The sequence below is a fragment of the Pseudomonas sp. ASL4 genome, assembly GCF_056680395.1.
This window is the reverse complement of sequence record NZ_CM155280.1, coordinates 2795418-2909531: the sequence shown is the minus strand read 5'-3', so window position 1 is coordinate 2909531 and position 114114 is coordinate 2795418. Positions and strand designations below refer to the sequence as shown.

The window sequence follows — 114114 nt, the reverse complement described above, 5'->3', positions numbered from 1 at the left end:
GAACTGACCGAACAGGGTCGCGCCCTGCGGGACAAGGCTCGGGACATTCCGCAGTGCATCCTTGGCGCCAGCGGGCAGACAATTGAGCAGTTGAAGAAGCTGCAAGCGGATCTCCAGGAGCTGCGCAGCCACCTGCAAGACAGCCTCTGATCTCCAATCCACCACAATTCCCCTATGGGAGCGGGCTTGCTCGCGAAAGCGGTGTGTCAATCTGCATTGATGTCGACTGACACACCGTTTTCGCGAGCAAGCCCGCTCCCACATTTGTCTTATGGCGTTGCTGAAGCCATCGTTCACTCCCTCTTCGCAAAAAAAATCACTCGCCGAAGATCCTGAACCAATCGCTCTAACTCAATAGTCTTTCCGGCATTCGACGCCCCGCTCATTCGAGTTCGCCAAACTTTTTCAAAAATTTATATTGCGCGCAAACTATTAGCGAACTACATTTACCTCGCAGTTACTTAGCGCGCAAATATTTAGCGCAAAACACCAAAAACCCGAATGAGACTCACACCATGCAAACTCTCTACACCGCAATCGCTACTTCCACCGGTGGCCGTGACGGTCGTGCGGTTTCCAGCGACGACATCCTCGACGTCAAACTCGCCACTCCGAAAGAACTCGGTGGTGCTGGCGGCTCGGCGACCAACCCGGAACAACTGTTCGCCGCCGGCTACTCCGCCTGTTTCATCGGCGCACTGAAGTTCGTCGCCAGCCAGACCAAACGCACCATCCCGAACGACGCTTCGATCACCGCCCATGTCGGCATCGGCCAGATCCCGGGCGGTTTCGGACTGGACATTGACCTGCACATCAGCCTGCCGGGTCTTGAGCAAGCCGATGCACAAACCCTGGTTGATGCCGCTCACCAGGTCTGCCCGTACTCGAACGCCACCCGTGGCAACGTCGATGTGCGTCTGCACGTCACCGTTTAACTGCTGATTCCAGGCCCGAACAGGAAACGACCATGAACACATTCAGCAAAGTCTTGACCGGTACCCTTCTCGCACTGTCCGTCCACAGCGCATTTGCAGGCGATGGGGTTGAACACAACACCCAGGCGTTCCTCGATGCTCTGAACGCCGGCACCGGCAAACCGATGGAACAGCTCACACCTAAAGAAGCCCGCGCGGTTCTGGTGGGTGCGCAAGCCGGGGTGAAACTGACGCTGCCAAAAGCCGATGTCAGTCAGAAGACCATTCAAGTCGATGGTCAACCGATTAGCCTGACCATCGTCCGGCCAGCCGGGGTCAAGGGCGAGCTGCCAGTGTTCATGTTCTTCCATGGCGGCGGCTGGGTGCTGGGGGATTTCCCGACCCACGAACGGCTGGTTCGGGACTTGGTAACGGGTTCGGGTGCGGCGGCGGTGTTCGTCAATTACGCCCCGTCGCCGGAAGCGCACTACCCGGTGGCGATCAACCAGGCCTACGCCGCCACGAAGTGGGTGGCCGAGCACGGTAAAGAGATCAACGTCGATGGCAAACGCCTGGCGGTGGCGGGTAACAGTGTCGGTGGCAACATGGCCGCAGTGGTTGCGCTGATGGCCAAGGACAAAGGCACGCCGGCCATCAAGTTCCAGGTGCTGCTGTGGCCGGTTACTGATGCAAGCTTCGAGACCGCGTCCTACAACCAGTTTGCCGAGGGGCACTTCCTCACCAAAAACATGATGAAGTGGTTCTGGGACAACTACACCACCGATGTCCAGCAACGTAACGAGATCTACGCGTCACCGCTGCGGGCGACCACCGCACAGCTCAAAGGCCTGCCTCCGGCGCTGGTACAGACCGCTGGCGCCGACGTGTTGCGCGATGAAGGCGAGGCCTACGCCCGCAAACTCGACGAGGCCGGCGTGCCGGTCACGGCGGTTCGCTACAACGGCATGATCCACGACTACGGGTTGCTCAATGTGGTGAGTCAGGTGCCGGAGGTGCGTTCGGCGATTCTGCAAGCGTCCGAAGAACTCAAGCAACATTTGAAATAGAGTAAAAGATCGCAGCCTCGTTTCACTCGAGTGAAACGAGGCTGCGATCTTTTGATCTTGATCTTCCAGGCACAAAAAAGCCCGACTCAATGGTCGGGCTTTTTCATTACTCAAGCTGTGCTTATTTAGCACGGCCTTTGTAGGAACCGCCTTCGCGGGTGTCGATTTCGATGCGATCACCGATTTCGATGAAGTCGGCAACTTGCAGCTCAGTACCGTTGCTCAACTTGGCAGGCTTCATGACTTTGCCGGAAGTGTCACCGCGAGCGGAACCTTCGGTGTAGTCAACTACGCGCACGATAGTGGTCGGCAGTTCTACGGAAACCAGGCGCTCTTCGAAGAAGATCGCTTCGCAAACATCGGTCATGCCTTCTTCAACGAAAGGCAGAACGGCTTCGATGTCCTCAGCGTTCAGCTCGTACATGGTGTAGTCAGTGGTGTCCATGAACGTGTAGGTGTCGCCGCTGATGAAGGACAGGGTCGCTTCTTTACGGTCGAGGATTACGTCGTCCAGTTTGTCGTCAGCGCTGTAAACGATCTCGGTCTTGTAACCGGTCAGCAGGTTCTTCAGCTTGGTCTTCATGATCGCGCTGTTACGACCGGACTTGGTGAATTCAGCTTTCTGAACCAGCCAAGGATCGTTTTCGAGACGGATCACGGTACCGGGTTTCAGTTCTTTACCAGTTTTCATTGCGAATATCCGAATTTGGATGGGATTTACAAAAATCTAGGCCGCGTATCATATCCAATTTACATAAAACTGTACCAGCGCTGCGGCAAGATCAGCCTGCAAGGCTTGTTCCAGACACCACGCCTCGGCATGTTTTTCCAGCTCCGGCCAGTGTTTACGGGTCGCAAGCCACTGGTCGGCCATGTCTTCGCCAGCATTCCACGCCCGCCAAAGACCGCTGATCGCCTCGCTGGCCGGCGTCGACAAGCCTTTTGTATAGAGCGCGATGAAGGCTTCGAGCTTCTCCAGGTGCACATCTTCTTCCTGCTGATAGATGTGCCAGAGCATCGGCCGCCCTGCCCATTGGGCGCGGACAAACGAGTCTTCGCCGCGTACAGCATTGAAATCGCAGCACCAGAGCAGGTGATCGTATTGATCCTGCCGGACGAACGGCAGCACCTGAACAGTCAGTGCATCGCGCACATGCAGCGCACCGGCCACCAGGCCGCTGACCCCGAGCCAGCGTTCGACATCACCGAGAATCCGCCCTTCGGGCACCAGCAGATGCGTGGGTGTCGGGTCGGTCGACAGCCTGTCAAGCCAGCTCGCCAGCCCAGTGTTTTCGTAGGCAAACAGCGAGATCAACCGGGCTGCGGGTGCACGATCAACGCCCAAACCTTGCAGGAATTCTCGCTGGGCTTCGGGGCTTTGCTGAAACTGCCGACGCCGCTCCAGCAATCCGCTTTCACGCAGCAAGCCACCGGTGTCCTTCTGGAACCCCGGGAAGAAGAAGTACTTCTGCACGCTCTTGTACTTCACCGACGGCAAACCGTGACAACCGATGACCCAGTCCTCGGCGCTTAGGTAATCCAGATTCAGCCACAACGGCGGTTTCTCCCGCTCGACCATGGCGTCCATGTACACGCCGGGCAGTTGGCAGGCGAACGCGGCGATCACCACATCAGCGGCATCAACCGGTTGCCATTCGGCTGGCCAGTGACACACCTCGACTCCCTGCTGCCATTGCTGGGGCGCATTGATGTCGATTTCCGGGCACAGGCGTTCGAAGGCGCGCAGGTCGTCAACCCATAGGCGCACGACCACAGAATGTTCGGCCACCAGTTGCCGGGCCAGGCGCCAGGTCACGCCGATGTCGCCAAAGTTGTCGACCACCGTGCAAAAAATATCCCAGCGGGTTTTCAGTTCAGGCATTGCGGGCTCCCGTTGGCAAAGGCGCCGATTGTCCGCATAAATTACCCCGTGCAGAAGAGCCGACGGCGATTAATCTTCGTGCGACAATCGCCATCCGCCCGCGACTACCCGCCAGGAGGCAGCCATGCCCTACCGTCCCAACCCGCGCCGCCCGTTGCCGATTCGCCTCAATGCCATGCAATTGACCGCCAGTATTGCCGTGGGTCTTTGGCTGGGGTTCATCGCCATCGCGCTGACCTGTTGGCTCGCTTCGCGTTTTTTGCCCTCCGAGCAATTGGCGCCCGTGGCTCAGGTCGTCCAGCGGCTGACCCAACCGACGGCAGTGGTGCAACCGGTGCCGGACATCCCGCCTCAGAGCCCGCTGTTCGAACAATACAAAGAAAACCTGCGCAAGAACGAACAGCAACAAACCCTGGATCAGGCCCGCACGAATAACCGCAACCTGTCGAATCCGAAATGCCAGTTCTGGCTGCAACAGGACCAGACCGCGCCGAGCGAAAAAAGCCGCGCCAACGTCCTGCAATTCTGCGATTGATCATGAAGCTCTCTATGCACAAGCCGACCGTCCACCAACTGATTCTCGACAAGCTGCGCATCGATCTCGACATCGCCGAACGCGCTGCGCAAACCGCCTACGAAACCGCGACCCACGAAGAAAATATCGCCGAAAACAAGTACGACACGTTGGGGCTGGAGGCGTCTTACCTCGCGGCCGGGCAGGCGAAACGGGTCGAGGAAATCCGTCATTCACTGACGCTGTGCCAAAACCTGACATTGCGCCCGTATGACGATCAGCGCGGTATCGAGGTCGGCGCCCTGCTCGGCCTGGAGGACGAGAAGGGTCGTGAACAATGGCTGTTCCTGGCCCCCGATGCGGCGGGTTTGAAGGTTGACTTGGTGGGGCAGATGATCACCGTCATCACCCCCCGCTCGCCGCTGGGCAAAAGCCTGCTGGGCAAGTTCGAAGGGGACGATGTGGAGATTCTGGTGGCGGGCGCTCGGCAACAGTTTGCTGTCACCGAGGTTGTGTAAGGCAGATTAATGGACTGGTAATTCGACGCCGTCGAACAGCTCTTCCAGTTCCTGCTTGTTGTGGCACTGAATGGCTTTGGCCATGACTTCGCGGGTCAGGTGCGGGGCAAACTTCTCGATGAAGTCGCACATGAAACCACGCAGGAACGTGCCGCGACGGAAACCGATTTTGGTAATACTGGACTCGAACAGATCGCTGGCATCAAGCATCACCAGGTCGCTATCGAGTTTGGCGTCGACCGCCATTTTGGCGACGATGCCCACGCCCAGACCCAGGCGAACGTAAGTCTTGATCACGTCGGCGTCGGCGGCGGTGAACACCACTTTCGGCGTCAGGCCACGATGGCTGAAGGCTTCGTCGAGTTTCGAGCGGCCGGTGAAACCGAACACGTAGGTCACGATCGGGTATTCGGCCAGGGCTTCGAGGGTCAGCTTCGGCAGCTTGGTCAGGGGGTGCCCCTGAGGCACAACCACGCAGCGGTTCCAGCGGTAGCACGGCATCATCACCAGGTCGCCGAACAGCTCGAGGGCTTCGGTGGCAATGGCAAAATCAACGGTGCCGTCAGCGGCCATTTCGGCGATCTGCATCGGCGAACCCTGGTGCATGTGCAGGGCTACGTCCGGGTATTGCTTGATGAAATTGCTGATCACCGGCGGCAGCGCATAACGCGCTTGGGTGTGGGTGGTGGCGATCGACAGGGTGCCTTTCTTCTCGTTGGAGAATTCCTGGGCGATCTGCTTGATGCTTTCAACCTTGCGCAGGATCTCGCCGGCGGTGGTGATGATACGCTCGCCGGCCGGGGTGACGCGGGTCAGGTGCTTGCCGCTGCGAGCGAACACCTCAACGCCCAATTCGTCTTCCAATAGGCGGATCTGCTTACTGATGCCCGGCTGCGAGGTGTAGAGACTTTGGGCTGTAGCGGAAACGTTGAGGTCGTGGTGCGCCACTTCCCAGATGTAGCGCAATTGTTGAAGCTTCATATGAATCCCTCAAAGCAGGTAGACGCCACGGGCATCAGCGACGGTATATAACTATATTAATGGCTTGAAGAATAAATCTAGAACTTTTTTATCAAAACGCCATTATTCGTGTTCTGGCGTCCTGCTTCGTGAATACGCTCCTCTTTTGACGAGGGACTGTTGCTGCCAGGCAACGCACCATGGCAGTAACAGGCCCCGTCAAAAAGGAACAGTATTTGCGAAGCAGGACACTAACGATCACCTTGGCGCCGACGTTCCACCAACGGCACCAGATAGACCGGCACCCGCGCCAGTTGCAGCACACGCGCCGCCGTACGCCCCAAAGGTGTTTCCGCACCAGCACGATGGCTATGACTACCTAGGATCAGCAAATCCACCGAGAGTTTCTGCGCCTGCTCAAGAATCACCTGCGACGGATCGCCCTGAAGCACCCGCACCGCTTTGATCCGCTCCAGATCCTGCTCGCCCTCCTCCCCCAGCTCTTCACGAAAGCTTTCGAGCACCCGTTGCTCAATATTGGCGATTACCGTGCTCAGGCCCTGACTGTGAAACTCGTTCAGCGCCTGTTCATCGAGATAACTTTGCAGCACCGATTCGGCGAACAGCCCCATGGGTTCCACCGCGTGCACCACATACAAGTCGGCATTGAATGTTCGCGCCAATGCCAAGGCGTGCTGCATCACCAAAGGTGCGTACAGGCCGAGGTCGGTGGCATACAGCATGGAACCAATCATATGACCTCCTTGCGTGCCAACTTGGCGGAGATTTGATTCAGCTTAGCAGTGCCTTGGCGTGTACGACGGGCCGCGTAACGCCTTGAAGCAAGGGCTTAAACTTTCTGCTCGTTGCTGATGCCGTGAGGCACATGACCGGTGGCGACCACTTCGCGAGCCAGTTCGCAATGGCCGGCCTGATCATCGAAAAACACGTCGGCGGCAAAGGCTTCCAAAAACGCCGCTTTGGTCAGGCCGCCGAGAAACAGCGATTCGTCCAGGCGAATGTCCCACTCGCGCAGCGTGCGGATCACGCGCTCGTGGGCCGGTGCTGAACGTGCAGTTACCAGCGCCGTGCGGATCGGGCAAGCGTCGTCGGGGAATTCGCGCTGCAACAGATTGAGCGCCGCCAGGAAGCCTTTGAACGGCCCACCGCGCAAGGGCTCGCGGGCAGCTTCACGTTCACTGGCCTGAAATGCCGCAAGGCCACCCGATTGATACACGCGCTCCGACTCGTCGGAAAACAGCACCGCGTCACCGTCGAAGGCAATGCGCAATTCGTCACTGGCCGCACGGCTCGCGCCGCCCGACAGAATGGTCGCGGCGGCAAAGCCGGCATCGAGTGCGCTGCGCACATCTTCGGCATGAGTCGACAGAAACAGGTCGCAACCAAAAGCCTTGAGGTACGGATAAGGACTGCGCCCGCCGACAAACGCCGCACGGGAAATCGCCAGGCCGTAGTGGTGAATCGAGTTGAACACCCGCAGGCCGGTGTCGGCACTATTGCGCGATACCAGCACGACTTCGACCCGGGCGCGGCCAAGGCTGGTGTTGAGTTTCAGGAGTTTTTCCACCAGCGCAAAGGCATCGCCGGGCTCGAGGATCTCGTCTTCGTGCTCGATCTGGTATTGCCGATAGGCTTCGACGCCGCTCGACTCATACACCTTGTGGCTCTCGCTCAAGTCGAACAACGCTCGCGATGAAATCGCCAGCACCAACTTGTCATCTATGTCCTTGGCCATGCCCTTCCCCTCTGGTTGATCGACTTAAACGTTTCGTCGATCGATAAAACCAAGCGCCCGATACAAGGCCTCGATGCGCGGCAATTCACATCCCGCCGCTTTCGCCGCCGCCAGGGGCCGAGCGTAGATCGCTTCCAGCTCCAGCGGTCGTTTGTGCTGGAAATCGTGGTACATGCTCGGCCAATAGTCGGGCATTTTTTCGGTCACCATAAACAGGTGATCGGCATACCCGGCCGGGATGTCGTGACCGCAGGCGATTGCGCCCCGAACCACTTCGGCCATCAACGCCTTGATCAGTTCCCGACTGTCGGCGTCGGCCATCAGCGGTGTAGTGCTCGCCCCAAGCAGCACCGACAGACCGTTGTAAGGGATATTCCAGACCAGTTTTTGCCAGCGCGCCTGATGCAGGTTCGGCATGCCCTGAGAGTCGATGCCAGCCGAGCGGAACAATCCTGCGCCCTCTTCGACGATTGCCTGGCGGGCCTGCTCATCACCGGCCGGGCCACTGTGATAGCCGACATTCACCGCGCCGAGCGCCTGATGGGTAATGACGCCAGGCCCGGCGCGATGGACGCAGATAAAACAGAGCCCGCCAAGCACGTGCAGCGAATCGGGGAGCAATTCGCGCAAGCTGTCCTCAACATCCAGGCCGTTTTGCAGCACCAGTATTTTGGCATCGGGTGCGGCGGCCTGGAGGATGGCCGGTGCGAGATCGGCGTTGCTGGTGGTTTTGGCGCCGACCAGCAGCCAGTCGCAGGACGGCATGTCCTCGGCACACGAATAGGCCTGGGCCGGGTTCAGGCTCAGCGCGCCATGCACTGCACTGTTGAGTTGCAGGCCGCGCTCGGCGACCGCTGAAAACTCACTGCGCAACAGAAAATGCACATCGAAACCGGCGCGCGCCAGCATCACCCCGTAGAAACCACCGATCGCGCCGGTCCCGATAATACCGATTGTCGGCTTGGCAACTGCTCCCATCATGGCAACTCCTCAGCAATTCGATTCAGCGCCTGCACTACCGCCTCATTAAGTTCGGTGCTGGTCAGGCGCGACTGTACCGCCCCAAAGAACTCACCGTCGCGCACCACAAACAGCGCCGGCAAATGAAAGACCTCATAACGTTCCACCAACCCGCCATTGTTGCCGGCGTCGATCCAGCACAACTGATCGACCACCAGATCAAGCCTTGGCAATTGCTCGCGGGCAAAACGGCAACTGGCGCAGCCGACGCTGGTGAAAATCACCAGTGAAGTACCGCTCATCGCCAGCAGCCGTTGGTCGGCGTCGAAATCGGTCAGTTCCGATTCGAACACTATACTGGGGGAAACAATGTCAAATGGGCGACACAGGGAGTCCGTGTTCATGGGACGTTTTCTTCCTCATCCTGACGATGTGCCCGTGGAGCTGACGCTACTCAAACATGAGTGCATTTCACGGCAACGGCTGCACACTATCAGCCTCGGCGGCATGGCTTGCAATTACCACCGCGCCTGGCGCCACGGCACGGCGCTGGAAGTTCGCATGCCGACCTTGAACCCCGACTTGCGTTACCTGGGCTATGTAGCCTGGTGCCTGCGACGAAAGCGCGGCTATCTGGTGGGCATTGCCTTTGTTGACGAGCAGATGCTGTTCAGTGCCCGGATGGGCGAACAGGCATGCCAGATCGAACGCTATTGCCGCCTGCACGAGGTGCAGGAGGACTTGCAGGATATTCAAGCGCTGGCCCTCGAATGGGTCCAGCAGCATGCCGACGAGTTCTCCCACGACACGGTTCGCAAGGCTTTTGCACAGCCTGTGCTGGATTAGGTCCACGCGCAAACTAACTGAGAATGCCCCCTAAACCAGTGTTTGCCCATTGTCGAGCCACGGTGTAACGCGCTAAGGTTCCGCTCCCGACGCGCTTAATTTGCTGTGCTCCGCCGCGCGGGTTCGCTGGCGGCCGGCACCCGTGACCTGACGAGTAAACGATGGCTGATTTACCGATCAACGACCTAAACGTCGCTTCCAACGAGACGCTGATCACCCCTGATCAGCTCAAGCGTGATATCCCTCTGAGCGACGCTGCCCTGCGCACCGTGACCAAAGGCCGCGAAGTCATTCGCAACATTCTTGATGGCACCGACCACCGCTTGTTCGTTGTGATCGGGCCTTGCTCGATCCACGACATCAAGGCTGCCCACGAATACGCCGAGCGCCTGAAAACACTGGCCGCCGAAGTGTCCGATACCTTGTATCTGGTCATGCGCGTGTATTTCGAGAAGCCACGTACCACCGTTGGCTGGAAAGGTCTGATCAACGATCCGTACCTGGACGACTCGTTCAAGATTCAGGACGGTTTGCACATCGGTCGCAAATTGCTGCTGGACCTGGCCGAGATGGGTCTGCCGACCGCGACCGAAGCCCTCGACCCGATCTCCCCGCAATATTTGCAGGACCTGATCAGTTGGTCGGCCATTGGCGCGCGCACCACCGAATCCCAGACTCACCGTGAAATGGCCTCCGGCCTGTCCTCGGCAGTCGGCTTCAAGAACGGCACCGACGGCGGCCTGACCGTGGCGATCAACGCCCTGCAGTCGGTTTCCAGCCCGCACCGTTTCCTGGGCATCAACCAGGAAGGTGGCGTGTCGATCGTCACCACCAAGGGCAACGCCTACGGTCACGTGGTATTGCGCGGTGGCAACGGCAAGCCGAACTACGATTCGGTCAGCGTCGCACTGTGCGAGCAAGCGCTGAACAAAGCCAAGATCAAGCCAAACATCATGGTTGATTGCAGCCACGCCAACTCCAACAAGGACCCGGCCCTGCAACCACTGGTGATGGAGAACGTCGCCAACCAGATCCTCGAAGGCAACCAGTCGATCATCGGCCTGATGGTCGAGAGTCACCTGAACTGGGGCTGCCAGGCGATCCCGAAAGACCTCGCCGATCTGCAATATGGCGTATCGATCACCGATGCCTGCATCGACTGGTCTGCCACCGAAAACACCTTGCGCAGCATGCATGCCAAGCTCAAGGACGTGCTGCCGAAACGCGATCGCAGCTGATCGCCGTTTTCTGCGCACACAAAAACGCCGGGCTAAACCCGGCGTTTTTTTATGCGTTGTGTTTACTGGCTCAGCTTGGCAGCGTGCCGCTGGTGACGCTCCATGTAGCGCTCCACGTAGGAGCACGATGGAATGACTGTGTAACCCATTTCCTCGGCGTACTGCAGCGCCTGCTCGGTCAATGCCGCCGCAATGCCGCGGCCACGCAAGGCGTTGGGCACGAAAGTGCGATAGATATCCAGGGTCTGTTTCCCCAGATCCATATAGGTCAGGTAGGCACGATGACCGTCCACATTGGTCTCGAACTGATGACCAGCCTGGTCATGGTGGATGGACAACGCCTCGCTCATCACTACTCCTCGCGGGTCTTGGATTCTGACCCCTACCTTACCGATGTTTTTCCGGCGAAGGAACATCTACGCCACCCTGTGCCTGAATGGACACCGAGAAGAGCTGCACCTATCTCGCGCAACCGGGCACGTATCAAATAGTAGGCACCATTGGCAGAAATGCTCAAGGTGCGCTCGTCATCACGTTGGGGGCGGCAGGTACGGCTCCGGGTTACGCAGGGACGGCTCGACCGAGGATCTTCCCCGGGTCGAAAGCCTGAACATTGCCGGATGTTGAGACTTAAGACGAGCGCCCTTTGTTAAAGTCACCTCAACATGCAGAAAGATATGAGAGGCGCTGCGCAAAATCCGAACAAAAGTGTAGACGACAGCATGTAGACAGACTTTAACAAAGACTGAAAATACCGCCTTTTTGATCGGGAACTTTTTGCGCACGGCTCGCTCAGCTCGGGCTTTCTAGCTGGATATTTTTTATCCAGCGCAGTTAAAAGTTGCTCGAAAAAGAATCAACGCCTACAATTTTTTTTGCTTCTTGCTTTACGTCAGTTTACTTACGACAAGTAATGGGTAGTATGTACGCCGGCTATTTCCTCACTCTGAGGAGACAGCTACTTAATAGAAAGTCCTTGAAGGGGAACACGATGAACAACGTTCTGAAATTCTCTGCTCTGGCTCTGGCCGCAGTTCTGGCTACCGGTTGCAGCAGCGTATCGAAAGAAACCGAAGCACGTCTGACCGCTACTGAAGACGCAGCTGCTCGCTCCCAGGCTCGTGCAGACGAAGCTTACCGTAAAGCTGATGAAGCTCTGGCTGCTGCTCAAAAAGCACAACAGACTGCTGACGAAGCTAACGAGCGTGCTCTGCGCATGCTGGACAAAGCTAGCCGCAAGTAATAATCCTTCGGGGTTGTTATCAAGCCGATCCATTTATGGGTCGGCTTTTTTTATGCCTGGCGTTTAGTCCCAGGCATAAAAAAACCCGCCGACACAGCCTGCGTCGGCGGGTTCTTTTCAGCGTTTACTGCTGCAGGTCGATCGGCGCACTCGACGCCATCGGTGCAGAAGTATTCGGCACGGCAATCTCTACCGGCATGCCATCTTCGGCAGCAACCACGTCACGCACCACATCCCAGTTCATGCGCAGGTTGTTGGTGATGTCTTCACGCTTGAGCATCGCGTTGATCACGGCGGTGTGCTTGTCGACCACCGACGGGTTGCCGTTGTCGTCCAGCGGCGTATGCGCCTCCAGATAAACCTTGCCGCCACTCATGCCGAACTTGTACGGGTCGTTGATGATCCGCACCGACGTACCGACCGGCACCATGCCCGCCATTTCCAGCACGTTGTTGTTGAACATGCGGAAGCAGCCGTGGCTGGTGCGCATGCCGATACCGAATTTTTTGTTCGAGCCATGAATCAGGTAGCCCGGCGTGCCGAGGCTGAACTTGAACGGCCCCAGCGGGTTATCAGGGCCGGCCGGCACCACATTCGGCAACGGGTCACCATCAGCGGCGTGCTCGGCCTTGATCGACGCTGGGGGGGTCCAGGTCGGGTTAGGCGTTTTGGCGGTGATGGTGGTGTGAGCGATTGGCGAACCCCAGCCTTCACGACCGATACCCAGCGGGAAGGTGTACACCACGTTCCGGCCTTTCGGGTAGTAGTAGAGACGGTATTCAGCCAGGTTGATCACAATGCCTTCACGCGGACCCGGCGGCAGGATGAAGCGGGTCGGCAGAATGATTTCGGTGCCGGCGCCCGGCAGCCAGGCATCGACGCCCGGGTTGGCCGCGACCATTTCCGAATAGCCCAGATCGTAAGTGGTACCAAGGTCGGCGAAGGTATCTTCGTACTTGGCCTTGATCACTTGCACCTGACCGATGATGTCTTCACCAGGGGGTGGTAGAGGCAGCTCCAATGCTGAAACAGGACCGGCCACACAGAGGGCAGCAAGGGTCAAGCAGCGGGTGACGGCGGGAAAGCGCGGCAACATCCGGAAAATCCTTCGCATGAACGACTAGAGGTATAAGACGGCGATTGTACACCGACACCCGTAAATTCGGGGAGATCGAGAACATTGCAGGCGATACATGACGTTTTTTTCATGTGGGCTTGTTTGGCGAAGGGACTTGGCCTAATCCCAATGAATTGAGGACGTCTGGCGTCGAACTCATACCTGTGGCGAGGGAGCTTGCTCCCGCTGGGCTGCGCAGCAGTCCTGAAATCAGGCAACTGGTTCTATAGATGGACCACATAGTCGGAATTGAGGTCCGCTTCGCGACCCAGCGGGAGCAAGCTCCCTAGCCACAGGGACAATGGTCACCTGTAACTTACCGGCTTCTGCCACCGCAGTCTAAAGCTCGAAACGTAACTCAGGCCAGATCGGCGAGGTGCCGCGTTTTTGCGACTCGAGGATGGCCCGGCACAACGAGCACAAACGCTGATCCTGAAACACCCTGCGGTCCACACTCGACCAGCGCGGTTGCGCCGGCAGCAAGCTGCCGCAGAGGGTCCGGTCCGCCGAGCCGCCGAGTTCCAGCTGACGGGTCACCAGATGCACCCGCACTTCCTGGCAGGCGAACAGATCCAGCTGCTCGTCAGGCTCGATCAGTTGGTAGGCAAAAAGGGACCAGGCGGGACGCGGCATCGGGGGCTCCAAATCGGGGCGCCACCTTAGCCGAAACACCGCCACTAGAAAAGCGTCAAAGCAGCGGTTTCAGTGTCGGCCAGACATTTTCCAGCAACTGGCCCTGAGCCCCTGCCGCCGGGTGCAGGCCATCGGCTTGCATCAGCTCCGGATGACCGCCGATTCCTTCGAGAAAAAACGGCACCAGCGGGATCTTTTTCTCGGTGGCCAGGTTGCCGTAGACCTCGGCAAAGGCTTCGGTGTAGCGCTTGCCGTAGTTGGGTGGCAATTGCATGCCCAGCAACAGGACCTTGGCGCCACTGGCCCGGGAGCTGTCGATCATCGCCGCAAGGTTTTGTTGCAATTGTGTTGGCAGCATTCCGCGCAAGCCGTCGTTGCCTCCCAATTCGAGGATCACCAACTCGGGTTTATGCTCTGCAAGCAGCGCCGGCAGGCGTGCCTGGCCTCCGGCACTGGTGTCGCCGCTGATGGAGGCGTTGATCACTTTATCGTCGAAACCTTCGCGCTTGAGCCGTTGCTCAAGCAGCGACACCCACCCCAAACGGGTATCCAGTCCGAAACCGGCGCTGATACTATCGCCAACGATCAGGACTGTACCCGCCGCTGCGTTCTGGGCCATGCACATCAAGGCCAGGCCAGCACTCAAAAACCACACACGCATCGGATTCTCCATGGGCGCAAGCATTCTCACCGCGAAGAACCTCAGCAAAGTGGTTCCCAGCGCGGAAGGTGAACTGACTATCCTGCACGAACTCAGCCTGGAACTGAACAAGGGCGACAGCCTGGCCATCGTTGGTGCCTCCGGTTCCGGTAAATCGACCCTCCTGGGCCTGCTCGCCGGCCTCGATCTGCCGAGCAGTGGCGAAGTCACCCTCGCCGGCCAGGCCCTGAGCAATCTCGACGAAGATCAACGCGCGCGCATCCGCGCCGAGCACGTGGGTTTTGTCTTTCAATCGTTCCAGTTGCTCGACAGTCTTAATGCGCTGGAAAACGTCATGCTGCCGCTGGAACTCGACGGCCGCAAAGACGCCCGGGAGCGCGCCACCGAATTGCTGCAACGAGTTGGCCTGGGCCAGCGCCTCACCCACTCGCCACGCCAGCTCTCCGGCGGTGAACAGCAGCGCGTGGCCATTGCCCGTGCGTTTGCCGCCGAACCTGACGTGTTGTTTGCCGATGAACCCACCGGCAACCTCGACAGCCACACCGGCGAGCGCATCAGCGACTTGCTGTTCGAACTGAACCAGGAACGCGGTACGACCCTGGTGTTGGTAACCCACGACGAACGCCTGGCACATCGCTGCCGGCGCCTGATCCGCCTTGAAGCCGGCCTGCTGGTCGCCCCTCTGGAGCCTTGATGGCACGCTTGCCGCTATTGCGCCTGTTCAGCCTCGCCATCCGCCAACTGCTGCGCGACGCCCGCGCCGGAGAGCTGCGGGTGTTGTTCTTCGCCTTGCTGGTGGCCGTGGCGGCGAGTACTGCCATCGGTTATTTCGGCGCCCGCCTCAATGGCGCCATGATGCTGCGTGCCACCGAGTTTCTCGGTGCCGACCTTTTGCTCGAAGGCAGTTCACCTGCGCGCCCCGAGCAGATCAAAAGCGGTACGGAGTTGGGCCTGGAACATGCGCAGGTGGTGGAATTCTCCAGCGTCATCGCCACGGACAAGGGCATTCAGCTGTCCAGCATCAAGGCGGCCGACGATGTCTATCCACTGCGCGGCGAACTGAAAAGCGCCCCCACGCCATTTGCCCCGGAAGTTTCCGGCGGCGGGCCAAAACCCGGCGAAGCCTGGGTCGAAGCACGCCTGCTGACGGCTCTGGATCTGAAGATCGGCGACAGCATCGACGTCGGCATGAAAACCCTGAAGCTATCGCGGGTGTTGACGTATGAACCGGACCGCGCCGGCAATTTCTACAGCCTGACGCCGCGCGTGTTGATCAACCTCAGCGACCTTACGGCGACTGGCGTGGTGCAGCCCGGCAGCCGGGTCAGTTATCGCGAACTCTGGCGCGGCAATGCCCAGTCGCTGGAAACCTATCGGCAACTGGTCAAGCCGGGCCTCGCCGCCAACCAGCGCCTGCAAGATGCCCGGGATGGCAACCGACAGATCGGTGGTGCACTGGGCAAGGCCGAGCGCTACTTGAACATGGCCAGTCTGGTGGCGGTTTTGCTGTCCGGTGTGGCCGTGGCGCTGTCAGCGACACGCTTCGCCATGCGTCGATTCGATGCCAGCGCCTTGCTGCGCTGTCTGGGTCTGTCCCGTCGGGAAACCATGCTGCTGTTCAGTTTGCAGCTGACAGTGCTTGGCTTGCTCGCCAGCCTCAGCGGCGCCCTTCTCGGCTGGTTGGCGCAACTCGGGCTGTTTGCGCTGCTGCATGACTTGCTGCCCACTGACGTTCCACCGGGCGGCTTGCTGCCAGCCATTGCCGGGATCGGCACCGGGCTGGTGGCACTGGCCGGTTTCGCCCTCCCACCGCTGGCCGCCCTTGGCCGGGTACCGCCATTGCGCGTATTGCGTCGAGACATGCTGCCAATCCCGTCCAGCACCTGGATGGTCTATGGCGCGGCGCTGGGCGCACTCGGGTTGATCATGTGGCGTTTGAGTCTGGACCTGGTGCTGACCTTCGCCCTGCTGGGCGGTGGCGTGATCGCTGCGGTGGTGCTCGGCGGCTTGCTGCTGTTGCTGCTCAATAGCCTGCGTCGAATGTTGGCCCGTGCGTCGTTGCCGTGGCGCCTGGGTCTGGGCCAACTGCTGCGTCATCCATTGGCGGCCGCTGGCCAATCCCTGGCCTTCGGTTTGATTCTGCTGTCCATGGCGCTGATTGCATTGCTGCGCGGCGAGCTGCTGGACACCTGGCAGAACCAGTTGCCGAAAAACGCACCGAATTATTTCGCGCTGAATATTCTCCCGGCGGACAAACAGGCGTTCACCGATCGGCTGATCGAACTGTCGGCACAATCGGCGCCGCTGTACCCGGTGGTACCAGGCAGGCTGATCAGTATCAATGGCGAAGCGGTGCAGGACATCGTCAGCAAGGATTCGGCCGGTGACCGGGCGATCCAGCGTGACCTGAGCCTGACTTGGGCGGCGGACCTGCCAGCGGGCAACAAGCTCACTTCGGGAACCTGGTGGACCGAACAAACGCCGGAGGATGTTCCCGGTGTGTCGGTGGAAGGCAAGGTTGCCGAGAGCCTGAAGCTCAAGCTGGGCGATCATCTGGTGTTCACCGTCGGCGGGGTCAATCGCGAAGCGAAAGTCACCAGCCTGCGGGAGATCAACTGGGACAACTTCCAGCCGAACTTCTTCATGATCTTTCAGCCTGGCACGTTGAAAGATCTGCCCGCGACCTACCTCACCAGTTTTTATCTGGCAGCCGGTCACGATCAGCAGATTGTCGATCTGTCCCGGGCGTTCCCGGCGGTCACCATTCTGCAAGTTGAAGCCTTGCTGGAACAGCTGCGCAGTATCCTTGCCCAAGTCACCCTGGCGGTGGAATACGTGTTGTTGTTCGTGCTGGCGGCGGGCATGGCCGTGCTGTTCTCCGGCCTGCAAGCAACACTGGATGAACGAATTCGCCAAGGGGCGCTGTTACGCGCCCTAGGGGCCGAGCGCCAATTGCTGGTCAAGGCCCGGCGCATCGAGTTCGGCTTGCTCGGCGCCGTCAGCGGCCTGCTGGCGGCCCTGGGTTCGGAGCTGGTCAGCCTGGTGCTTTACCGTTACGCCTTCGACCTGCCCTGGCACCCGCATCCGTGGCTGCTGGTGCTGCCATTGATCGGCGCGGCACTGATCGGCGGTGCCGGTGTGTTCGGCACGCGTCGCGCCCTGAACGCCAGCCCCCTGACAGTCCTGCGCGAGGGTTGATAGACTCCAGCACTCTCTACCACAAGAAGTCGCCATGAGCCGTTATCGCCCTCCCCGCACCGCTGGCACCGCGCTGATCACCCCCGAAGGTGAAGCGCGGATGCGTGCCGAGTTTCACGAACTCTGGCACGTGCGCCGACCGCAGGTAACGCAATCGGTCAGCGAGGCAGCGGCCCAGGGTGATCGCTCGGAAAATGCCGAAAACAACCTATAACCCCACCACCCATACTATTTCAAATGCAGCCCTTATAAATCAAGGCCTCTAAAATAGTACACATACTCCTAACAGCATACTATTTCGAGTATGCGGCCTCTTCTGACTGCTTACAATTTTTACATTTTAGCCTGCAGCAAGCGGCTCAATTCCTCTCTCCTCTCCAAAAGCGTCCTCAGATTTAGGGGGATCAATAGGCAAAGCGAAGGTGCAACAGCTTGTCATCTCGTACTCACGACCAGCTAGCGAGATCGGCAGGGACAGGGGCAGGAGAAGCCTCGATCAGATCGTTGCACGAGATCACTGACCGCCCCCTAAAAAGAACTCCAACTCTTCTCTATCGTGACAGCTTATCGAATTTGCCGGCGCGGCCATGGCACTTTGGTAGCCAGCCATCAGCAACGTAGAAGTGAAAAGGCGCCCACTGGCAAGCCATTCATTTTTTACAAGCAACGAGAGAGTGATGCTCATTCGATCAGCGCATTTTAATGCGCCACTACCTACCACTCATCGCGCATCAGTGCATTATAATGCGCCAAGCGAGAGCATTCCGCTCAATTTGAATACGCCTGCTGGATACGTCTGAAAGAATGGGGGTTGATGTGAAGGAGATGACTCTAGAAGAGCGCAAGGCCTACATTCAAGCAGTGGCCGATGAGGTCGCCCAGGGGAAACTGACGCTTGGCGGCGCCGTTAAGCGTCTTCGTGAAAATCTTCTGGGTGTGAGCCAAGAGCGGTTCGCGCTGGCCAGCAAAATTTCAAAGCGGGCTCTGTCGCAGTTGGAGGTCGATAGCGGCAATCCGACTCTCGCGACCCTGGACGCTGTATTCAAGAAGTTCGGTCTTAAGATAAGCCTGGCTCACCTTTATCCTGCAGACCTCAACGCCGCAGTTGCCAGGAAAAACAAGGCTGGATTTGGCATTCCCACAGTTACTCCTGCGCGACCTCCCTCCCCCTCCTCAAGTGAGCTGATTAAGGCGCGCTAACCACCTGTTTGTTTAGGGAAGCCTCATAGTCAGGCGTAATTACGCCCCGCCCCTATCCAACGCCAAAGGTGACCCAGGGAGGGTTGCCGCAGCGCCTCAACGAGCACGTCGCTCATAGCGTGTACCCGACGCCACCTCTATTAACATGCAGATACGTAAAAGGGATTGGAATGACAGAAGAAGCTCAAGGTAAAAGCAAGGTCGATGCTGCTCAAGCCATCTCCATTGGCTTGATAGAAAAGGCCTGGGAGTTCAAATGGGGTATCCAGTTGATCTACATCGCACTGTATGCCGATACGGTGCTAGCTTGGTTTCTTCACAAGAATTTGCTGTCGGTCACTACGGGCAGCACACAGATATGGGAATCGGTTGGCGCCCTCCTCTTGGCAATAGCAGGATTCGGCCTCACCGTTTCGTTCGTCATCCCACTTTTTTCTGAGTTTTTGAAAGCACTCATCATCGAGATTTCGCCTGCTTTCCTCTTGAATTCTTTCAGGGAGCGCGACGTCGGGCCTGGCGAAGTATCGCTCCATTATTTGCACACCGAAGCATTACGGACGAGCGATGACTTCCTCATGGCGATCTATCGGAAAAGAACTCTATCTGGATTCGCAAGCTGAACGATCAGCGACAAGCTACGTCTCTCCTCATTGGCTTGGTACTGTTAACAATTTCGGATATTTGGGTGGGCTATGCGTCTGGCACTGAGACACTAATCCTGTGGCTCGCCAGAGGGCATGAAGTGCCTTTTTACCTGTATCTGGCCTTAGCTATATTCACCCTGCCCGTTTTTTCGATCCTTAAGCCCTGGCCCCGGGCCTATGCCTATCATCCACGCCTATGCAGACAGAAGGATCAAGAACGAAAGGAGCTGTATGGCTCAGATCGGACTACGCGATTGGGATAATCCACTTCAAATACTGCGAGCGTATGGAGGAGTGGGTGGTGTGATGAGGGATTAGGCGACATAGATAGCGTCACCTCCCACTTGCGCGCGGGTTGGCATTATCATCGCTGAAAAAGTTTCACTACGGATGCCTGTAAAGGCTCCATGAAGGTCGGAACAGAGCCCCCCCCGTTAGGGGCACCCTGACGACTACAGAGGAACCACCTTGGTCGGGTAAGCGTGTTAGAAATGGTTGATAGTGAGAATGGTACGTTTGCAGTCAAGTGGCTTCTAGCGCTGGCAAGAGATGAGGGTTTGTTCTTTGAACGAGCCCCATGAAAGACAGGACACCGTTTCCCCCTTACGATAAGGGATAGGCAAACGGTTATGTTTATGACTAACAGCAACGATAAGAATGGGGAGCTTTTGGGCCAGGAGCGGCGGCGCCGCTGGAGCCCAGAGCAAAAGCTGGCCATGGTTCGCGAGAGCCTTGAGCCAGGGCAAAGTGTGTCGGTCGTCGCTCGGCGCAACGGCATCAATGCCAACCAGTTATTCCTGTGGCGCAAGCTGTATCAGGACGGCAGCCTGTCGGCGGTCAGCGCGGGCGAAGCCGTGGTGCCGGCCTCCGAGCTGAGCGATGCGCTCAAGCAGATCCGTGAACTGCAACGGATGCTGGGCAAAAAAACGATGGAAGCGGAAATCCTCAAAGAAGCCGTGGAGATCGCCCGGTCGCGAAAATGGATTGCGCACTCACCCTTGTTGCCGGGGGACGACCAGTGAAGCTGGTCAGCGAATGTCTCGGTGTGGCGCGCTCGCAATTAACGGTTCGAATCAAGCAATCGGTATCGCCCAAGACACGGCGAAGCAGGCCTGTGAACGACGCTGAGTTGGTGGCCGAAATCCAGCAACAGGTCAGCGAACTGCCCAGCTATGGCTACCGTCGAGTCTGGGGATTGCTGCGTCGCGTCCGTGAAACCCAGTTGCTACCCGCGATCAACGTGAAGCGGGTTTACCGGGTGATGCGTGATCACAACCTGCTGCTTGAACGCCGGATCAAACAACCCGGCGTGCCGCGTCGGCACGAAGGCCGTATTGCGGTGCAAACCAGCGATACGCGTTGGTGCTCGGACGGCTTTGAATTCCGTTGCGAGGACGGCGCTAAACTGAGCGTGACCTTCGCCCTGGACTGCTGTGATCGCGAAGCCATCGGCTGGGTCGCCAGCCCAACCGGGTACAGCGGCGATGACATCCGCGACTTGATGTTGGAAAGCGTGGAGAAGCGCTTCGGTGATCAGCTGCCTGCAACGCCGGTGCAGTGGCTCAGCGATAACGGTTCGGCCTACACCGCCGAACAGACGCGCCTGTTTGCTCGACAGATCGGCTTGCAGCCGGTGACCACACCGGTGCGTAGCCCACAGAGTAATGGCATGGCAGAGAGCTTCGTGAAGACGATCAAGCGTGATTACGTGGCGCACATGCCCAAGCCGGATCGAGAAACGGCGCTGCGTAACTTGGCAATTGCCTTCGAACATTACAACGAGCAGCATCCGCACAGCGCCTTGAACTACCGTTCACCGAGGGAGTTCAGGCGCTTGGCAGTGGCATCAATTTAACGGGGAGTTGGTGTCCGGTTTTGAAGGGGCAAGTCCATTCTTCAACCCGAGATCCGAGGAAGACAACATCAAGGCGATCATGGAACGATTCATGCCGGGATCAACCCTTGAAGGCGTCTACGATGTAGATGACAGGCCTGATACCCACCGGTTCGACTTTGCTTACAAAACCGCCCAAAGAGACATTTTTTTTAACGTCTACGTGAACGCCCTTGAGACCTGGCTTGATGTCTCCGAAAGCAGCCCCGGCCTCGGTGGATCTGCCATTTATGCAGGGGTGGCCACCTTTGCCTTCAACACTGATCGTACCTTCGTCGGGGATCCCGACGGGCTGTCAGACGTTGCGCTTCGTAGGAGGCTTGACAACATGTTATGCTCTGCCATCAAGTACAGCAGCACAGATCATATAGCTCCCCATCCTGACCAGATCAGCGGTTGTGCGAGATTAGGTGTTCCTCCCCTGACTTGGGTTAGGGGACAGACGCTGGACAACATCCAGTGCATGATTGACACTGTCACCGTATCCCTAGAAAACGTTGTACCGGAGGTAGCTCATGCCCATTACGACTTCCACGCAAAAACCTTCTGCGATTCTGAAGGCGGACAGCTATTGGAGCCAGTTTTTGGAAGCTGGAGTCATAACCTTGCAGGAAGCCGAAAGGCGAGCGCAGGGGTCACTACGTTTAAGAGATGCATACTTCTCCGATCCCTTGTACGCCAAGAAAGCAGCAAGAGACCCGAGCTTCTGGAGCAAGTTCTACGCGACACGCGTCAATTCGTAGACCACGGCGATCTCTTGGGTATTTTCTATTGATTTCGCTGCAGCCAGTTTCTGAATAAGGCCCCTATGGGGCCTTTTTTTTACGTGCTCCTATCTGTCCGACCTTGCGGCAAATGAGCAACGGACTGTGCTTGCTCCATGGCTGAAGAAAGGGATAGCCATGCAAATGACCGAGCGTTGCAACGAATACTAAAAGCTCACTGTTTCGCCTGCGCTGTGGGGTGACTTCCTCGCAAGCCCGATATCGCTAAACCTAGACTCCACTTGATCTTATCGATGGCCTTGTATGTCGGTACCCAGTCCAATGCCAAATGGTATTGATGCTTAAGATTCTCACGGTACCCTTCCAATCTCCGACGCGTCTTCTCATTCAAGTCAGGGTTGAGTAGCTTGAGATTAACGTCCAAATGACGTTCTTCGTATTGCGCTTTCCACCTATTTCGGAGCATGGCGTGAACAAATGGCATGACGGCCAAAACACCTAAATTGACCTGCAAAGCGAGACACGCGGTGTCTACGGTCAAAACTCCCTGATGATTGAGTGCGAGTAGCGACATGACAGGCATCGAGGCGCAGGCAACGACGAATTGCGCCCTCCCCGGCACACCAATAAGCGCTTGCGTGAACGGATGGTATTTAGTCATTTTTTTCGCTCCCTATGGAGTAATCCACTCAACATCATCTTCTTCGGATTCGACCTCAAATCCGCGCATCAGCCCAGAGGTGTACTGCCCGAGATCCGATTTCGTCGGGTTAACCAGAGGGATCAAGAGCCACCTCAGCCCGCTAACATAATGCGCGATGCAGAGCATCTTAAAAGCAAAACGCCCCGCCCAAGGCGGGGCGATTCAGGTAGCGCAGTATTAAGATTGAGAAAGGACAGAACCCGCCAGGCTCAAGACCGCCAGACTGTGACCGTCCTCACGCAGGATCTGACTGGCAAGTTCTTGCATACGCTCACCAGTCTGTTTATCAGGAGATGCTTGGGAGAGTGCAGAACCAGCCAACTCCAGAGCCTCCTTAGAAGCTTTAGGGTCACGCAGAACGGCAGAAGCCAGGGAGGCGATTGAGGGGCTTGTTTGTTTAGTGTTGAAGCTCATGGTCATACCTATAGATCTGAGATTAATGGCCTGACCGAGCGCTAACGCATCGAACCACGCGTCACATTAATTTGACGCGACAGTACGCAATTCGATGTAATGCGCGCACTAAAGTCAGGTTGTTCAACCGTATGGCTTCGAGAGCGAGTGGTTCACGGAACGTTTGGCGACCTTGCGTGACCACTCGCTGATTTTTGCCTTCCCCTGATGGGTTACGGTGCCAAACCCCATATCTAGGGCTAAATCGCTCGGCAAACACAAGATGAGCGATTTTTTACGACTAATCAAGTCATGTCCCCATGATCTGCCTGTGGATAATCTGTGCATATCCTTTGGGTAGTTTGTCCAAGCGGCAAACCGTCAGGCTTCTAGATCACATTGAAAAACTTCAGTTTTTTTCAAGAAAGGCGGGCATTAGGGTTCGCGGTAGCGAAATTTCCTAATCAAGCAAGCGGAATTGAAGACTTAAGGTGCTGAAGTTTTGGAGCGCATAGCCTTGTCTGAGGCTGTGCGCTTTTTCATTCCGGGTATACACCTTGAAAAATAGCTTCTGATGGCCATGAGGCTTCCACTCCTCCAAAGGCAGGTGGCTTGCGTGCCTAAATCGGTTTGCCTGGAGAAGGAGAGGGAATGCCAAAACCGGCCTTGCTTTTCAGGGCGGCTGCAGCGTTGAGATCTACCGGATTCAGGTGAGCTAGGCTTACCGTTAGACCGAACTTTTTGAACACAGCTTCCAGGGTCGCGAGAGTCGGATTACCGCGATCGACCTCCAGTTGCGACAGAGACCGCTTTGAAATTTTGCAGGCCATCGCGAACCGCTCTTGATTCACGCCCAGAAGATTTTCACGAAGACGTTTAACGGCGCTGCCGAGCGTCAGTTTCCCCCGGGCGACCTCATCGGCCACTGCTTGAATGTAGGCGCTCTTCTAGGGTCATCTCTGTCACATCCCACCCATTCCTTCAGCCGAGTCCCCTCACCCCAGACTTCAGCCACTCCCAATCGACCGTCGCGGGAAACGTTGGGCTAACGGTGTGAAGAACGACTGGAACGATTGAATCGATCCCTTTTACGAGTGTGCCGATAAACTCTCTGAGAAGCTCAAGATCTGGAATCTCATCAAGCACTGCGTCCAACCGCAGGCCGTCGACGTCGCCCTGTTCGTCCAGACAAGAAGCTAAATACGGGGTCAGGTATTCTTCGAAGTCGAGATACCCCGCAGACTGTAAAAGCTGACCTTGACTGCCTTTCATCCGCATAATCGCCCCTTTCAGGATGCGCCGAATTAAAGCGGCCACCTCGTGAGGTCGATCAGCAGGAGAGCAATCAATGCCTCCTTCCTCGGACAATCTAAACAGCATTGCTTCCCGCAACCCCAGATCAAAACACGCTTGGTGGAACGGATGCCGGTCACTGATCAGATCCGTGCGCACCCAATTCGCAAGATCCTCCGTAGCCCGGAGTCTCCTAGACGGATCATTGGATAGCATGGGTATAGGAGTGACGACTTCTTCCGTCACGTCATACATCTGCTTCATTTCGATCGCATAACGAAGCGCCTCTAACTGCGCCCACTCAACCATGGGCTCAATTTTCACGGCATGCTCTTTGTCTGGAGCTGCATTGAAGGCGGCCAAGGCAAGGTCGCCCAGCGCCCGGCCCACGAGGAAGGCATCATTGCACTTGATTGTCCCCCCTGGAAACGGCACTCCCGCCGACAGGTTTTCTACCAATGGCATAGCAACGGCAGGGTCTGTCCAGTCGAGTTGGTTGTGGCTCATATAGGGCATGTACCGGTTCCGCACGGCCGGGTTACAGACAAACTCGCGCGCGTGTTGTCCGAGACTACCCCAGAACTCGAACCTAGTAGGCACCCCCCTCAGACGATATTGCCGAGCCTTCATTTGCCAACAAAAGTCTCCGCGGAACTCAGGCTCAAACTGCTCCTTCAGAATCGGGTAGGCTGCGTTGGCAAGGTCGTAGATTGTGGCAGGCGTCTGACCCGCAATGTCGGCCTTGCGGCTGTCCAGAAACAAAGAAGCCTCAGAATCACGCTGGGGTAAACCGTGCTCCTTGCACCAGGCGTACATTGAGTAGGGGTCGATGGCGCACAGTGTGATGCACCACCGCCCTCGCCCGTGACCATTGACGTCCCGCCACAGCATCATGAAACCGTGTGATCCCGCTCTGTCGCCAGCACGAGCAATGATGTCCATTGCGGTGATCACTAACCGTGGCGGCAGTCGTTCATCAGTGCCTGCCTTCTCTGCCCGTCCACCATCAACCCCTTCACCAGTTCCCTCATCCTCGTAATCGTCGATGGCGTCCGCTGATTTTTCGGCCAGGTATAGATCGATCGAGGGTAATGCCTCCGGTGGCAGCCTCACGCTACCGGTGAGATGCCAAGCTTCGGGCATATGCGCGTGCAGCGCGAATGAGGACTCAGTGGACACCAACTTGAGCGCCAAGCATTGCTTGCCCGACCATGCATTCATGCTACCGACTGCGTGTGTCAGTAGCGTCGACCAGTCTGCAGCCACCACGACAAAACAAATGTCGAAATTGCCTAGGAACGGAAGCAGGTTCCGCAGTTCCTGTTCATAGCCTGCAAGCTCGGTAACGGTCTGCCGCTCAGTCTCACTGGCTCGTTTAACCTCAAAAACCACGAGGGTCTTCGACTCGGGATTGAAACAGAGAATGTCGGGGCGCAACACTTCCCACTTAGTGAGCGAGATGCTGGTGTTGATTGAAACAATCTCCAGCAATCCTAGGCGGCCCAGAACGTGCCCAGCAGCCTCCGCCGAGGCACTCGAGAGATGTAATCGATGCCGAAGGACGGAATGAAAAAATCCTGCCCGATCGCATCCGTTATGGAGGTGATGAATTCCTGGCCTTGAATGTTTTCGAACAACTGGTCGTTTTCGATAAGCCTTTGCAGCCAGGTCACTACCTCAGACTCAGGAGGCAATTTTGGTTTGGACATGATCCTTCCATGAGTTTCCGAGCCGCAGGTTTAAGCCATCTGAACACAATGGTGCGAGAGGTAATTTGTCAGCTCAGGCGAGGCCGCCGACGAATTCATCCTAGCAGAGCCATACCCAAAGCCGGCAAACAGCCAGACGGCTCCTGGCAGATCGCCCGCATTTCAGGTTCAAGATGGAGGCCTCCCACTCACCGCTCAAGGACATGGTCATGGAACTCGTCACCCTAGGCCACATCGCGCCGAATTGAATTGGATCTGTAAATGCGTCGGGCTTGGAGGTCATCGAGAGCGAAAATTCGTCACAAAGATCGCCGATTCAGACGTTCCCGGCCCTCAAAATTTCTGGCCGCTACTTCCAGCTTGAAGAGGTTGAGACCAAAGGAAGCACATTTTTTCACCCAGACACTGAAGCTGAATAGATAAAGAAACTGAATAGACTCAGAGCCCGGATAACTGTCGAAGCACAGTAACTGACAGGCCCTCCAGCAAAATGCTGTACGGCTTGCTGTTTATCAGTTGAATATTCAGCAATCCGCAGTACGCAACGCTGTACTTCAGTTTCGTGGACAAAGTGCCACTAGACATCACCGCTCAGACTCCGTAGCGTTCGGCTCACATTGGGTTGGTGCGTCTCGACTTATAAAGGACTTGTGATGGGCGAATGGTCAAAGAAATTGGGTGAACGTGGGGAACACGTTGTTGAGACTCTGCTCAACCTCATCGGATGGAAAGCGGCACTCAAAGGAACAAGCATCGACTGCGTCAAGCCAAAGCCACACAGCACGTCCGAGAACCCGAGGCAGACGCATGGGGCGGACTTCATCTTCAGTTGCCTGTCCCCCCTTGAAGATGGCGTGCTCAAGCACATGGTCATTTCGTCCAAGTTTTCGAGTGTGCCCTATCCCACCTCACCGGGAACCAAATTCAAAGAACACTTCGTCGACCTGGCAACAACAGTCGAATGCTTTAATCGCTCGACAGTGAAAAAGTCCATCAATTCGGGCTACAACGGTGCAAGCTCCCAAGCGATCGCAGGCGTCCTTTTTTGGCTCAGCGCAAAATCAGATGCCGAGGCAGATGTGGTCAGTCTGGTCGCAGGTTCGCGCAAGCTGGATGACTCCAACTATGGAACCATCTATGTGGTCGACAACTACCGCGCGAGCTTCCTGTTCGACACCATCACTTACGTTAGAAACACGTTCGGAGGTGAGAACGTGAGCTTCCTGTATCCCTCAACAGGGAAGAATGTCAGCCCCATCCAGAGGCTGACTAACGGCCCAATTTTACCTCCCGAATACCTCAACAGCGGACTCATACCTTTCTTCGTTCAGGAGTATGACAAGAAGCATCTAGTCATCTGCTGCCAGGATGGTTTCAGCGAGGAAGCGGTGAAACGCATGATCGGATTTTCAATGGCGATCGCCCTTGAGTTTCCGCATAAGGTCACGCTTGCCTTCCCTGACTTCAACTACGTTGAACACGAGGAAATCGCGAATATTGCCAAGCTGGCGATCGCGAACAAAGAATTCGCCTCCATAGTAGATGTGGAGTCTTACCAGGCAGATTTCAGAGGTTGATACAGTGAGTAATCAGAATATTGACTCGATCCTGCCGCAAGGTGAAGCCCTGCGCACCTACCTGGCCCAACCCTACATCGGCGCAGCTGATATTAAGACAGTACTGAAAAGTCGTGGCGTCTTCATCAACAGTCAGGAAAAGGAACAGTCTATCCCTGCTCTGACGTTGTCCCTGATTAGGCCTAGCGAATTCTCACAGCTACAGCTTGCCTATACGACGAAGGAAGACAATCCGAAAATCACCACCCAAACCATCAAGTGGCAAGGACAAGACACACTGCTCGACTCTGTTCCCGACTCGATCGATGTAAACAAGCTGCTTGACCTCGACTTCGTGAATTTCAAGGTACTGGGCACGCCTGGTTTCTATCCCGTCAACAAAGACCTCGACACCATCCGGATGGACTACCTCCTGGAGCGAATTGATCGATCCAAAAGCTGGGCGGATTCGCACAAGACCTTCAAGGGGTCAATCGAGATCAAGAAGAACAAGGCTCAGGATGAACTGATCCTGATCAGCACGCATACCGCACCCGAGACAAGAACCACGAATAAAGCGATGTCCAAGCACTTGGTCTCACACTTCAAATCAGTCAAGCAAATCGACGAGAGCGAGACAGTCACAGCCATCCGCTTCTGCGATTTCACCAATGAAAACAGATTCAAATATCTTTTGGGTCTGACTCAGCACAGCAAGTTGGTGGCGATCTCGTTTATCGAGGTCGTGGACATGGGCATAGCGCCTGATCCCGACAATCTACTTCCAACCGATTTGGGCTGGATGAAAGAGAAAATTCGCAACCTGGATCTGAAGGGATTCAGCTTGGAACATTCGGACTTTCTCTCCAACGCGTCCTATCGGCCGAGCCTGTTTTTGCATCGCCTAGACGCGAAATTTCGCTTCAGCACGTCGGGCCTCGATGGCAACTGCGTTATTTCCCTTGGCTTCCCAGAATTCTCTACCGGCCAGAACAAGGACAGCGAAATCGAGCTACGGATCAAGCAGATCACCTTCGACAATACAGGCAAGTCGATTGACAAGAACGATGCGAAAGAGACGATCCTGAAGGAGCTGGAGTCAGAGAAAATCGAAACATTCAAGACGCTCTCGATTCCTGGTAAACCAGTAACACCCAAGCCGCTGTCACCTGCTTAGTAGAAGAGCGACCCAGCGCCATTCGAATCCAGAGTGGCGCTACGGATGTTGGATAAAGCGAGCGTAAGAACCTGGCAACACCGAATACGCCATCGCTCAATACCTCGATACTCGCCATCCGAAGGTGACTAAGCACACTGGCGCTACGGCGACTCATCAACCTCAGGGCCCATCCTGACGAAGGAACAGATATCTAGATGTTTGAAAGCCTACGCCGCAAGAAAAATCTGAACACCTTCATTGAAAAAAACTTCAAGGAATTACCGGGCTACGGAGTGCCGTCCGTTGATGACCTGCGCTTTGAAGCTATCGAATTCGAAAAATCCATTGTTAGCTATGTCCACCGAAAGTCAGGTGCTGCCCCCCAAAAGCCACTCGGATACATCGTTCAGAAAATGCTGGGGGATTACCCCCTGCTTCCTGAAATCCCAGAGTATTGGCCTGAGTTTGTAGAAGAAGCCAAGAAGCTGAAAGACCTTAGGAATAACGTTATCCACTCTGATTTCGTCGGACTTCCGCCTCTTGAAGAGCTTTACGAAAAATTCAAGAAAGCGAATGAAGTTTTGAGGCCCTTCCGGATATGTAGTGCAAAACGGGACAGGTTCACTGATATCCGGTGGCGTGGTGACACCCTGCTTTTGAAAATCGATGAGCATCGATATGAACTGGAGGTGGATGACATCAAAAACCTGATGATGGAGCTTCATCCTGCAAGCAGAGGTGAAGTGCACTTCCTCAAGGGCAAGCTCGTCGTCAGCAAGGTGCTCGATTACTACTACGAAAGAATCACCTATTTCATCGAGAGCTATGACCCATTTGAACTGGGTCTTGAAGAGTCGATGGTACTGGAAGATTTGTTGGGTAGCCTCTTGGGCCAGCATTTTTACAGCCAGTAATTAGCTCAAATACTCAAAATCCGTTGCGCCCCCCCGAGTACTCCCCTCCAGTACGAACGCTCTCTCTCGCATGTTAGCCTCTGTCTATGTGCCCGGCGACAAGCTCATCAATCTGCACGAAGATCTGATCCTCGCTCACGGCAATCTGCTTCGCCCCCTTGGGCATGAATAACTTTTCAACAGGAGGCCGCTTTGGCCACAAACATCATTACTCGCGGTGGCCACGACGCCCTTAAAGCAGAGCTTGATCACTTATGGCGCGTCTACCGGCCTGAGATCACCCAAAAAGTGACTTGGGCGGCGTCCCTCGGGGATCGGAGCGAAAACGCGGATTACCAGTACAACAAAAAGCTGCTGCGAGAAATCGATCGAAGGGTCAGGTACCTACGTACACGATTGGAAGATGTCAGAGTCGTCGATTACTCCTCCGAGCAGGAGGGAAAGGTGTTTTTCGGCGCTTGGGTTGAAGTTGAAAATGACGATGGGGAACTCAAGAAATTTCGGATCGTGGGCTATGACGAGATTTACGGGCGCAACGATTACATCTCAATCGACTCGCCCATGGCCCGAGCGCTGCTAAAGAAGGAACAAGGTGACGAGGCCGTGGTGCAGACCCCAACCGGCGAGGCCATCTGGTATGTCAACAGCATTTCCTATGAGAGCCCAGCACATAGCGAGGGCACTATCCACCTATCAAGCGAATAGCGCTGTCGCCGCCCCCCCAAACCGCCAATGAACAGGTATTTGCGATGCTGGCATAGGATTGGACAGATGCTTGGTGTCAGGATAAATGATCGCGCCCCCCCCTTCTCTACTGATCATGGTCACAAAGCGTGCTAGTCAAATCCGACTCAATCGACGGCTAGCACCAATAAAAATGACAGCTCAGTTCGAATGCAAACGGGTGGTCAAGTTGAGCGCTAATTCGCAGCCTTGCTATCCGCTGTAACGCCCGGAGTAGACACTCAACGCGGCCCACCAAGGTACTTGCGCTCTTCACAACGGCTTGGTAGATTCTGGCTGCGCCGGGTAGGCGCACTTCACCCGTCAGTGTTAGCTGGAAACGGCACTACCCGCAGGAACTCAAAGCTTAAGGCCATGATTTTTCCAGGCCCCAAAGCGACGTAGGCGGGTGACGTTGCGGTAAGGGGCGGAGAAAAACATGAGCACCACCCCTGTTGTCCCCCCTTCTACACTCCGTGGTATCAAGCGCAAGGCAAAGTCCATTGCTCGCTTGCGTCAAATCTCCCACTCCGAAGCGCTCGACATTGCCGCTCTGGAATCCGGTTACGAAAATTTTCGCCACGCCCAACGAGCCCCCAAGCGCGCTCAGGACAACGCGACTCCCCCATCACCGCCATCATCTCCATCCATTGCGGCTGTGCAGGAGATGGTTGCACCCAATTCTAATGAACAAGGAATGCGCATGGGCATCAAGATGAGCTCCGCCTTTGATCAGAACAAGCAAGAGTGGGAAGCCGACACCTACCAAAAAGGCCTGGGCGCCGAGCCGTTGCAATGCAAGCATTGCGGCACACATGTCACCCATAATCCTCCGCACACCAGGGAGATGCACGACAAGTCGGTCTTCGTGCAGGGGTATTTCCGGTTGTTACCCAAAGGCGCACACGCCGCAAACTGCCCTTTCGGTGTAGATGAAGAGATCAATAAGATCGCGAAGACATCTGAGGGGTTGATCGAGAGCATCCAGCAGGACAAATACCGGATGCGACTGGTGATGATTAAAGAGGCCCTGGAGGGAACAGGCGCGCCGAAGAATCCGGACGGAGGGGACAGAGCAAAGACGGGCAGGACTTATACCTCCAATCCTGGGCTGTTGCCCGCCTATATCAACTCGGCCAATCGAGCCTTGAAACTCCGAACGCTCTGCGCAAGCAACCAGGATATCGAGCAGCATCTGGAACTGGTCTTTGAAGGCAATGTGAAGGTAGCCTGGAATCAGTTCTACTTCGAATCGGAACAGCACATGTCAGGCTTTCATGCCGTTTCGCAGAACACCGTGCAGCACCCCATTGCCATCCACGGCCAAGTCAGTAGCGTTCGTTGTGGACTCAAAGGCGACACCAGCAAAAACGTGATAAACCTGCAGATGAGCAAATTCCGGCCGGATCCCGAAAACCCTGAGAATGGAATTGGCGTAGAGGTTAGTATCTGGTCGCCCCAATCCGAGTGGTTTAAGGGCATCCAGGATGGGGACGAGGTCGTGGTGCTCGGCATGTGGAAAACAGCTACCACCCCTCCGGCGGCGGCGCAGCGAGAAGGTCGATACAAGACTTTTACCAAACGTCGGCTGAGTTTGAACATGGTACTCAAAGCACAGATCACCAAGGTTCTATGATTGATCGCGAGTGTTCATCAGGCTCACGCGATCTCGCAAAGCTGGTGAACAGTTGTGAGACTCACTCCACCGTTTCCCATCACGGCAGCGTTGGAGTGATTGAGTTTCGTCAGTAACACAGCCGCTGACTAAAGGCTGCTTTCCGCTTTTCCATACCCTTTCCTTTGCGGTCTTGGCGATTGGTTCTAGGGTATTGATGGCACGCCTAGAAACCATGGTGACGGGATGAACGCCACCGGTGTTGGTTACGAGTTGCCCCCCATTGAAATCAACCATTTGGATATCGAGACAAGTATGTCAACGCACATTAAGCCAGGCCCGAAACCGAAACGTGACGACGGAAAGGATGACAGAAGGCATCACGTGAACCCCGAGACCAAGCCGAAGCACCCGACCCTTCCCACCCACAGACCTGAAAAGTAACAAAGGTGTTGAGGTGATATCGGCGCTTCTCGCTGACCAGTCCTAACCTCAACGTTTGTCCGGCCGGCCCGAACGGGCCGGCTATGGCATTGATCGGTCAATCAGCTGAAACTTGACCGCCTAACCCACGCATGGAAGTCTGATTTCGAAGCAGACACCATCACTCAAATTGCGGGCGATCAGGCTACCGCTCAGTCGTGACACGAAGGTCTTTACCATATACAGCCCCTGCCCGAGATGATCAACCCTCCCCTGCGCCGTCTCGCACAGAGGCACCATATTCAAAAATCTCTTCTATAGGCTTATTCGCGATATGAGGGCCTTTATTTTTTATGGTGACAACGGCGTCGCCCCGCTCCAAGTAGCCATCGACGATGATGTCAGTATCACGCGTTCGAAAATCATTGGAGCTATTGATGATCGCCGTCAGCACCGACTCCAGCATGTCAGCGTCAACCATCACATAAAGGGCAGAATCGCCTCCAACATATTTGATATCCGCCATCGTCGACTCAGCGGCGTTCATCAAATATTCCGCTATGTTTTCCTTAGTGATATCTCCGGACAACGAGCTCATTGCCTCTTAGGGACTTTTAAATATGAAATTATCAGAAGTTTCCTGTCCAAGTACGAAGCCGGAGGTACGCTGAACGCCTAGACCCCGGTCATCAGCGCGCGGTGACCAATGCATAGGAAGAAAGTCATGGTCGTGTTGATTACCTCGGCGACTGGCATACTCATCCGCAGTTGAATCCCTCGCCTTCTGGAATCGATTACACCGAATGGGCGAAGCTGCGCTCGACCCTGAACAGACCACTTATCGTTATGATTGTTGGGGAACGCGCAAAATTTTTTGCGGCCTACCACGCGAACCAGAAACTAGTACCACTGACTGGTAGCGAATGAAATACCGACGTATTTTCATCGGTTTCAACTTACCCTAACATGAGAAAAAGCATGAATGTGCTGCACGCGCAAAAAACCGCTAAAGCTTCTGCAACCGTCGAAACCGCTACTCCAAATCCGGGCGGCAAAAACCTCTTCCTCACGATCTTTGATCGGGCAACCTACTCTGGCTTATTCAAAGCAAGCACAGTGTGCATCGCTATCTGGCTAATCGGTATGTCGCAAACCGCTATGACGCTGTACGACAAAGAGATTGATGCTTACGTCGACAAATACAAGTTTGAAGCGCTTACACACCGCTTCTTGGATCAGACCAACTGCAGACTGCTTTCCAGCTACCAGGCTGATTGCTTTATCGCTCAACACAAAATAGACGCTTCTCGGAGTGCTTTGGGGGCACTTAAGGCGGTGACTAACGCCGCACTAGTCGGCAGCATCCTTTGCTTCATTGCTTCGGCTTTCGTTTTCTTGTGTACCCCGTTTGCGCGTAACGCAGCATATACGGAAAACAGTCGATAAGGCGTGTTGCTTCACCTTTGGCTGCGCTTGAATGCGACCAACGCCTCAAGCGCCTGCGGAAGGCTCATGCCCTCTCGCTCTCTATCAATTATAAAGCCCGCGTCAAAGGTTGCAGGATCGTCAGCAGTAAAGTCCGGGTAACCTGCTTCAGCTGACTTTCGCGCGTTATCAATCACCGATTGCAGCCCCTCACGCTCTACCAGTGACGCCCTCTTTTTTCGATTCAATGGGGTTACTCCAGTGAGCGGTTAGAAGCACGATCATAGACCAGGCCGATTGCAGCAGGATTGTTGGAGAATGGCACCGAAAGTAAGGCGATATGCTTGCCCGCCAGCGTGGGGGCAAAGCGACTTCAAAACTTCTATCCGATCCCAACATTAGTGATTGAAAGCAAGACTCTCAGCCAAATCGACCACTTGTTTTCGATCATCTTTTTTCAGGCAGTGAAAACACTGAAGCAGATGAGCCGTCTCGTCATCCTCACAATAAAAGTAGGCTAACGGTAGGTTTAGCACTGCCGCGATCTGCTGCACCGTGCTCTCTCCCGGCTGATGCACACCTTTCTCATATTGGCTCATGCGTGCCGATGCGGACGCTGGATCAAGATTCGCTTCGATCCCAAGCCGCTCTTGAGAAAATCCTCGTGCCTTGCGCGCCTCCTTCAAGCGTTTGCTAAACGTGCTCATTTTCTCATCGCCGAAAGGCTAAGAGATTCTTAGTTTTTCTTTGACGACATACTAAGTATTCCTTAGTATTTCGCAGAAATATCCTTTTGCCATCACTCCGCGACGCAAGGACAGGGAATCAAGATGAAGGAAATGCAAATCGTAGACGGCCGGCTCGACGAAAAATCGCGAGGCTTCGGCGGCGACATGATCAGCTATCACTACTGGAAAATTGATGGCAAGAAGAACGAAAGGCTCGAAATCCCGGACGATCTCGACGCTCATGTAAAAGCCGGCGACCGGATTAGAGCGACTTACCAGCCAGGCAAAGACAACATCAACCGGATCTGGGCCATTCAGCTCGACAACGAACCTGTCCGCTCGGTTGTCACCATCCCCTTCATTGCTGTCTCCCTGGGAAGGCTCAGCATCCTGCCTCTGATGGTCGCCATCTTTACCATCTTTGTTGCCTACGGTTTCTGGGAGAACAGCGCGAATCACCGAAGCTTTCACGGGTCGACCTATCAGTTGGGCTGGCTCGCACTCAATTTGTTCGTCTGCTATCGCTACATGGTTAAGCCAATATTGATCATTACGCGCGGCATCAAGGCGTTTCGTGAATATTGCGCCAAGACTCCTGCTTCCGCCTCGACCGCCAATTGACATGAACCAATCGCAATAGAGAGCCAGGGAGCAAAAGTGAACAACGTCGAGCAGATCCAACTCCAAGCCGAGCTTGTCTTTGGCAACAAAGTGAAAGCCGATCATTGGCTGAGCCGGCCGACAGTACAAATAGGTGGTTGCTCGCGGTTGCAAACGGCTCACAGTCGAGTGGGATATGAAGTCGTGAAAGCAGAACTCGATAGGCTAAGCCATGGCTTCGCCTGCTAACGCTTTCTGACGTAGGCCATTCGCAAAGTATCCATCCACATGAGACCAGACTGACCACCCCCAAGTAATATTTTGTCATGATCCGGTCACGATCTAAGCCTGTACGTTAACATTTTTGTCATGATCCGATCGCAATCTAGCCCGTATGGAGGTTGCTCATCAGTTCTCTAGTAAGAATGTTGAGCCTTAAGGTAATGCAGAACAGGTCCGGGCAGGTGACATTGACTTAGATAGAACTCGCTATGAATCAGGGCAAACACTCGTTTTACCCAGAAGAAAGTTGGCGCACAACACATTGTTTGCGTGCAACGAATTAAGTCAGTCCAAACATTAGCTAAAAGGGAGTCGAAACAAGATGAAAGGTCAAAACGAATATCTAGTGTCAGAAAAAAATCGGCTTAACCTAGTGTATGATCTGCTGCACAAGCTCAGTCGCTGGAACGGACTTCGCCGACAGCGTAAGCTATTGATTAATTTGAGCGATGAAACACTGAAGGACATCGGCCTGAGCCGTGCGGATGTGGTGTTCGAGTCGGACAAACTGTTCAGAAATGCTCCAGTGCATAAGTGAGCAAAACACAACTACACAAACTTCATTGAATTACTCAATCGCAGCTGCCATTTTATAACAGTGCTGACAGTATGAATTGCTAAATCTAAGCTCTATAAACCCAAGGCTTATGTAAACATCAATTTTCTCTCGTGCTTTAGCTCTGTAGCTCAGCCAACTCAAGCCCCACATGCGTCCGAGGGCGGCATTAAGAGTAAATAAAGTTCTGACGTAGAAGCTCAATCTTAGGCTAGATTAGTTCAAATGGATCAAGTTACGTCCACGAGCGCACTGGCTAAGCAAGCAGCTCAAGCTCAACCTGTGGCGCATCAAATGCGGGAGCACCAAGGAGTTGATGAACATGTATAAATAAGTAGTTAAGGCCGTCAAAGGAAAATTAGGGATGCAATTCTGTATGGCGTAAGCGTACGGAGCGGTAGGACTATCGATTGTCGATTCGACAATTGTTCGCGCACCCAGTTTCGTGCCAAAAGCGAGGACGGCAAATGCGATCTGGAGATGTACCAAACGAAGAAAGGCAATCAATATTTTTGGGATGAAGGCGCATATTGGTGCTGACGTTGAATCGGGGCTAGTTCACAACGTTCATAGCACGGCAGCGAATGTAGCCGATGTCACCAAGGTTGCTGAAGGCGAGGAAAACGCGGTCTATGCCGATGCGGGCTACAAGGTGGTTTGGCAGACCGCAGCACCTACCCCAGACCGAGTAAGCGCAGCGTGCTTTATAAAGTCAAGCGAAAAATTGAGTACTTCAAAGCACAGACGCGGGCCAAGGTTGAACATCCATTTCGAGGGATCAAGCGTCAGTTTGGTTAAATGAAAGTGCATTTTCGCGGACTGATGAAGAACACCGCTCAACTGCCCACATTGTTCGCTCTATCAAACTTTTGGATGGCTCGATAAACAGCTGATGGATATGGGCGAGTTACGCGTGTAAAACAGAGAAATAGACTAACAAACTCACAAGGAGGCGCGCACTGGATGTTTCGCGAGAAATAGCGCAGGTCGCCACGAGACTCTCAACTTGCCGCGCGGTTGCAGCAAGTTGATCGGAGCTTCCTTAAACCTTAGGCGCCAACCACGAGTCTTCTGCCTCGATGCCGTCTGGCACCCAAGCCCAGGTAATCTTCTCGTAAGTCAGGCCGATATCTTCCATATGCCCCATCTGACTGAACTAATGGTTCAGCACGTTAGGCACCCAAGTACGAGTTGTACACAAACACTGCGCTGGACAGCACAACAGTGTAATACTTTTCTAACGCACTTTAGACGAAATGCGGTAGAACTCCAAGGTAACGGTTTTCAGTTGTTCGCCCTATGTCAGCGCGTGGAATAGCTTAGGCGAGGATTTGTCGACTTCCTTGGTCAGAGTCATCACCTGATGTACACGCTTGCCAGCCGGTAGTCCAGTCAGAGAGTTGCGTAGAATATCGACCGGATGTTCTACCGCTTGGACAATGATCATCCCCGCGTGGCCAGCAAGAGTGCTTGATCCTTCGATCGTGCCTTGGTTCTGGCCTTCAATACTGATATAGCATGGCATGGACAAATCTCCGATCACTTATTAAATTAGCCGCAGATCTGGGTTTACAACCCGTTTCGTTGCGCGGTGAGCTCATACTATGAGGAGATCAATGAACTGCCCCTCAGGTCAACACATTAGTTAAATTTGTGATTTTAGTTCACAACACCTTTTCAAAAAACAGAATTCCTCGCAGAAGCTCTGCCAGGGATAATAAACATCCTGACGTGTTACGTACCAGAGCAGCAAACGCCTACTTACTTAATTAGAAAGATAAATTCAATACTCATAAGGCCCCTTATGCTTACTGATTTCGCTGCGTGGTCCTGGACATCAGGTAAAGGCATCGACGGCCTCGAATTAGTCCGGAAGCCATTTGAACTGCCTGGCACAGGGGAAGTCTTGATTGCCAACCACGCAATCGCGTTGAATCCGGTGGACTGGAAAGTTATTGAGTGGGGCCATCCAGTATGGAAAACAGGTCATATTCCTGGCGTAGACGGGATGGGCGTCGTAATTTCCGTAGGCGCAGACGTGCAAATTACCCCTGGCTCACGAGTTGCATATCATCAGTCTCTAGAACGGGACGGCAGCTTCGCCGAGTATTGCCTATTGGACGCGTCTACGACACTGGCGGTTCCGGCGGCTCTTGACGACGGTGCTGCGGCATCACTACCCTGCCCTGGCTTGACCGCTTGGCAGGCGCTGGAAAAAGTGCCCACTGCCCGCTCTCGCGATGTTTTGGTAATCGGCGCCGGTGGCGCTGTTGGTTTGCTGTTGGTGCAATTAGCGGCTCATCGCGGATACCGAGTATGGGCGACAGCTTCCACCCTCCATCATACAAGCCTTAAAGCACTCGGCGCCGCCGGAGTTTTCGACTACCGCGAAGCTGATTGGAAACAGGAAATCGGAATAGCCTTGGGTGAGCGTCGTCTGTATGCAATTTTTGACACAGTGAGCAGTTCTCACGCGGCCAGTCTGGCGTCACTATTGGGATATAACGGTCACTTGGTGTGCATCCAGGACCGTCAGGAAACCCCCCCATTACCAGCCTTCAGTAGTGCCGTTTCACTGCATGAAGTCGCGCTCAATAGCTTCCACACTCATGCGAGTCTTATCGATCGACAAGTGCTGGTGCGGTGCGGCGAAGGCATGCTCGAAGGGCTATTGGACGGCTGCTTACTATTGCCAAAACAGCGGCTTTTTGACTTCCACAATCTTCCGCAGGCATTGCGTGCACTCAAAGATGGTGTGGCGGGAGGCAAATGGATTGCCCGACTTACAGGGACGCAATCTGTGGATTAAAGAGATGAAGCCCGAGCGCTTATCAAAGGGGCTCGGGCGTCAGATAGGGTAGCTTTTACATTTCAGCTAAAGATTCCTTTTTTCCAGCCACGCAATCATAAGCTCGCCCCAGGCAATATCCGCCTGCAACGCACCTTTGGCTTCGGCTCAGTCTCGATTACGCAATCCTTCCAGAACCTCGAAATGCTTGTGCTCGGCGCTGGTCAGCTCCCTCTTAGGCATTTCAGCGAGGAGTCGGCTTAGCAGCGGCCCCATGATAACCCACATATTTTCAAGTGTTTTCGACACTACCGGCATCCGCGCAGCAGAAATCAAGTCGAAGTGTAATTTCCTACTCAGCAATGCCGCTTGCTTATAATCGATCCGGACCGCCTTCTGAAACGCGTCCTGTATTGCTTCGAGATTCTGGACGAAAAATGGCAGGCATTCGGCTGGGAAGCACATGTCATCGACGGGTACAACATCGCCGAAGTGACTGAAACCCTTCGCCGGGTGAAGGTCGATGAAAACCGCGATAAGCCTGTCTGCGTCATTGCCAAAACAGTCAAAGGCAAAGGAGTTTCCTATATGTAAACCGAACCTGGCACCTCGGTTACCTCGACCCAGAATACGCCAAACGCGCAATCGCTGAAATTGAAGCCATGGAAATCTGAACATGAAAGCCCTTCTTTCCCAAACTCTTGGCAGCACCGTGGCCTCAATGCGCTCAACCCAGGCTTGTCGTACCTGTCCGATGCACTGATAGAGTTGACGAGACCGGTTAACAAGTGATGGCTGGTTCGGCCGACTTACAGTATCCCAACGGTTGAACAAGTTCGCCAACCAATACCCCGAGCGCTACCTGCAATTCGGGATCTCGGAGCAGAATATGGTTACCGCCGCCGACCTGCCCACCTGTGGTCCATTCATGGCGACCTTCGCTTCGTTCCTCGGCCTGTTGTGCTGCGAGCAGATCCGCATGGACGTTGCCCACTCGGCTCAACGGGTGCATTGATCGGGCACCACATTGGCATTTCCTTGGGTTTTTACGGCACCTCGCACCACGCCACCGAAGACATTGCGACCATACGTTCGATTGCGGACCTGGCAGTTGTGGCACCTACTGATGGGCCGCAGTTGGTTGCAGCGATCAAGGCCTCAGCCACTTATGACAAACCTGTGTATTTCCGTATCGGTCGGGGACGTGATCCGATCGTTTACGAGGACAGCATTGTCTTCGAATTTGACTCATCTATAAACTGATTACCCACATATCAATTCAGCAATGTAATCCTCATACGAGAACAGAAATTATTATCATAAAAATATTTTTTTGAAAACGGCACCAAACATCTATGCACGATTTTGTTCACGTTCGGCAGCATCAGCCAACCAATAACTGGACTCCTTAATAAGCACGTGCCATTCATTAACCTGGACGACTCCAAACCTTAACAAGTGATTCGCCTTGGAAATCAATTCACAGTAGTGATCATCGATATCGACTTTTTGATCTAACTGTCTGAGCAGTAAATACCAATCCAACAAGGCTTTATTATTTTTCATTGCCCGCACCCTCCGATGGCAAAAGAGACGCACGCCCTACAGCCCCATATTATCTTTAAGACTGCACTCTCGCCACAAGACAATAGATGTCTATTTGATATTACAAGAGTCGACCCAGGACAGCGTGATCACTATATTTATCGTCAATCCTACCTATAATTGCAAGGCCATTGAGGGTGTGAAAAAAGAAAAGCCGATTCTCTTTGTAAGAAAATATTAAGCATCAAGCAGAACTATCTAAAACTCCAAAAAACGCACTACATAAGAGAAAAAAATTCATAAATAAAACTCAGATTTTCTAAAAAAACTTGAGTCCAATTCCTTCTCATTTCTATTTACTTTGTGGCCGTCTGCCCTATGAATCGAGGAGACACTTCCGACTCATGGAGGATTGCAAACGTGGCACCATAAAGTCGAGAAACGTGCGTATGCGCTGGGGCACGTGCTGGCCACCTTGATAGAGCGCGTGGATGTCTTCGCTGTCGTGTCCCGTATGCGCCAGCACTTCGACCAGTCGGCCCGCGGCAATATCCTCGTCGATCTGAAAGTCTGCCATGCGGGCCATCCCCACACCAGCGATGGCCATACGCCGCAGAGTTTCACCGTTGTTGGCTTGCAGGGTGCCCTGAATGATGCGGCCGATGATGGGGCCGCTCTGATTTATTGGCCAGACCGGACTGGCACGCTGGAAATTGAAACTCAGACAATTATGTTCAAGCAGTGCATCCAATGTTTGCGGCACACCGTGTTTTTTCAGATAGGCCGGTGCCGCAACGATCCTTCGAAGGGCGGCACCGATCTTTCTAACGCGTAATGTCGAATCATTCAAAGCGCCCACCCGGATAGCAACGTCGGTGCGGTCCAGATACATGTCAACGATGTCATCGCTTAGAGACAAGTTGATATGAATATCGGGATGAGCTTCCCAGAAAGCCGGTAAATTAGGCTCAACAACCAAAGTTCCAAACGCCACCGAGGCGCTAATCCGCAACGTCCCGCACGGCCTCTGTGCCCCGTGCGTCAAAACCCTCTCGATATCATCAAGTTCTGCCAGCAATGTATTGCTGCGTTCGTAGTAGATGCGCCCTTCATCGGTCAGCGACAGCTTTCGGGTCGAGCGCTCCAACAGTCGGACACCTAGACGTAGCTCCAGACGAACGATCAGTTTGCTGACCGTCGAGGGCGTCATCAACATCTGACGCGCCGCTTGCGAAAAGCTACCGGCATCAACCACCCTCACAAATACCAGCATTTCGCCTGCTCTGTTATCCACGTCTTTCTCCCATCAGTTTGGCTGGTGAACAAGAATAAGATTGAAATTAATGTTCTATATAAAGGGGCTGTAAGAGAGCGTTACCGGAGGGAAATATACTGGCTATTTAATTATAAAACACTCGCATGAAAGCCTTATGAAAATCCCATTCAACGCTTATAGCCTTAAGTGATAATGCACTTTCCCAACCACACAATTAAGTCCAGAAAAGAGAGAGTTCCAATCAGCTTTTTCTTAAAAAAGTAAACGACACACAAGAAAAAAATGGCAACCGCCACACCTGATGGCGGTCGCACACACTTACTTAGAATCGGTAATCGACTTGTACAACACCCGACCCGGAGTTGTAGTTCTGGCCGAAGTCATTCGTATATTGCAGACGAACGTTCCAGTTGTCTTTTGAGTAAACATCCGTACCCACTGCGGCCTTACCTAGAACGTTGGGCAACGGCGTGGAGGTTCGGAACCCTTGTGTATCCGGTTGATCGACAAATTTTGCACGAGCCGCCCAATCACTATTAGAGAGATATTCCGCTCCCAAGCTCACGAACGGGCGAATAGTCGCGCCATTCTTTGCATTGAAGCGACTGCTGACTTCCACCCCGGTATTACCCGCGATGGAGGTTGAGTTTTTGGAGTCGACATCCAAATTGAAGCTGCCAGCACCATTCTCAGTGTAAGAGTCGCTGTGAACGAAGAAAGTATGCGCCCCTACGTAAGGTGTGACGTGCACCGCACCGAACTTGCTGTCGTGTTCGAGACGAATATGGGCGTCGGCGTTCCAAGCGTCAGGCGAAGCCTTGGCAACCGCCGAATAACCCGGCATCGAGATGTAGCGTTGGCTGTCATACCAGCCATGACCGATATCAACGGCACCAGACAGCAACCAGTCTTGCATGCGGTATCTTAGTGTCGCGCCCAGCAGTACGTTTTTACCGCTCACGCTGGAAGTATTCTCGTCGCCGCTCAGGTTACCATCCTCGTAGGCGATCGCCCCGCCAAGGAACAACCCATCTTTGACTTCGCCTTGGAAGCCCATCTGGTAAGTGGTGCTACGAGCGGAATAACCGAGTACATCTTTTGTGGTGTCCCGATCAGTGTTGCTTCCCACCACCCTAGACCAGGAGCACGACGTATCTTGCGGCGTATCCTGATTAACCGGACAACCGTATTGCATGTTTGCAACGAAGTTTTGACTCGCTTGATAGCGAAGGGCGGACATTACACCCAACGTTTGTCCGGACAATTTGTTCAATACATCATTATAAGCACTTGCCCCTTCCACAGTAGACAATTTTGCGAAACCACTACTCATGTCCGAACCAGAGTCCCAGATTTGTTGCAGGTTACTGGCGACCTTGTGAGCGTTGTCACCCAGCGCGCCATCCGCCCCTATGAAGTTGGCACTGGTCCCAACTTTCAAAGTGTTCCCCGACTGCACTGTATCTGTGTTGAATATGGTGCCTTTTGTCGACAGGAATTGCGGCGTGACAGTCAACTGATCAGACGCGGTCACGATGGTGACGGGGTCTCTTTTGGCGAGTGTCAAGTAGTCGAGTTTGAGACGCCCATCAAGCTGACCCTTTCCGTTGATAGTGAGCATGTCTGCTTTGCCGCCGATAACATCCGCATCCAGCTTCAGCACGCCGCTGGCGTTCTGGACAAAGTTACCGGTAAGCGTCGTACTGGCTACGCTGGCGGTTTTACCAATACCTACAGTGCCCGAGTTGGTCAGTAAGCCGGTTGCGCCCAGGTCGACCGTATTACCGGCATTGAACGTCGAACCCACACCGTTTTCGAACGTAGAGCCGACGCCCACCTTCACCGATCCTTCGATAGTACCGCCATTGGTGTTGTTAATTGTGACTTGATGACCAGGGAGACTGGTAACAGCGACACCTGACGCATCGCCTAGGCCGTAGATCAGCCCGCCATTGTTATTGATCGTGTTGGTACCGGCACCATTCAGAAAAACAGCACCGGCACTGTTGCCCGCGGCAACGATCGTAGCGCCTGAATTGAGGTTCAAGGTGACGTTATCGTTTCCGTTGCCTTGGCTGCTCGCATACACGCCGTAGGAATCAACGCCACTGACTTGAATTGTGCCGCCGTTCAAATTGACGGTAACGTTACCCGTACAGGCCTCAACACCCCCGCAGATCACATAAGGCAAGTGGCCTTCATAGGCGTAACCATTTCCACCGCCCGTTTGGCCGTACAGAACCCCGCCCTGACCCATGCTGGTTGCAAAAATACCGTGGGCATTTTTGCCTTGGGTCGAGATGTTCGCGGAACTGTTGACTTGCACATCACCCGACTGCCCAGTGCCATTAAGGGGATCGGCCAACCAGCCCGGAGGCTGCGTGACCACCAGATTGTCCATGCCGTTGATCATCCCGCCACCGCCACCGACACCCTGGGCCAGGATGCCCACAGCCCCATCGCCAACGGTGTTGATCGACGCGTATTTGTCCGCGGTCACATTGATGCTTCCCCCATCCAGACTAAACAGTGTCGATGGGTGAGCGAACAGCTTTTCAGGATCAGGGTCGGAAATGTTGCCCGCAATAATGACTCCACCGCCGCCGCCAATGCTCTGGGCAAATACCCCGTATGCATTTCTGCCCGATGTATTGATGCTCGATCCTGCCGCCAAATGCACGTTTACCGCACCACCATCGCTATTGAAACCGGCGCCGCCATCGAACTGGGCAGAGACCTTCGCAGACGTTGGAAGCCCATTGCTCGCGGTTTCAAATTTCCCGGTCGCGACGTTGTAGATACCGCCAGTGAGCGTGGCCAGGCCACCACCGCCACCCACACTCTGGGCAAATATCCCGACGGAATCATCACCATGAGTGGTAATTGAACCGGAATGTTCGACGTTGACGGTGCCCCCCAAGCCACTGGAGCCTTGACCACCACCCACGGAGATATTGAAGAGACTACCGATGCCAGGGGTGAGTACGGAAGCACCACCATAACCGCCGCCACCACCGATGCTTTGCGCAATGATCCCTTGCGACAGATAGCCGGAGGTCTCGATCGACCCAGTGTTATTAACCGTGACGGTGCCGCCGTTGCCACTGCTGCCGCCTTGGCCACCGACCCCAATGCGCCCGCTCACCAGGGTACTGGCCAATTTGTCATTAGAGGTCGCAGGGTTGGCCGCGCCGCCCATGCCACCGCCACCGCCGACACTCATTGCCCATATGCCGGCCGAACCCGGGCCTTCGGTACTGACGTCACCCGCATTTTTTGCCGTGACTGTGCCGCCATTACCGGCCGCGCCACCGTTACCACCATATCCAGCGCCGATATCAACCGTGAAATCCGTAACGGTCGGACTGCTGCCAATGGGCGGTACGAGCCCGTTATTCAGGTCGGCGTACCCTGCAAGGATTTGCTGGAGTCGCTGAACAGAACTGAATGCGCCCACGACGTTGTCCTTCCAGTCCCATATCTGGTTGAAGACCTGTTGCGTGGTCGTGTTGGGGTTTTGGCCAAGGGACTTAGCCATAGTGTCCCCCATGTATTCAGGGAACGAGTACTGAGGGTCATCGCCGGACCCCGTGGTCCCTTTGCCACCCAGGCCACCGCCACCACCCACGCTTTGCGCAAAGATACCATTGGAGGACGCGCCCGTGGTGTGGATTGCCCCACCGCCGTTGTCGGCCAAGACACTGCCACCGTTGCCGCCCGCGCCACCGGCACCACCGACAGCGATGTTGATATTGATCTGGCCATTGCTGCCATCGGCGGTGCCGTCACCCGCCATCCCCCCGCCACCGCCCACACTCTGGGCGAATATGCCGGCCGAGTTATCGCCGTAGGTGCTGATGCCGCCGGCCCCATTGATGATCTGCGAGCCAGGCACCGGATTGGAATAGTTATTTCCAGCCACATAGTTGTAAACGCTGACATCGCCACCTTCACCACCGGCACCACCTTTACCGCCCACCGAGACACTGCTTTGTAGGCTGTAATTACCGGCTCCGTTATAGCCGCCGGTATTGCCGTTGCCGAAGCCGCCATTACCTCCACCGCCGCCAACACTCTGTCCTAATACGCCGGGTGCCATTTCCCCAAACGTTGTCACCAGCCCACTGTTCCAGGCCTTCACCGTGCCCCCATTGCCCGCAGCGCCGCCGCTGCCGCCAATCGTCGTGTTGACGGACAGTTTGGATTGCGTATAGGCGCTGCTGAGCGCGGAAGAATCGCCACCTGCGCCACCTCCACCGCCGACACTTTGGGCAAACACACCAACCGAGCCGGCTTGTTGAGTACTCAGGAAACCCGCGTTAAGCGCGTTGACATCACCGCCGTCGCCACCCCTTCCGCCGGTTCCGCCGATACTTGCGTTCAATGTCAGGCTGGGAACATCCGGTGGATTGATCGAGAAGGTATTTGCGACGCTCGCCCCGCCCAGTCCGCCCCCACCTCCAACGCTTTGCGCGAGGATACCGTAGGAGTCAGAGCCTTGAGTAATGATCTGCTTATAGTTATTGGCGTAAACGTCGCCGCCCACGCCACCTGTACCACCGCTGCCACCGACCGCAGTTGAGATGGTCATGAGCGCCCCGATATCCAGTGATGTCGCTGCTCCGCCAGACCCGCCACCGCCGCCAACACTTTGCGCAAACACGCCAGCGGAATGATTGCCTGTGGTTTGCAAGATGCCGAAGTTATTCACGTCGACTTGACCACCTATCCCGCCCGCCCCCCCTTTACCACCAATCACCAGAGCAAAGGGACCGAGGTTGGTACCAGTTGCATCGCCACCACGGCCACCGCCTCCGCCAATGCTTTGCGCAAAGATCCCGCGAGAAAAATCACCGGTAGTGGAGATCACATAACCCGGCACGAACACGGGTGCTGTGCCATCTGTTGGTACAGTCCAGTAGCCATTTCCGACATCGACCTGGCCACCCGAGCCACCATTGCCGCCTACCCCGCCAAGCCGGGCGGTGATGCCGAATGCACCACCGTTCACGTTACCGGCATAACCGCCACCGCCGCCCACGCTCATAGCCACCAGCGCGTCCGAGTCTGTACCTCCCGTTTTGATGGATTGGTAGGCGGCGCCAGTCGCGCTCGTATTGGCGACCAAAATGTGCGCTAGCCCGCCGTCACCACCGGTGCCTCCGTTGCCGCCGGATGCACGAAACACACCGCCAGAAGTGGAACCGTCGCCACCGGCGCCGCCAATGGAAATCGCCGAAGCGCCAACGGCGCCATAACCTGACGTGCTGATCTGCCCACCCAAGACGTTAAGGTCGACCGTGCCGCCATCCCCGGCCGCGCCACCCTTGCCACCCGAGCCGGACGTACCGTTACTGAAGCTGCCATTGCCGCCCAGTCCACCCATACTGTAAGCCGCAAGGCCGTAACTGACCGGGGCAATCGTTGCGGTGACAGGGGTGAGTACGCCGTTGACGTAGCTGTCGACAGTCACAGGCAAACCACTACCAGGAACCGCGCCCGAATTAGTTTGAATCATTGCTCCGGGATTCAGCGTGAAGAAGATCGATCCGCCATCACCACCATTGCCACCCGCGCCGCCGTTGGCGCTGCCGGTGGTCGAGGACGCGCTGCCGCCTTGTCCGCCGTTACCGCCCGTGCTGAACGCAACCAGGCCGCTGCCTGCCGACGAAGTAATGGTTCCTGAGGAAACTGCTGTGATATTGCCGCCTGCACCACCCGCGCCACCCGTCTGGCCAACGACATGACCGTTGGACGAGGCCGTGTCCATGCCACCCGCACCGCCTTGGCCGCCTTGTGTCTGCAGCAAGACAACCGAGCGTTCGGTTGGCACGGTGGGCGTTTCGCCGATGACCAGTTGAGAGCTGTTACCCAGCAAGCTGAATGACAGGCTGCCACCATCCCCACCGGCGCCCGCGGCGCCTGCGGTGCCCACGTTGCCCGGCGTGCCACCGTTGCCTCCCGCACCACCAATGTTCTGCATGGAAATGATCGAGCCACTGCCGTTATACGTTAATGCAGTAGTCGGTAGTATCACCAGCGTTTGCAGAGCTGCATTGCCCCCCTGGCCACCGGCGCCACCGTTGCCCCCCAAGCCGGACCATCCGCCACCATTTCCGCCTGTCCCGCCTTGGGAGAGCATCGACAGAACTGCAGTGGTCGAGGGCAATGAAGGCACTTGATACACGGAATTTTGCACGTTCAGTGAAACCGAATCGGGTTGGCCCCCTTGCCCGCCCGGAGTGCCATCGCTATCAGGCTGTGAGCCTTGATCCGCACCTTTGTTGACTATACTGTAGGGCCACGGGCCGTTGTAGTTGATCGGTACAGAGGGCGACGCTTGCACCCGAACAGGCACGGTATAAAGCGCCAACAGAACCGCAACAGTCAGCGCTAGTCGTTCAAACTTCGGCGCTTTGACACCATCACGATTCGGCTCTGAGAACCGAACATACCCCATGTGTTTTTTGCGACTACAATAATTCACGCGATGTACTCCAGCAATGCAGCAGCATTGGAATCGGCCAGATACGGTGAACGCCTTGTAGAACTCAGGCGCAACGTCCGCAAATGGCACAAGCTGTAAAGAAGTTTTTCGGTGTCCTTTGCTTGAAGGGTCAAGCACAGCGGATGCTGGCAGAGCCGGAGGGGGGGCAGCTCTGTGTCCTAATTTCGGCCCAGAAGATAGTCGCTGTCCCGCGCATTGATAATCCGTCAAGAATTAACAAGATTTGTGATGAAGATTCATAAGTGATTGAAAAGCGTCGTGGTGTGTAGGGGATTCTTGCGGTATGAGAAGCGCTCAGACGTCGGCTTTTTTCATTTGCACATCGATTTGTATTCTGTCCGTCAGATCCCACCTGAGGGTTCGCCTCCAAACTAATCAGCAGGGAAGGTAGTTTCGAAATGTTATGCTTAATGAACCAGATACTTATTATTCATTCCCTATAAATGACTGCCGCCATGGATGGCTTTCTTACTCAAGTACATGGCCGCGATTACGAGGCGCTGAAGCAGCCTTTTCCCGTTCGCCATGCAAACAAAAGCAAGCATCGTCCCGCAGCGAAGTGCGGTAATTCTCAATATATTCATTGATGTCTCTCTCAAGGATTTCAGGCTTTCCTGACCCGCGCGACCAAGAAGTGACCTGGTCAAAGCCGACCACCTCGGCTCGACCACTGCAATACGATCGCCATATTGGCTCTTGTCGCATAGCTTATGTTGGCCCCATTTTCATCTAGCTACATACCAGCGGTGCCTCTCAATAGGGTGTGTCCAGCGGCGACGACATTGGCAGAAACGGCATAGAGCGAGACAGCGCATACGCCGTTGGCACCGGCTACTCTTGCCAGCCTATATGAGACTGATGACATCGCATGAAAACGACCCGGCGAACAAAGTTCTCGGTTGAGTTCTTGTTTTCGCACGGCCACAGCCCTGACCATGAAAGTACTTTCGCTCAAGCTTTTTATCCCAAGATGCGCATCTATGATTAGCCAAAGTGAGAAGCACGACCTAGAGCCGTATTTACGGCATCGAATACGGCAAGAAAAAACCGCACCGATTATGGATACGGTGCATGCCTGAATGATCGCCCCGAGTGACCATGTGCACGATGGTTCAGCGATCAGCAGGGCGCTGGATTACAGTCTGAAAAGCTGTGCAGTGCTGTTGCGCTACTTCGATAAAGGAGCCGTATCCATCGGCTTTGGGGCGCAAGAATTGGCTCTTCGCTGGGTCATTACGCAGCAAAAAACGAGCGGCCGCGATGATGAGTTTGATCAAGTCGACGCCACTCGATGGGCATGATCCGTATGCGTATCTAAAGGATGTACTGACGCGGCAGCCGAAGCAGCGGGCGAGTGAAATTGCTGAACTGCTGCCGCATAAATGGGCGCCCGTTTAATTGTGCAAGATCTGTTCGGCGACAAACGCTGACTCTAACAAAGCGATTCTAGAGGGCAGACGAGTGCGATACCTGCCCGACTAGTGAGTCGATGAATTCGGACGGCTTTGAGGATGGATAACTCCAAGCCTGCATGAGTTTTGGATGAGTCAATCCCGAAAATGTTCGAAAAAAGGGATGCTCACCTGGCCATCCCTTTATCGCTTCTCAGCGATCAATCCCCCCCAGACAGAGATATTTGATTTCAAGGTAGTCCTCGATCCCATACTTGGAACCTTCACGACCCAGGCCTGACGATTTTACCCCACCAAATGGCGCCACTTCTGTCGATATCAAGCCTTCATTAATCCCTACAATGCCGCACTCCAAGGCTTCGGCAACGCGCATTATTCGGCCAATATCCCGACTGTAGAAATACGAGGCGAGACCAAACTCTGTGTCGTTGGCCATTTCAATAGCTTGCGCCTCAGCACTGAAGCGGAACAGCGGAGCCACAGGCCCGAACGTCTCCTCGCGGAACACCTTCGCCTCCCTTGGCACATCCACCAAGATCGTCGGCTCGTAGAAATTGCCTCCTAATGTGTGCCGCTTACCACCGGCGAGAACAGAAGCCCCGCGTTTTACCGCGTCAGCGACGTGATCCTCGGCTTTGCGCATGGCCGCTTCATCAATCAGAGGGCCGATCGTCACTCCCTCTTCAAACCCGTCGCCCACCTTTAAAGCCTCGACCGCGGTTTTAAGCTTCGCTGCGAATGCATCGTAAACGCCGTCCTGTACCAACAGGCGATTAGCGCAAACACAGGTCTGCCCTGCGTTACGATATTTCGATGCGAGCGCACCCTGCACTGCCGCATCCAGGTCTGCATCGTCAAACACGATGAAGGGCGCGTTACCACCAAGTTCCATACTGGTTTTTTTGATCGTGGGCGCGCATTGACCTAAAAGAGTTGCGCCAACTTCAGTGCTGCCGGTAAAGGACAGTTTGCGTACGTCCGGATTGGAGGTCAGCTCGGCTCCAATTTCACTACCTGGCCCGGTAATCACATTGCAAACGCCGGCAGGCAGGCCAGCACGCTCCGCCAGTACGGCGATAGCGATCGCCGAAAATGGCGTCTGGCTGGCTGGACGTAGCACTCCAGTGCAACCGGCCGCCCAACCTGGCCCGGCCTTGCGTGTGACCATCGCCGCAGGAAAATTCCACGGAGTAATCGCGGCAAACACACCGATGGGTTCCTTCTGCACGATAATGCGGCTGGCCCTTGAATGTGAGGCGATTGTGTCGCCGTAAACACGCTTGCCCTCCTCTGCGAACCATTCAATGAAAGACGCAGCGCAGGTGATCTCGCCACGGCTTTCGGCAAGCGGTTTACCTTGTTCGGCGGTCATGATTCGCGCCAGGTCTTCACGGTGGATGATCATCAGTTCGAACAGGCGGCGTAGCTTTACCGCACGCTCTTTGGCAGTGAGCGCACGCCAGGCCGGTTGTGCACGCTTGGCGGCCGCGATGGCCTGCTTTGTTTCTTTGGATCCGAGAGAGGGCACGCGCCCCAGCACTTTGCCATTAGAGGGGTTGGTGACGGTAATGGTGCGGCCCTCACCCGCCGCCACCCATTGGCCACTGATGTAGTTCGCTTCACAGAACAGCGACGGATCGTCGAGCGTTGACAGGAAGTCTGAATCGGCCATGCTATTACTCCTCAAAACTCAATGACCTGACGAACCGCGCTTCCTTCATGTAAGCGGTCGAAGCCTTGTTGATGTCTTCCAATTTGAGCCTGCCGCTCAGCAGCCGGTCTACCGGCAAGCGACCATCTCGAAAGAGTTCGATGAATCGCGGAATATCCCGGATCGGCACACAGGTACCTATATAGCTACCCTTAAGCGTGCGCTCCTCACCCACCAATTGAACAACATTGACCGACAATGCCGAGCCTGGCGGCGGCAGTCCGGCGGTCACAGTCATACCTCCGCGCTTGGTCATCTTCATCGCGTTATCCAGAGCCCGGATCGAACCGGCCATTTCGAACACGTAGTCAGCACCGCCACTGGTCAATTGCAGCACTTGCTCAATGGCGTCAGCATCGCCTCCGTTGACCACTGCAGTTGCACCGACTTCTTTGGCCAATGCGAGTTTCTCAGGGGACAGGTCGACGGCAATGATTTTGCTCGCACCTGCTGCCCTTGCTCCTAACACCGAGGCCAAACCGACTCCGCCCAAACCGATCACAACGGCGGTCGAGCCGACCCGCAACTCCGCGGTATTGACGACTGCACCGACCCCCGTCAGCACCGCGCAACCAAACAGCGCAGCTTCTACAAAGGGTAGATCCCGATCAATCTTGACCGCGGAGTTGCGCGATACCACAGCGTATTCGGCAAACGCAGAGACACACCCAGATGGTGATGGACGTGACCAGCAGGACTGCTCAAACGAACAGAACCATTTATCAGCGTGCCAGCCGCATTCGCTTTGGCACCGGGCTCGCAGAGCGCTGGTCGACCTTCAGCACATGGCAGGCAATGGCCGCAACTAGGCATAAACACCATGACCACGTGGTCACCTGGTTGGAGATCAGTGATACCTTCCCCTAACTCTTCGACCACCCCTGCCGCTTCGTGGCCAAGCGCCATGGGCATTGGCCGAGGGCGGTCACCATTGATCACCGAGAGGTCAGAATGGCAGAGGCCGGCGGCACGGATTCGTACCAAAACCTCGCCGGGACCCGGGGGTGCCAGTTCGATTGTCTAAATCACAATCGGCTTGCTCTGGGCATAAGGCGGCGCAACATTCATGTGTCTTAGAACGGCAGCTTTGACTTTCATCTTTTGTCTCCAATGCAGCTGGACTCGAGAGTGAGTATTCACCACTATGCCGCAGCCTGCCGGTGTCAGAAATGCATCGCCGGGCGTAGCAGTTTGGAAATGGATTCGCAAAACAGCTAAGCCCGCCGATTGAATTGTTATTTCAATTCTCAAATCTTGTGCCCGGCCACTGCGTTCTCTGCCATCGACTCAGTGCTTATTCTGAAACCCTGAACAACATCACTACGTCCTTCAAACGACGCCTGAATGAGAGTTTCAACATGAGCGAATCAAGCACTCGGAAAAAACTGGTAGAGGCCGCGCCCCACGCCTCCTTTAACCTTGATGAGATCGTCAAGACGTTCCCCGAAACGGCCGAAACTCTATTGGTCGATACCCGGCTAACCGATGAAGATGAGGCCAGCGCCCGCGTCTTCCGCGTTTACCACCCAACCCCTGCGCACTACCATGCCACCTGTGACGAATACCTGATTGTGCTATCAGGTCGCGCCACATTTTTCATGGGCGACCGCGAAGAGTTTGAGGTTGGCCCAGGCGAGATGTTGTTCTTCAAGAAGTTCACCATTCACGGCATGCCGAAGATCCTCGAACACCCGCTGTTTATGGTCTCTGTGGATACCCCAAGACGTGATCCGAGCGATATTATTTTTGTCGACCCATCAAGCGGCACCGCTGAATCTTTCGTGCAGGCCAAACAATGAACAGTAACCTTCTGGAAATTTTTGCGACATTCCCGATCGAGCGTCCAGGCAACCCTACTGTCATGCCCGACGGGCGAGTGCTTGTGTCGGTATCCGCCATCATCGCGCCGGATATCTCCGTACGCGAAGTGTCGGAGGTAGGCGAGCATTCGGCCTATCCCAATGAGATCTGGGCAGGCAAACCCGGGTCAGATGGACGCGGTATGTCTGCCGTGATCGGCATCCGTACAGATCCTAACGGCATCGTCTGGATCCTCGACATGGGCAATGCGCAGCAACAGCCACGGCTCATTGCCTGGAATGATCGCGAACAAAACCTACATCGTCTGATCGTGTTGCCGCAAAACGTCCTTCGCCCAAGCTCCTTCACCCAGGACTTCGTAATCGATTGGCGACGTGAGCGTATTTACATCGCAGACATGACGATGAACGCAAGCGGCGTCAGCGACTTTCCCGCCATCGTCGTGGTAGACATGAAAACCGGCCTCTCGTGGCGCTCACTCGAGTGCTATCCAGGGTTGATGCCTGGAGATGTACCGCTTATGGTCGCAGGCAAACCTCTGGCACTACGCACGCCGGACGGCGAGGTCATTCCTTACCAATACGGTCTCAATCCAATCGCCATCGACCCATTGGGCCGCTGGGTGTATTTCGGTTCCATGTCTGCGCGTAAGGTCTACCGGATTGCTACTGAAATCCTAGCGCAACCCGCCAGTTCCGCACCACTGGACGAGGCAGTGGAATACTGGTGTGAGAAGCCTCATTGCGATGGGTTTGATGTCGATGCTGAGGGCAACGTCTATGTAACGGACATTGCCAACAATGCGATCGGGCTGGCCTCTCCTGCGGGCTATCGTATTCTGGCCCAGGATGATCTTTTGCTTGGTTGGCCGGATGGGGTAGAACTCGATGCAGAGGGGCGATGGCTCTACATCACGGCAAACCAGTTGCACCGGCATCCCCTGCTCAATGCGGGTGAGGACGACAGCCAGCCACCGTTTCATGTGCTCCGTTTGCGTGTAGATGCGCCGATGGGTTTTAGTGAAACGCAATGAACAATAGCCGTATCGCATCCGTTGTAAGTGTTCTGTTGCTGATGACAGCCGGCGTCGTAGGCTTGACGCGGGCTAAAGGTGATGGCGACAGCGGCGTCTGGATCTATGCCGTGGTGGTCATCGTGGCAATCGTATGCTCGCACGGCAGGCCTGACGCCTGGCCCGGCCGCCTGTTCGAGGTGTCGAGATCTTCACGAGCCACTTTGTCCCATCGTCTGCTGACACAGATGGCAGCATTGGTGTGCCTCCTATCGGCCCATTATATGAGTGGTGAAGCATCGGCGATCGTCTCGGTTGCCGGTGTTCTTTTGTTTGTTCATACCTTGGTGCTGGTGTGTCTGGCTCGGCTTGTTCAAGCTCCAAGGACACACTGACTGATAACAGAACAAATCCCGTTGGCGGAACAACAAACCGGTAACGCCGCCAGTCAACAATTGCCCGCGCCACTGCGAATTTTGTTATTAACTGCGCCAGGCCTGTTGAACGCCGCGGGATACATGGATCCCGGCAAGTGGGTGACAGATAACGCAGCGGGTGCACAGCTTGGCTACAACTCTGTTTTCATCGCAGTGTTTTCTCAAGTGGTACTGTCGATCCAACTGTTGTGTGCGGTCTATGCGTTGATTCGTTTCCCCCGCGATAAAAACGCTGATAGGTAAATTGGTTACTTCAACCCTGATTGTCGCCATGGCTTGGCTTATCTTCCTGCTGATCAGCGCTGCTAGTCTATGTCTGGTCACGTCAATCATTCTTTGAGTACCCTCCTCCCATACAGGTGAATGCATGAGTGAAGTCAACGTTTCAATTACCATCAAACGCCCCATCGAGAATGTTTGGTCTCTCCTTGGTGGCTTCGATTTTCTACACTGCTGGCTTGACGTCATCGGCAGTAGCTCCCTCAGAGAAGGAGGACGCATTCGTCATCTGAAAACAGCTGACGGCGCGATCATTGTCGAGCGCTTGCAAACGTTTGACGAAGCGGCGAAGACCTATACCTATGCCCTGCTTGAAAGGCCCTCTCCGGTTATCAACTATGTCGGCACAATGTCAGCACAAGCCGAAGGTAAAGGGGCAACGGTGGCGTCATGGTCGAGCATATTCAATGTCCACGACGCCGATGAAGCAGAGATAGTCGGGCATTTCGAGGCGCTCTACCGCACAGGCCTGGAACGACTGAAGGTCGTCATCGAATCGAAGGATTAATGATGGGAGTTCGCCCGAGGGCCACTAGTTATAAGGCCGGTTCCAGCACATTTAGCATCGCTGACAAGGCTTAGAACCGATTGATGATTTTAGATCATAACACCTTGGCATCGTCAGACGATTCCCCTCCGGAGGCTGGCAAGGATACTGGCCCCTGAACTGTGGCGTGTCATGGGCGACTTGGAGAATTATCACCGAGGCGAAATGAGTTCGATCCGGCCCTTGATGAGGACACACGATGCACGCTGATTTCGCCGCCTGGTCTTGGAACTCAGGCAAGAGGATCGACGGTCTAGAACTGATCCGCAAGCCGTTAGTACAACCCAGCCCAGGGAAGGTCTTAGTGGCAAACTGAGCAATGGCGCTGAACCCTGTGGACTGGAAATCATTGAATGGGCTCACCCCGCCTGGAAAACCGGCCACGTACCCGGCGTCGATGGCATGGGAGTGGTCATCGCATCAGGTGTCGGCGTGTCAATCAAGCCAGGCACTCGCGTGGCGTATCACCAGTCACTGGAGCGCGATGGCAGTTTTGCAGAATTCTGTTTACTCGACGCCGCTACCGTGCAGACAGTGCCGGCCGCGCTGGATGACACTGTCGCAGCGTCGTTGCCCTGCCCCGGCCTGACTGCCTGTCAGGCCTTGGACAAAGTGCCGATGATTGGCCCGAGCGATGTGTTGGTCGTTGGGGGCCGGTGGTGCGGTCGGCCTGCTGTTGGTGCAGATGGCCGTCCAACGTGACTATCGAGTGTGGGCCACAGCAGCCACAAAACATCACGAGGACTTGAAGACACTGGGGGCCGTTGGTGTGTTCGATTACCGGGACGGCAACTGGCAGAAACCCTACAAGCGCATCTTGGCGAGCGTCAATTGAAGGCGGTGTTCGACACCGTCAGCGCCGCTCATGCTTCTAGTCTTGCTCCACTGCTGTACTACAACGGGCATTTGGTATGTATTCAGGATACTCAAGAAACAGCACCGCTGCCGACTTTCAGCACCGCGATTTCCTTGCATGAGGTGGCACTCAACAGTTTCCATGTCCACGCCTGCCTGAGCGATCAGCAGTCGCGGTGCCGAGCCGGTGAACATCTGCTCAAACTTGCTCGCGGGCAGCCTTACCGCCCCCAAGCGCCAGGACTTCGACTTCTACAACATGCCGCAGACGTTGCATGCCCTCAAGCACGGTGGCGACGGTGGCGACGGTGGCGACGGTGGCAAATTGGTCGCTCGTCTGAACGAGTCAAGCCAGGTCGAATTCAGCCAACCGTAAAAACGATATCGCCCGAGGCACCTGGAGCGGAGTTCGGGCGATAGTTTCAGCAGAATCCGACAACAGCGTGGTGACTACGTCTCAGCCAGGTTTTCCTTTTTTTCAAGCCATTCGATCATCAACTCGCCCCAGGCAATATCGGCCTGCAAGGCGTCTTTGGCTTTGGCCGAGTCGCGAGTGCGCAAACCTTCCAGCACCTCAAAGTGCTTGTGCTTGGCACTGGCCAGCTCCCGCTTGGGCACCTCCGCGTGGAACCGGCTAAGCAGCGGCCCCATGATGACCCACATGTTTTCCAAGGTTCTCGATACCACAGGCATGCGCGCCGCGGAGATCAAACCGAAGTGGAACTCTCGGTTGAGTAACGCTGCCTGCCGGTAATCGACCGTGACCGCCATTTGAAACGCGTCCTGAATGGCCCCGAGTTTCGCCAGTTCCAGTTGGGTGATCCGCTGCGCCGCAACGCCTGCCGCTTCTCCTTCCAGCAGATGACGAATCAACTGAATTTCCCGCAATTGACTGACCGTCAGCTCCGGTACGTAGATCGAAGTGGCGGCCTTCATATCCAGCGCATGATCACTGACCAGGCGGAAAATAGCTTCCCGCACGGGTGTGATCGAGACGCCAAATTCCTCGGCCAACGTGCTGATGCGCAACCGATCCCCGGGTTGATACTGCCCGTCCATCAATGCGGTACGAATGATGGAATAGACCCGTTCGCTCAAGTTGCCTTTATCAATGGGCTTATGCACGGTCACTATGACTCTGTCTCCATGGTCAATCACTTTGCGTAGGGCGACAGACTTGTGAATCCGTCGACTTGCAGCGTCGAAAACGCATCATACATCATCAGAATATGCCTGCCACTCCACTCGACGGATCTCCTTAAATGCGCGCATCCCGGCGGCCAACACCTTGCAACAGCACCGCGATGACGATAATCGCGCCTTTGATGATCTGCTGCGGATAGGCCGGCACACTCAACAGGTTCATGATATTGCCGATCAGCCCCAACACTAGCACTCCGACGACGGTGTAAAAAATCGTACCTTTGCCACCGGACAGCAGTGCCCCTCCGATCACGCAAGCGGCGATGGCGTCCAGTTCCAGGGCCATGCCGGCACTGGGCGTGGCTACACCTGAGCGCGAAGCAATCACCACCCCGGCCAATGCTGCCAGGCCGCCGCAAATGCCATAGGCTGCCAGTTTGTAGCGCTCCACCGGAATACCTGCCAGGCGCACTGCCGTTTCGTTACTGCCACTGGCAATGGTCAGACGGCCATAGGCGTTATAACGCAGGATCAAGGCAAACACGACAGTCACCAATCCGGCCAGCCACACCGGCCACGGGATGCCCAGAACGCCATCGGCCAACCGTCCGAAATCACGCAGCAATTGGGCACTGACCAGTTTGTCATCCAGCCTTTGTGGCTGGCCGTTGGACAAGATGAACGCCAGGCCACGGGCGACCGTCATCATGGCCAGAGTCGCGATAAAAGGCGCCATGCGGAAGTACGCGATAAAGGTGCCCGTCACCAGCCCCATCAGCACTCCGGTCGCCACCGCAATCGCCACCGCCAACAGCAAGCCGACACTGCCTTCGACCGGTAGCACATTGAGGGTCATTGCGACCACAATGCCGCCCACTGCCGCGACCGAGGCCACAGACAAATCGATGCCCGCCGTCAGGATTACAATCAACATGCCGATGCTGACCAACAGCAAAGGCGTCAATTGGCGCAACAGATTGCCAATGTTCTGATACGTAAAGAAGTCAGCGGAGAGCACGCTAGCGACGATGGCCAGCAATACCAGCATCACCAGCGCGTTGTGCTCCAGAAACAGACGCTGCAACGAGCGTCGGTTTGCCTTGCTCTCGTGAGCGCGACTGTTTTCCTGCAAAAGCTCAGCCGGGGCCAGCTTGGAATTAGGGTTACTCATGGTGCTCGACTCCCATCGCCAGGCAAATCATTTCTTGTTCTTTAATACGCTCGCCCGCCAGTTCGCCGGCGACCGCGCCTTCGCGCATCACCAGCACGCGATCACACATGCCGATGATTTCAATCATTTCCGAAGACACCATAATGATCGCCACACCCTGTTCGGCGAGGTCGTTGATGAGCCGGTAGATTTCAGTCTTCGCGCCCACATCCACTCCGCGGGTGGGCTCATCGAGAATCAAAACCCGGCAACCCGCATCGACCCATTTCATCAGGGCGACTTTCTGTTGATTACCGCCCGACAGGTCGCCGACCAACTGTTCTATCGAGTGAGTCTTGACCGCCAGTTGCTTGCGCAAGGCTTCAATACCCTGGGTCTCCCGGCCGCTGGCAATCCAGCCCATACTCCCGGTGTAGGGGCTATCGGGGCGAAGCGCGCCATTGACCCGTATAGACATCTCCAGCAATACGCCTTGTTGCTTGCGGTCCTCGGGCAACAGGCCGATGCCATTGGTAATGGCTTCCCGTGGTGTTCGGTTGTGGATCTCCCGGCCATCGAGGTACAGCGCGCCGGAGGTTTTCCGATCAGCCCCGAAGATCGCGCGCATGGTTTCGGTCCGTCCGGCACCAACCAGCCCACAGAAGCCAAGCACTTCTCCCGCCCGAACCGCAAAGCTCACATCGCGCACCAGACGTCCCGCGCACAGGTGCTCGACCTTCAGCAACACCTCGCCGATGCATGGAGTGCGCGGCGGAAACAGGTCACTCAGCTCGCGACCAATCATCATCTCGATCAAGCCACGCTCGGTAATGTCAGCCAGTTCCAGTGTGCCGACCGTCTTGCCGTCCTTGAGCACCGTGGCGCGGTCGCAGATCCGGAAAATCTCATCCATGCGGTGCGAGACGTAAACGATGCACGCGCCATTGCGGCGCAATTTATCGAGGGTTTTGAACAGCTTCTCGGCCTCATGGGAGGTGAGCACTGCCGTCGGTTCATCGAAGACCAGCACCGACGAGTTACGCGACAGTGCCTTGCAGATCTCCACTGCTTGCTGGTAAGCCACCGGCAAGCTGCCGACCGGCTGGCGCACATCGATATCGCTGAAACCCAGTTCATCGAGAATCGCCCGGGCTTTTTTGTGCATGGCCGCCCACTGGACAAACCCCTTGCTCTTGCCCAGATCGTCGATGCATATGTTCTCGGCCACCGATAAATGCGGGGCCAGGGCGAACTCCTGGTAGATGATCGAAATACCCAGCTTGAGCGCATCGCCGGGTTTGCGAATATCGACTTTCTCGCCGTTGAGGCGGACCTCGCCGGCATCACGCAAGTAGGCCCCGGAAAGGATCTTCATCAAGGTTGATTTGCCGGCGCCGTTCTCGCCCATCAGTGCGTGGATTTCCCCCGCACGGGCAGAAAAATTCGCGCTGTTCAGGGCACTGATACCTCCGAACTTTTTCGAGATGTCGAGCATCTCTACGGCAGGTTTGTGCATCGCGTTCATTGTGTTCACCGTCTATAAACTGTTGCATTCGAGCTGTGGCCGCAATCAAACACAGCGGCCACAGGCCGGTTCAACCGTGCGTAATCACTTCATCGCGGTTTTGATCTGCTCGATGGAACGGAACGGCGGGACGGTTTCAGTGGACGGCGGCAACCTGTCGGCCTTGATGTAGGTGTCAACGTTGTCCGGTGTAATCAGCATGACCGGGAAGTAGGACGCCAGCGGCAAGTTGCTGGCATCCAGTCCCTTGTCGAGAATTTGGTGGATCAACTCGATGGCGGCCACACCGGTTTCCGAACCGCTGTTGGTGGCACTTACCAGCAACTTGCCTTGCTTGATCAAGTCCAGCGCCACGCGAAAGCTGCCGGCGGCGGAAGCGACCATGACGCTGTTTTTCTTACCAGCATTTTCCAGGGCATTGATCGCGCCAATGGCAATGAAGTCGTTCTCTGCCAAGACCAGATTGAGTTTGTCACCCTGGGACGAAAGGATGTCTTCCGTGGCCGCCAGACCACCCTCTTCCGTCCAATCACCACGACCCCAGGCGAGTACGTTGAAGCCACCTTCCGGCCAGCTGAAGCTGCCCTTCGCCTTGACCTGCTGGAACAGCTTGAAGCCTTTGAGCATTGCGTCTTCTTTGGAAAGGCCCAGCTTCCGCTCTTGCGAGCGAGCATAAACGATCCCGGAGATCATGCCGTTGAGTCGGCTTTCGGAGGTAGAGTTGCCCATCACCCCAATGACCATTGCGGCGTTGATCACCTTGGCCGTATCGGTCTTGGCCGCAACGTAACGCCCTGCCTCGAATCCACTGCCGTACGGGTTGCCGGTGCTGGTGGTGATCACCGGCGCGCGGGCGTCCGGGGCGGTGCCGACGGTGATCACCGGAATGCCGGCGGCCACTGCCCGCTCGACATCCGACACCGAACCGAGGACATCGGTAGGATCGATCACGATCAGATCGACGCCCAGGGTAATGAAGTTATCGACCTGGGCACTCTGCTTGGCGACATCGCTGTCAGCCACTTGCAGCTCAATATCGTAATTGTATTTTTTCGCTATGGTTTTCGAGTCGTCGATCATCGAGACAAACCATGGGTTGCCTAGGGTGATTTCAGTCCAGCCGATACGCAAACGCTCGCCCTTCTTTTTCAGCGGCAAGGCTTTGTTGATCGAGGTGCGATCGGGCATGTCAGGATCAATCACGCCCGACAATGCGGTGTTGGGCATCAAACTGTAGATTTCATGCTTGGGAGCCGCCCAGGCGTGGGTGCCGATGAGGCTCGCCAGGGCCAATGTGGTGATCGAACGAACAGCTGACAGCTTCATAATTATTATTCTCCAGTGCGCTGATTTTGATCGGTAATGCAGGCGCTGTTTGTTTCGAACAGCACCGGTTTCTCGTTTAAGGCTCAGGCCTGCAAATCGATCCAGGCGGATTTGAGTTCCGAATACTTGTCCAGTGCGTGCAGCGAGCGGTCACGCCCGTTGCCAGATTGCTTGTACCCGCCAAACGGCATGGTGATGTCCCCACCGTCGAAGCAGTTGACCCAGACGCTACCGGCGCGCAGCGAGCGGATGATCGAGTGGGCACGGGACAGGTCGCTGGTCCAGAGACTGGCGGCCAGGCCATAGGGCGAATCATTGGCGATGCGTACGGCGTCCAGGTGATCCTTGGCGTTGATCACCGACAGCACTGGCCCGAATATTTCTTCCCGGGCGATGGTCATGTCGTTCGTGACGTTGTCGAAGATCGTCGGTGGGATGAAGAAACCATCGGCCAAGGCGCCGCTGGCACGTTCACCACCGAGGATGATGCGGGCGCCCTCTTCCGAGCCCTTCTTGATGTAACCGAGCACGCGATCCATCTGCGCCTTGTCGACCATGGCACCCAACTGCGTGGCAGGGTCGAGCGGGTCTCCAACGGCGATGGTCCGCGCCACTTTCAAGACTTCGGCAACAAACTCGTTGCGAATGCCTTGCTCGACAATCAGGCGCGAAGGTGCCACACACACTTCACCCTGGTTGAAAAACATGGATCTGGCAGCGGTGGCGGCGGCTTTTTCCAGGTCACGACAGTCATTGAGAATGATGTTCGGGGTCTTGCCACCACACTCCAGCCAAACCCGTTTCATGTTCGACTGGCCGGAGTACTGCAGGAACAATTTACCGACTTCACCGGAGCCGGTGAACACAAGCGTATCGACATCCATGTGCAGGCCCAGGGCACGGCCAGCGGTAGGACCGAACCCCGGCAGCACGTTGAACACACCCGGTGGGATGCCCGCCTGCGCGGCCAGTTCGGCGATACGCAGTGCAGTCAACGGCGATTGTTCGGCCGGTTTGAGGATTACCGAGTTACCCATTGCCAGGGCCGGGGCAACTTTCCACATCGCCATCAGCATCGGGAAATTCCACGGAGTCACGGCAGCGACCACGCCAATAGCTTCGCGGGTAATCATGCCCAGTGCGCCCGGTCCCGATGGGGCGATTTCGTCGTAGACCTTGTCGCAGCATTCGGCGTACCACTGCAGGCATTCGAGCACCGCATGTACATCGAAACCGGCGCTTTCGGACACGGGTTTGCCCATGTCCAACGTCTCGAGCAATGCCAGTTCGGTCATGTGCTGCTCGAACAACGCCGCAAAACGCAGCATGACTTTTTTGCGCTCCTTGGGTGCCAGTTGCGACCACGCGCCGCTATCGAACGCCTGGCGGGCGATCTTCACGGCGACGTCGACGTCTTCGGCCTGGCAGGACGCGACGTAATTCAGTACCTGACCGTTGCGCGGGGAAATATTGGCAAAAGTTTCTCCACTCAGGGCGTCGACAAAACGGCCATTGATGAAGGCTCGCTTTGGCAGGTTCAGGGTGGCGACACGCTGCTGGACCGCAGCGATATCAACGAGAATGTTCATGCTGTTGCGTCTCCTGTTTTTGGTTTTAGGCGTAGGCGCCCAAATAGGATATATCATGCATCATTAAAATCGCAAGCGAAGGAATACCCTGAATAGTGGTGTTTTCTTCACAAGTTCTGTTCGATAATCCGCGTAATCCTTTAGAAACTGACCTCGGTTTTCAGCCCGAACACCACCACGCTTTTATCCCCACTCATCCCGCCAGGATTGACGACGTATTGCACGTTGGGCCGCAGGGTCAGGGCCGGTGTCACGCTGACGCCGTAGTACAACTCCATCGGGTATTCAGTGTCCGGCGCCGCTGAGGTGTAGCCATTTGCCTGGCGGATACGCTTAGCGGATTTTTCATTCACTTCAAGCCGACCGATCGCCACACCGATTTCATCCTGTGGCCGCCCAGCAAAAGGACTGCTGATAAACGCACCGGCCTGCCAGACCTTTTCCACGTAGGACACATCGCGATCCGATTGAATGAAGTTGGCGAACAGGGTCAAGCCAAGGGCGCTGTTGCTCGGGTCCTGATAAACCCGCTGTTCGACCATGGCGTAGTAGCCGCTGGCTTGATCGTGCTGATCGGGTGCATTGCCGGTCAAGCCGATGGGTTGACCATTGGCGTCGCGATAGACATCGTTGAAATCACCGGTATTGCGCCAGATGCCCGCCCGATAGCTGCCAGGCAGACCGTTGAGCGTGGGCGTCCAAGCCAATTCGCCTACGGCCAGATACCCGGTGGTGCCCGAGGGACTGCCGAAGTTCAGGCCCTGGGCGTTTTCGGTAAAGCGTGGATTGACCTGATACAGCGACGCGTTGAGGGACAACTCATCAGTCAGTTTCCCCGCCACAGCCGCGCCCCATTGGCTGACGGGCCAAGTGAACCAGTTGGGCGTGATGTAACCGGGCACCGTGCCGCAGAAGGTCAGGTTTTGAAACTTGCAGGAAAACGGAAAGACATCGCCACTCATGGGCAAGCGACCGAGTTTCACCACCAGTCGATCGTCCAATAACGCCTGCTGGTAATAGAACTGCACCAGACGGGTGACGCTGCCATAGCCGTAGATTTCCTGGGCGGCCAGCAAGGAGTTGGTCCCGGCCTCGGCCGTCAGGCTTTCGCCGTTACGATCGCTGAGGGTCATACGAAAACTCGCGCCCCGCCAGCCGAACAGCTTCTGCAAATCGAAACTGGTGTCAACCATCAGCTGATCGCTGTAAGTCCCTTTGTGCTCGTCGCCGCCCTGGGTGTTGTAGGCCAGTTCGTTGACGTAAGTTAGCTGGAAATCCACGCCCTGCTCGTGCAAGCGAGTACGTTCACCGTTCCAGTCCCCCAGCAGAAAATTATTCGGCGAGTAACTAGCTGCATGAGCACCCGGTAATACGCAGGCGCTCAAAAGTCCGACGGCAACTATCGTTTTATTGGTCATTATTATTGTTCCCGAAACTATTTTTATTGTTGGTCTTAGTGTTTTTCGAGCATGCAAAACCCCGCCAACCCAACTGACGGGTCGGTCAAACAACATTCTTTAGAACTTCGTGACAGAAACTTCGGTTAGAAACACATTCTCACTATGTCGGCAACCTCCTCTTTGCTGTTGATCTGTTTCGGATGACAGGCCAAGTCCTGGTTGAAACTGGTCCATACGGTCTGGGCGAAATCATCGATCTGCTCCGGGCGCAAACCGTAGCTGCGGAAAGTGTCGGTCACGCCCAACTGACTGAACAGTTTTTTCAAGATGTCGGGAAGACACTCGGCGCGTTCAATCTCGGAAAGGCCCAGCGTCGACGGATCAAGAATCCCGGCCACCCGCGCGAACTTTTCGGCACATACCGGCAGCGTCCAGCCAATGACATAAGGCGTACTGGCCGCGACAGTGCCGCCATGCGGCGCATCAGTCATTGCCCCCAACGGTTGGCCCAGGGCATGGGAAACCGTTACGCCGGCACTCGCTATCGCCATGCCGCCGAGGGTCGAGGCAAAGGCCATGCGTGCGCGGGCCTCCAGGTCATCGCCGTGCTTTACGCACTGCAGGGCATTGGCAGCGAACAAACGTATCGACTCCAGAGCAACCATTTCCACCCACGGCGTGCAGTGGATGCTGATGTACGCTTCCAGCGCATGGCAGAAGGTGTCGACAGCGGTCAACGCGGTCAGCTTCGGCGGTTTCGAAACCAGAATCTGTGGATCGATCAACGCGACATCGGGGTAGATGAACGGGTTGACGATGGCACATTTGAGACCCAGTCCGGGGTTATTGATCACCGAAAAAGGGGTCGCTTCGGTGCCGGTGCCGGAAGTGGTCGGCACCACCAACAATGGCAGCCCACGGCTTTTCGGGCGGGTTACGGCCTCGCCCAGGCGCTCGGTATAGTCCCAACAGCTTCCGCCATGAACGGCAACGAAAGCTACGGCTTTGGCCGAGTCGATAGCGCTGCCGCCGCCCACCGCCACCACCACATCGCAACCTGCATTGCGAACAAGCTCGACCGCACGATCGATCGTGGTATGTCGAGGGTTGGGCACGATGTCGTAGAACTCGACAAACTCAATGCCGCGTTCGGTAAAACTGCCGGAAATTTGCGCCACCAGGTCACTGCCCTGAAGAAACGGGTCAACCATCAAAAAAACCTTTTTGCCGAACGGCTCGACCTTTTCACCCATGCGCTTGATCGCCCCGACTTCGAAATCCAGGGTCAACGGCAGACTTGCCTGAAATGCTTTCATTAGATCACCTTTTGGCTGTGGAAAGTGCGCTGCCAACAGTCTCAACCGACCAGCAACGACCCGCCTTTTTTATAGAGTTCGCCCAGATCGCTCGCCGCGATCAGGGCCGATTTCATTTCATCGAAAGTGACTTCGAACGGTTCGACCTTGCTGGTCTGATTGGGGTCGGCAGCAGTGCGCGCCACGCAATCGAGTTCTTGCGCGGTGATATCGGCCAAGCTCAGGTCTTCGAAGGTAACCGGCAAACCGATACTCAGACAGAACCTCAGCACCGTATCCAACTCGCGACTGGATTTGCCTTCCAGCACCAGCATCACCAGAACGCCGAAGGCTACGTACTCGCCGTGGTACATCGTCGCCCGGGCACCCAGTTCACTGAACCCGCAATACACCGCATGGGCTGTCGCCACGCCGTTGCTCTCAAAGCCGATGCCACTCATCAGCGCATTGGCTTCGACCACGCGGTTGAAGGCTTTGGTCACGCATTGGTTTTCCGCGGCGCGTCTGGCTTGCAGGCCATCCTCCAGCAGTACCCGATAACACAGCTCAGCGATGGCCATTGAGGTCAGCGTCGACTTGGCACCGCCGCCGCCCGCCTTCATCCCGGCACCGGCGTTACCGAGAAAATTGTCCCGGTCCGACTCGACACAGGTGCGTGCTTCGAAATACGTCGACAGTGCGTCGCCCATTCCGGCCACTAATAGGCGCACCGGAGCTTGGGCGATGATCCAGGTATCGACCACCACCACATCCGGGCTGCGCTCATAGAAAAGGACGTCATCAAACGCTCCCGCTTCGGTGTACAGCACCGAGAGGGAACTGGTGGGGGCGTCGTTGGAGACAATGGTGGGCACGATGCACAGCGGCACCCTGGCCTGGTTGGCGACGGCCTTCGCAGCGTCCAGCACCTTGCCGCCACCCACCCCGATCACCCCGTCGCATTCAAGGGCGTTGATGCTCGCGGTGAGCCGCTGAATTTCTTCGCGGGTCACCTCACCGGCAAAAATCCCATAGTGCAGTTGAGTGTGCTCGGCGTCGAAACTGGCAACGAGTGTCTGCTTCAGACTGTCGAGGCGCCCCCGAGTGGTGATCACCAGAAACCGTCGACCGAACCAGGCCACATGCCTGTGCAGTCGATCGAGTTCTTTGTAGCCCTGGATGTAGCGGCCGGGTGCAGCAAACATTTGAGTCATGGTCATCATCATCCTGGCCTCGTCGGGGAGGCTTTTTTTATTGCTTTGAGGACGTTTGCGAGAGACTCATCCCTCGCCCGATTTAGGATATATCATATTTAATTTCGACTACCAACAGCTTTTTTTTGCGAAAACCACGGCACACAAAACCGGGATTGACGCTTGGGGGGCACGAAGATATATGATACATGAAAACAAGAACAACACCGTTTGGAGGAAGGCATGCACGATTATGTTGTGGTTGGAGGTGGCTCGGCAGGCTGCGCGTTAACAGGTCGTCTGATCGAAGCCGGGGCCTCCGTTCTGCTGATTGAGGCCGGTCCACGCGATACCCATCCACTGATCCACATTCCCGCCGGCTTCACCCGGTTGCTGTCGAGTCCACTGCTCTCTCGCCATGAAACCCAACCACAAACGGCCATGGACGGACGCAAGCGCATTCTTCCTCAGGGCCGAGTGCTGGGCGGTGGAAGTTCGGTGAATGCACTGATCTATATCCGTGGCCAGCACGAGGATTACGACGATTGGGCCCGTACAGGCTGCAATGGCTGGGCGTTTCGCGAAGTACTGCCGTACTTCAAACGTGCCGAGGACAACGAACGATTCGACAATGGCTACCACGCCACTGGTGGTCCGCTGGGTGTCTCTGACCTTAAGCAGGTGTGCGAACTGTCCCGTGGGTTCGTGCGGGCCGCGCAGCAAACCGGCATTCCCTTTACTGCGGACTTCAATGGCGAGCGTCAGAATGGCGTCGGCTTCAATCAGATTACCGCGCGCAACAATCGTCGTTGCAGCGCGGCCGTGGCATACCTGCGGACAGCGGAAAAATCCGATCGCCTGACGGTCGTTACAGACGCCACGGTGCAAAGAGTCCTGATCGAAGGTGATCAGGCCGTTGGAGTCGAGTACATCCACAAAGGTCAACGGGTACAGGCGCGTTCCAGTAAAGAAGTGATCCTCAGCGCAGGCGCCATTCAGTCACCAAAGCTGTTGATGCTGTCCGGTATCGGACGCGGTGAAGAACTTCAACGTCATGGCATTCCGTCGCTGCATGAATTGCCCGGCGTGGGGCAAAACCTGCAAGACCACGCGGAAGTCGGCACCATCGCCTACTGCCACGGCAAGTACGGTTACTACGGCCAGGACAATGCCTTCAATACGGTCAAGAACGGCCTACAGTACTTGATGTTTGGCAGCGGTCCTGTCAGCTCGAACGTCACCGAGGCCTGCGCATTCGTCAACACTGACAACGCACAGGAGCGGCCCAATGCACAGATGCACTTCGTGCCTATCGTGTTTTTCGACCTTGACCAGGACACCATCAAACAGCCTGGCGCAACCATCAACACCTGCGTGTTACGCCCCAAGAGCCGCGGCGAAATCCGCCTGACCGACAGCAAGGCCGAGACCCCGCCCCGCATTGATCCACGCTATTTCGCCCACCCGGAAGATCGTCGAGTAGCGATCAAAGGGTTGAACCTGTCCCGGGAAATTCTCGCGCAACCGGCAATGCGCAAATACACCGGTGAAGAGGTGTTTCCAGGACCAAGCGTGCGCAGCGATGAGGCGCTGTTGAGTTACATCAGCCAGCGTGCCAAGACGGTTTACCACCCAGTAGGCACCTGCAAGATGGGTGACGACGAAATGGCGGTGGTCGACCCGGAACTGCGCGTTCGAGGCCTGCGCAATCTGCGTGTCGTCGACGCCTCGATCATGCCCAACCTGATCTCCGGCAATACCAATGCGCCCTCGATCATGATCGGTGAAAAAGCTGCAGACATGATCCTTGGACGTTCGGCATTGCCAGCCTCCGCCTCCCATTCGTAAAAGAGGAATTTCGTTATGCCTATCAGCGGTAAAACCCAAGTAGTGGTGCACCTCACCTACCCCGCCAAACACCTGCGAACCCCCGAGTTTTTCAACCCGCTGCTGGAGCGGCTCGGCTATGACGGGGTGCTGGTGCCTTGGGAAGTGTCACCGGCCAATTTGGCCGCGGCGTGGGAAGGATTGCACGGCATAGAAAACCTGGCGGGGGTGATTGTCACCGTTCCGCACAAGCTGGAAGTGGCGAAATTGTGCGATGAACTCAAGGGTACCGCCAATCTGTTGAAGGTCTGCAATGTCGCCAAGCGACTGCCCGACGGTCGCTTCAGCGGGCGCATGTTCGATGGTGACGGTTTTGTCGGCGGCCTGAAAAAGCAAGGCCATGACCTGAGCAACAAACGTGTGCTGTTGCTGGGCGCAGGTGGCGCCGCTACCGGGATCGCCCATGCGTTGCTCGCCGAAGATATCCAGGAACTGGTGATCAGCAACCGCACACCGGCCAAGGCCGAAGAACTGGCGCGCGAACTGCGGCAGCTTTTCCCTGATCGGCAGATCAATGCGGGCCCCGCCGACGCGACGGGGTTCGATGTAGTGATTAACGGGACCGCGCTGGGCCTCAAAGCCGAGGACCCGCTGCCACTGCCCATTGAGACGCTCGCCCCCGGCACGGTGGTCGGCGAAGTGGTGATGAACCCGGACATCACCCCACTACTGAGCGCCGCCGCTGAGCGTGGCTGCATCATCCATAAAGGCGCGCACATGATCACTGGCCAGATCGATCTGTTGGCCGAGTTTCTGTTTTCCAAAACCGGCGTTTAAACGCTCTCCCACTAGACGTAAGGAAAAACCATGAAAAAGACTGCAATCGTGACCGGCGGCGGCTCCGGCATCGGCCTCGCCACTGCGCAACGCCTGCACGCTGACGGCTATGAAGTTTTCACCGTGGGGCTCGGCGAACCCGAGCAACGCATTGAGGGTATCCATTATCAGGAACTGGACGTGACCAACAACGCAGCAGTGGATGGCTTCTTCGCGCCGTTCGAGCGAGTCGATGCAATCGTCAACGCCGCCGGCATCATTGATCACACTCGCGAGTGGGAACTGGACGGCTTCAGTCGCGTCATGGACGTCAATCTCACGGCCGTGTTGCGCATCACCAACGCGGCCCTGCCCGGCCTGAAAGTCGCACGCGGTGCGGTGGTGAATTTCGCCTCGATGTGGGGGATTTTCGGCTCGGCAAAAACTCCGGCCTACGCTTCGAGCAAAGCGGCCATTTGCGAACTGACCCGCTGCATGGCGGTGGCTTGGGCAACCGATGGTGTGCGGGCCAACGCCGTGGCGCCAGGCTGGATTCTGACCAACCTGTCGCGTAAAGCGTTCGAAGACCCGGTCCGCTCGGAAGGGATCATGGCGCGCATCCCGATGAAGAGTTGGGGCGCCCCCGAAGACGTGGCCAACGTGATCGCCTTCCTGGTATCTGATAACGCACGCTACGTAACGGGCACAACGTTGCCGGTAGACGGCGGATATTCGATCGCCTGATGTCATCTGGTCGAATGAACCCTTGACCGCCTAAAAACATGATATATCATGCATCACAACAAGATCGTGAACTCGGCAACCTGGCGCCGGGCCTCGAATAACAATAAGCCGTGAAGTGAGAGGTACTGTATGAATCTGATTTTCGGTTCGCCCGGTCGCTACGTCCAGGGCACTGAAGTACTCGCTCAGGCGGGTACCTACCTGGTGCACTGCGGACGCAAGGCCGTGGTGGTCATCGACAGTTATGTGCTGGGCTTGATCCAACAACGACTCGATGATACTTGTGCGCAATCCAACGTCGAGTTGCACTACATCACCTTCGACGGCGAAATCACCGCCGACGGGATTGCCGGTCTGAGACTGGCCGCCGCAGAAATCGAATTCGACATGATCCTGGCCGTCGGTGGCGGCAAGTGCATCGACGCCGGCAAAGCCCTCGCCCACACCTCGGGTTGCGCACTGATTACCATGCCGACCGTGGCTTCCAACGATGCACCCACCTCCAAAAACTACGTGGTCTACGACGCACATCATCAACTGAGCGAAGTGGGCCACTTGCTGGTTAGCCCACGCTACGTGCTGGTGGACACCCCGTTGATTGCCCAGGCACCGCGTCAGTTTTTGCTCGCGGGAATTGCTGATGCGCTGACCAAAAAGTTCGAAGCCGAGCAGTGCTACAAATCTGGTGGCGTGAACATGTTCGGCGCACGCCCGGCGCTGTCGGGGCTGGTGCTGGCACGCGAGTGCTACCACGTCATTCGTAAGTACGCCGAACCGGCACTGGCCCAGGCCGGTACAGGCGAGGTGACGGTGGCCTTCGATCACTTGATTGAAGCGGTGCTGTTGATGAGCGGCCTGGGGTTCGAGAGCGGTGGTCTGTCCATTGCCCATGCGATGACCCGCGGCTTATCGAAAATCCCTGGAGCGCAACAGCAGGTTCATGGCTGGCAAGTGGCGTATGGCTTGCTGGTGCAGTTGGTTCTGGAAGACCGCGACGCTGAACTCGTGGGCGATATGTTGAGGTTCTATCAACGTATCGGCTTGCCACGCAACTTGACCGAACTAGGCGTTCTCAGCGTCGACGACTCGGTGTTGAGGCGAGTGGCCGAACCCACCTTGAAGGCCCCTCACGCCCGCAACTTTGCTTCCGTTTCGGGCGGCGCCCTGACGTGCGATGAACTGATCGCGGCGATGCGTGCGCTCGAAGGGTTGACCCACTGAGTCCTCACTGAAACATCGACGATTGCCCCCATAACCACCCCGTTGATGCTCAAGCCCCGCCACTGAAATTCAACTTCAACAACTTCATGCCTGTGATTGGAGGTAGAGATGTCTACACCCCGCAAAACACTCGAGCAATGGAAAGCCAGCAATTTTATGCCTTCCACCGAGACCGTTCTCAAGTTGAAAGACCGGGCGAAGTTCGTCCGACTAGAAACCATTCGCCTGATTGAAATCGCCAAGACCGGCCATTACACCTCGGTGTTTTCCGCCGCCGAATTGTTCTCCGCGCTGTACTACGACGTGATGACCATTCGCCCCGACGAACCAAAGTGGCCGGGCCGCGACCGTTTCCTGATGGGCAAGGGCCACGCTGCCGTGGGCCAGTTCCCGATTCTTGCGGACCTTGGCGTGTTCCCCAAGGAGTGGCTCGATGAATACACCCGCCTGGGCAGCCCTCTGGGCGATCACCCTGACATGCGCAAAGTGCCCGGCATCGATTTCTCTTCCGGCTCCATCGGCCACGCCCTCTCCGGCGGTCTGGGCATGTGCCTGGCCCAGCAATTCACCGGCGAAGTCTACGACGTGTTCGTCATGCTCGGAGACGGAGAAATGCAGGAAGGCCAGGTCTGGGAAGCCGCTATGAGCGCTGCCCACCACAAAGCCAGGCACTTGATCGCGATTGTCGACCGCAACGGCTTCCAGCTCGACGGCTCGGTCGACGACGTGATCGGCATCGAACCGCTGGACGAAAAATGGCGCGCCTTCGGGTGGGAAGTGCACGTCATCGACGGCCACAACATTGCCGAAGTGACCGAAACCCTGCGTCGTGTCAAAGCCGATGAAACCCGCGACAAACCGGTGTGCATCATCGCCAAAACCGTCAAGGGCAAAGGCGTTTCCTACATGGAAACCGAACCCGGCTGGCACCTCGGTTACCTCGACCCGGAAGACGCCAAACGCGCTATCGCTGAAATTGAAGCCATGGAGATCTGAACATGAACGCCCCTCTTTCCCCCAATTCCTGGCAGTACCGTGGCCTTAACGCGCTCAACCCGGGTTTGTCCTACCTGTCCGACGCGCTGATTGAACTGACCGAAGCCGGCTACCCGGTGATGGCCGGCTCCGCTGACTTGCAGTACTCCAACGGCCTGAACAAGTTCGCCAGCCGCTACCCTGAGCGTTACCTGCAGTTTGGTATCTCCGAGCAGAACATGGTGACCGCCGCCGCGGGCCTGGCCACCTGTGGCGTGATGCCGTTCGTGGCGACCTTTGCTTCGTTCCTCGGCCTGTTGTGCTGCGAACAGATCCGCATGGACGTCGCCTATTCGGCGCAACCGGTACGGTTGATTGGTCACCACACGGGTATTTCTCTAGGCTTCTACGGCACTTCGCACCACGCCACTGAAGACATCGCCACCATGCGCTCAATCGCTGACCTGGCGGTCGTGTCGCCGGCCGATGGCCCACAACTGGTCGCCGCGATCAAAGCCTCGGCCACCTACGACAAACCGGTGTATTTCCGCATCGGCCGCGGTCGCGATCCGATCGTTTACGAGGACGGTGTTGTCTTCGAATTCGGCAAGGCCCACGAGCACATCGAAGGTGAAGAGCTGACCATCATCGCCTGCGGTATCACCGTGCATCCGGCACTCGCCGCTGCTCGCAAGATGAATGCAGAAGGTCGTTCGGTGGGTGTGATCGACATGGCTTCGATCAAGCCGATCGACCGTGACGCCATCCTGCGCGCCGCGGCTCGCAGCAAACGCATGATGACCGTCGAAGAGCACAACGTGCTCGGTGGCCTGGGTGCGGCTGTGGCTGAAGTCCTGGCGGACGAAGGCGTCGGCGTGAAGCTCAAGCGCCACGGTATCTACGACGAATACAGCCTGATTGCTCCGCCGACACACCTGTATCAGCACTACAAGCTGGATGCCGCCGGTATCGAGGAAGTGGCACTGGCACATATGAAGGCCTGATCACCTTTCAGGAGCGAGGTTTACCCCATAGCGGGCAAGCTTCGCTCCAGTATTTTCGTCGTATTGGACACCTCTTTTCCTCAGGGAGCCTCACGCAACTCACCTCCACCGACCACACCCCGTGGTTTATGAAGTATCTCGGAGCCAACAATGAATAACATCACCGAGACCATGTCCGATTACTCGACCGGACAGGCCAAAACACGTACCTCCCTGCGCAGAAAGTCATTGATGGCCACTGGCGTCGGCAACTTGCTGGAGTGGTTTGACTGGACTATTTATACCGTCGCGTCGGTGTACATCGCCGCCGCACTCTTCGATAAAAGCAACGCAACTTCTGCATTACTGAACACCCTCGCGGTATTTGCCGCGGGATTTCTATTGAGACCTATTGGCGGCATCTTCTTCGGCATCCTGGCGGACAAGCTGGGCAGGCGCATTGTGTTGCTCAGTACCATGTTGTTGATGGCTGGCGCGAGCCTGCTGATCGCCTTTATTCCCTCTTATGATTCGGTTGGCAGCTGGGCTTCAGGACTCTTGCTGCTGGCCAGGTTGGTACAAGGTTTTGCGCATGGAGGTGAAACCACCACCTCCTACGCCTACATTGCTGAAATCGCGCCGCCGAAACGCCGAGGACTGTGGTCAAGCACGGTGTTTATCGCGGTGGGCTGCGGCTCGTTGCTGGCGACGTTCTACATGGCGCTGCTGACGTCACTGTTGTCCGTCAGCGAGATGCAGGAATGGGGCTGGCGTATTCCCTTCGCGACGGGTGGCCTGTTGGCCGTCTTCGCCTTGTGGCTGCGTCGTAACATGATGGAAAGCGAACACTCGCCAAGCGCTGGCGGTGAATCGACAGCACCAGCCTGGAGTCGTGGCAAGATCATCCAGCACGGCGTTCGTCTGTTTCTGTATGAAGCCGGTGCCACGTTGACCTACTACACATGGGTCACCTCGGCCTCGATCTACGCCATCAGTGTCAAAGGCATGGACCCACGCAGTGCGTTTACCATGAGCTGTCTTGCGCAGGTCATCTACCTGGTATTCCTGCCAATCTCCGGCTGGATATCGGATCTCTGGGGGCGGAAGATTTCAGCATTGATTTCCTTGCTGGGGATTGCCGCCACGCTGTTCCCGTTGTGGGGTTTGATTTCCAGCGAACCGTGGACCTTGATGGTGGCACAGACTGCAGGCTTGTTGTTGGTGGCCTTTATCACCGGTTGCAAACCGGCTTCGATCTCGGAGCAAATTCCGACTCGCTATCGCACTCGAATGTTTGGGGTATGTATCTCTCTGGGCGTCGCGGTGTTCGGTGGTACAGCCTCCTATCTGACGACCTGGCTGTACTCGGAAAACATTGGCTGGATGTTCAATATCTATTTGATCGTTGTCGCGGTCGTTGCCAGTGCCCTGGTGTTGATGTGGAAAAACAATCACGGTGTGCCGATCGACAAAATTTGAACCTCGTTGCTTGTTTTCGCCATTGCGGGCAAGCCCGCCCTTACAGGCATCTCATAACCTGTGAGGGCGGGCTTGCCCGCAACTTACTTAAATTGTCGTTACATACCTATCCCCCTAGCGCATTCACCAACGCCGCTTGATTCTGCCACTGTGCGGTCTTCACTTGGGACAGCGCATTCTGCGCAGCCAGTTGCACCCGCTGAGCCTGCAACACATCAAGGAACGGAGTCTCACCCGCCTGCCAGGCTCGCTGAATCTGCTCGGCAGCTGAGCTGGCTTGACTGGCCGCACTGGCCAGGAAAGTCTGACGTTCGGCATTGCGTTGGGCTGCAGCCAGCGCTGACTCCACCTCGGAAACGGCCGTCAACACGGTGCGTCGATAACTCAGCAACGCCTGCCGCGCCTCGGCATCCCGAAGATCGACCACGTTGCGCCGACGTCCGCCGTCAAACACCGGCACACTGGCATTCAACCCGGCCAACCAGAACGTCGAACTGGCCAGATTGGCGGCGCTCACACCGTCAATCAACGACCCCAGGGCCGCTGACAGGCTCAAGCGCGGCAACAGATCCGCCTTGGCCACACCGACTCGCGCATAGGCCGCAATCAAGCGTGCTTCGGCGGCGCGTATGTCAGGACGCCGACGCAACAGATCCGCAGGCGTACCGGCGTCCAGCAACGACACCGTCGAGATCTTCGCCGGACTCTCCTTGAACTGCTGATAAAGCGTCTCGGTCGGCTGGGCGAGCAGCACCGACAAGCGATGCAGCGAACGTTGCCAGTTCAGTTGCAGCGCTGGCACTTGGGCGGCTGTGGAGTCCGACTGCGAACGTGCGCGAAGCAAATCCGCTTCAGGACTGTCCCCCGCCGCATACAGCTGCTCAGTCAGCTGCAAGGTCTCAGCCTGGCTGGCCGCACTTTGCTTGACGATCGCCAAGCGCTCCTCCAGCCCTCGCGCTTCGGCGTAGGTCTGGACCACTTCAGTGATCAGCGCCACACGCACACCCCGCGCCTCTTCCTCTGTCGCGTTGAGGTCGGCGTCGGCAGCGCGCACACCTTCACGGATACGGCCGAACAGATCGATTTCCCAGGCCGCACTTAACCCCAATGAGGTCGGCTCGGTGATCAGCGAGTCGGTGAAACCCGCCTGATCCGCCGAGATACGCTGACGAGCGACACTCGCCCCCAAATCGATCTGAGGGCTGCCGAAAGCTCCGGCGATGTTGCGCAGTGCACGCCCAGCATCGATCCGCGCCAACGCAATCTGCAGGTCAAGGTTTTCCCCCAGGGCGCGCTCCACCAAACGGTCGAGCAACGGGTCCTGATAAAGCTTCCACCAATTGTCTGTCACGCTGGCGGGTACAGCCGTTTGAGCGTTGACGAAACTGTCGACCGGCAAGTCGCTCTTGGGCGGCATGACCGGCGAGGCGCAGGCACTCAGTAGCGCGGCCCCAAGTACCAGGCCTGGAACGCTGAGATAATTATTCATGGGCCTCACCCTGTTCAGAATGGTTGGTTTTAGACTGTGCCTGACGCTCGCCACCGGCCATTCGGCGGATCAACACATAGAAGACCGGAGTGAACAGCAGACCGAACAGCGTGACGCCGATCATCCCGAAGAACACCGCCGAACCGACTGCCTGACGCATCTCGGAACCCGCGCCCTCAGACATCACCAACGGCAACACACCGAGGACGAAGGCCAGCGAAGTCATCAGAATCGGGCGCAATCGCAGACGACACGCCTCGACGACCGCATCAACGATGCCTTGCCCCTCTTTCTCCTGCTGCCTTGCCACTTCGACGATCAGAATCGCGTTCTTCGCCGCCAGTCCCACCAGTACGATAAAACCGATCTGAGTCAGGATATTGATGTCCTGCCCCATCAGACGTACGCCACCGGCAGCCGCTAGCAGACACATCGGCACGATCAACAGAATCGCCAGTGGCAGACTCCAGCTGCCGTACTGTGCCGCCAGTACCAGGTAGACAAAAATCACACACAACGGGAAGACCAGGAGGCCCATGTTGCCGGCAGTGGTTTGCTGATAGCTCAGATCAGTCCACTGATAGGTGATGCCGGCTGGCAACGTCTCATCAGCTAGACGTTCCATCGTCTTGATCCCGAACTCGGAACCCAGTCCCGGCAATGTATCGCCGTTGATTTCCGCAGTAGGAAACAGGTTGTAGCGCGGGAATCGCTCCACACCCAGCGCCTCATGCAGACGCGTCACGCTGGCAATCGGCACCATTTGACCGGCATCGTTGCGCACCTTGACCCGTGACAGATCCTCTGGCGTGACCCTGTACGGCAAGTCCGCCTGCGCCGTCACTCGATACGTACGTCCGACGAGGTTGAAATCGTTGATGTAGGACGAGCCAAAGTACGTCTCGATGGCCTGGTTGATCTGGCTGCTTGGCACGCCCAGCATTTCGGCGCGTTCACGATCCAATTCAACGAACACCTGTGGCGTCCGGGCCGAGAACGGTGAATAGACGCCGGTCATGCCTTGAGTGGCGTTGGCGGCAGCAATCAGGTCGTCGGTTGCTTTGGCCAATGCTTCGGTACCCAGCCCGGCAGTATCCTGCAAACGCATGGAGAAGCCGCCCGTGCTACCCAAGCCTTGAACCGGTGGTGGGGTGGCGACAATGACCGTTGCACCGCTGACCGCTTTCAATCGTTCACGCAAGACTTCGGCGATCTTGTCCGACGTCAACCCATGCACTTTACGCACGGACCACGGCTGGAACACTGGCGCCAGGCCGGCCGAGTTCGATGAGCTGGTACCGGTCACCATCGAGAAACCGGAGAACGTCGGTACTCGGTCCACACCCGGCACATCCAGGGCAATCGCCTCGATCTGCTGAGAGATTTCGTTGGTCCGCTCCAGAGAGGCACCGTCAGGGAGCTGCACGATGACCACCAGGTAGCCACGATCCTGAACCGGGATGAAGCCCTTGGGCGTCGACACCATTAGATAAGCGGTCGCGGCAATCAACACCGCGTAGATCGCCAGCATCAACGGAGTTTTTGCCACGAGGCCACGCACGCTGCCGGCGTAGCCTGAAGAGAGTTTCAGGAAGCCGCTGTTGAAGCCATCAGCGGCACGCTTGAGCACACCAAAGACGCCTTTTTTCGGCTTCTGATGGGCTTCAGGATCATGTCGACGCAGAATCATCGCCGCCAACGCTGGAGACAGCGTGACCGAATTGAACAGCGAGATCGCTGTGGCCACCGCAATCGTGATCCCGAACTGGCGGAAAAACTCACCCGAGATACCCGGAATGAACGCGGTCGGAATAAACACCGCACACAACACCAGGGTAATGGCGATCAACGCGCCGCCGATTTCCTGCATGGTCACGATGGTCGCTTCCAGCGGGTTCTTGCCATCAGCCAGATGTCGCTCGACGTTCTCCACCACCACAATGGCGTTGTCGACCACGATCCCCACCGCCAACACCAGCCCAAACAGGGTCAGGTTGTTGATCGAGTAACCGAGCATCGCCATGACCGCAAACGTACCGACCAACGACACCGGAATCGCCAGGATCGGAATGATCGACGGCCGCCAGCCTTGCAGGAAGATCATGATCACCAGCACCACGAGGATGACCGCCTCGTAGATGGTTTTGCCCAGCTCACCGATACTGTCGGCAATAAACGCCGTCGGGTTGTAACCGATACTGTATTCGATGCCTTCGGGGAAATCCTTGCCGATTTTCTGCATGGTCTCTTCGACCACTTTCATCGTCGCCAGGGCGTTCGCGCCGGGACGTTGCAGCACTTGCAGACCGATGGCCGGGTTGCGCAAGTAATAGGTGTTGTTGACGTAAGCCAGCCCGGCGATTTCCGTGCGTGCCACGTCCTTGAGACGCACCAGACGCCCACCTGTACCCGACTTGAGGACAATGTTGTCGAAGTCGGCGGGCTCCTTCAGACGCCCTTCGAAAATCAGGTTTGGCTGGAACGCCTGGGACGCCACCGGCGGCTGGGCGATCACGCCGCCAGCCACTTGAGTGTTCTGTGAACGCACCGCAGCGATGATATCAGCGGGGGTCAAGTTGAAGGCTGCAACGCGTTCCGGGTCGAGCCAGATACGCATCGAATACTCGCGCGCGCCCAGCGGGTTGATGTCGCCGACACCGTCAATACGCTTGAGTACATCGGCGACGTTACGGATCGCAAAGTTCGAAACGTAGAGTTGATCGTAAGTGCCCTTGGGCGAGGAGATGAAGATCGTCGACAGCTGCGTCGGCGATGACTTGCGCACCGTTACGCCACTGCGCTGCACCGGTTCCGGCAAACGCGGCGTGGCCAGCGCCACACGGTTCTGCACCAACACTTGGGCCTTGTCGACATCGGTGCCGCTCTTAAAGGTGACGGTTAGGTTGAGGCTGCCATCGGACGTCGCCTGACTGTACATGTAAAGCATGTCTTCAACGCCGTTAACCTCCTGCTCGATCGGGATCGCCAGCGTCTCGGCCACGGTCTGCGCTGAGGCACCGGGATAGGTCGCGGTCACCACCACTGTGGGCGGTGCGATGTCCGGGTACTCGGACGTCGGCAAGACCAGATAAGCCAAGCCACCGATGATCATCAAGACGATTGAAAGCACAATCGCCAGCACCGGTTGTTCGATGGATGTGCGTCCCAGGCTCATAGCGGCGCTCCCTGGGCTTCTGGGGTTTTCGCGGCCTGAGCCAACACACGATCCTGGGCCGTCGCGGTATCGCCAGCCCGAACGCGCTGCAGACCATCGACGATTACCCGATCCTGCTCCTGCAAACCGCTGGAGATTTCGCGTAAACCGTCATGCAGTTTGCCGAGGGTGACAGGGCGTATTTCGACCTTGTTCTGTGGGTTGAGTACATAGACGACTTTGCGGGTTGCGTCGACGCTGATCGCGGTGTCCGGCAGCAACAGTGCCGGGTAAGCCGCCTGGCTAGAGAACTGCACCCGGCCAAATTGCCCCGGGCTCAACTGCAGGTCTTTATTGCTGACCCGGGCACGCTGACGCAAGGTGCCGGTGGACGGGTCGAGCCGGTTGTCGATGAAGTCCATGCGCCCGGTCATGCTCGGCTCGGCCTCACCCGGCAAGGCAATACGCACCTGACTCTGGTTAGCGGCGGCATGAGCTTGTCGACGGTATTTGAGGTAGTTCTGCTCGTCGATATCAAAGTAAATATCAATCGGATCCAGCGACACGATGGTGGTCAGTAACGTTGCGCTGCTGTTGCCACCGTTGACCAAGTTGCCCTCACTGATCAACTTGCGGCTGATCCTTCCGCTCATGGGCGCGGTGATCCGGGTGAACTCCAGATCCAGCTTGGCATTGGTCAATGCACCTTCGGCGCTAAGGACTTCAGCTTGCGCCGCCTGGCGCGCCTGCAAGCGCTGATCGTAGAGGCTACGGGCGATGGTTTTGGATTCGATCAGGACATTGGCCCGGGCAAACTCCTGCTCGGCGAGGGACAATTGCGAGCGCACCTGGGCCAGTTTGCCTTGAGCCTGTACCACGGAGGCCTGGAACGAGCGCGAATCGATCACGAACAGCAAATCGCCTTTCTTGACGATGGCACCGTCCTGAAACGCGACCTTCTCCAGATAGCCACTGACCCGCGAACGAACGTCCACCGAGTCGGTGGCCTCGAAGCGCCCGGTAAAACTGTCCCAGTCAGTAATCACGGACTTGACTGGCTGACTGACCGTCACGCTCGGTGCAACCGGCGTACTGCCGGCGTTGTCCGGCCCACAGCCGGTCAAGGCCGCCGTCAGCGTAAGACTGACGGCGGATATAGCCACGCCTTTGATAATCTTCGATTTGACTGAGGACGATGTTGCCAACTTCCTCGTTGTCTGCGAGTTCATGTTTAATACTCTCCACAGTTGGCCACTGAATAAAAATCATTCGATGACCCACGAATTGACCGAATTAAAACTTCAGTTCATTTAATTAAGTGCCGACAGCGATGCGAAACGGGAGACTTAACGTTGGCTTGAACTTTCACCGTATGATTTATTACGCTCGACAAAAGCACCGGATTCTTCCGCATGAATTGCCAAGGACGTAGAAAGGGCTGCCAGAGTGGCGAGCAGAGCAACGGTTTTTTTGAAGTAAGTCATTTGTGGTGTTCTCGGTAGTGATCAAGTAGGAAAGGATTTTCCGATACCACCGAGAGAAGATAAACCGCATGAATGGGAAAAGAATGTTGACTAAAAAGCAAGAGCAGCAGCTCTAGCACGGCACATACAAAAATTCTACCGCACGAATTAACACCTATACACCAATAACTTGTGAAGCGCATTCACTAATGCTTTAGCAAAGCACGACACCAACAGAAAATGATTTACTAAAACGAGAACGCTACTGAGTTACTTGAAGGAAATTGGACTTTTAAATTCAATAAAAAGGAGATGGCCTTACGGCCATCTCCCCAAACCTATCAGCGATCAATTCCCCCCAGGCAGAGGTATTTGATTTCAAGATAGTCTTCGATTCCGTACTTGGAGCCTTCACGACCAAGTCCCGATGACTTCACACCACCGAACGGTGCCACTTCCGTTGATATCAACCCTTCATTGATCCCGACGATACCGCACTCAAGTGCCTCGGCCACGCGCATGATCCGACCGATATCACGGCTGTAGAAATACGAGGCCAAACCAAACTCGGTGTCGTTGGCCATCTCGATGGCTTGCGCCTCGGTGCTGAAACGGAACAGCGGTGCCACAGGCCCGAACGTCTCCTCGCGAAACACTTTGGATTCCCTTGGCACGTTCACCAAGATGGTAGGCCGATAGAAGCTGCCACCCAATGGATGACGCTCACCCCCCACCAGAACAGAAGCGCCGCGCTCAACGGCATCGGCGACATGCTCCTCGGCCTTGCGCACGGCGGCGTCGTCAATCAGCGGCCCGATCGTCACACCCTCCTCAAACCCGCTGCCCACCTTCAACGCTTCGACGGCGACTTTGAGTTTTGCGGCGAAAGCATCATAAATACCGTCCTGGACCAGCAGGCGGTTAGCGCACACACAGGTCTGCCCGGCATTTCGGTACTTGGACGCGAGCGCACCCTGCACCGCAGCATCCAGATCAGCATCGTCAAAAACGATAAAGGGGGCATTGCCACCAAGCTCCATGCTGGTCTTTTTGATCGTCGGTGCGCATTGAGCCAACAATGTGGCGCCGACCTCGGTGCTACCGGTAAAGGACAACTTGCGCACGTCCGGGTTGGAGGTCAGTTCGCCGCCAATTTCACTGCCCGGCCCGGTAATCACGTTGCATACACCAGCTGGCAGACCGGCACGCTCGGCCAACACTGCAATGGCAATCGCCGAAAAGGGTGTCTGGCTGGCAGGACGCAGTACACCAGTACAACCAGCCGCCCAACCTGGCCCGGCCTTACGGGTGATCATCGCTGCCGGGAAGTTCCACGGAGTAATCGCGGCAAATACACCGATGGGTTCTTTCTGAACAATGATGCGGCTGGTCGTTGAATGGGAGGCGATGGTATCGCCATACACACGTTTGCCCTCCTCCGCGAACCATTCAATGAAAGACGCGGCATAGGTAATCTCGCCACGACTTTCGGCCAGCGGCTTGCCTTGCTCAGCAGTCATGATCCGCGCTAGGTCTTCGCGGTGAGTGATCATCAACTCGAACAAGTTGCGCAGTTTTACGGCGCGCTCTTTGGCGGTAAGCGCTCGCCACGCGGGTTGCGCGCGCTTGGCGGCGGCGATAGCCAAGGCAGTCTCATGGGCCCCAAACGAAGGCACGCGCCCCAGTACCTTGCCGGTGGCCGGGTTAGTAACGGTGATGCTGCGCCCCTCACCCACCTCCAGCCATAGGCCGTTGATGAAGTTCGCCTCACGGAACAATGTGGGGTCGTCGAGCGTTGCCAGGAAGTTTGTATCGGCCATGCTGTCACTCCTCAAAATTCAATGACCTGACGCACCGCGCTGCCATCATGCAAGCGGTCGAAGCCTTCGTTAATGTCGTCCAGTTTGAGTTTGCCGCTCAGCAGTCGATCCACAGACAAGCGACCATCACGATAGAGTTCGATAAACCGCGGAATATCGCGCAGCGGCACACAAGTGCCGATGTAGCTGCCCTTGAGCGTGCGCTCCTCACCAACCAACTGAACCACATTGACCGGCAGAGCCGAACCTGGCGGCGGTAGACCTGCCGTCACGGTCATACCACCGCGCTTGGTCATTTTCATGGCGTTATCGAGTGCCCGGATCGAACCGGCCATTTCGAAGACGTAGTCGGCGCCTCCACCGGTCAGTTGCAGTACCTGCTCTACAGCGTCCGGGTCGCCGCCGTTGACCACTGCGGTAGCGCCGACTTCTTTGGCCAGTGCCAGCTTCTCCGGTGAAAGGTCAACGGCAATGATTTTGCTCGCCCCAGCAGCTCTTGCACCCAGCACTGACGCCAGGCCGACGCCCCCAAGACCAATCACCACGGCGGTTGAACCGACCCGCAATTGCGCGGTATTGACCACGGCGCCGACCCCAGTCAACACCGCACAACCAAAGAGCGCCGCTTCGACAAAGGGCAGATCACGGTCGATTTTGACCACCGAGTTACGCGACACCACGGCGTATTCGGCAAAAGCCGAGACCCCCAGATGATGATGCACGTGACCAGCTGGATCGCTCAAACGCACTGAACCGTTGATCAGCGTACCGGCCGCATTCGCTTTCGCACCCGGCTCACAGAGGGCTGGACGACCTTCGGCGCATGGCAGGCAATGTCCACAACTTGGCATGAACACCATGACCACGTGATCGCCCGGCTCAAGGTCACGGACCCCTTCGCCCAACGCTTCGACCACGCCAGCAGCCTCATGGCCGAGCGCCATGGGCATCGGCCGAGGGCGGTCGCCATTGATCACCGAAAGGTCGGAATGACAAAGGCCGGCGGCACGAATACGCACCAGTACTTCTCCCGGCCCGGGGGGCGCCAGTTCGATTGTCTCAATCACAATCGGCTTGCTCTGGGCATAAGGTGGCTTAACATTCATGTGTCTTAGAACAGCAGCTCTGACTTGCATCTTGTGTCTCCGACGCAGCTCGACTCGATAGTGAGTACTCACCACTATGCCGCAGGCAGCCGGTGTCAGAAACGCATCACCAGGCGCAGCTGTTTGGAATTGAATTCGCAAAACAGTCGCTCCGGATGCACTTATAGTGGCGCCGCTGTCACTCCTCCGTTGCTGGACGCCGCATGTCAGAACTCCCTCGTCAAGTCGTCAGCGAGCTATCGCGAAGAACACAAATCCGTATCATGTTTGTGTGCGCTGCTCGCTCCTCCCTTACAGCGGGCCTGGCCTTTGGTTTGGCCATCCTGCGGCAGCTCCATCAACCGTTATGGGCGCCAGTCTCAGCCTTGATCACCAGCAAGGAAAATCTGGGCGACACCTTTTCCGAGTTCCGTAATCGGGTGATTGGCACAGCGCTAGGCGCGACTCTGGCAATCGTCTGTCAGATGCTCATGCAACAGTTGCACTTGGCGTCTTCTATCGAGTTAATGATCGTCACAGCTGTGACTGCGGCGATCATCGCCAATCGTCCAAAATGACGGGTTGGGTTGTGGACTGCGGTCATCATCCTGTTGAGCAAGGATGTGGGCTCGGCCATCTGGGAGACAGGACTCATGCGTTTTCTGGAGGTAACACTGGGCTCGACGATGGCTATCGTGATCGCAGCACTCGAAACAAGAGCCCGGCGGTTCTGGCCTGATCCCACAAGGCCCTGAAGCGGCGATTCGGGGTGCGCTTAACCCGCTCCCCAACGCTCGGGTCAAAACACAGTTGTTTTTTTATTCTCAAATCTTGTGCTCCCCCGCAGCGTTCTCCGCAATCAGTCCAATGCTTATCCTGAGCCCACAAACAACATCGCAGTGCCTCCTGAAAAAGACACCTGAATGAGGGTTTCAAGATGACCGAAGCCAGCACCCGAAAAAAACCGGTAGAGGCCGCACCCCATGCCTCGTTTAGTCTCGATGCAATCGTCAAGACGTTCCCCGAGACCGCCGACACGCTGCTGGTTGATTCAAGACTAACCGACGAAGACGAAGCCAGCGCCCGGGTTTTCCGTGTTTACCATCCTACGCCTGCGCACTACCACGCGACCTGTGAGGAGTACCTCATCGTCATGTCCGGGCGTGCCAAGTTTTTCATGGGCGACCGTGAACCGTTCTAAGTCGGTCTAGGCGAGATGTTGTTCTTCAAGAGGTTCACCATCCACGGTATGCCAGAGATCCTTGAGCACCCGCTGTTCATGGTGTCTGTCGATACACCACGACGCGACCCCAGCGACATCATCTTCGTTGATCCGACCGCTGGCACCGCGGCATCTTTCGTCAAGGCTCTGTCATGAACAACCATCAACTGGAGATCTTTGCGACGTTCCCGGTTGAGCGCCCGGGTAATCCAACGGTGATGCCAGATGGGCGGGTGCTGGTGTCGGTCTCTGCCATTATCGCGCCGGACATCTCCGTACGTGCGGTGGCCGAGGACGGCGAGCATCAGGCTTACCCTAATGAAACCTGGGCGGGTAAACCCGGGGCGGATGGCCGCGGGATGTCCGCAGTGATCGGCATCCGCACCGACCCTCAGGGGATCGTCTGGATACTCGACATGGGCGGGCCGGGCCAACAGCCGCGCCTTATCGCCTGGAATGATCGAGAAGATCGCCTAAACCGCCTGATCGTGCTACCGCAGAACGTGCTTCGTCCAAGTTCTTTCACTCAGGATTTCGTCATCGATTGGCGGCGTCAGCGTATTTACATCGCGGACATGACGATGAACCCCAGCGGTGAAAGCGATTTTCCGGCCATTGTTGTGGTCGACCTGCAAACAGGTCTTTCATGGCGATCGCTTGAGTGCTACCCAGGGTTGATGCCTGGAGATGTGCCGCTGATGATTGCTGGAAAAGCCCTTTCCCTGCGTACGCCAGAAGGCGAGATCATTCCTTACCGCTACGGCCTCAATCCCATTGCGATCGACCCGTTGGGCCGCTGGGTCTATTTCGGCTCGATGTCCGCACGCAAAGTCTATCGGGTATCAACCGGAGTCCTCGCAGAATCCGCGGGCATCGCACCGTTGAGCGAGGCCGTTGAGTACTGGTGCGAGAAACCTCATTGCGATGGGTTTGATGTCGACGCAGAGGGCAACATCTACGTAACCGACATCGCGAACAATGCGATCGGAATAGCGTCGCCGGACGGCTACCGTATTTTTGCCCAGGACGATCAATTGCTCGCCTGGCCGGACGGCGTTGAGCTCGACGCCCAGGGGGAATGGCTCTACATCACGGCTAATCAGCTGCACCGCCACCCACTGCTCAATGCGGGTGAGGATGACAGCCAGCCGCCGTTCCATGTATTGCGGTTGCGAGTGGATGCACCGATGGGTTCGAGCGAAACACCATGAGCTATAGCCGTGTTGCGTTCGTTGTCATTGCACTGCTGCTCACGGCCAGCGCCATTGGCTTGGCGCTGGCCGAAGGCGACGCCGGTCTCGGCGTCTGGATCTATGCAGTGGTGGCCATCGCTGCAATAACGTTTTCGCGAGCCAGGCCAGACTTTTGGCCCGGCCGCCTGTTCAAGGTGTCGAGCCCTTCACGGATTTCGCTGGCCCATCGTCTGTTGACCCAGATGGCGGCTCTGGTGTGTCTGCTGGCCGCCCACGCTTGGAGCGGAAAAGTATCGGAAATTCTCTCGGTTGCCGGCCTGCTGCTGTTCATTCATACCCTGGTGCTGGCACGCCTGCCCCGGCTTGCCCGATCACAAAGGACCCACTGACCGATGACGACACAGACTTCGTTGTCGGAACACCCCGCGATGCCTGCCATCCAACCAGCATCTGTGCCTGTGCCTGTGCCTGGACGCCTTTCGCTGCTGATGGGACCCGGACTGTTGATTGCAGTGGGTTACATGGATCCCGGCAACTGGGCGACCGGTATCGCTGCCGGCGCTCAGTTCGGTTACAGCCTGCTATTCATGGTGGTGTTGTCGAGTCTGGCGGCCATGCTTTTGCAAACACTCGCCTTGCGTCTGGGCGTCGTTACAGGTCAGGACCTTGCCCAGACCTGTCGTCTTCGCTACGGCCGTCAAGCCACACTCGCGCATTGGGCAATGGCGGAGATCGCCATCGTCGCCACCGACATCGCCGAGGTGTTGGGTGCAGCGCTGGCGTTCAAATTACTGTTCAACCTGCCACTGACCATCGGCATCGTGCTGACCGCTGTCAGCACACTGATCAACCTGGGCTTGAAGGGTACCGCCAATGGCCGAGTACAGAAAATCGTTCTGCCCCTCGTGGCGACTATTGTCCTGTGCTTTGCCATTGAACTGGCACTGATCACGCTCGATACCAACGCCATGTTTCAGGGGTTCATCCCTTCATTGCACACAATGGCTCAGCCAGGGGCGCTGTTCATCGCGGTAGGCATTATCGGCGCCACCGTCATGCCCCACAATCTGTACCTGCACTCATCACTGGCCCGGTCCAATAGCGTCACACACGACGGCGAGCAGATAAAACACTCTCTGCGCCAGGTTTCCAACGATACGATCCGCGCGCTTTCAATAGCGGCAGCCGTGCAAGCTGCCATTCTGCTGGTGGCCGCAGCCGTCTTCTACGATAGCGGACACACTGAGATTGGCGGGATCGAGCACGCCCATCAATTACTGGCACCCCTGACGGGCGTAGGTCTCTCTGCGGTGCTTTTCGCTCTGGCCCTGCTCGCGGCCGGCCAAAGTGCCACGCTGACTGGCACCCTCGCCGGCCAGGTCGTGCTTGAAGGCTACTTGAAACTGAAGGTTTCATTGTGGAAACAGCGTGTGATCACCCGCCTCCTGGCCATGGTACCGGCGCTGTGCGGCATCCTCTGGATGGGCGACGCCGCCGTGGGCGATCTGTTGGTGCTTTCTCAGGTGGTGTTGTCCGTGCAACTGCCATTCGCGGTTTACCCGTTGATTCGTTTCACCAGCGATAAAACGCTGATGGGTGATTTTGCTATCTCACGCCCGGTCGCAGTCATGGCCTGGTGTATTTTCCTGCTGATCAGCGCCGCCAATCTCTGGTTGGTTACATCAGTCATTCTTTGAATGCCCTCCTCCAATACAGGTAAAAACATGAGAGAAGTCCACGTCTGGATTGCCATTGAACGCCCCATTGAACAAGTCTGGTCGCTTCTCGGTGGCTTTGATTCGCTACCCCGCTGGCTCAATGTCATCGCCAGCAGCACCCTCAGTGATGGCGGACGTTTGCGTCACCTGAAAACCGCCGACGGTGCGATCATTGTCGAGCGCTTGCTCACGTTCGACGAAGACGAAAAACATTACAGCTACGCCCTGCTGGAAGGCCCGTCGCCAGTCATTGACTATGTCGGCACGATGTCAGCGCAGGACGATGGCAAAGGAGGGACGCTGGCGTCCTGGTCCAGCACCTTTCTCGTTCAGGGCGCGGAAGAGACTGAAGTCGTCGAGCATTTCGAGGCCCTCTATCGCGCAGGGCTGCAACGCCTTAAGGCCGTCGTTGAATCCCAGGACTGACGACAGTAGCGGGTTCACCCGCGGTTCATGAAGGCTTGCAGACGCGGTACCATAAAGTCGAGGAAGGTCCGGATACGCTGGGGCACATGCTGCCCGCCCTGATACAGCGCATGGACTTCCTCGCAGTCATGACCGGTTTGTGCGAGTACCTCAACCAGTCGTCCTGCGGCGAGGTCCTCATCAATATGAAAGTCAGCCAGTCGTGCAATGCCCACACCGGCAATCGCCATGCGCCGCACGGTCTCGCCATTGTTGGCCTGCAGGTTGCCCTGGACGATGCGATCAATGATGCGTCCGCCCTGGTGCATGGGCCAGACCGGACTAGAGCGACGGAAATTGAAGCTCAGGCAATTGTGCTCGGCGAGGTCTTCGAGGGTTTCGGGGACACCGTACTTTTCCAGGTAACCCGGGGATGCAACTATCTTGCGCCGAGCGATACCAATCTTCCTCGCGCGCAACGTTGAATCACTCAATACACCCACCCGAAAGGCGATGTCGGTTCGATCCAGGTACATGTCAACGATGTCATCGGATAAGGACAGGTTGACCTGAATGTTTGGATGAGCCTCCCAGAAGGCCGGTAAATGGGGTTCGATCGCCAACGTGCCGAACGCTACCGACGCATTGATGCGCACTGTTCCGCGTGCTTTCTGTGCGCCTTGTGCCAACACTCTTTCGACATCATCGAGCTCCGCCAGCAATGCATTGCTGCGCTCGTAGTAAATAAGTCCTTCATCAGTCAACGACAGCTTGCGTGTCGAGCGCTCCAGCAGACGAACGCCCAGACGCAATTCCAAACGAACAATCAACTTGCTGATCGTTGATGGCGTCATCAGCATCTGACGCGCCGCTTGCGAAAAGCTGCCGGCATCGACGACCCGCACAAATACCTGCATCTCGCCCGCTCTGTTATCCACTTCGTTCTCCCACTCATTGATTAGTGAAAAAATATCACAAGCGACACTCGGCGATATGTCGGAATAATAGGATTATCAATCACTGATCTTGTGAAAAAAATTCATAAACAATCAAACTAGAGCAGTACCTATTTAACTTGTGAAATTGCCTCACAGATCATTTTCAGCCACGTCGGATTATCAGTCAGCATCAATGCGCCTACCTTTTTGAGCATCATCAGGAAAGGACGGGATCCCATGAACTCATTATTTGAACCCTGCCGAGTCGGCGCGTTGACGCTGCGCAATCGCATCGCAATGGCGCCTATGACCCGGGCGCGCGCGCCGGATGGTGTTGCCAACGACCTCACTGCGCTTTACTACAGCCAGCGAGCCAGCGCCGGATTAATCATTACCGAGGGCACTCCGATTTCGCGCTCGGCCGAAGGGTTTCTGGCCATCCCCGGCATCTACACCACGCCACAGATCAATGGCTGGCGAAAAGTGACTCAGGCGGTCCACGATGCCGGTGGCGTCATATTCACGCAGCTATGGCATGTCGGGCGCGTCTCCCATATCAGCATTCAACCAGACGGTATTGCGCCGGTCAGTTCGACCTCTCAGATTGCCCGCAACTCCCAGGCCTGGGGCATGACTGAGCGTGGCGAACCCGGACCGGTCGATGTCTCCAAACCCCGCGCGCTTAGCACACACGAAGTCAAAGAGGTTATCCGTGACTTTGCCCAGGCAGCCGCCAATGCTATTGATGCCGGCTTCGATGGCATTGAACTGCATGGTGCCAACGGCTATCTGATCGAGCAGTTCCTCAACCCGCTGGTCAATGACCGCACGGATGAGTATCGCAGCGATACCATTGAAAACCGCTCGCGCTTCTTGCTCGAAGTGGTCGATAGCATCATTGATCGAATTGGTGCGCAACGCACGGCCATACGCCTGTCGCCCTTTGGTGGCCTGTTCGACATGGGGCTATACGAGGATGTCGAAGAGACCTACCTGTATGTCGCCGACCAACTTTCCAAGCGCGGATTGGCCTACGTCCATTTCATGGATCAGCTGTCGCGTGGCAGCTCGCCGATTCCAGGCGACTTCCTGAAAAAATTTCGCAGCCACTACCACGGAATACTGGTTCTTGCAGGGGGCATGACCAAAGAACGTGCGGAGCAATTCCTGCGCGATGGGTTGATCGATATCGCAGCGTTTGGAGAGCCCTTCATCGCGAACCCTGATCTGGTTGAGCGCCTGCACAACGACTGGCCGCTTTTGATACCGGACCGAGCACTAAGCTATGGTGGTGGAGCCCAGGGTTATACCGACTACCCACGCTACTCGAAGGCTTGACGCTCGATGAGTGGGCTGTGGGCTCGATCCACCACCTCGCGAATCATAAAAGTCGATTAACGTCCGGGACGTAGCCGATAACTCTCGGTGAGCTCGGAATATCGCGGAGAACGGTCGAGTTCGTTCACCCGACTGTTCCCGCAGCGGTATCAGACGTCCGCTTTCAATTAGCTCCCGGACGATAAAATCGTAGGTCTGGCGAATTCACATACCGTCCCGGCGAAGGACACTATCCCCAGCACGTAGTCGGACTCGCCCGCAACGGGTAAACGCCCCTTTTTTTTGTCCAACGATTGCCCGCTCCGCACCGTCGATCAACGAGAGTGTCGTGCGGAACTGTTCGATGTAAAGCATGCCCACGCCAGTTAGGCTCGTACGCCGGAAACTGAGGTAGTAGGGTGGTTCGCACCAGTCCCTCCCCCATTATCGGTAATCGCTCCCTGCCCCCCACAAAGCAACTCGTCCAATAGTGCATTTAGATCAAAACTATTGTGCCTGTTGATGCATTTTTCTCCCGACCGTGGCCGCCGATACTGTCCGCATTCACCCAGAGCGCTGCTCTGCATTGTGCAGCCACAGGAGATCTTATGAACTCACACTTTCAACGTTTGCTTGGTTCCACCAATTTTTCCATCGGACTGGAGTTGCCCCTGGACAATGATTGGTCCAAAGCAGGCCAACACTCACGCGTAGCGGAGAATCGGCCCTTTGGCGTCCCTGACTTGAAACAACACACTCAACTGGCCCAATTGGCGGACGCCAGTGGGTTTCGAGCACTTTGGGTACGTGATGTGCCGATGTATGACCCAAACTTTGGAGATGCAGCTCAAGTTTTCGAAACCTTTTCCTACTTGGGATATCTGGCCGGCGTCACTAAAAACATCATGCTGGGTACTGCTGCGGTGGTGTTGCCACTTCGACAACCGTGGTTAACGCTCAAGGCGACCAATAGTATCGACGAGCTGAGTGGCGGTCGGATGCTATTGGGTGTGGCTAGCGGCGATCGACCTATGGAATACCCGCTGTTCGGTGTCGACTACAACCAACGGGGAAAGCATTTTCGCAGTGCCGTAGAATTGATGAAAAGCCAAGGCACTGGACGTCTGCCGGAGGGAGCTCAACTCCTGCCGCAGCGTGTAGAGCGCGTTCCGTTACTGGTTGCCGGTCTTGGCCAACAATCGCCCAACTGGATTGGAGAGCATATGGATGGCTGGCTCGCTTATCCTGGAACGCCGCAAGAACATCGTCGGCGCGTTGGACTCTGGCGTGAGGTGGGTGGTGACAAACCCTATATAACCTTCCTGCATCTGGATCTTGAAGCCGCCCCTCATGCGCTGATGACACCACTACGCTTTGGTGGACGCTGTGGGCGAGACGTACTCATTGAACACCTAGAGGCATTACGTGAGGCAGGTGTACAGCATGTTGGCCTGCATCTGCGCCATAGCGAGCGCCCCATCGCAGAGGTAGTTGAAGAAATTGCCAGGTTTGTTCTGCCCAGGTTTCACGATGCATCCTGAATCGTCGTTCGGATTTTTACTTCTACAACTGTCGCGCCAAGCTCGGTGGCGCCTACGCGTCATTTATGACGCAACTGGGGGTTTAGCTTGTGCTTTCTGTGCAACCCTGGGGGGGCAGTTTGGAAGACTCACCACAGGCAGTGAGCAACGCGGCGGTGGTAATCAACAGCGCAAGTCGGTTGGACACATTCATTGTTCTAACCTCGCGGTGGCCATCCATGGGCCAGTTATGGGACAGGCAAAATTCCGGCGAAGTATCGCGGCGCCGATCCGTGATAAACACCGCGCTTGACTCAAATCACAGTTTCCTGAATTGCACGAATGCACGGCTCCAAAGCCAGTCAGTATCCCGACAGCCTCACTGCGGATTTAACAGCGCCTCGCGTAACAGCCGGGCGGTTGGCGAGTCCGGCACGTTTTTACGCGACACCAGTTCATAGGGTTCGCTGCGCGAGGTGATAGGCAGCGGCAGCGTGGTGGTAAAGCCATAGCCGGAGCAGAACTTCGCCACGTCAGTGGACACCAGCGCGACCAGGGTCGGGTTTTCCTGTAACAGCGACAGGGTGGCGAAGGCCGACGTGGTTTCCAGCAGATGCACCGGAAAACGCAAGTCGGCCTCGTGGAATTCGCGCTCCAGCAGCAAACGCATGGGCATGTTGGCGCGGTAGACCACCCAGCGGTAATCCACCAGATCCTTGAGCGACAGCTGCCGCGCATAGGCGAACGGATGTTGGGTGCTGGCGATCACCGCCAGGGTTTCTTCGACGAAAGCAGCGCTCTCATAGAGATAGGGGGTGGTGCTGATGGTGGTGCGACAGATCGCCAGGTCCAGGCGTCCCGCGTCAATCTGGCTGAGCAAGGCCGCGCTGGTGTCTTCGACGATCTCGATGGACAGCTTGGGGTTGTCGGCGATCACCCGGCTGATCGCAGTGGTCAGTAGCGGCACGGCGCCCATGATGGTGCCGACCGACACCCGCCCGCCCTCGCCACTCATGATGCCGATGATCTCTTCGCGCAGGTGCGCGAGGTCGGTCTGGATCAACCGGGCATAGCGAATGACCGAGCGCCCGGCGTCGTTGGGCTCAAGCCCGCGGTTAGTGCGAGTGAAAAGCGAGGTGCCAAACGTGGTTTCAATTTCTTGCAGCGCTTTACTGGCACCCGGCTGGGTCAGCGCGACCTGTTTGGCCGCGCCCAGCAAGGAACCGTGCTCATCCAGGGCTATCAACAAACGCAGTTGCTTGATGTGCAGGCGGGACATGATCGAGTTCAGTGATGGCGTCATCAGAATTAACTAAAAGTTATAGAGGTATCGAAAGTTGTCAGTATCGGGGCTCGCCGCGACGGCCCTATAGTCCACCCCACAACCAGGCAATGCAATGGGTTTACCTGAGAGCGACAGCCCTCCTACCCCGGGCCGATTGCAACAATAACAATCCTGTATAACTTGTGGTGAATCATGTCCCTCATCAATTACGTCACCAAAATCCAGTTCGGCTACGACAGCCTGGAACATCTGGCCGCTGAAGCCGAGCGCGCCGGCATCACCCGACCACTGATCGTCACTGACGTCGGGGTGTGCAATGCGGGAATCGTTGAGAAAGTCATCGCCGCCCTTGGTGCTAGCCTCACACCGACAATTTTCGACGCCACCCCGCCCAACCCGAACGAACACGCGGTGCGTGAAGCTGTCGCGCAATACCGCCTCGGTGAATGCAACGGCATCATTGCCGTGGGCGGTGGTTCTTCGATCGATCTGGCCAAGGGTGTAGCAGTTTGTGCCACCCACGATGGCCCTCTGCAAAACTTTGCGGTGATCGAAGGCGGACTGGATCGCATCACCTCGGCCACCGCGCCGCTGATCGCTATTCCGACCACCGCCGGTACAGGCAGCGAAGTCGGTCGGGGCGCCATTCTGATCCTAGACGATGGCCGCAAAGTGGGTGTCATCTCGCCGTATGTAGTGCCGCGCGTGGCCATCTGCGACCCGGAACTGACCCTCGGCCTGCCGCCGATGCTCACCGCGGCCACCGGTATGGATGCAATCGCTCATTGCATCGAAACGTTCATGGCGCCGGCCTTCAACCCTGCGGCCGATGGCATTGCCCTCGATGGCCTGTGGCGTGCTTGGGAACACATCGAGCGCGCCACCTCCGAGCCCGGCGATCGTGAAGCCCGAATGAACATGATGAGCGCGTCGATGCAAGGCGCCCTCGCTTTCCAGAAAGGACTGGGCTGCGTGCACAGCCTGTCCCATGCCTTGGGCGGGATCAATCCGAAACTCCATCACGGCACCTTGAACGCGATCTTTTTGCCGGCCGTCGTGGACTTCAACGCTAACGCCCCGACCGTGCGTAACGAGCGAAAACTTGAACGACTGCGCCACGCCATGGGCCTTGAAGCCGGCGCCGACATCGGCGTCGCGATCGAAGCCATGACCCGACGCCTGGGCCTGCCAACCCGCCTGCGCGACATCGGGGTCGATGAGAGCTTGTTTGCCAGGGTCGTCGAGGGCGCGCTGCACGATCACAGCCACAAGACCAATCCGCGTGAAGCATCACCCGCGGACTACCTGTCAATGCTCGAACAATCGCTTTAAGCAGCCGCTATCCAACAACAATAAATCAGGAGGCAACCGCGTCGTCGGCCAAGCCAACGCCAACGCCAGCGGAACAATCATGAAGCCCACCGTCCTTATCGAACGGCAAGCGTCCATTGCCATCGTCACCCTCAGCCACCCAGGGAAAATGAACGCCCTGACCTTGTCCATGTGGCAGGACCTGGGTGATGTCATGAGCGAACTGTCTGCTGACACCTCCGTACGCTGCGTGGTGTTGCGTGGCGCCGGCGAACAGGCCTTCGCGGCCGGTGCCGATGTCAGCGAATTCCCAAGCGTACGCGCCAATCAGCCCCAGGCCCGCTACTACGCGCAAATCACCTCGACAGCCATGCGCGCCGTGGTCGAGTGCCCACACCCGGTCATCGCCATGATCCACGGCGTGTGCGTGGGCGGTGGTCTGGAAATCGCTGCGTTGTGCGACCTGCGAATCTGCGGCACGTCCAGCCGCTTCGGCGCGCCGGTCGGCAAACTCGGCCTGGTCATGTCCTATGACGAAATGGCTGGGCTGGTGGCGCTGGCCGGACGCTCGACGACCCTGGAAATTCTGCTGGAGGGTCGCATTCTCGACGCCAGCGACGCCTACGTGAAAAACCTCGTGACCCGGGTCGTGCCCGATGCCGAGGTCGAGTCCGAAACCCTCGCCACCGCCAAGCGAATCATCAATGGCGCGCCTCTTGTCGCCCGTTGGCATCGCCACGCAGCGCGACAACTGGAAGCCGGCGTCGCCCCCACCGTAGAGCAGATCGACAGCAGTTATTCCTGCTACGACACCAACGACTTTCAGATCGGCCTGAACGCGTTTATCGCGAAAGCCAAACCACAATTCGAGGGCAAATAACATGGGACCGCTGACAGGCATGCGCGTTGTAGAGCTGGCTCACATCATGTCCGGGCCGGTGTGCGGAATGATGCTGGCCGACATGGGCGCGGACGTGGTGAAGGTCGAGAAAGTCCCGGACGGTGATGACTCCCGCCGCTTCTCGCCGATCATGGAAAGCGGTGAGTCCGCCTCGTTCATGGTGGTCAACCGCAACAAGCGCGGCATTGGCCTGAACCTGAAAACCGACGGCGGCCGTGATGTGTTGCGCCGCCTGTTGCTGGATGCCGATGTGGTCACGGAAAACTACCGCGCCGGCACCATGGAAAAATTCGGCCTGGGCTATGAAACCCTCAAAACCCTCAATCCTGGCCTGATCTACTGCGCCATCTCCGGCTACGGGCGCAGCGGGCCGTTTGGTGAGAAAGGCGGTTTCGACCTGATCGCCCAAGGCATGAGCGGCATGATGAGCATGACCGGTGAAGCCGGGCGTGAACCGGTCAAGGCCGGCTCGCCAGTGGCCGACATCAACTCCGGTATTCTCGCCGCCCTTGGCATCTGCGCCGCCTATGCCGCCAAACAGAAAACCGGCCTCGGGCAAATGGTCGACACCTCTTTGTTCGAAGCCGGCCTGCAACAGATGTACTGGCCAGCGGCGGCGTATTTCGCTGATGGCACTATCCTGCCGAAAATGGGTTCGGCCAACTCCACCAGTGCGCCGTACCAGGTGTTCCGCACCGTCGATGGCTGGATTAACATCGGTGCCGCCAACCAGGCCAACTACGAACGACTGGTCGAAGCCCTGGCCGTGCCGCAACTCAAGGCCGACCCGCGTTTCGCCAGCAACGCGCTGCGCATGGAACACCGTTTGGCCCTGGTGGACATCCTCAACGAAGTACTGGTCGCGCGCACCACACATGAATGGATGGTGTTGTTCGACAGCCTCGGCCTGCCTGCCGGGCCAGTCCTGGACATCGCCGCGGCGCTGGCGCATCCACAAACCATTGCACGCGGTATGGTCGTCGAGACCGAACACCCCACCGAAGGCCGGGTGCGCGGCATGGGTTTGCCGATTCACTTCTCCGACATGGACAACGCCGTGCCGCCGACCAGTCGTCATGCGCCGTTGCTCGGTGAGCATACCCGCGAGGTGCTGAAGGAAAGCGGTTATGCAGAGGATGAAATCGACGAACTGATCAAAACCAAAGCCGTGGTGGCACTGGCCTGACACGCCCCCACCTGTGGGAGCGAGCCTGCTCGCGAATGCGGTGGGTCAGTCACATGGATATCGAGTCTGACGGCCTCTTCGCGAGCAAGTTCGCTCCCACAAGGATCAGCATCGATCGTAGATTCTTGAACAACTACAAAAACAATAAGGTGAACATCATGAGCCGTATCTTGACCGAGACTGTCAGTCGCCGATCATTCCTGGTATCTGCCGGCGTCACCGTCGGTGGCGCCTTCGCCGCCAACCTGCTGCCGTCCAGCGTCTTCGCCGCGACCAAACCGATTGTGTTGCGCTACACCAGCAGCCTGCCCGACACCCATCCGCTGAACAAACAGATGAAGGCCGCTTCAGAAGCGATCAAGGCTGAAACCAATGGCGCCGTGGACCTGCAGGTGTACGCCAACGGCGCTATGGGCGGCGATACCGACATGCTGTCCCAGGTGCGCGCCGGGGCCATCGACTTCATTCCGTTGCCAGGTGCGATTCTCTCGACCCTCGTGCCGGCGATGTCCATCGAAAGCATGCCGTTCGCATTCAAGGACTACGACAGTGTCTGGGCCGCGCTGGACGGCAAGCTCGGCGAGTACGTGCGGGCCAAGACCAAGAAGGTCGGCTTGATCCCGATGGAAAAAGTCTGGAACAACGGCTTCCGCCAGATTACCAGTTCGACCCGGCCAATCAATACGCCGCAAGACCTCGCCGGTTTCAAACTGCGGGTGCTGGTCAGCCCGTTGTGGACCTCGATGTTCAGCGCCCTGGGCGCCTCACCGACTGGCATCAGTATCAACGAAACCTACTCGGCGCTGCAGACCAAAGTGGTCGACGGCCAGGAAAACCCCTTGGTGGTAGTCGAGTCCGCGCGCTTCTATGAAGTGCAGAAATACTGCTCGATGACCGACCATATCTGGGGCGGTTTCTGGATCGTCGCCTCGGGCAAGACCTTCCCCAAACTGCCCGCCGACGTGCAGGAAATCGTCTCCCGGCAGATCAACGCCGCCGCGCTGATCCAGCGCCAGCAGGTCATCGACCTCAACTCCAGCCTGGAACCGTCCCTGACCGCCCACGGCATCACCTTCAACAAAGTCGACCGTTCATTGTTCAGGACCGACCTGCAATCGAAAGGCTTCTACACCCAATGGAAAGAAAAGTACGGCACCGAAGCCTGGAGCTTGCTCGAGCAGTACGCGGGTCAATTGTCCTAAGCCGGAGCCAAGGTCATGAAAAACGAACTACCAATGACGGACGTTTCTCCTGATGACGGACTCAGTCCACGGCAAACCACTTTTCGTCTCGGTCGCGCCCTCGATACCGGCCTACGCTGGTTGACCGAAGGCAGCGCGGCGTTGCTAGTGGTGGTCGAAGTCACCTTGCTGTTTTGCAATGTGTTCTCCCGCTACGTGCTCAACCAGCCGATCGTCTGGGGCGATGAACTGGCCTCTCTGCTGTTTCTCTGGCTGGCAATGCTTGGCTCGGTGGTGGCGATGCGGCGCGGCGAACACATGCGCCTTACCTCTTTTATCGGGCGCTTGCCTGCGGAAAAACGCGCCTTCGTCGATACGCTGGGTGCGGTGATTGTCATCACGTTTATCGGGCTGTTGTTCACGCCGGCCTGGGAGTACGTGAGCGACGAGTGGATCATCACCACCGCCGCCCTGGAAATCCCCAACGCCTTTCGCGTGTCCGCCATCGCGGTCGGCCTGAGCCTGATGCTGATGACCTGTGTCGCCCGCCTGCTGGTCAGCGCGCGGCTGATCGATTTCTCCGTGTCCGTGGCGATGCTGGCCTCACTGGCGGCGTTACTGTGGGTGGCCGAAGGTCCGCTGTTGCTGATGGGCAACTGGAACCTGATCGTGTTCTTCATGATCGGAGTGGTGGCGATGATCGTTATCGGTGTACCGATCATGGTCGCGTTCGGCCTGGCCACGGTGGCGTATCTGTCGACCATGACCGCCACGCCCCTGACCCTGGTGGTCGGACGCATGGACGAAGGCATGGCGAGCCTGATCCTGCTGGCCATCCCGCTGTTTGTGTTCCTGGGTGCCTTGATCGAAGCCATGGGCATGGCCCGGGCGATGATCCGTTTCCTGTGCTCGCTGATTGGCCATGTGCGCGGCGGTCTGTCGTATGTACTGGTCGGTGCCATCTACCTGATCTCCGGCATTTCCGGCTCCAAGGCAGCCGACATGGCTGCAATCGCACCCGCGCTGTTTCCGGAAATGAAGAAACGCGGTGAGGATGAAAACGAACTGGTGGCGATGCTCAACGCGTCCGGGGCGATGTCGGAAACCATTCCGCCGAGCCTGGTGCTAATCACCATCGGTTCAGTGACCGGCGTGTCGATTTCCGCCCTATTCACCGGCGGTTTCATGCCGGCGGTCGTCGGCGCAATCGCCATGGCGGCGGTGATCTGGTGGAAGAACCGCAAGGGCGAAGCCTCTACCGGCAAACGCGCCACGGGCAAGGAAATCGGTCACTCGCTGCTGGTCGCATTACCCGCTCTGGCACTACCGTTTGTGATCCGCACGGCGGTGGTCAAAGGCGTCGCCACCGCCACCGAAGTCGCCGCGATTGGCGTGGCCTACACCTTCATCGTCGGTTTGCTCTGCTACCGCTGCTTTGACTGGCGCCGGCTGTACCCGATCCTGGTCAGCACGGCGGCGTTGTCCGGCGCGATTCTGATCATCATCGGCAGCGCGACCGCAATGGCCTGGGCGCTGACCCAATCGGGCTTTTCCCATCAACTGGCGCAGGTGATGTCGACGGTGCCGGGCGGCGCGATGGGTTTCCTGATCATCTCCGCGGTGGCCTTCATCCTGCTGGGCAGTTTTCTGGAAGGCATCCCGGCGATTGTCCTGTTCGGGCCGCTGCTGTTTCCCATCGCCAAGACCATGGGCATCAACGACGTGCATTACGCCATGGTCGCGATCTTTGCCATGGGCCTGGGTTTGTTCGCGCCACCGTTTGGAGTGGGCTTCTACGCCGCGTGCGCCATCGCCAAGGTCGACCCCAGTGGCGCCATGCGCCGGGTCTGGCCGTATCTCGGTGCACTCGTGGTGGCCTTGGGCGTGCTGATCGCCGTGCCATGGATTTCCATCGGCTTCCTGCCCACCACCTGACTCATCCTTTGATATCCCGAGGTCTTTAATGAATTTCTCTTCGCTGCAAGCAGGCACCGCCACCGAGCGCCGACAGGTTGTCGATCGGGAACGCACCATTTCGTTCCTGGGCGAAGACTTGCGCATCTACGCCACGCCGCGATTGGTGGACGACATCGAACAGACCTGTCTCGACTACTTGCTGACCTTTCTGGATGAGGGCGAAAATACCGTCGGCGCGGCGGTCGATATCCGTCACGTCGGGGCTACGCTGCTGGGCATGTCGGTGAGCATCGTCGCCACGGTTACACGCATCGAGGGGCGCAGCGTCACCTTCAACGTCGAGGTGCGTGACGACGTCGAATTGGTGGCCACGGCCGCCCATACCCGGGTGGTGGTTAACGTCGCCAAACTGCGCAGCCGCGTCCAGGCCAAAGCCGAGGCCGCCGCTGCTGGCGAAGTCGAAGACGGCGTGCTGAGCTCTTCCCAATTCGTCGCATCGCGCTGAGCAAGGGTCGCCGTCATGATCACGCTGCACGAACGCAACGACCTGCCGAATTTGGCGGCCGAGGATGCCCTGCCGACTGTCGATGCTCACCACCACCTGTGGGATCTGGGCAAGGGGCGTTATCCCTGGCTGCAGGACGAGTATCACGAAGGGTTTTTTCTCGGTGACTATCACAGCCTGTGCCGTGATTTTTTGCCGGAGCACTTCCTGGCCCTGACCGAAAGACAAAAACTGGTGGGTACGGTGCACGTCGAGGCCGAGCGTGCTCGCGATGAGCAAGTCGCCGAAACCCGCTGGCTGGAACAGGTGAACCAACGTTATGGCTTCCCGAATGCCATCGTTGCCCACGCCTGGTTTGATCGTGAAGACAGCGCCGAGATTCTCGCCGCCCAGGCTGCCAAGCCACTGGTCCGTGGGATTCGTTCGAAACCGGTGACTTCAGAGTCACCGCTGGAGTCGGTTGCCGGGGCCAAGGGCACCATGCAAGACCCGAAATGGCTGGAGGGTTTTTCCCGGCTGGCTGAGCACAACCTGTCATGGGATTTGCGCGTGCCGCCGTGGCACCTGGCCGAGGCCGCCGACGTGGCGGCGATGTTTCCGCAGATCCAGATCGCCCTGAACCACACCGGTTTCGCCTGGGATCGCAGCCCCCAAGGCATGGCGCGCTGGCGTCAGGGCCTGGAAGCGCTGGCCTTGCAGCCCAACGTCCACATCAAACTGTCGGAGTTCGGCCTCAAGGATTCGCCCTGGAACTATGACGACAACCGGGTGGTGGTTCTGACCGCGCTGGAGATCTTCGGTCCCGCGCGCTGCATGTTCGCCAGCAATTTCCCGGTCGCGGGGTTGCGCGCGTCCTACGACACGATTGCCGATGGCATGGCCGCGATGCTCGCGCCACTGGGTCGCGCGGTGCAGGAAGCGGTGTTCGCCGGCAATGCACGACGTTTTTATCGACTGGAGGAACAGCATGGATAACCTCACAGCCATCGACTGGCGCGAACGCTTCCTGGCCAGCGGCGACGACGCGGATTTACCCATCGTCGACGCCCACCAGCATTATTTCGATATCGAGGCTCACTACTACCCGTGGTTGAACGACCGGCCGTTGCGAGCGTTTCGCTATGGCGATTACTCGTCAATCTGCCGCACCTTTTTGCCCCAGCACTATCGCTGCCTGACGGGCCACCATCGCATCGTCCAGACCGTGGTCATCGAAAGTGAATGGGACCCGGCGACACCGGCCGATGAAGTGGGTTTTATCGAGTCCCTGACGCAAGACGAACCGACCCTAGCGGCCATGGTCGGGCAGGTGTGGCTGGATCGCGAGGATGCGCCCGACCTCTTGCGACTGTACGGAAACCATCCACTGGTGCGCGGCGTGCGCCATAAACCCACGGTCACCAGCCGTGAAGCATGGCGCGAAGATTTCGCGGCGCCGGGCTCCATGCGCGATCCCCGCTGGCGTGAAGGCTATGCGCAACTGGCGCAAAACGACTTGCACTTCGAGTTGCAGGCGCCGTGGTGGCATTTGCCTGAAGCCGCCGAGCTGGCCAGGGACTTTCCCGACGTGACCATCGTGGTCAATCACACGGCGTTGCCATCTGATCGCTCGGCAGAAGGTTTGGCTGGCTGGCGCGACAACCTGGCGCTGCTGGCTTGCGAGCCCAATGTCGCACTGAAAATCTCAGGAATTTGCATCCCCGGCCAGGCATGGCCTGTGGAATCGAACCGAGTGGTCGTGAACAACGCGATTTCGATTTTCGGGGTCAGTCGCTGTGCATTTGCCAGCAATTACCCGGTCGATGGCGTGGTGAACAGCCTGAGCGAAGTGCTCGACGGGTTCAAAACCATCGTCAGCGAGCGTTCCCGCGCCGATCGGCTGGCGCTGTTTCATGACAACGCCCGACGGATCTACCGGCTCACTTGATCCCCATTTGAACAGCCCTTAAGGAGTTCCCATGTTTGAAGTTTCAGGCCACAACTACATCGCCGGCGTTCGCTCGGCAAAGGGTTCGAACACCCTGCAAAGCCGCGACGCCTGCACCGGTGAAGTGCTGCCGTTTCACTTCCATCAGGCGACGGTGGAGGAAGTGAACGCGGCCGCCGAAGCAGCGGCCACGGCTTACCCGATTTTCCGCAACCTTTCAGCCACCCGGCGTGCCGATTTCCTCGATGCCATCGCCACCGAACTTGAGGCGCTGGACGACACGTTCATCGCCCTCGTCTGCCGGGAAACCGCCCTGCCCGCCGGGCGCATTCAAGGTGAGCGGGCCCGCACCAGCGGGCAGATGCGCCTATTCGCCACAATGCTGCGTCGGGGCGATTTCTACGGTGCACGCATCGACCGTGCACTGCCGCAAAGGCAACCGTTGCCCCGCCCAGACCTGCGCCTGTACCGCACCGGCCTCGGCCCGGTCGCCGTGTTCGGTGCCAGCAACTTTCCTTTGGCCTTTTCCACGGCCGGTGGCGATACCGCATCAGCCCTCGCCGCAGGTTGCTCGGTGGTGTTCAAGGCGCACAGTGGCCATATGGCAACCGCCGATTACGTCGCCGACGCGATCACCCGCGCTGCCCGTAAAACCGGGATGCCTGATGGCGTGTTCAGCATGCTCTACGGCAGCGTTGGTGAAGCCCTGGTCAAGCACCCGGCGATTCAGGTCGTGGGGTTTACCGGGTCGTTGCGCGGAGGCCGGGCCTTGTGTGACATGGCGGCGGCACGACCGCAGCCGATCCCGGTGTTCGCCGAAATGAGCAGCATCAACCCGGTGTTGTTGATGCCGCAAGCGCTCAAGGCACGGGGGGAAAAGATCGCTACCGAACTGGCGGCTTCCGTGGTGTTGGGCGCCGGGCAGTTCTGCACCAATCCCGGTCTGGTGCTGGGCATTCGTTCGCCGGAATTCACGGCGTTCCTCGAACGTTTTGCGGCGCTGATGGGCGAGCAAAGCGCCCAGACGATGCTCAACAGCAGCGCATTGAAAAGCTATTGCCACGGTTTGGAAAACCTTCACATGCACGCCGGCATCATGCACCTGGCCGGCGCCGAACAACAGGGTAATCAGGCGTGGCCGCAATTGTTCAAGGCCGACGGCAGCCTGCTGATCAACGGTGATGAGTTGCTCCAGGAAGAAGTCTTCGGCCCCACCACTATCGTGGTGGAAGTTGCCGATCACGCCGAGTTGCTCCGGGCGTTGCACGGTCTGCGCGGCCAGTTGACCGCCACCCTGATTGTCGAGGACTCGGAACTCAATACCCTGACTGACGTGCTGGCCTTGCTGGAACAGAAAGCCGGTCGGGTGCTGTTTAACGGCTATCCGACCGGGGTAGAGGTCAGCGATACCATGGTTCACGGCGGGCCTTACCCGGCGACGTCGGATGCGCGCGGCACCTCGGTCGGGACGCTGGCGATCGACCGATTCCTGCGGCCGGTGTGTTACCAGAACTGCCCCGACGATTTGTTGCCGGACGCGCTGAAAAACGCCAACCCGCTGGGCATTGCCCGACTGGTTGACGGTGTCAGCAGCCGCAACGGGCTTTAAGACACACGGTTTCAACTAACACCCGCTGTTAGCAACAACTCCCGCGCCTGTTGAACAACAGGCGTCGGATTCGCGCGCCCAAAAAACCGCTGTACCCACACAACAACAAAAACAGAGGAAGCCTCATGCACCTTCAACTTCACCCGACCCAGCGTTTTTGCAAACTGATGCTGGCCATGACTGCCGCCGTCATGCTCAACACAGCGGCCATGCAAATGGCCGTGGCCGAAACCGCCCCCACCGCGACGACAACGCCTATGCAATGTGCAACTGAAGCCACACCGCGCTACACCAAAACCCCCGTCGGCTACCTCATGGTGCTGCGCCAGGGCGACAACGCTTTCAAGGAGCTGACCAAACTGGCCATCGCCGAAAAAATTCCCAGCGCCTCCATCAGCGGTATCGGCTTCGGCAATGTGAAGTTCGGTTTTTGGAACAAGGACAAAAAGGACTTCGACGCGAAGATTTTCAGCAACGTCGAGATGGCCAGCATTACCGGCTCCGTGGCCTGGAAGAACGACCAGCCTTCGATCCATATGCACGGCGTGGCCGGCGACGCCACGTTCCAGGCCTATGGCGGCCACATCCTGGACTTTGACGTGACCACCGGGTCCATGGAAATCACCGTCATCGTTCATCAGCGTCGCCTGGAGCGCGGGATTGATCCGTGCATTGGCGCCAACGTGTTGGGGATCTGACTCAAGTTTCAGGCTCCCGCAGGCTGCGGGAGCCACCCTCCTGAATTCAAATTACAAAAAAATAGGGGCGATTTAGATGAGCCACAAGAACACCGTTGTCACCCTGGCGCTGGGCGCCATTGCACTGAGCACCCAGGCGCACGCTGACTTTCTCGGCGACAGCAAAGCCACACTGGACATGCGCAACTTCTATTTCAATAACGACAACCGCGACGGCACCGCCAAACCGTCGAAGACCGAGGAGTGGGCCCAGGGTTTCATGCTGGACTACAAGTCGGGCTACACCGATGGCGTGGTGGGTTTTGGCGTCGACGCGTTAGGCCTGATGGGCATTACCCTGGACAGCGGCAAAGGTCGGCACGTGGGCGGCTCGATGATCCCGTCGGACAGCGATGACAGGGCTGTGGACCAGTGGAGCCGACTGGGATTGACCGGCAAGGTCAAGGTCTCGAAAACCGAGCTGCGCCTGGGCACGCTGATGCCCAAGCTGCCGATCCTTGTGTCCAACGACGGCCGCCTGCTGCCACAAACCTTCGAAGGTGGGCAGATCACTTCGGCCGAGTTCAAAGACCTGACCCTCACGGGCGGCCGGCTCGAACATGCGACGGGCCGGGGCTCCAGCGATCAGACCGGCCTGGCCGCCACCGGCGGCACCCGTGAAAGCAACGCGTTCGACTTCGCCGGCGGCGACTGGAAAGTCACCAAGGACCTTACCGCCCAGTATTACTACGCCAACCTCGACGACTATTACACCCAGCAATTTTTCGGCCTGATCCACATCCTGACGATCTCGGACAATCAATCCCTTAAAACCGACCTGCGCTACTTCAAGACAGACTCGTCCGGCAAAAACAGCTCGGGCACCTCGGGCTACAGAATCAGTGGCTACACCCAAGACGGCGATGGCGAAATCGACAACCGGACCTGGAGCGCCGCGCTGATTTACACCCTGGGCGCCCATGCGGTCACAGCGGGTTATCAAAGCGTTTCTAGCAGCAGTGGTTTCACGCAGCTGAATCAAGGCACCCTGCCGGACAAGGGCGCCGGCGGGGTCAGTCTTTACCTGTATACCGATCGCCTGATCCAGACCTTCACCCGTGCAGGCGAGCGCACCGCCTTCGGCCAGTATGCGTATGACTTCACAGCCTTGGGGGTGCCGGGCCTGAAAGCGTCGGTCATGTACCTCAGCGGCGACAACATCAAGACGACCTCCGGTGATAACCAGAAGGAATGGGAGCGGGATCTGAGCCTGGACTACGTGCTCCAGTCCGGGGCGCTGAAAGGGGTTGGATTCGGTTGGCGCAACGGCAAGTCGAACAGCGAGGCGTCGCGCAACCAGGATCAGAATCGGTTGATCGTAAGTTACAGCATCCCTTTGCTCTGACATCAATATAACGCTAACGCGCATTTCTAGGATGTCCATGTTGCTTTGCCTCAGCGCTGATATCGTGTCAGCGCTTTTCTTATTTTATTATTTTCGAAGCGATGTCTCGTACCTTACTTAACTGAAATTACAAAAACCTGGGAAGTTGCCTAGGCATCAATCCGCCTACGGCCAGATAGCTGGTAACGCCCTTGACCTGACGCAGGCCAGTGAGAATGCGTTTGGCACCGGTTGATCGACTGCGAGGCCATCGTCATCTGCAGTAGCCGGTTGTGCATCGGCGGTGGCTTTACGGTTTTGGGCCCACTGGGCCCAGTACACCATCGCAAACCACTCCAACATGAACCACCAAGGGTAAACGACAACCACCGAGCAGAAATCATTGTCGTTCATCACGATCGTAAGCGAATGCGTTGCGCAGGTTGGGCCCAAATACGCTGCAGCACAGAGTTCTCATCTCATGCACGATATCGACACCGAACATCGCCTCTATACACTAGGCGCCCATGGGGTAGCGACTGGTAACGGGTGTCGCGCTTGGGCGTGACACGACGATCTGGGAACGGGAATGACAGTTTCAGGAAGAATCTTTGGAGAACAGGGAAAGTAGCAACACATTCGTGCGTCAGCGCATCGCTCCCGATGCCATCTGCCCCAGAATGCGGATAGGGGCAGCCGCAGTCTCCGTATTGGTTGCGCAAACCCACGATCCCGCGTCACTGCCCTGCACCATCGGCTTATGGCAATTTCCTTAGCACCCTCCCCGCCAGAGTGTGCGGTCGATGCCCCGCCGGTGTACCCCCCTGCCGGCGCCAGGTTCGCTACTGTTAACCCTCCGGCGTTAACGGCTCTTCGCGCGAAGGGACGGACGCTGCGCCACCCTCTTCCTCTCTTCACTGCTCGCCAACCATAGGCCGCATCATGAGCTCTGCGATATCTGACTCTCAGCGCGGCGAAAAGCCGGCTGACCGCTACAGCGCTAGGGAACAAGGCTTGGGCTACATTTTTCAGCCCCGCTTTGCGTTATTCCAAGCGCTGGATCTTTCTGAAGACACTGCCATTGTCATCGAGAAAGAAGACGACCTGGATTTTGAGGATGCTTCGGGCACCAAAACGCTGGCGTCATTGATGCACAAAGCGGTAGGTGACCGGCTGAATGACCTATCGGTCGACTTCTGGAAGTCCGTCAATATAAGGCTTACGCGATATACCGGTAACGGGAGGATCGAATCAAATTTCCAATTTTTTTTGTTCACGACTTCGACGGTAGCACCTGGATCCTTCCTAGAGTTTTTCCTTCACGGCGCCGATACCACTGATGCTTTGCCAAGTGTTTGGGAGGTGACTCAAGCAACTCTCCACTCCAGCGAGTCTAAAGCGCTACTGAAGGTGAAAGGGCTGCTTTCAACCCTGTCCGCCCCGGAGAAGGAAGACTTCGTTTCGAGGATTACCATCGTGGACGACGTTCCGCGGATTCAAGACCTACCGGCACTAATTAAGGGGCAGAAGATGCGCATTATCCGTCCTGAACATCGGGAAGCGGTGTTTGAGCTGTTGGCGCTGATTGAAAATTGACCCAGGGCGGATTGCTGATTTTTGTCCCAACAATTATGGATAAGCTTGGCAGTAGTGTCCTGGTTGAAGACGCATCTAGCCCCACCGCCTGCAGGCATGCGGAAGGGTGTTTACGGTGCAGATCAAAACGGCTCATCGTCCTCGCTACCATCTTCGTCCTTGCGCTTTTCGTTCACTCGATTTGATCTTTGTCTGGGCGGCCAAGGTGCTGTGTTGCAGGCGGTAGGACACGTTACCCGTTTGGACGATATGGCAGTGGTGTATCAGCCGATCCAGCAACGCTGTGGTTATCTTGGCGTCACCAAACACACTCGACCATTCCGAGAAGCTGAGGTTGGTGTTGATGACCACGCTGGTGTGCTCTTACAGTTTTGAAAGCAGGTGAAATAACAGCGCGCCTCCACTCTGACTGAACGGCAAATACCCAAGCTCATCGAGTATCACCAAGTCTGCCCGCATCAGTCCCTGGGCGATTCTGCCTGCCTTACCATCGTACTTTTCACGCTGCAGCAGGTTGACCAGATCGACCGTGGAGAAGAACCGTACTCGTTTGTTATGAGTGGTGATTCCGGACACGGCCAAGGCACTGACCAGGTGTGTTTTTCCAGTTCCAGGCCCACCGATGAACACGACATTTTGCACAGTCTCCGTAAACTCAAGGCTGGATAAATCCTTGACCAGTCGGGTATCAGCGCTGGAAGCGCTGAAGTCAAAGCCAGCTAAATCACGGTGCATGGGGAGCTTTACCATGTTCATCTGATGATTCACAGAGCGCACGGCGCGATCTGCCTGCTCCTGTTGGAGCAGATGCTCAAGCAGCCATTTCGAGGATACCGTCGAAGCTTCTCCCTGGGCCGCCAGTTCCTCCCAAGCCTGCGCCATGCCATGCAGACGCAGTTCTTTAAGTTCTGCCATCAAGTCACGCATTGCGGCTCTCCTCATCTGTTGTACGGAGTTGGTCATATCGGGCCGTGTTGGCAACGGGAGCCACCTTGAGTTGCAGGCTGGTTTCTACGGAAGGCGGTGGTGCAGTAGCGGTGAGTCGGGCGAGAACATTCAAGATGTGATCGGCGCTCAGACTTCCCGACTCAAGTACCAGTTCTACCGCTACCAGCACCGGGTCGAGACCGGCGACGAGCACGGCAGCGAGCACCTGCGTCATGATTCGATCACCGTTGCTGTGACGTCTTAGGCCCCGTTTGAGAAGCCGCAACGGATTGGGCAGATCGGCAAACGGTGCGCCATTGCGCAGTGCACCCGGCTTGCGCTCGATGAGCGGGATGTAATGCTGCCAGTCAAAACTGACCTGATCTCGATCAAAGAGACGCTCGTGGCTGGCGATCATCATGTCATCGGCGATGACCACGATCCGGGATGGGTAAAGACGGCTGCTGACCCACTGGCCGACTCGCTCACAAGGCACCGAGTAGCGATTTCGTGCCACGCTGATCAGGCAGGTGCTGGAGACCCTTACGGTGCGCTCGACATAGCCATCAAAGGCGGTCGGCATCGGCATCATTTCAACTCGTTCCAGTTCCAAGACCTCTGCCACCGTTAGCCGGTTGTAATGCGGATGCGGCAGCTCGCTCCAGAGCGACCGGCAGCGTTGGCCGAGCCAGGCATTCAGTTCCTCGAAGGTGTGGAACATGCAGTCTTGAGCGTCAAGCCAAATACGCCGTCGACTGCCTTGAACGTTCTTCTCGACAATGCCCTTTTCCCAGCCCGAGGCGACATTGCAGAAATCCGGATCGAACAGGTAGTGCGCACACATCACGGAAAGCCGGGCATTGACCGTGCAGCCCTTGCCTTTGTTGAGCTTGTCGACAGCCGTTTTCATGTTGTCGTAGATGCCGCGACGCGGCACGCCACCTAACGCTCCGAACGAGCGTGTATGGGCATCGAATAGCATCTCGTGACCTTGGCTAGGGTACGCAACCAACCAGAATGCGCGACTGGCGCACAGCTTCATGTGGGAGACCTGGATGCGTCGAAACAGGCCTCCGATCAGCAGCCTTCTTCGCTCCAGTCAAATTGAAAAGCTTCACCGAGCGCAAACGTCAGCGGTACAAAAGCGCGTAAAGACTTGCCTTGCTCACCTCGCCACGAGCGTACAAACGCAGTGAGCTGGCTGTAGCCGCGCCTCTGCTCGCGATGGCGGTGAGTCATTCAACGTGGATGTTGGCTGACAGTCCGCTACCGCGAGCAGGCTCGCTCCCACAGGGTTTACGGTGGTGGCTTACGCCGGGTAGTTAGCCCGCAACGCTTCGAGGCCGCCCTGGTAGATACCGTTGAACAGCGCTTCAACTTCTTCGTCGGTCACGCCTTTGGCGGTGAAACGCCCGGACCAGGTCACCCGAACGCCCTGCCCCTGGGCTTCGACGCACAGAGTCGCCAGATAATCGGTGGCAGGGAACGGTGCCTGCTCAATCGAATAGCTGTAGGTTTTACCGGCGTTATCGAACGCTTGCAGACGCTCAACCACCACCGCCCCATCCGCCGTTTGCAGACTGCGCACCCGCCCGCCTTCACTCAGCTCGCTTTTGGGAATGAACGGCAGCCAGTCCGGCAGCGAGTTGAAGCCCCCAATCAATTGCCAAACCTCATCGGGCGAAGCCGGAATATCGATAAACGCTGATGCAGTTGCCATGTGAAATGCTCTCTCTATAAATGAGGTTCAGATTGCCATGCTGTCGACGACGCCGCCATCAACCCGCAGCGCAGCGCCTGTAGTGGCGGAAGACAATGGCGAGGCGATGTAGGCCACCAGATTGGCGACTTCTTCGACGTCCGCCACGCGCTGGATGATCGAGCTTGGGCGGGCCTTGCGCACGAAGGCGTCGGCTTCTTCCCGGGCGCTGCGGCCGGACTCGGCGGTGGCGTCTTTTAGCATCTGTTCCAGACCGTCGGTGAAGGTCGGGCCGGGCAGAATCGCATTGACCGTCACACCTGTGCCGGCCAGGCGTTTGGCCAGGCCGTGGGACACCGCCAGGTTGGCGCTTTTGGTCACGCCATAGTTGATCATGTCGGCCGGGATCGCCACCCCGGATTCCGAGGACAGGAAGATCACCCGGCCCCAACCCTGACTGACCATGGCCGGCGTGTAATGCCGGGCCAAGCGCACGCCGGAGATCACGTTGACTTCATAGAAGCGCGTCCACTCGCTGTCCGGCGCGTCGAAGAAATCCACTTCGTTGAAGATCCCGAGGTTGTTCACCAGGATGTCCGCTCGCGGTTCGGCGGCGAACAACTGCTCGGCACCTTCGGCGGTGCCGAGGTCAGCGGTCAGGCCCCGCAGTTGCGCGCCCGGCACCCGTTCACGAATGCTCTCCAGTGCCTGTTCAACCTTGGCCGAGTCGCGGCCGATCACCACCACGGTGGCCCCGCATTCGGCCAGCGCCTTGCTGATGCCCAGGCCAATACCAGCGGTGCTGCCACTGACAATCGCCAACTTGCCACTCAGATCAATTTTCATACGACACCGCCCGGCAACGGCGCCCGTTCAGAAATCAGCTTCGCCTCACGCAACGCCTGCCAGAACGCCGCAGGAATCACCTCCGTCAACGCCGCCACATCTTCAGCGATGCGGTCAGGACGGCTGGAACCCGGAATCACCGCCGCCACCGCCGGGTTAGCCAAGGAGAACTGCAGCGCCGCCGCTTTGATGCTGACGCCATGTGCAGCAGCAATGCGTTTAATCTGCTCGACCTTATTAATGATCGCCGGGCTCGCCTTCTGGTATTCGAAGTGCGCACCACCGGCCAGGATGCCCGAGCTGTAAGGACCACCCACCACAATCTCGACGTTCTGCGCCAGCGCTGCATCCATCAAGCGTTGCAAGGCGCGCTCATGGTCGAGCAGCGTGTAACGACCGGCCAACAGAAAACCGTCCGGCTGGGCTTCGGTCAAATCGAGGGTCAACTCGCACGGCTCGACCTTGTTCACGCCCAGCCCCCAACCCTTGATCACGCCTTCTTCGCGCAAACGGGTCAGCACTTTGAACGCGCCGGTGCGGGCCTGGTTGAAGTATTCCAGCCATTGATCGCCGTAGAAGTCCTGGGCGATGTCGTGCACCCAAACGATGTCCAGGCGATCGGTTTGCAGGCGCTTGAGGCTGTCTTCAATCGAACGCATCGTCGCATCGGCGCTGTAGTCGTTGACGATTTTGTTCGGGCGACCGTGTTCGAACACGCCGCTTTTTTCGCCGAGGTCACGGGCCGCCGTGTCTTCGACTTCATCGAGAATCACCCGGCCGACCTTGCTGCTCAGCACGTAGTCGTCGCGGTTGTAGTGGGCCAACGCGGCGCCCAAACGGATCTCGGAAAGACCCGAACCGTAAAACGGTGCGGTATCGAAGTAACGCACGCCGGCATCCCAGGCCGCGTGCACAGTGGCCATCGCCTCTTCTTCCGGGATAGCGCGGAACATGTTGCCCAACGGGGCGGTACCGAAACCCAGAGCGCCGGGCAGTTTGTCTTTCAAGCTCATTATTCAATCCTCATCAGTGTCGTTGGCCACGTGGGTGACCGTTGAGCAGATCGTAGATTGCGGTAATCGGACCGTCAAAGACATAATACGCAGCACTTGAGTCCCTACAGGTCTGACATGATCGACATCCGCCAATTGCGCTACTTCGTCGCCGTCGCCGAAGAAGAACACGTCGGTCGCGCCGCCGAACGCCTGCACATTTCCCAGTCGCCCCTGAGTCGGCAAATCGCCCAGCTCGAAGAACGCCTGGGCCTGACGCTGTTCGAGCGCAGCCAGCAACGTATCCGCCTGACCCGCGACGGCCAGACTTTCCTCGCCGAAACCCGTGCCCTGCTGACCCATGCCAATCGCCTGGAATCGTTAGGCAAACGCCTCGGTCGCGGTGAAGAAGGCGGGTTGTGCATCGGCTACATTGAAAACGCCATGCACGCCGGGGTGTTGCCGAACGCCTTGCGCGTGTTGCGGGTGGATCGGCCGAACGTGCACGTCGCGCTGTACAACCTGAGTTCCGCCGAACAACTGGAAGGCCTGCGCCAGCGTAGTCTGGATATCGCTTTAGTCCGTGAACCGCCCGTCGCAGATGACCAGGACCTGCTGGGTTTCCAGGTACTCGCCGACCCGATGCTGTTGGCCTTGCCCGAACACCATCCGCTGGCCCAACAGGTGACGCTAACCCCGGCCGACCTGGCCGATCAGGAATGGATCGGCGTACAACACCGCCAGAATGTCACCAGCCGCGATGACTTCGTCAGCGCCTGCATCCGCGCCGGTTTCACCCCGGACATTCGCATGGAAGCCACCGAACCGTTCACCGCGCTGGGGCTGGTGGCATCGGGGTTGGGCATCACGATGATCCAGAAAGGGTTGAGCCGTAACGCACCACCGGGCGTGGTGTTGCGGGATGTGCCGTGGATTTCCTTTACCACGCCGTTATGGGCGGCGTGGCACCGGATCAATCTGCGACCGTTGGTGGAGACGTTCCGCAAAGTGCTGACGGAACCCAGTTCGTCGACATAACCGCAATCCCCTGTGGGAGCGAGCTTGCTCGCGAAGGCGGTGGGTCATTCAACATGAGTGTTGGCTGAGAGTCCGCTATCGCGAGCAAGCTCGCTCCCACAGAGGATTTGCAGCGTTTAGTTGATCTCGATAATTGCCCGCTCGGCCAGCGCCAGGCAGCTGGTCAGCCCCGGCGACTCGATACCGAACAAGTTCACCAGCCCCGGCACACCATGCTCGGCCGGGCCGCTGATGATGAAGTCGGCGGCCGGTTCCGTGGGCCCCGTGATTTTCGGGCGAATGCCGCTGTAGGCCGGTTGCAGGCTGTCATCCGGCAGCCCCGGCCAGTAGCAGCGGATCGCCTGATAAAAGCCATCGGCCCGGCGCGGATCAACGCGGTAGTCGATGTGCTCCACCCATTCCACATCCGGCCCGAAACGCGCTTGACTGCCAAGATCCAGAGTCATGTGCACACCGAGCCCGGCACTTTCCGGCGCCGGATAGACCAAATGCCGAAACGGCGCCCGACCGCTGAAACTGAAATAGCTGCCCTTGCACAATCGCGCGATGGGTACGTGATGGGATGGCAGACCTTCAATGCGGCTCGCCACTTCAGGCGCGGACAACCCGGCGCAGTTGATCAACTCGCGGCAGCTCAACGTCATGGGTTGCGCGCCGCCCATTTGCAGCTCAAAACCTTGTTCAATGCAGCGGGCAGCCAACAGCGGCGTATGAAACGCAATCGACGCGCCCCAGGCTTCGGCGTCCGCTTGCAGCGCCAGCATCAGTCCATGGGAATCAACAATGCCGGTGGACGGCGACCAAAGCGCCGCGACGCAGGACAACGCCGGTTCAAGTTCCCGCGCTTGCTGAGCATCGAGCCATTGCAGATCATCGACACCGTTGCGCAAACCCTGTTCCAGC

At 57.0% G+C, this 114114-nt stretch carries 108 protein-coding genes and 6 pseudogenes (2 of these 114 running past the window's edge); 65 read left to right on the top strand and 49 right to left on the bottom strand.

What is annotated here, in order from left to right:
• From AC1MEW_RS13240 to AC1MEW_RS13230, 3 genes are all read left to right on the top strand, one after another.
• Positions 1 to 150, top strand: the final stretch of a protein-coding gene (locus tag AC1MEW_RS13240) for a MarR family winged helix-turn-helix transcriptional regulator (protein ID WP_322269230.1). 312 nt of this gene lie to the left of the window's left edge; only the last 150 of its 462 coding nucleotides appear in the window; the start codon falls outside the window, past its left edge; the stop codon is at positions 148 to 150.
• Positions 151 to 515: 365 nt separating this feature from the next.
• On the top strand, positions 516 to 935 hold the full coding sequence (locus AC1MEW_RS13235; RefSeq protein WP_201205469.1) for an organic hydroperoxide resistance protein: 420 nt from the start codon (positions 516 to 518) through the stop codon (positions 933 to 935).
• Positions 936 to 967: 32 nt separating this feature from the next.
• Complete coding sequence (locus AC1MEW_RS13230; protein ID WP_480426623.1) at positions 968 to 1981, top strand: alpha/beta hydrolase; 1014 nt, start codon at positions 968 to 970, stop codon at positions 1979 to 1981.
• Between the two features lie 121 nt (positions 1982 to 2102).
• Here AC1MEW_RS13230 and AC1MEW_RS13225 read toward each other — a convergent pair whose 3' ends face one another.
• Together AC1MEW_RS13225 and earP are read right to left on the bottom strand one after the other, a co-directional pair.
• Positions 2103 to 2672: an elongation factor P gene (locus AC1MEW_RS13225; protein WP_032626910.1), complete on the bottom strand. Its 570-nt coding sequence runs from the start codon at positions 2670 to 2672 to the stop codon at positions 2103 to 2105.
• A 48-nt stretch (positions 2673 to 2720) separates the two neighbouring features.
• Positions 2721 to 3863: an elongation factor P maturation arginine rhamnosyltransferase EarP gene (gene earP, locus AC1MEW_RS13220; RefSeq protein WP_480426622.1), complete on the bottom strand. Its 1143-nt coding sequence runs from the start codon at positions 3861 to 3863 to the stop codon at positions 2721 to 2723.
• A gap of 124 nt (positions 3864 to 3987) precedes the next feature.
• On the opposite strand from earP, the gene AC1MEW_RS13215 reads away from it, so the two are divergent.
• A complete protein-coding gene (locus AC1MEW_RS13215) occupies positions 3988 to 4398 on the top strand; it encodes a hypothetical protein (RefSeq protein WP_201205473.1) in 411 nt (136 codons plus the stop codon).
• Positions 4399 to 4412: 14 nt separating this feature from the next.
• Positions 4413 to 4895, top strand: a complete 483-nt coding sequence (locus tag AC1MEW_RS13210) for a GreA/GreB family elongation factor (RefSeq protein WP_201205475.1) — start codon at positions 4413 to 4415, stop codon at positions 4893 to 4895.
• A gap of 6 nt (positions 4896 to 4901) precedes the next feature.
• On the opposite strand, the gene cysB is transcribed toward AC1MEW_RS13210, so the two are convergent.
• From cysB to AC1MEW_RS13185, 5 genes are all read right to left on the bottom strand, one after another.
• Positions 4902 to 5876, bottom strand: a complete 975-nt coding sequence (cysB, locus tag AC1MEW_RS13205; protein ID WP_054052018.1) for an HTH-type transcriptional regulator CysB — start codon at positions 5874 to 5876, stop codon at positions 4902 to 4904.
• Between the two features lie 230 nt (positions 5877 to 6106).
• Positions 6107 to 6610 (bottom strand): universal stress protein, encoded by a 504-nt coding sequence (locus AC1MEW_RS13200; protein ID WP_201205477.1) that lies wholly within the window; start codon positions 6608 to 6610, stop codon positions 6107 to 6109.
• Between the two features lie 95 nt (positions 6611 to 6705).
• Positions 6706 to 7611 carry a 5'-nucleotidase gene (locus AC1MEW_RS13195; RefSeq protein WP_201205479.1) on the bottom strand — a complete coding sequence of 302 codons (906 nt, stop codon included), beginning with the start codon at positions 7609 to 7611 and terminating at the stop codon, positions 6706 to 6708.
• Positions 7612 to 7635: 24 nt separating this feature from the next.
• A complete protein-coding gene (locus AC1MEW_RS13190) occupies positions 7636 to 8592 on the bottom strand; it encodes a putative 2-dehydropantoate 2-reductase (RefSeq protein WP_480426621.1) in 957 nt (318 codons plus the stop codon).
• Entirely contained in the window at positions 8589 to 8975 is a 387-nt protein-coding gene (locus AC1MEW_RS13185; protein ID WP_480426620.1) for a YbbN family protein, read from the bottom strand. Before AC1MEW_RS13185 ends, AC1MEW_RS13190 begins: the two co-directional genes overlap by 4 nt.
• Between AC1MEW_RS13185 and AC1MEW_RS13180 the strand changes: the two genes are divergently transcribed.
• Entirely contained in the window at positions 8974 to 9417 is a 444-nt protein-coding gene (locus AC1MEW_RS13180; protein ID WP_201205485.1) for a PilZ domain-containing protein, read from the top strand. The two genes, AC1MEW_RS13185 and AC1MEW_RS13180, sit on opposite strands and share 2 nt — an antisense overlap.
• 161 nt (positions 9418 to 9578) lie before the next feature.
• Complete coding sequence (locus AC1MEW_RS13175) at positions 9579 to 10655, top strand: 3-deoxy-7-phosphoheptulonate synthase (RefSeq protein WP_149660118.1); 1077 nt, start codon at positions 9579 to 9581, stop codon at positions 10653 to 10655.
• Positions 10656 to 10717: 62 nt separating this feature from the next.
• Here the strand turns inward: AC1MEW_RS13175 and AC1MEW_RS13170 are convergent, their stop codons facing one another.
• Positions 10718 to 11005 (bottom strand): GNAT family N-acetyltransferase, encoded by a 288-nt coding sequence (locus AC1MEW_RS13170; RefSeq protein WP_020800382.1) that lies wholly within the window; start codon positions 11003 to 11005, stop codon positions 10718 to 10720.
• A gap of 641 nt (positions 11006 to 11646) precedes the next feature.
• Between AC1MEW_RS13170 and oprI the strand changes: the two genes are divergently transcribed.
• On the top strand, positions 11647 to 11898 hold the full coding sequence (gene oprI, locus AC1MEW_RS13165; protein ID WP_002553018.1) for an outer membrane lipoprotei OprI: 252 nt from the start codon (positions 11647 to 11649) through the stop codon (positions 11896 to 11898).
• A gap of 124 nt (positions 11899 to 12022) precedes the next feature.
• On the opposite strand, the gene AC1MEW_RS13160 is transcribed toward oprI, so the two are convergent.
• The 3 genes from AC1MEW_RS13160 to AC1MEW_RS13150 form a co-directional block, all read right to left on the bottom strand.
• Positions 12023 to 12994, bottom strand: coding sequence for a L,D-transpeptidase family protein (locus AC1MEW_RS13160; protein ID WP_201205487.1), 972 nt, complete (start codon positions 12992 to 12994; stop codon positions 12023 to 12025).
• Between the two features lie 360 nt (positions 12995 to 13354).
• Positions 13355 to 13648, bottom strand: a complete 294-nt coding sequence (locus AC1MEW_RS13155) for a hypothetical protein (RefSeq protein ID WP_003226812.1) — start codon at positions 13646 to 13648, stop codon at positions 13355 to 13357.
• Between the two features lie 55 nt (positions 13649 to 13703).
• Positions 13704 to 14309, bottom strand: coding sequence for an arylesterase (locus AC1MEW_RS13150; RefSeq protein WP_201205495.1), 606 nt, complete (start codon positions 14307 to 14309; stop codon positions 13704 to 13706).
• Between the two features lie 10 nt (positions 14310 to 14319).
• Here AC1MEW_RS13150 and AC1MEW_RS13145 point away from each other — a divergent pair, with 10 nt between their 5' ends.
• The 7 genes and pseudogenes from AC1MEW_RS13145 to AC1MEW_RS13115 all read left to right on the top strand — a co-directional run bounded on the left by AC1MEW_RS13145 (position 14320) and on the right by AC1MEW_RS13115 (position 22020).
• On the top strand, positions 14320 to 15003 hold the full coding sequence (locus tag AC1MEW_RS13145) for an ABC transporter ATP-binding protein (protein ID WP_201205497.1): 684 nt from the start codon (positions 14320 to 14322) through the stop codon (positions 15001 to 15003).
• Positions 15003 to 17507: an ABC transporter permease gene (locus tag AC1MEW_RS13140; protein WP_480426619.1), complete on the top strand. Its 2505-nt coding sequence runs from the start codon at positions 15003 to 15005 to the stop codon at positions 17505 to 17507. Before AC1MEW_RS13145 ends, AC1MEW_RS13140 begins: the two co-directional genes overlap by 1 nt.
• A gap of 34 nt (positions 17508 to 17541) precedes the next feature.
• A pseudogene (locus tag AC1MEW_RS13135) lies at positions 17542 to 17709 on the top strand (transcription elongation factor GreB); the annotation flags it as partial.
• Positions 17710 to 18332: 623 nt separating this feature from the next.
• Entirely contained in the window at positions 18333 to 18707 is a 375-nt protein-coding gene (locus AC1MEW_RS13130; RefSeq protein ID WP_480427223.1) for a helix-turn-helix domain-containing protein, read from the top strand.
• Positions 18708 to 18877: 170 nt separating this feature from the next.
• The gene (locus tag AC1MEW_RS13125) at positions 18878 to 19327 is read left to right on the top strand and encodes a hypothetical protein (RefSeq protein WP_480426618.1); all 450 of its coding nucleotides are present in this window, start codon (positions 18878 to 18880) and stop codon (positions 19325 to 19327) included.
• A 659-nt stretch (positions 19328 to 19986) separates the two neighbouring features.
• Positions 19987 to 21206 (top strand): IS3 family transposase gene (locus AC1MEW_RS13120; RefSeq protein WP_480426617.1). Its coding sequence is split into 2 segments (ribosomal slippage): positions 19987 to 20332 and positions 20332 to 21206, totalling 1221 coding nucleotides; the frame shifts between segments, so codons are not numbered across the junction.
• Between the two features lie 10 nt (positions 21207 to 21216).
• The gene (locus AC1MEW_RS13115) at positions 21217 to 22020 is read left to right on the top strand and encodes a hypothetical protein (protein ID WP_480426616.1); all 804 of its coding nucleotides are present in this window, start codon (positions 21217 to 21219) and stop codon (positions 22018 to 22020) included.
• A 164-nt stretch (positions 22021 to 22184) separates the two neighbouring features.
• On the opposite strand, the gene AC1MEW_RS13110 is transcribed toward AC1MEW_RS13115, so the two are convergent.
• The 5 genes from AC1MEW_RS13110 to AC1MEW_RS13090 form a co-directional block, all read right to left on the bottom strand.
• A complete protein-coding gene (locus AC1MEW_RS13110) occupies positions 22185 to 22631 on the bottom strand; it encodes a hypothetical protein (RefSeq protein WP_480426615.1) in 447 nt (148 codons plus the stop codon).
• A gap of 219 nt (positions 22632 to 22850) precedes the next feature.
• Entirely contained in the window at positions 22851 to 23087 is a 237-nt protein-coding gene (locus AC1MEW_RS13105; RefSeq protein WP_480426614.1) for a hypothetical protein, read from the bottom strand.
• A gap of 599 nt (positions 23088 to 23686) precedes the next feature.
• Positions 23687 to 23992 (bottom strand): helix-turn-helix domain-containing protein, encoded by a 306-nt coding sequence (locus tag AC1MEW_RS13100; RefSeq protein ID WP_480426613.1) that lies wholly within the window; start codon positions 23990 to 23992, stop codon positions 23687 to 23689.
• A gap of 55 nt (positions 23993 to 24047) precedes the next feature.
• Complete coding sequence (locus tag AC1MEW_RS13095; protein ID WP_480426612.1) at positions 24048 to 25850, bottom strand: hypothetical protein; 1803 nt, start codon at positions 25848 to 25850, stop codon at positions 24048 to 24050.
• Between the two features lie 2 nt (positions 25851 to 25852).
• Positions 25853 to 26068: a hypothetical protein gene (locus AC1MEW_RS13090; RefSeq protein ID WP_480426611.1), complete on the bottom strand. Its 216-nt coding sequence runs from the start codon at positions 26066 to 26068 to the stop codon at positions 25853 to 25855.
• Positions 26069 to 26721: 653 nt separating this feature from the next.
• Between AC1MEW_RS13090 and gapS4a the strand changes: the two genes are divergently transcribed.
• The 5 genes from gapS4a (at position 26722) to AC1MEW_RS13065 (ending at position 32056) form a co-directional block, all read left to right on the top strand.
• On the top strand, positions 26722 to 27645 hold the full coding sequence (gene gapS4a, locus AC1MEW_RS13085) for a GapS4a family protein (RefSeq protein ID WP_480426610.1): 924 nt from the start codon (positions 26722 to 26724) through the stop codon (positions 27643 to 27645).
• 4 nt (positions 27646 to 27649) lie between these two features.
• On the top strand, positions 27650 to 28801 hold the full coding sequence (gene gapS4b / locus AC1MEW_RS13080) for a GapS4b family protein (protein ID WP_480426609.1): 1152 nt from the start codon (positions 27650 to 27652) through the stop codon (positions 28799 to 28801).
• A 197-nt stretch (positions 28802 to 28998) separates the two neighbouring features.
• Positions 28999 to 29697: a hypothetical protein gene (locus AC1MEW_RS13075; protein WP_480426608.1), complete on the top strand. Its 699-nt coding sequence runs from the start codon at positions 28999 to 29001 to the stop codon at positions 29695 to 29697.
• Positions 29698 to 29889: 192 nt separating this feature from the next.
• The gene (greB, locus tag AC1MEW_RS13070; RefSeq protein WP_480426607.1) at positions 29890 to 30402 is read left to right on the top strand and encodes a transcription elongation factor GreB; all 513 of its coding nucleotides are present in this window, start codon (positions 29890 to 29892) and stop codon (positions 30400 to 30402) included.
• 457 nt (positions 30403 to 30859) lie between these two features.
• Complete coding sequence (locus tag AC1MEW_RS13065) at positions 30860 to 32056, top strand: hypothetical protein (protein WP_480426606.1); 1197 nt, start codon at positions 30860 to 30862, stop codon at positions 32054 to 32056.
• 664 nt (positions 32057 to 32720) lie between these two features.
• On the opposite strand, the gene AC1MEW_RS13060 is transcribed toward AC1MEW_RS13065, so the two are convergent.
• Positions 32721 to 33005: a hypothetical protein gene (locus AC1MEW_RS13060; protein WP_480426605.1), complete on the bottom strand. Its 285-nt coding sequence runs from the start codon at positions 33003 to 33005 to the stop codon at positions 32721 to 32723.
• Between the two features lie 221 nt (positions 33006 to 33226).
• Between AC1MEW_RS13060 and AC1MEW_RS13055 the strand changes: the two genes are divergently transcribed.
• On the top strand, positions 33227 to 33385 hold the full coding sequence (locus AC1MEW_RS13055) for a hypothetical protein (protein ID WP_480426604.1): 159 nt from the start codon (positions 33227 to 33229) through the stop codon (positions 33383 to 33385).
• A gap of 51 nt (positions 33386 to 33436) precedes the next feature.
• Positions 33437 to 33904, top strand: coding sequence for a hypothetical protein (locus AC1MEW_RS13050; RefSeq protein WP_480426603.1), 468 nt, complete (start codon positions 33437 to 33439; stop codon positions 33902 to 33904).
• Positions 33905 to 33915: 11 nt separating this feature from the next.
• Here AC1MEW_RS13050 and AC1MEW_RS13045 read toward each other — a convergent pair whose 3' ends face one another.
• Together AC1MEW_RS13045 and AC1MEW_RS13040 are read right to left on the bottom strand one after the other, a co-directional pair.
• Positions 33916 to 34131 (bottom strand): hypothetical protein, encoded by a 216-nt coding sequence (locus AC1MEW_RS13045; RefSeq protein ID WP_480426602.1) that lies wholly within the window; start codon positions 34129 to 34131, stop codon positions 33916 to 33918.
• Positions 34132 to 34281: 150 nt separating this feature from the next.
• On the bottom strand, positions 34282 to 34590 hold the full coding sequence (locus tag AC1MEW_RS13040) for a helix-turn-helix domain-containing protein (RefSeq protein ID WP_480426601.1): 309 nt from the start codon (positions 34588 to 34590) through the stop codon (positions 34282 to 34284).
• A gap of 123 nt (positions 34591 to 34713) precedes the next feature.
• Between AC1MEW_RS13040 and AC1MEW_RS13035 the strand changes: the two genes are divergently transcribed.
• The 4 genes from AC1MEW_RS13035 (at position 34714) to AC1MEW_RS13020 (ending at position 36851) form a co-directional block, all read left to right on the top strand.
• Positions 34714 to 35232: a hypothetical protein gene (locus AC1MEW_RS13035; RefSeq protein ID WP_480426600.1), complete on the top strand. Its 519-nt coding sequence runs from the start codon at positions 34714 to 34716 to the stop codon at positions 35230 to 35232.
• A 36-nt stretch (positions 35233 to 35268) separates the two neighbouring features.
• The gene (locus AC1MEW_RS13030; RefSeq protein WP_480426599.1) at positions 35269 to 35460 is read left to right on the top strand and encodes an antitoxin Xre/MbcA/ParS toxin-binding domain-containing protein; all 192 of its coding nucleotides are present in this window, start codon (positions 35269 to 35271) and stop codon (positions 35458 to 35460) included.
• 355 nt (positions 35461 to 35815) lie between these two features.
• Positions 35816 to 36031 (top strand): DUF1127 domain-containing protein, encoded by a 216-nt coding sequence (locus AC1MEW_RS13025; protein ID WP_480426598.1) that lies wholly within the window; start codon positions 35816 to 35818, stop codon positions 36029 to 36031.
• Between the two features lie 463 nt (positions 36032 to 36494).
• Positions 36495 to 36851 (top strand): transposase, encoded by a 357-nt coding sequence (locus AC1MEW_RS13020; RefSeq protein ID WP_480426597.1) that lies wholly within the window; start codon positions 36495 to 36497, stop codon positions 36849 to 36851.
• Between the two features lie 495 nt (positions 36852 to 37346).
• Here AC1MEW_RS13020 and tssD read toward each other — a convergent pair whose 3' ends face one another.
• A complete protein-coding gene (gene tssD, locus AC1MEW_RS13015; RefSeq protein WP_480426596.1) occupies positions 37347 to 37574 on the bottom strand; it encodes a type VI secretion system tube protein TssD in 228 nt (75 codons plus the stop codon).
• Between the two features lie 279 nt (positions 37575 to 37853).
• Between tssD and AC1MEW_RS13010 the strand changes: the two genes are divergently transcribed.
• The gene (locus tag AC1MEW_RS13010) at positions 37854 to 38858 is read left to right on the top strand and encodes a zinc-binding dehydrogenase (protein WP_480426595.1); all 1005 of its coding nucleotides are present in this window, start codon (positions 37854 to 37856) and stop codon (positions 38856 to 38858) included.
• A 147-nt stretch (positions 38859 to 39005) separates the two neighbouring features.
• Here AC1MEW_RS13010 and AC1MEW_RS13005 read toward each other — a convergent pair whose 3' ends face one another.
• Positions 39006 to 39302 (bottom strand): FCD domain-containing protein, encoded by a 297-nt coding sequence (locus AC1MEW_RS13005; protein ID WP_480426594.1) that lies wholly within the window; start codon positions 39300 to 39302, stop codon positions 39006 to 39008.
• On the opposite strand from AC1MEW_RS13005, the pseudogene AC1MEW_RS13000 reads away from it, so the two are divergent.
• Together AC1MEW_RS13000 and AC1MEW_RS12995 are read left to right on the top strand one after the other, a co-directional pair.
• Positions 39258 to 39511: pseudogene (locus AC1MEW_RS13000) on the top strand (transketolase); the annotation flags it as partial. The gene AC1MEW_RS13005 and the pseudogene AC1MEW_RS13000 overlap by 45 nt on opposite strands.
• Positions 39492 to 40082 (top strand): annotated as a pseudogene (locus tag AC1MEW_RS12995) (transketolase family protein); the annotation flags it as partial. The pseudogenes AC1MEW_RS13000 and AC1MEW_RS12995, both read left to right, overlap by 20 nt.
• A 108-nt stretch (positions 40083 to 40190) precedes the next feature.
• Here the strand turns inward: AC1MEW_RS12995 and AC1MEW_RS12990 are convergent.
• The 3 genes from AC1MEW_RS12990 to AC1MEW_RS12980 form a co-directional block, all read right to left on the bottom strand.
• Positions 40191 to 40403, bottom strand: coding sequence for a hypothetical protein (locus tag AC1MEW_RS12990; protein ID WP_480426593.1), 213 nt, complete (start codon positions 40401 to 40403; stop codon positions 40191 to 40193).
• Positions 40404 to 40758: 355 nt separating this feature from the next.
• Positions 40759 to 41676, bottom strand: coding sequence for a LysR family transcriptional regulator (locus AC1MEW_RS12985; protein ID WP_480426592.1), 918 nt, complete (start codon positions 41674 to 41676; stop codon positions 40759 to 40761).
• A gap of 304 nt (positions 41677 to 41980) precedes the next feature.
• Positions 41981 to 48145 (bottom strand): hypothetical protein, encoded by a 6165-nt coding sequence (locus AC1MEW_RS12980; RefSeq protein WP_480426591.1) that lies wholly within the window; start codon positions 48143 to 48145, stop codon positions 41981 to 41983.
• 1043 nt (positions 48146 to 49188) lie between these two features.
• Here AC1MEW_RS12980 and AC1MEW_RS12975 point away from each other — a divergent pair.
• Positions 49189 to 49564 (top strand): annotated as a pseudogene (locus AC1MEW_RS12975) (transposase domain-containing protein); the annotation flags it as partial.
• A 207-nt stretch (positions 49565 to 49771) separates the two neighbouring features.
• On the opposite strand, the gene gabD (AC1MEW_RS12970) reads toward AC1MEW_RS12975, so the two are convergent.
• From gabD (AC1MEW_RS12970) to AC1MEW_RS12960, 3 genes are read right to left on the bottom strand one after another with little or no spacing between them, the layout of a single operon-like run.
• Positions 49772 to 51250: an NADP-dependent succinate-semialdehyde dehydrogenase gene (gene gabD / locus AC1MEW_RS12970; RefSeq protein ID WP_480426590.1), complete on the bottom strand. Its 1479-nt coding sequence runs from the start codon at positions 51248 to 51250 to the stop codon at positions 49772 to 49774.
• Positions 51251 to 51254: 4 nt separating this feature from the next.
• On the bottom strand, positions 51255 to 51929 hold the full coding sequence (locus tag AC1MEW_RS12965; protein WP_480426589.1) for a zinc-binding dehydrogenase: 675 nt from the start codon (positions 51927 to 51929) through the stop codon (positions 51255 to 51257).
• Entirely contained in the window at positions 51878 to 52228 is a 351-nt protein-coding gene (locus tag AC1MEW_RS12960; RefSeq protein ID WP_480426588.1) for an alcohol dehydrogenase catalytic domain-containing protein, read from the bottom strand. Before AC1MEW_RS12960 ends, AC1MEW_RS12965 begins: the two co-directional genes overlap by 52 nt.
• A gap of 419 nt (positions 52229 to 52647) precedes the next feature.
• Between AC1MEW_RS12960 and AC1MEW_RS12955 the strand changes: the two genes are divergently transcribed.
• The 7 genes from AC1MEW_RS12955 to AC1MEW_RS12925 all read left to right on the top strand — a co-directional run bounded on the left by AC1MEW_RS12955 (position 52648) and on the right by AC1MEW_RS12925 (position 56616).
• Entirely contained in the window at positions 52648 to 53088 is a 441-nt protein-coding gene (locus AC1MEW_RS12955; protein ID WP_480426587.1) for a cupin domain-containing protein, read from the top strand.
• Entirely contained in the window at positions 53085 to 54143 is a 1059-nt protein-coding gene (locus tag AC1MEW_RS12950) for an L-dopachrome tautomerase-related protein (RefSeq protein WP_480426586.1), read from the top strand. Before AC1MEW_RS12955 ends, AC1MEW_RS12950 begins: the two co-directional genes overlap by 4 nt.
• Positions 54140 to 54517 (top strand): hypothetical protein, encoded by a 378-nt coding sequence (locus AC1MEW_RS12945; RefSeq protein ID WP_480426585.1) that lies wholly within the window; start codon positions 54140 to 54142, stop codon positions 54515 to 54517. The genes AC1MEW_RS12950 and AC1MEW_RS12945 overlap by 4 nt, the downstream gene beginning before the upstream one ends.
• Positions 54518 to 54538: 21 nt before the next feature.
• A complete protein-coding gene (locus AC1MEW_RS12940; RefSeq protein WP_480426584.1) occupies positions 54539 to 54802 on the top strand; it encodes a hypothetical protein in 264 nt (87 codons plus the stop codon).
• A gap of 124 nt (positions 54803 to 54926) precedes the next feature.
• Positions 54927 to 55346 carry an SRPBCC family protein gene (locus tag AC1MEW_RS12935; RefSeq protein ID WP_480426583.1) on the top strand — a complete coding sequence of 140 codons (420 nt, stop codon included), beginning with the start codon at positions 54927 to 54929 and terminating at the stop codon, positions 55344 to 55346.
• A 471-nt stretch (positions 55347 to 55817) separates the two neighbouring features.
• Positions 55818 to 56087 carry a hypothetical protein gene (locus AC1MEW_RS12930; RefSeq protein WP_480426582.1) on the top strand — a complete coding sequence of 90 codons (270 nt, stop codon included), beginning with the start codon at positions 55818 to 55820 and terminating at the stop codon, positions 56085 to 56087.
• 340 nt (positions 56088 to 56427) lie between these two features.
• Positions 56428 to 56616 (top strand): hypothetical protein, encoded by a 189-nt coding sequence (locus tag AC1MEW_RS12925; protein ID WP_480426581.1) that lies wholly within the window; start codon positions 56428 to 56430, stop codon positions 56614 to 56616.
• Positions 56617 to 56690: 74 nt separating this feature from the next.
• Here AC1MEW_RS12925 and AC1MEW_RS12920 read toward each other — a convergent pair whose 3' ends face one another.
• From AC1MEW_RS12920 to AC1MEW_RS12885, 8 genes are all read right to left on the bottom strand, one after another.
• Entirely contained in the window at positions 56691 to 57371 is a 681-nt protein-coding gene (locus tag AC1MEW_RS12920) for a GntR family transcriptional regulator (protein WP_480426580.1), read from the bottom strand.
• 127 nt (positions 57372 to 57498) lie between these two features.
• Positions 57499 to 58554 carry an ABC transporter permease gene (locus tag AC1MEW_RS12915; RefSeq protein WP_480426579.1) on the bottom strand — a complete coding sequence of 352 codons (1056 nt, stop codon included), beginning with the start codon at positions 58552 to 58554 and terminating at the stop codon, positions 57499 to 57501.
• Entirely contained in the window at positions 58547 to 60058 is a 1512-nt protein-coding gene (locus tag AC1MEW_RS12910; protein ID WP_480426578.1) for a sugar ABC transporter ATP-binding protein, read from the bottom strand. Before AC1MEW_RS12910 ends, AC1MEW_RS12915 begins: the two co-directional genes overlap by 8 nt.
• 84 nt (positions 60059 to 60142) lie before the next feature.
• Positions 60143 to 61384, bottom strand: coding sequence for a sugar ABC transporter substrate-binding protein (locus AC1MEW_RS12905; RefSeq protein ID WP_480426577.1), 1242 nt, complete (start codon positions 61382 to 61384; stop codon positions 60143 to 60145).
• A gap of 83 nt (positions 61385 to 61467) precedes the next feature.
• A complete protein-coding gene (locus AC1MEW_RS12900) occupies positions 61468 to 62973 on the bottom strand; it encodes an aldehyde dehydrogenase (protein WP_480426576.1) in 1506 nt (501 codons plus the stop codon).
• A 140-nt stretch (positions 62974 to 63113) separates the two neighbouring features.
• The gene (locus tag AC1MEW_RS12895) at positions 63114 to 64391 is read right to left on the bottom strand and encodes a carbohydrate porin (protein WP_480426575.1); all 1278 of its coding nucleotides are present in this window, start codon (positions 64389 to 64391) and stop codon (positions 63114 to 63116) included.
• Between the two features lie 125 nt (positions 64392 to 64516).
• Positions 64517 to 65689, bottom strand: a complete 1173-nt coding sequence (locus AC1MEW_RS12890) for an iron-containing alcohol dehydrogenase (RefSeq protein WP_480426574.1) — start codon at positions 65687 to 65689, stop codon at positions 64517 to 64519.
• 41 nt (positions 65690 to 65730) lie between these two features.
• Positions 65731 to 66882 carry a glycerol dehydrogenase gene (locus AC1MEW_RS12885; RefSeq protein WP_480426573.1) on the bottom strand — a complete coding sequence of 384 codons (1152 nt, stop codon included), beginning with the start codon at positions 66880 to 66882 and terminating at the stop codon, positions 65731 to 65733.
• A 222-nt stretch (positions 66883 to 67104) separates the two neighbouring features.
• On the opposite strand from AC1MEW_RS12885, the gene AC1MEW_RS12880 reads away from it, so the two are divergent.
• From AC1MEW_RS12880 to AC1MEW_RS12850, 7 genes are all read left to right on the top strand, one after another.
• Entirely contained in the window at positions 67105 to 68709 is a 1605-nt protein-coding gene (locus AC1MEW_RS12880) for a GMC family oxidoreductase (protein WP_480426572.1), read from the top strand.
• A gap of 15 nt (positions 68710 to 68724) precedes the next feature.
• A complete protein-coding gene (locus AC1MEW_RS12875) occupies positions 68725 to 69525 on the top strand; it encodes a shikimate dehydrogenase family protein (RefSeq protein WP_480426571.1) in 801 nt (266 codons plus the stop codon).
• Positions 69526 to 69555: 30 nt separating this feature from the next.
• Positions 69556 to 70248: an SDR family NAD(P)-dependent oxidoreductase gene (locus AC1MEW_RS12870; protein ID WP_480426570.1), complete on the top strand. Its 693-nt coding sequence runs from the start codon at positions 69556 to 69558 to the stop codon at positions 70246 to 70248.
• 129 nt (positions 70249 to 70377) lie between these two features.
• Complete coding sequence (locus tag AC1MEW_RS12865) at positions 70378 to 71469, top strand: glycerol dehydrogenase (RefSeq protein WP_480426569.1); 1092 nt, start codon at positions 70378 to 70380, stop codon at positions 71467 to 71469.
• A gap of 108 nt (positions 71470 to 71577) precedes the next feature.
• Positions 71578 to 72465, top strand: coding sequence for a transketolase (locus AC1MEW_RS12860; protein ID WP_480426568.1), 888 nt, complete (start codon positions 71578 to 71580; stop codon positions 72463 to 72465).
• 2 nt (positions 72466 to 72467) lie between these two features.
• Positions 72468 to 73448, top strand: a complete 981-nt coding sequence (locus tag AC1MEW_RS12855; protein ID WP_480426567.1) for a transketolase family protein — start codon at positions 72468 to 72470, stop codon at positions 73446 to 73448.
• Positions 73449 to 73598: 150 nt separating this feature from the next.
• Entirely contained in the window at positions 73599 to 74906 is a 1308-nt protein-coding gene (locus tag AC1MEW_RS12850; protein WP_480426566.1) for an MFS transporter, read from the top strand.
• A gap of 106 nt (positions 74907 to 75012) precedes the next feature.
• On the opposite strand, the gene AC1MEW_RS12845 is transcribed toward AC1MEW_RS12850, so the two are convergent.
• The 6 genes from AC1MEW_RS12845 to AC1MEW_RS12820 form a co-directional block, all read right to left on the bottom strand.
• Positions 75013 to 76395, bottom strand: coding sequence for an efflux transporter outer membrane subunit (locus AC1MEW_RS12845; RefSeq protein WP_480426565.1), 1383 nt, complete (start codon positions 76393 to 76395; stop codon positions 75013 to 75015).
• The gene (locus AC1MEW_RS12840; protein ID WP_480426564.1) at positions 76388 to 79570 is read right to left on the bottom strand and encodes an efflux RND transporter permease subunit; all 3183 of its coding nucleotides are present in this window, start codon (positions 79568 to 79570) and stop codon (positions 76388 to 76390) included. The genes AC1MEW_RS12845 and AC1MEW_RS12840 overlap by 8 nt, the downstream gene beginning before the upstream one ends.
• On the bottom strand, positions 79567 to 80712 hold the full coding sequence (locus tag AC1MEW_RS12835; RefSeq protein WP_480426563.1) for an efflux RND transporter periplasmic adaptor subunit: 1146 nt from the start codon (positions 80710 to 80712) through the stop codon (positions 79567 to 79569). The genes AC1MEW_RS12840 and AC1MEW_RS12835 overlap by 4 nt, the downstream gene beginning before the upstream one ends.
• A gap of 183 nt (positions 80713 to 80895) precedes the next feature.
• Positions 80896 to 81033, bottom strand: a complete 138-nt coding sequence (locus AC1MEW_RS12830; RefSeq protein WP_480426562.1) for a hypothetical protein — start codon at positions 81031 to 81033, stop codon at positions 80896 to 80898.
• Positions 81034 to 81353: 320 nt separating this feature from the next.
• Positions 81354 to 82832 carry an NADP-dependent succinate-semialdehyde dehydrogenase gene (gene gabD / locus AC1MEW_RS12825; RefSeq protein ID WP_480426560.1) on the bottom strand — a complete coding sequence of 493 codons (1479 nt, stop codon included), beginning with the start codon at positions 82830 to 82832 and terminating at the stop codon, positions 81354 to 81356.
• An 11-nt stretch (positions 82833 to 82843) separates the two neighbouring features.
• Positions 82844 to 83851 carry a zinc-dependent alcohol dehydrogenase family protein gene (locus AC1MEW_RS12820; RefSeq protein ID WP_480426558.1) on the bottom strand — a complete coding sequence of 336 codons (1008 nt, stop codon included), beginning with the start codon at positions 83849 to 83851 and terminating at the stop codon, positions 82844 to 82846.
• Between the two features lie 290 nt (positions 83852 to 84141).
• Here AC1MEW_RS12820 and AC1MEW_RS12815 point away from each other — a divergent pair, with 290 nt between their 5' ends.
• From AC1MEW_RS12815 to AC1MEW_RS12790, 6 genes are all read left to right on the top strand, one after another.
• Complete coding sequence (locus AC1MEW_RS12815; RefSeq protein ID WP_480426556.1) at positions 84142 to 84495, top strand: FUSC family protein; 354 nt, start codon at positions 84142 to 84144, stop codon at positions 84493 to 84495.
• Between the two features lie 359 nt (positions 84496 to 84854).
• Positions 84855 to 85118, top strand: a complete 264-nt coding sequence (locus AC1MEW_RS12810; RefSeq protein WP_480426554.1) for a hypothetical protein — start codon at positions 84855 to 84857, stop codon at positions 85116 to 85118.
• A 173-nt stretch (positions 85119 to 85291) separates the two neighbouring features.
• Entirely contained in the window at positions 85292 to 86350 is a 1059-nt protein-coding gene (locus AC1MEW_RS12805; protein WP_480426552.1) for an L-dopachrome tautomerase-related protein, read from the top strand.
• Complete coding sequence (locus AC1MEW_RS12800) at positions 86347 to 86721, top strand: hypothetical protein (RefSeq protein WP_480426550.1); 375 nt, start codon at positions 86347 to 86349, stop codon at positions 86719 to 86721. Before AC1MEW_RS12805 ends, AC1MEW_RS12800 begins: the two co-directional genes overlap by 4 nt.
• A gap of 3 nt (positions 86722 to 86724) precedes the next feature.
• Positions 86725 to 88029: an Nramp family divalent metal transporter gene (locus AC1MEW_RS12795; RefSeq protein WP_480426548.1), complete on the top strand. Its 1305-nt coding sequence runs from the start codon at positions 86725 to 86727 to the stop codon at positions 88027 to 88029.
• A gap of 27 nt (positions 88030 to 88056) precedes the next feature.
• Complete coding sequence (locus tag AC1MEW_RS12790; protein ID WP_480426546.1) at positions 88057 to 88476, top strand: SRPBCC family protein; 420 nt, start codon at positions 88057 to 88059, stop codon at positions 88474 to 88476.
• 14 nt (positions 88477 to 88490) lie between these two features.
• Here the strand turns inward: AC1MEW_RS12790 and AC1MEW_RS12785 are convergent, their stop codons facing one another.
• Complete coding sequence (locus AC1MEW_RS12785; RefSeq protein WP_480426545.1) at positions 88491 to 89393, bottom strand: LysR family transcriptional regulator; 903 nt, start codon at positions 89391 to 89393, stop codon at positions 88491 to 88493.
• A gap of 237 nt (positions 89394 to 89630) precedes the next feature.
• Here AC1MEW_RS12785 and AC1MEW_RS12780 point away from each other — a divergent pair, with 237 nt between their 5' ends.
• Together AC1MEW_RS12780 and AC1MEW_RS12775 are read left to right on the top strand one after the other, a co-directional pair.
• Positions 89631 to 90731 carry an alkene reductase gene (locus AC1MEW_RS12780; protein WP_480426544.1) on the top strand — a complete coding sequence of 367 codons (1101 nt, stop codon included), beginning with the start codon at positions 89631 to 89633 and terminating at the stop codon, positions 90729 to 90731.
• Between the two features lie 587 nt (positions 90732 to 91318).
• Positions 91319 to 92251 carry a TIGR03571 family LLM class oxidoreductase gene (locus AC1MEW_RS12775; protein ID WP_480426543.1) on the top strand — a complete coding sequence of 311 codons (933 nt, stop codon included), beginning with the start codon at positions 91319 to 91321 and terminating at the stop codon, positions 92249 to 92251.
• Between the two features lie 358 nt (positions 92252 to 92609).
• Here AC1MEW_RS12775 and AC1MEW_RS12770 read toward each other — a convergent pair whose 3' ends face one another.
• Complete coding sequence (locus AC1MEW_RS12770) at positions 92610 to 93533, bottom strand: LysR family transcriptional regulator (RefSeq protein ID WP_480426542.1); 924 nt, start codon at positions 93531 to 93533, stop codon at positions 92610 to 92612.
• Between the two features lie 174 nt (positions 93534 to 93707).
• On the opposite strand from AC1MEW_RS12770, the gene AC1MEW_RS12765 reads away from it, so the two are divergent.
• The 12 genes from AC1MEW_RS12765 to AC1MEW_RS12710 all read left to right on the top strand — a co-directional run bounded on the left by AC1MEW_RS12765 (position 93708) and on the right by AC1MEW_RS12710 (position 107709).
• Positions 93708 to 94847: an iron-containing alcohol dehydrogenase gene (locus AC1MEW_RS12765; RefSeq protein ID WP_480426541.1), complete on the top strand. Its 1140-nt coding sequence runs from the start codon at positions 93708 to 93710 to the stop codon at positions 94845 to 94847.
• A 79-nt stretch (positions 94848 to 94926) separates the two neighbouring features.
• The gene (locus AC1MEW_RS12760; RefSeq protein WP_480426540.1) at positions 94927 to 95706 is read left to right on the top strand and encodes an enoyl-CoA hydratase-related protein; all 780 of its coding nucleotides are present in this window, start codon (positions 94927 to 94929) and stop codon (positions 95704 to 95706) included.
• Between the two features lies 1 nt (position 95707).
• Positions 95708 to 96913, top strand: a complete 1206-nt coding sequence (locus tag AC1MEW_RS12755) for a CaiB/BaiF CoA transferase family protein (protein WP_480426538.1) — start codon at positions 95708 to 95710, stop codon at positions 96911 to 96913.
• Between the two features lie 158 nt (positions 96914 to 97071).
• Positions 97072 to 98115: a TRAP transporter substrate-binding protein gene (locus tag AC1MEW_RS12750; RefSeq protein ID WP_480426536.1), complete on the top strand. Its 1044-nt coding sequence runs from the start codon at positions 97072 to 97074 to the stop codon at positions 98113 to 98115.
• A gap of 15 nt (positions 98116 to 98130) precedes the next feature.
• On the top strand, positions 98131 to 100029 hold the full coding sequence (locus AC1MEW_RS12745; RefSeq protein ID WP_480426534.1) for a TRAP transporter large permease: 1899 nt from the start codon (positions 98131 to 98133) through the stop codon (positions 100027 to 100029).
• 28 nt (positions 100030 to 100057) lie between these two features.
• Positions 100058 to 100516 (top strand): thioesterase family protein, encoded by a 459-nt coding sequence (locus AC1MEW_RS12740; protein ID WP_480426532.1) that lies wholly within the window; start codon positions 100058 to 100060, stop codon positions 100514 to 100516.
• Positions 100517 to 100531: 15 nt separating this feature from the next.
• A complete protein-coding gene (locus tag AC1MEW_RS12735) occupies positions 100532 to 101491 on the top strand; it encodes an amidohydrolase family protein (protein WP_480426530.1) in 960 nt (319 codons plus the stop codon).
• Entirely contained in the window at positions 101484 to 102443 is a 960-nt protein-coding gene (locus AC1MEW_RS12730; protein WP_480426528.1) for an amidohydrolase family protein, read from the top strand. Before AC1MEW_RS12735 ends, AC1MEW_RS12730 begins: the two co-directional genes overlap by 8 nt.
• 31 nt (positions 102444 to 102474) lie before the next feature.
• Entirely contained in the window at positions 102475 to 104052 is a 1578-nt protein-coding gene (locus AC1MEW_RS12725) for an aldehyde dehydrogenase (NADP(+)) (protein WP_480426526.1), read from the top strand.
• A gap of 125 nt (positions 104053 to 104177) precedes the next feature.
• Positions 104178 to 104750: a PPC domain-containing DNA-binding protein gene (locus tag AC1MEW_RS12720; protein ID WP_480426524.1), complete on the top strand. Its 573-nt coding sequence runs from the start codon at positions 104178 to 104180 to the stop codon at positions 104748 to 104750.
• Positions 104751 to 104826: 76 nt separating this feature from the next.
• Positions 104827 to 106134, top strand: a complete 1308-nt coding sequence (locus tag AC1MEW_RS12715) for an OprD family porin (RefSeq protein WP_480426522.1) — start codon at positions 104827 to 104829, stop codon at positions 106132 to 106134.
• Between the two features lie 921 nt (positions 106135 to 107055).
• Positions 107056 to 107709, top strand: a complete 654-nt coding sequence (locus AC1MEW_RS12710) for a hypothetical protein (RefSeq protein ID WP_480426520.1) — start codon at positions 107056 to 107058, stop codon at positions 107707 to 107709.
• 122 nt (positions 107710 to 107831) lie between these two features.
• Here AC1MEW_RS12710 and istB read toward each other — a convergent pair.
• The 5 genes and pseudogenes from istB to AC1MEW_RS12685 form a co-directional block, all read right to left on the bottom strand.
• Positions 107832 to 108636: pseudogene (gene istB / locus AC1MEW_RS12705) on the bottom strand (IS21-like element helper ATPase IstB).
• Positions 108629 to 109845, bottom strand: a pseudogene (istA, locus tag AC1MEW_RS12700) (IS21 family transposase); the annotation flags it as partial. The pseudogenes istB and istA, both read right to left, overlap by 8 nt.
• A gap of 100 nt (positions 109846 to 109945) precedes the next feature.
• On the bottom strand, positions 109946 to 110356 hold the full coding sequence (locus tag AC1MEW_RS12695) for an SRPBCC family protein (protein ID WP_480426518.1): 411 nt from the start codon (positions 110354 to 110356) through the stop codon (positions 109946 to 109948).
• A gap of 27 nt (positions 110357 to 110383) precedes the next feature.
• Positions 110384 to 111181: an SDR family NAD(P)-dependent oxidoreductase gene (locus AC1MEW_RS12690; protein ID WP_480426516.1), complete on the bottom strand. Its 798-nt coding sequence runs from the start codon at positions 111179 to 111181 to the stop codon at positions 110384 to 110386.
• Positions 111178 to 112194 carry an aldo/keto reductase gene (locus AC1MEW_RS12685; protein ID WP_480426514.1) on the bottom strand — a complete coding sequence of 339 codons (1017 nt, stop codon included), beginning with the start codon at positions 112192 to 112194 and terminating at the stop codon, positions 111178 to 111180. The genes AC1MEW_RS12690 and AC1MEW_RS12685 overlap by 4 nt, the downstream gene beginning before the upstream one ends.
• A gap of 117 nt (positions 112195 to 112311) precedes the next feature.
• On the opposite strand from AC1MEW_RS12685, the gene AC1MEW_RS12680 reads away from it, so the two are divergent.
• Positions 112312 to 113211, top strand: a complete 900-nt coding sequence (locus AC1MEW_RS12680) for a LysR substrate-binding domain-containing protein (RefSeq protein WP_480426511.1) — start codon at positions 112312 to 112314, stop codon at positions 113209 to 113211.
• 116 nt (positions 113212 to 113327) lie between these two features.
• On the opposite strand, the gene AC1MEW_RS12675 is transcribed toward AC1MEW_RS12680, so the two are convergent.
• Positions 113328 to 114114: the 3' portion of an NAD(P)/FAD-dependent oxidoreductase gene (locus AC1MEW_RS12675; RefSeq protein WP_480426509.1), read on the bottom strand. 317 nt of this gene lie beyond the right edge of the window; 787 of the gene's 1104 nt are visible here — the last part of the coding sequence; its start codon lies off the right edge, out of view — the gene reads right to left on this strand; the stop codon is at positions 113328 to 113330.

What these genes read in the sequence shown, in the direction of transcription:
- AC1MEW_RS13235 (WP_201205469.1), top strand. Translation starts at nt 516, where the DNA reads ATGCAAACTCTCTACACCGCAATCGCTACTTCCACCGGTGGCCGTGAC.
- AC1MEW_RS13230 (WP_480426623.1), top strand. Translation starts at nt 968, where the DNA reads ATGAACACATTCAGCAAAGTCTTGACCGGTACCCTTCTCGCACTGTCC.
- AC1MEW_RS13225 (WP_032626910.1), bottom strand. Translation starts at nt 2,672, where the DNA reads ATGAAAACTGGTAAAGAACTGAAACCCGGTACCGTGATCCGTCTCGAA.
- earP (WP_480426622.1), bottom strand. Translation starts at nt 3,863, where the DNA reads ATGCCTGAACTGAAAACCCGCTGGGATATTTTTTGCACGGTGGTCGAC.
- AC1MEW_RS13215 (WP_201205473.1), top strand. Translation starts at nt 3,988, where the DNA reads ATGCCCTACCGTCCCAACCCGCGCCGCCCGTTGCCGATTCGCCTCAAT.
- AC1MEW_RS13210 (WP_201205475.1), top strand. Translation starts at nt 4,413, where the DNA reads ATGCACAAGCCGACCGTCCACCAACTGATTCTCGACAAGCTGCGCATC.
- cysB (WP_054052018.1), bottom strand. Translation starts at nt 5,876, where the DNA reads ATGAAGCTTCAACAATTGCGCTACATCTGGGAAGTGGCGCACCACGAC.
- AC1MEW_RS13200 (WP_201205477.1), bottom strand. Translation starts at nt 6,610, where the DNA reads ATGATTGGTTCCATGCTGTATGCCACCGACCTCGGCCTGTACGCACCT.
- AC1MEW_RS13195 (WP_201205479.1), bottom strand. Translation starts at nt 7,611, where the DNA reads ATGGCCAAGGACATAGATGACAAGTTGGTGCTGGCGATTTCATCGCGA.
- AC1MEW_RS13190 (WP_480426621.1), bottom strand. Translation starts at nt 8,592, where the DNA reads ATGATGGGAGCAGTTGCCAAGCCGACAATCGGTATTATCGGGACCGGC.
- AC1MEW_RS13180 (WP_201205485.1), top strand. Translation starts at nt 8,974, where the DNA reads ATGGGACGTTTTCTTCCTCATCCTGACGATGTGCCCGTGGAGCTGACG.
- AC1MEW_RS13185 (WP_480426620.1), bottom strand. Translation starts at nt 8,975, where the DNA reads ATGAACACGGACTCCCTGTGTCGCCCATTTGACATTGTTTCCCCCAGT.
- AC1MEW_RS13175 (WP_149660118.1), top strand. Translation starts at nt 9,579, where the DNA reads ATGGCTGATTTACCGATCAACGACCTAAACGTCGCTTCCAACGAGACG.
- AC1MEW_RS13170 (WP_020800382.1), bottom strand. Translation starts at nt 11,005, where the DNA reads ATGAGCGAGGCGTTGTCCATCCACCATGACCAGGCTGGTCATCAGTTC.
- oprI (WP_002553018.1), top strand. Translation starts at nt 11,647, where the DNA reads ATGAACAACGTTCTGAAATTCTCTGCTCTGGCTCTGGCCGCAGTTCTG.
- AC1MEW_RS13160 (WP_201205487.1), bottom strand. Translation starts at nt 12,994, where the DNA reads ATGTTGCCGCGCTTTCCCGCCGTCACCCGCTGCTTGACCCTTGCTGCC.
- AC1MEW_RS13155 (WP_003226812.1), bottom strand. Translation starts at nt 13,648, where the DNA reads ATGCCGCGTCCCGCCTGGTCCCTTTTTGCCTACCAACTGATCGAGCCT.
- AC1MEW_RS13150 (WP_201205495.1), bottom strand. Translation starts at nt 14,309, where the DNA reads ATGCGTGTGTGGTTTTTGAGTGCTGGCCTGGCCTTGATGTGCATGGCC.
- AC1MEW_RS13145 (WP_201205497.1), top strand. Translation starts at nt 14,320, where the DNA reads ATGGGCGCAAGCATTCTCACCGCGAAGAACCTCAGCAAAGTGGTTCCC.
- AC1MEW_RS13140 (WP_480426619.1), top strand. Translation starts at nt 15,003, where the DNA reads ATGGCACGCTTGCCGCTATTGCGCCTGTTCAGCCTCGCCATCCGCCAA.
- AC1MEW_RS13130 (WP_480427223.1), top strand. Translation starts at nt 18,333, where the DNA reads ATGACTCTAGAAGAGCGCAAGGCCTACATTCAAGCAGTGGCCGATGAG.
- AC1MEW_RS13125 (WP_480426618.1), top strand. Translation starts at nt 18,878, where the DNA reads ATGACAGAAGAAGCTCAAGGTAAAAGCAAGGTCGATGCTGCTCAAGCC.
- AC1MEW_RS13110 (WP_480426615.1), bottom strand. Translation starts at nt 22,631, where the DNA reads ATGACTAAATACCATCCGTTCACGCAAGCGCTTATTGGTGTGCCGGGG.
- AC1MEW_RS13105 (WP_480426614.1), bottom strand. Translation starts at nt 23,087, where the DNA reads ATGAGCTTCAACACTAAACAAACAAGCCCCTCAATCGCCTCCCTGGCT.
- AC1MEW_RS13090 (WP_480426611.1), bottom strand. Translation starts at nt 26,068, where the DNA reads ATGTCCAAACCAAAATTGCCTCCTGAGTCTGAGGTAGTGACCTGGCTG.
- gapS4a (WP_480426610.1), top strand. Translation starts at nt 26,722, where the DNA reads ATGGGCGAATGGTCAAAGAAATTGGGTGAACGTGGGGAACACGTTGTT.
- AC1MEW_RS13075 (WP_480426608.1), top strand. Translation starts at nt 28,999, where the DNA reads ATGTTTGAAAGCCTACGCCGCAAGAAAAATCTGAACACCTTCATTGAA.
- AC1MEW_RS13065 (WP_480426606.1), top strand. Translation starts at nt 30,860, where the DNA reads ATGAGCACCACCCCTGTTGTCCCCCCTTCTACACTCCGTGGTATCAAG.
- AC1MEW_RS13060 (WP_480426605.1), bottom strand. Translation starts at nt 33,005, where the DNA reads ATGAACGCCGCTGAGTCGACGATGGCGGATATCAAATATGTTGGAGGC.
- AC1MEW_RS13050 (WP_480426603.1), top strand. Translation starts at nt 33,437, where the DNA reads ATGAATGTGCTGCACGCGCAAAAAACCGCTAAAGCTTCTGCAACCGTC.
- AC1MEW_RS13040 (WP_480426601.1), bottom strand. Translation starts at nt 34,590, where the DNA reads ATGAGCACGTTTAGCAAACGCTTGAAGGAGGCGCGCAAGGCACGAGGA.
- AC1MEW_RS13035 (WP_480426600.1), top strand. Translation starts at nt 34,714, where the DNA reads ATGAAGGAAATGCAAATCGTAGACGGCCGGCTCGACGAAAAATCGCGA.
- AC1MEW_RS13025 (WP_480426598.1), top strand. Translation starts at nt 35,816, where the DNA reads ATGAAAGGTCAAAACGAATATCTAGTGTCAGAAAAAAATCGGCTTAAC.
- tssD (WP_480426596.1), bottom strand. Translation starts at nt 37,574, where the DNA reads ATGCCATGCTATATCAGTATTGAAGGCCAGAACCAAGGCACGATCGAA.
- AC1MEW_RS13010 (WP_480426595.1), top strand. Translation starts at nt 37,854, where the DNA reads ATGCTTACTGATTTCGCTGCGTGGTCCTGGACATCAGGTAAAGGCATC.
- AC1MEW_RS13005 (WP_480426594.1), bottom strand. Translation starts at nt 39,302, where the DNA reads ATGTGCTTCCCAGCCGAATGCCTGCCATTTTTCGTCCAGAATCTCGAA.
- AC1MEW_RS12990 (WP_480426593.1), bottom strand. Translation starts at nt 40,403, where the DNA reads ATGAAAAATAATAAAGCCTTGTTGGATTGGTATTTACTGCTCAGACAG.
- gabD (WP_480426590.1), bottom strand. Translation starts at nt 51,250, where the DNA reads ATGGCCGATTCAGACTTCCTGTCAACGCTCGACGATCCGTCGCTGTTC.
- AC1MEW_RS12955 (WP_480426587.1), top strand. Translation starts at nt 52,648, where the DNA reads ATGAGCGAATCAAGCACTCGGAAAAAACTGGTAGAGGCCGCGCCCCAC.
- AC1MEW_RS12950 (WP_480426586.1), top strand. Translation starts at nt 53,085, where the DNA reads ATGAACAGTAACCTTCTGGAAATTTTTGCGACATTCCCGATCGAGCGT.
- AC1MEW_RS12945 (WP_480426585.1), top strand. Translation starts at nt 54,140, where the DNA reads ATGAACAATAGCCGTATCGCATCCGTTGTAAGTGTTCTGTTGCTGATG.
- AC1MEW_RS12935 (WP_480426583.1), top strand. Translation starts at nt 54,927, where the DNA reads ATGAGTGAAGTCAACGTTTCAATTACCATCAAACGCCCCATCGAGAAT.
- AC1MEW_RS12915 (WP_480426579.1), bottom strand. Translation starts at nt 58,554, where the DNA reads ATGAGTAACCCTAATTCCAAGCTGGCCCCGGCTGAGCTTTTGCAGGAA.
- AC1MEW_RS12910 (WP_480426578.1), bottom strand. Translation starts at nt 60,058, where the DNA reads ATGAACGCGATGCACAAACCTGCCGTAGAGATGCTCGACATCTCGAAA.
- AC1MEW_RS12905 (WP_480426577.1), bottom strand. Translation starts at nt 61,384, where the DNA reads ATGAAGCTGTCAGCTGTTCGTTCGATCACCACATTGGCCCTGGCGAGC.
- AC1MEW_RS12900 (WP_480426576.1), bottom strand. Translation starts at nt 62,973, where the DNA reads ATGAACATTCTCGTTGATATCGCTGCGGTCCAGCAGCGTGTCGCCACC.
- AC1MEW_RS12895 (WP_480426575.1), bottom strand. Translation starts at nt 64,391, where the DNA reads ATGACCAATAAAACGATAGTTGCCGTCGGACTTTTGAGCGCCTGCGTA.
- AC1MEW_RS12890 (WP_480426574.1), bottom strand. Translation starts at nt 65,689, where the DNA reads ATGAAAGCATTTCAGGCAAGTCTGCCGTTGACCCTGGATTTCGAAGTC.
- AC1MEW_RS12885 (WP_480426573.1), bottom strand. Translation starts at nt 66,882, where the DNA reads ATGACTCAAATGTTTGCTGCACCCGGCCGCTACATCCAGGGCTACAAA.
- AC1MEW_RS12880 (WP_480426572.1), top strand. Translation starts at nt 67,105, where the DNA reads ATGCACGATTATGTTGTGGTTGGAGGTGGCTCGGCAGGCTGCGCGTTA.
- AC1MEW_RS12875 (WP_480426571.1), top strand. Translation starts at nt 68,725, where the DNA reads ATGCCTATCAGCGGTAAAACCCAAGTAGTGGTGCACCTCACCTACCCC.
- AC1MEW_RS12870 (WP_480426570.1), top strand. Translation starts at nt 69,556, where the DNA reads ATGAAAAAGACTGCAATCGTGACCGGCGGCGGCTCCGGCATCGGCCTC.
- AC1MEW_RS12865 (WP_480426569.1), top strand. Translation starts at nt 70,378, where the DNA reads ATGAATCTGATTTTCGGTTCGCCCGGTCGCTACGTCCAGGGCACTGAA.
- AC1MEW_RS12860 (WP_480426568.1), top strand. Translation starts at nt 71,578, where the DNA reads ATGTCTACACCCCGCAAAACACTCGAGCAATGGAAAGCCAGCAATTTT.
- AC1MEW_RS12855 (WP_480426567.1), top strand. Translation starts at nt 72,468, where the DNA reads ATGAACGCCCCTCTTTCCCCCAATTCCTGGCAGTACCGTGGCCTTAAC.
- AC1MEW_RS12850 (WP_480426566.1), top strand. Translation starts at nt 73,599, where the DNA reads ATGAATAACATCACCGAGACCATGTCCGATTACTCGACCGGACAGGCC.
- AC1MEW_RS12845 (WP_480426565.1), bottom strand. Translation starts at nt 76,395, where the DNA reads ATGAATAATTATCTCAGCGTTCCAGGCCTGGTACTTGGGGCCGCGCTA.
- AC1MEW_RS12840 (WP_480426564.1), bottom strand. Translation starts at nt 79,570, where the DNA reads ATGAGCCTGGGACGCACATCCATCGAACAACCGGTGCTGGCGATTGTG.
- AC1MEW_RS12830 (WP_480426562.1), bottom strand. Translation starts at nt 81,033, where the DNA reads ATGACTTACTTCAAAAAAACCGTTGCTCTGCTCGCCACTCTGGCAGCC.
- gabD (WP_480426560.1), bottom strand. Translation starts at nt 82,832, where the DNA reads ATGGCCGATACAAACTTCCTGGCAACGCTCGACGACCCCACATTGTTC.
- AC1MEW_RS12815 (WP_480426556.1), top strand. Translation starts at nt 84,142, where the DNA reads ATGTCAGAACTCCCTCGTCAAGTCGTCAGCGAGCTATCGCGAAGAACA.
- AC1MEW_RS12810 (WP_480426554.1), top strand. Translation starts at nt 84,855, where the DNA reads ATGACCGAAGCCAGCACCCGAAAAAAACCGGTAGAGGCCGCACCCCAT.
- AC1MEW_RS12805 (WP_480426552.1), top strand. Translation starts at nt 85,292, where the DNA reads ATGAACAACCATCAACTGGAGATCTTTGCGACGTTCCCGGTTGAGCGC.
- AC1MEW_RS12800 (WP_480426550.1), top strand. Translation starts at nt 86,347, where the DNA reads ATGAGCTATAGCCGTGTTGCGTTCGTTGTCATTGCACTGCTGCTCACG.
- AC1MEW_RS12795 (WP_480426548.1), top strand. Translation starts at nt 86,725, where the DNA reads ATGACGACACAGACTTCGTTGTCGGAACACCCCGCGATGCCTGCCATC.
- AC1MEW_RS12790 (WP_480426546.1), top strand. Translation starts at nt 88,057, where the DNA reads ATGAGAGAAGTCCACGTCTGGATTGCCATTGAACGCCCCATTGAACAA.
- AC1MEW_RS12780 (WP_480426544.1), top strand. Translation starts at nt 89,631, where the DNA reads ATGAACTCATTATTTGAACCCTGCCGAGTCGGCGCGTTGACGCTGCGC.
- AC1MEW_RS12775 (WP_480426543.1), top strand. Translation starts at nt 91,319, where the DNA reads ATGAACTCACACTTTCAACGTTTGCTTGGTTCCACCAATTTTTCCATC.
- AC1MEW_RS12770 (WP_480426542.1), bottom strand. Translation starts at nt 93,533, where the DNA reads ATGACGCCATCACTGAACTCGATCATGTCCCGCCTGCACATCAAGCAA.
- AC1MEW_RS12765 (WP_480426541.1), top strand. Translation starts at nt 93,708, where the DNA reads ATGTCCCTCATCAATTACGTCACCAAAATCCAGTTCGGCTACGACAGC.
- AC1MEW_RS12760 (WP_480426540.1), top strand. Translation starts at nt 94,927, where the DNA reads ATGAAGCCCACCGTCCTTATCGAACGGCAAGCGTCCATTGCCATCGTC.
- AC1MEW_RS12755 (WP_480426538.1), top strand. Translation starts at nt 95,708, where the DNA reads ATGGGACCGCTGACAGGCATGCGCGTTGTAGAGCTGGCTCACATCATG.
- AC1MEW_RS12750 (WP_480426536.1), top strand. Translation starts at nt 97,072, where the DNA reads ATGAGCCGTATCTTGACCGAGACTGTCAGTCGCCGATCATTCCTGGTA.
- AC1MEW_RS12745 (WP_480426534.1), top strand. Translation starts at nt 98,131, where the DNA reads ATGAAAAACGAACTACCAATGACGGACGTTTCTCCTGATGACGGACTC.
- AC1MEW_RS12740 (WP_480426532.1), top strand. Translation starts at nt 100,058, where the DNA reads ATGAATTTCTCTTCGCTGCAAGCAGGCACCGCCACCGAGCGCCGACAG.
- AC1MEW_RS12735 (WP_480426530.1), top strand. Translation starts at nt 100,532, where the DNA reads ATGATCACGCTGCACGAACGCAACGACCTGCCGAATTTGGCGGCCGAG.
- AC1MEW_RS12730 (WP_480426528.1), top strand. Translation starts at nt 101,484, where the DNA reads ATGGATAACCTCACAGCCATCGACTGGCGCGAACGCTTCCTGGCCAGC.
- AC1MEW_RS12725 (WP_480426526.1), top strand. Translation starts at nt 102,475, where the DNA reads ATGTTTGAAGTTTCAGGCCACAACTACATCGCCGGCGTTCGCTCGGCA.
- AC1MEW_RS12720 (WP_480426524.1), top strand. Translation starts at nt 104,178, where the DNA reads ATGCACCTTCAACTTCACCCGACCCAGCGTTTTTGCAAACTGATGCTG.
- AC1MEW_RS12715 (WP_480426522.1), top strand. Translation starts at nt 104,827, where the DNA reads ATGAGCCACAAGAACACCGTTGTCACCCTGGCGCTGGGCGCCATTGCA.
- AC1MEW_RS12710 (WP_480426520.1), top strand. Translation starts at nt 107,056, where the DNA reads ATGAGCTCTGCGATATCTGACTCTCAGCGCGGCGAAAAGCCGGCTGAC.
- AC1MEW_RS12695 (WP_480426518.1), bottom strand. Translation starts at nt 110,356, where the DNA reads ATGGCAACTGCATCAGCGTTTATCGATATTCCGGCTTCGCCCGATGAG.
- AC1MEW_RS12690 (WP_480426516.1), bottom strand. Translation starts at nt 111,181, where the DNA reads ATGAAAATTGATCTGAGTGGCAAGTTGGCGATTGTCAGTGGCAGCACC.
- AC1MEW_RS12685 (WP_480426514.1), bottom strand. Translation starts at nt 112,194, where the DNA reads ATGAGCTTGAAAGACAAACTGCCCGGCGCTCTGGGTTTCGGTACCGCC.
- AC1MEW_RS12680 (WP_480426511.1), top strand. Translation starts at nt 112,312, where the DNA reads ATGATCGACATCCGCCAATTGCGCTACTTCGTCGCCGTCGCCGAAGAA.